The organism is Kitasatospora sp. NPDC059646, from assembly GCF_042734615.1.
Lineage (GTDB): Bacteria > Actinomycetota > Actinomycetes > Streptomycetales > Streptomycetaceae > Kitasatospora.
Map to the genome: position 1 here is coordinate 1 of NZ_JBHWDS010000026.1, position 95,175 is coordinate 95,175.

Here is a 95,175-nt window from a genome sequence, read left to right on the forward strand (position 1 = left end):
TTTTATACGACCCCGCCCGGGGCGCCCGGGGGGGGGGGCCCCCCCGCGGCTGCGGGCCCGCCCGCGACGCGGGTGGGGCGGGGTCAGGCCACGGGCGCGGGGGCACCGGCGAAGGAGAGCACCGCGTCGGTGATCCGGTCGACCTGGGCGTCCGTCAGGTGGGGGTAGACCGGCAGGGACAGGCACTGGCGGGCGGCGCGTTCGGCGTTCGGCCAGTGGCCGTCGGCGGGGGCGGCCGGGGCGAACGCGGGCTGGTGGGGCAGCGGGCGCGGGTAGTAGACGTGGCTGTCGACGCCGTGGTCGGCCAGGTGCTGCTTGAGCCTGTCGCGGTCCTCGGCGAGCAGCGAATAGACGTAGTAGCAGCGGCCGTCGGTGCCGGGCGGCGGCGGGGTGACGCCGTGGTCGGCGAGCGGGGCGAACTGCTCGGTGTAGTGGGCGGCGATCTCGGCGCGGCGGGCCAGTCGGCGGGCCAGGCCGGGGTGGCGGCGCAGTTGGAACGCGGCCAGGACTTCGTCGAAGCGGCTGTTCATGCCGATCAGGTGGTGCCGGAAGCGGTGCGTGCCGTCCTGGCCGTGGTTGCGCAGCATCCTTACCGTGCGGGCGAGTTCGGGGTCGTCGGTGATGACGACACCGCCTTCGCCGGGGCCGCCGAAGGACTTCACCTGGACGAAGGAGAACAGGCCGGCGTCGCCCCAGGTTCCGGCGGGGCGGCCGTCCAGGACGGCGCCCTGGGCGACGGCGGAGTCCTCGATCAGGCGGAGGCCGTGGCGGTCGGCGAGGGCGCGCATCCGCGGCATGTCGGCCATCACGGAGAACATGTGGGCGGGCATCAGCGCCTTGGTGCGGGCGGTGATCAGGGCCTCGGCGGCGTCCGGGTCGATGACCAGGGTGTGCGGGTCGATGTCGGCGAACACGGGGGTGGCGCCGACGCCGAGGACGGTGTTGGCGAGCGGGGCGCAGCCGAAGGCGGGGACGATCACCTCGTCGCCGGCGGTGATGCCCATGGCGCGCAGGATGAGGGTGAGGGCGGTGGTGCCGCTGCCGCAGGCGATGACGTCGGCGGCGCCGAGGTCGGTGCGCAGCAGGTCCTCGAACCGGGCGGTGCGGTCGCCGAGGATGAAGCGCTGGGCGGGGTCGGTGGCGACCTCGTGGACGACGTCGAGGAGCAGGTCGCGGTCCTCTTCGAAGAGGTCGGGCGGGAAGAACGGGATGAGCGGGGGTGTGGTGGCGGTCATCGGTGCTTTCCGTGCTGGAAGCCGCGGACCAGGTCGCTGACCAGGTCCAGGTCGTGGTCGGCGAGGTCGGGGTAGAGGGGCAGCGCGAGGGCGCGTTCGCAGGCGGCCTCGGCGTGCGGGAACTCGCCGCGCCGGTGGCCGAGTTCGGCGAAGCAGGGCTGCAGGTGCAGCGGCGTCGGGTAGTACGTCTCGGTCTGGACGCCGTGCCGGGCGAGGTGGGCGGCCAGCTCGTCGCGGTGATCGGACTCGATCAGGTAGACGTACCAGACGGGGTTGGTGGCGGCGGTGCGCGGGACGACGGTGGGCAGGGTGAGGCCGGGGGTGCCGGCGAGGCGTTCGGTGTAGCGGGCGGCGAGGTCGGCGCGGCGGGCGATGTCCTGGTCGGCGCGGCCGAGTTTGGCGAGCAGGACGGCCGCCTGGATGTCATCCATCTTGCTGTTGGTGCCGAGGAGTTCGGTGGCCCGGTTGATGGTGGGGAAGTCGTCGACGGTGGGGCCGGTGCGGCCGTGGTGGCGCATCGCGGAGACGGCTTCGGCCAGGGCGGGGTCGTCGGTGAGGACGGCGCCGGCGTCGCCGATCGCGCCGAGGGTCTTGGTGGGGAAGAACGAGAGGACGCCGCCGGCGCCGTGCAGGCCGGCGTGGATGCCGTCCCAGCGCATGCCGAACGCCTCGGCGCTGTCCTCCACCACGGTCAGTCCGTGGCGGGCGGCGAGGTCCAGCAGGGCGCTCAGGTCGGCGAGTTGGTGGAACAGGTGGACGGGCATGACCATCCGGGTGCGCTCGGTGCGGACGGCTTCGGCACTGGCCGGGTCGAGGCTGTAGGTGCGCGGGTCGATGTCGGCGAACACCGGGCGGCCGCCGGCCAGCACCACGGCGGTGGCGGAGGCGACGAAGGTGTAGGTCGGGACGATGACCTCGTCGCCGGGCTGGAGCCCGGCCGCGCGCAGCAGCAGGACCAGGGCGTCGGTGCCGCTGTTCACGCCGACGACGTGGCGGGCCCCGGTCCAGGCGGCGAGGGCGGCCTCGAACTCGGCGACCTTGGGGCCGTGCGAGTACTTGCCGCGGTCCATCAGCTCGTCGAGGTGGCGGCGGGTGGTGGGCCAGAGGGATTCGAAGGTCTCGGTCTGGTGGAAGAAGGAGACGCCGGAGGAGGCACCCATGGAACTCTCATCGGATCGTGTGGCGGTGGCGGGCAGGTGGGATCGATCGGGTGGGGGGTGGCGGTGACGGCCACATGCGGGGCGCGCCGGGAGGACCGTGCCGGAAGGCGGACGGCAAACGCGGACGGAAACCGCTTTCCGCACGCCTTCGGTGAGATCCGGAAAGCGGTTTCCGGCGGTATTCGAGTACCGGTCGACCATGGCAGTGAATGGTGGGGTCGGCGGCCGGGTGCACCCCGCTGAATCTATGCCGCCACCTGTGCCGTCCACCCCGGCCGAAAGCTGACTTCACCCGTTCGAATGTAGTTACTGATAAGCGAGTTGACGCTCGGTCGGGCCGCGCCGGAAGTGCTGGTTGAATACCCGGCGTCGCGATCCGCGCGGCACGGACGGAAGGACGGCTCGTCATGTCGAACGGACTCGGGACCTTACTCGTCGGAATGGGACGGGCGGGGTCCGGACTCCATCTCCCGGTGCTGCGCCGCCTGCGTGCCGCCGCCGACTCCGCCCACCTGTTCGCCCCCGCCCCGATGCTCGCCGTCGACCCGAACCGCCGCCCCGACGCCGCCACCGACCTGCGCCCCACCAGCCTCGCGGAGGCCGCCCGGCTGTCCGACCCCGCGGACACCGTGGTCCACCTCTGCACCCCGCCGACCGAACGGGTCGCCGCCCTGGACACGCTGGGCCGCCTCGGCTACCGGCGCATCCTCCTGGAGAAGCCGTTCGCGGCGGACGCCGCCGGACTCGACGAACTGCTCGCGCTGCGCGAGCGCCACGACCTCGACCTGGTGGTCGTCGCCCAGTGGCTCGGCAGCCGGCTGACCGACCGGCTGCGCGGCGCGCTGGCGGGCGGGGCGTACGGCCCGCTGCGGACGATCCACGTGGTCCAGCGCAAGCCGCGGTTCTCCCGCTCGCTCGCCGGTGCCGGCCACCCCACCGCGTTCGACATCGAACTGCCGCACTCGCTCGGCCTCTGCCTGTCGCTGGCCGGACCGGGCCGGATCACCGCGGCGGGCGGCACCGACATGGTGGTCGCCGGGCGGGTGCTGCCCCGGCTCGGCACCGCCTGGCTCAACCTCCAGCACGACGGCGGAACGTGGACCCGGATCCGCTCCGACCTCACCTCCCCCGTCCGGGAGCGCCGGGTCACCCTGGAACTCGCCCACGGCACCCTGATCGGCCACTTCCCCGGCAGCGAGGCCGACGCCTACGCCCGGCTGACCGTCATCGACCACGACGGCGAGAGCACCGAACTGCTCCACGACGACTCGCTGAGCACCTTCCTGCACCGCGTCTACGCGTACTTCGCCGCGGGCGGTGCGGCCGGCGGCGCCCACCACCCGCATCCCGACCTGGCGGTCAACTCCCAGGTGGTGCGGCTGCTCGACCGGGCCAAGACGATCGCCGCCGAGAGCCGCGACGCCCAGGCCCGGAACAACGCCCGGCACCGCACGGTGGCCGCCCGGTGACCGCCGCCGTCCCGCAGACCTCCCACACCGCCGAGCCCCAGCCCGCGCCCGTGCCCATGCCGCCGTTCACACCCGGGCCCGAGCCCGAACCCGAACCCGCGACCGCGGTCGCACCCGCGCCGGAACGGGTACCGCTCCCCCGGCCCACGATCGGCTTCGGCGGCATCGGCGACGAGGCCGCCCCCGACCTGCCCGGCCAGCTCGCCGCACTCGACGAACTCGGCTGGCACGAGCTGGAGTTGCGAACAGTGGACGGCAGCTGGATCGCCGATCTGCCGCTCGACCGGGTCGGCCGGATCGCCGGGACGCTCGCTGCCCGGGACGTCCGGGTGACCGGCCTCGCCTCCCGGATCGGCAACTGGGCGGGCCGGATCACCGACGACTTCACCCCCGACCTGGCGGAGCTCGCCGCGCTCGCCGCCCGCGCCGCGCTGCTGGGCACCGACCGGATCCGGGTGATGTCCTACCCCAACGCGGGCCTGCCGGAGGCGGATTGGCGGCGGCGGGCACTGGACCGGCTGACCCGCCTGGCCGACCTCGCCGACCGGCACGGCCTGACCCTGCTGCACGAGAACTGCAGTGGCTGGGCCGGCACCTCCGCCGAACGCCAACTCGACCTGATGGCCGCGGTGGACAGCCCGGCGCTGCGCCTGCTCTTCGACGCCGGCAACGGCGTGGCCCACGGCTACGACGGCCACCTGATGCTCCGCCGGATCGCCGACCACGTCGCCCACGTGCACATCAAGGACGCGGTCGGGGGCGGCGACCGCACCGCCTACGTGCTGCCCGGCGAGGGTGCCGCGCGGCTCGCGGAGAGCCTGCGGTTCCTGCTGGAGCGCGGCTGGAGCGGCGGATGGTCGCTGGAGCCGCACCTCGCCACCCGCCCGCACCAAGGCCTGGCGGCGGACGGCACCGCCGGGAGCGGATTCGTCACCGCCGGACGGGCGTTGACCGCCCTGGTGGAGCGCGAGGTGCTGCCGGCCGTGCCCGGCTGGCGACCGGTGCCCGGCGGACTCGACAGCCCGGCCGCTCCCGCACGAAGCAGCCGTGCCGCATGAGCGGTGACCCGGCCCCGGACCTCGCCGCCGACAGCAGCGTTCGCCCCGCCCCAGCGGGCGACCGGCCCGAGGTGCAAGCGGACGTCCGAGTCGGACCGGGCGACCGGCCCGCCGCCGACCGCCGGTCCGACGGGCCCGCGGACGCCCGAGTCGGACCGGGCGACCGCACCGGGCTGAACACCCGAACCCGGCCGCAGGCCCGACTCGGGCCGGACGACCGGGAGTTGCTGCTCGACCTGCTGCGCCTGCCGACCGCCGGACCACTGGAGACCGGCCCCGGTGCGCCGCTCCCGCTGCTGCCCGAGGCGCTCACCGTCTACGCGCGGGCGGCGGCCGACATCGGCCTGTCGGAGGTGCTCCGCGGCGCCCCGACTCCCGAGGAACTCGACCGCCCCGGCACGCCGTTGACGGTCCGCCGGCGACTCGGTGACCGGGACTTCCTGGCGTCCCAGCCGAGTCTGGTGCTGCGGCTCGGTCCGCCGCTGCCCCGGTGTGCGACGGTGATGTTCAACGTGCACCTGGACACGGTGGCGGGGCTGGAGCCGGTCGGGTTCGACGGGCGGCGGTTCACCGGGCGGGGGGCGATCGACGCCAAGGGACCGGCGGTGGCGCTGCTGGCGGGGATCCGGGCGGCGGTCGCGGCGGAACCCCGGCTGGGCGAGTCGGTCGGCGTGCTGGTGCAGGCCGTCTCAGGCGAAGAGGGCGGCGCGATGGGCGTGTTCGGCACCCGTCCGCTGGTCGAGGCCGGGTACGCGGGTGCACTGAACGTGTTCTGCGAGCCGACCGGTCTGCGGTTCCTGCCCCGGTCCACGGCCGCCGCGACCGCCCGGCTGCGGGTGCGCGGCGAGGACGCGATCGACGACTGCCCGGGCGAGGGCCACAACGCGACCGTGCTGCTCGGCTTCCTGGCCCAGTACCTGGCACGGGAGTTGGGCGGTACTGCGGCTCCGCGCGATCCGGTGTGCGTGGCCGGTCTGAGCACCGGTCCGCTGCACAACCGGGTGTACGGCACGGGCGACCTGCTCCTCAACCTGCCCTACCGGGACGCCGGTTCGGGCCGCCGCGCGGAGGCGGCGGTGGCGGCGGCGGTCGATGCCGGGCTGACCGCGTTCCGGCGGGAGTTCGGCGGACTGCCGGAGTTCGCCCGGACGGCCGCCGACTGCGCCCTGATCACCCGGCTGGACTGGCTCAAGCGCGGCCTGCCCGTCCTGGACAACCGGCATCCGGAGTTCGAGGAGCTGTTGTCGCGGGACGCCGGGATTCCGCAAGTGCCGGACGATGAGCCGGCGTTCACCTGTGATGCGATCTGGGCGGCCGGCCTTTCGGACGCGTTCACCGTGGTGCTCGGCCCGGGCGATCTCGGCGCCAACCGCGCGCACGCGGAGGGCGAGTTCGCCGACCTCGCCCAACTCGACGGCTTCGCCTCAGCGGTGGCCCGCCTGCTGGTGGCCTTCGCCCGCCGCCGATAGCCGGTGACCGGTGGCCGGCAGCCGTCCGCCGGACCCGATGCCGAGCCCCCGCAGCCTCGACCACTGCATGCATCAGGAGGCGGGGCACGCCCGCCCCGCTTCCCCGTCCGTCCCCGTCCCCGTTCAGGAGGCTGTTGCCCATGACCACCGTGGCGTCCGCACCCGGTGCCGCTGCCCGGATCGTTCGCGTTCCGTACGCCGAGTTGCTCCGTTTCACCACCGAAGTGTTCGTCGCGCACCGCTTGCCGCCCGAGCGGGCGCGGTCCGCGGCGGAGGCCCTGTGCTACGGGGATGCCGCGGGCATGGACTCGCACGGGCTGGTGAACCTCTCCCGGCTGTACCTGCCGCTGCTGGCGGACGGGCGGGCCGATCCGCTGGCCGAGCCGGTGGTGCTGGCCGACCGGGGGGCGGCCGTGCTGGTGGATGCGAGGAACGCGCTCGGGCTGTGGCAGGCGGGCGCGGCCATGGAGTTGGCGGCGGAGCGGGCGGAGCGGTTCGGGATCGGGCTGGTGTCCGTCCGGCGGGCGACGCACTTCGGGTGTGCGGGCCACCACGCGGCGCGGGTGACCGGGCGCGGCATGGTCGGGCTGCTGGCGTCGAACTGCGGTCGGCAGCGGATCGCCCGTCCGCCGGGCGGAGCGGTCGCGCTGCTGGGTACCAATCCGTGGAGCGTGGCCGCACCGGCCGGTGAACTGCCGCCGTACGTCCTGGACATGAGCACCACGGCGGTTCCGACCGGCCGGGTGCGGGCGGCGGCCCGGGCGGGCCGGGCGATTCCGGAGGGGTGGCTGGCCGACGAGGAGGGGCGGCCGGTGACGGACCCGGCGGCGTTCGACCGGGGCGAGGCGCACCTGCTGTGGCTGGGGTCGGGGTCGGGTGCCGAGTTCAAGGGGTTCGGGCTGGGGCTGATGGTGGAGGTGCTGGCGGCGATGCTGCCCGGGGCGGGTCTCGGCCCGGAGCCGGCGGCGCTGGACGGGGACGGCGGCCCGTCGGGCCGGGACGACGACATCGGCCTGTTCGCGCTGGCGATCGCCCCGGCGACGCTGCGCGATCCGGAGCAGGCGGCGGCCGACGCACGGACGCTGTTCTCCACGGTGCTGGCCTGCCCGCCGGCCGCCGGGCAGCAGGGGCCGGTGGTCTACCCGGGCTGGCACGAGGCGCGGCGGACGGCCGAGGCGCACCGGGACGGGGTGCCGCTGGCGGCTCCGTTGGTGGCCGAACTCGCGGAGACGGCAGGCCGGTTCGGCATCCGTCCGGTGGACGTGGAGGTGGCGGCGTGAGCGGGCTGCGGGTGGGGGTGATCGGCCTCGGGGTGATCTCGCGGTTCTACCTGGCCGCGCTGGAGCGGGTGCCGGGCGTGCGACTGGCGGCGGTGTGCGACCGGGACGCCTCGGTGCTGCCCGGCTTCGAGGGCCGGGTGGGCTGTTTCACCGACCACCGGGCGATGCTGTCGGCGGGCGGGCTGGACGCCGTCGTGGTGACCGTTCCGAACGATCTGCACCTGGCGATCTGCCGGGACGCGCTCCGGGCGGGGCTGCCGGTGTGCGTGGAGAAGCCGTTGGCGCTGCGGGCGTCGGAGGGCGCGGAGTTGGCGGCGCTGGCGGCGGAGCGCCGGGTGCCGCTGTTCACGGCGTTCCACCGCCGGTACAACACGGCGGTGCGGGAGCTGTGCCGGGCGCTCGACGGTGCGGCGCCGGTGCGGTCGGTGACGGCGCGGTACTTCGAGCTGATCGAGGAGCATGTCGGCCGGGACCGCTGGTACTTGGATCCGGAGCGCTGCGGCGGAGGCTGTGTCGCCGACAACGGCCCGAACGCGTACGACCTGCTGCGGCTGCTGGCCGGCCCGATGGCGGTGGACGGCGCGCAGGTGGTGCGGGACGGCGCCGGCGTGGACCGGCAGGCGGTGCTGGAGCTGTCGGGTGCGGGCGGGGTGCGCGGCCGGATCGAGCTGGACTGGTCGTATCCGGCTGAACTGAAGGACGTGACGGTGGAGTTGGTGGACGGTTCGGTGCTGCGGGCGGACCTGCTGGCCGGGCACGACGGCTTCAAGCAGTCGCTGTGGCACGAGTACGAGGGCATCGTCGCCGGGTTCGCGGGCCTGCTGGCGGGCGCGGGCCGCGGGGGCGACGCCGACCGCGGGCCGGACGGGGTGGACGCGCTGCGGGTGGTCGAGGCGGCGTACCTGGCCGAGCGGGCGGGGGTGCGCGGATGATCGGGCAGTCGGCGGACGCGGTGCGGGAGAACGGGCCGAAGCGGACGGTGACGGGCACGCTGGTGAAGGTGCTGCTGCACAGCCGGACGGACCGCGGGATGAGTCTGGAGCCGTTCGCCAGCCGGTGCGTGCGGGTCGGCGAGGTGCACGAGCTGGTGACGACGGATCAGCGGGACACGGCGGCGGGTGCGCGGATCGACCGGGTCGGGTTCCTGGGGTTCGCGGAGATCGCGGCGGCGGGGGTGCTGGACCGGGGCGACGAGGTGTACGTCGGCGAGCACCGGGTGGGGACGGTGCTGGGCTTCGACGCCTGTCACTTCCCCAACCACTACAACGTGCTGATCGCGGCCGAGCACCTGCTGACCGGGGAGAAGCTGGACCTGCGGCCGGAGTTGCCGGTGCGGTTCGCGCCGGCGCCCGCGGGGTTCTGAGCGGACGACCGGTCCGGAGCGTTCGCGGCACGCCGAGGGCCCGGAACGGGGGGCGCCTTCCCCGTTCCGGGCCCGAGGTCCGTCAGGCCGTGACCGACCGTGCGGCGGGGCTCAGCGGCCCAGCAGCGGGACGTCGATGTCGCCCAGGTGGTAGGCGCGGACGGCGTTGACCAGCTCCTCGACGGACAGCTGGCCGTCGCCGTCGGAGTCGATCTGGCGGAAGGCCTCGGCGGCCTGCACGCCCTCGACGCCGATGGCGTCCAGCCAGGTCTTGAACTCGGCCGGGTTGACCTGGCCGTCGCCGTCCACGTCGACCAGCTCGACGATGGCCTGGATGGTCGGCTTGACGACGCGGCCGAAGCCGGCGCCGCCGTTCTCCAGGACGTGCTCCTCGGCGATGTGGTTGAACTGCTCGGGGGTGAGCGCGCCGGTCTTCTCGTCGATGCCGGCCTTGTCGGCGAAGAAGCTCCACATGCCCAGGTAGGCCTCAGTCAGCTGGCGGCCGGCCGGGGAGGTCGGGGCCTCGCCGAAGGCCTGGAGGATGCGCTGGGCCTCGGCGTCCCAGTCGGACCGGTCGATCTGGCCGTCGCCGTTCACGTCCCAAAGGTCGAAGCGCTTCTGGGCACGGTCGAGCTGCACGGAAGTGGTCATCTCGGAGTTCTCCAGGTGAGTCTGAATGCGTGGTGTTCCCGGGGCGGGTGCCGTCGGCCCAGGGACAGGGCCGGCGAGTGGCGCCCGCCGGGATTCGCGAAGTGGCCATCACACAATCGGTGCGGTCGGCCACGGAACGTCACACTACCGGGGAGCTGCGCTCCGGATCGCCGACATGCCGCCAACCGGGTGAGGATGCCCGATCCCTGACGGGCCGTCAGGCCGTTGCCCGTTGAACTCCAGGGCTCGCACCACGATTTGGGGACACGGTCAACTGTTTCGCGTGCCGTCTCCCGAGCGGGTGATCGGTCTGCGTTTCGACCCCGGCGCCGCCGGGGGCGGCCCCATAGTGTCGCTCCGTGACCGAGACGCTCTCCCCTCTCCCGTTGATCGAACTCGCCCCGCAGGCCTTCGCCGCCGTGCACGCGCTGCACGGCGCCGTCGAGCAGGCGGCGTCCGCGGCCGGCCTGGAACCGCTGCTGCTGGAGCTGGTGCGGCTGCGCTGCTCGCAGCTGAACGGCTGCACGTACTGCGTGGGCCTGCACACCGGTGCCGCGCGGAAGGCCGGTGAGTCGGACGAGCGGCTGGACGCGCTGGCGGCCTGGCGCTCGTCCGGCGCGCTGTTCACGGACCGCGAGCAGGCCGCGCTGGCGCTCGCGGAGGCGGTCACCCGGCTGCCGGACCACGCGGAGGGCGAGCGGGCGCAGCGGGCCGCGCGGGCGGTGCTGTCGGATGCGGAGGCGGCGTTCGTGGCGTGGGCGGCGACGGTGGTGAACACGTACAACCGGATCGCGGTGACCTCGCGGCCGGTGGCGGCCGCCGGAGTCTGAGCCGTTCGACCGCCCGGTGGCGGGTGTTGCGGCAGGCTGGAGGGATGGCAACGGTGATCGGCGGGTCGGGGGCGGTGCCGGGTGACGGTGCCGGCGGTGGGTTCGGTGCGGCCCTGGCGGCCGGGCCGGTGCTGCTGGACGGCGGGTTGTCGACCCAGCTGGCGGCGCAGGGATGCGACTTGTCGGACGCCCTGTGGTCGGCGCGGCTGCTGCTGGACGAGCCGCGGCAGCTGGTGGCGGCGCACCGGGCGTTCTTCGAGGCGGGTGCGCGGGTGGCCACCACGGCGAGCTACCAGGCGAGTCGGGCGGGGTTCGCCGGGCGCGGTGTCGACGCGGCGAAGGCGGACCGGCTGTTGGCGTTGAGCGTGGAGTTGGCGCGGTTGGCGGCCGAGGAGGCGTCGGCGGAGCTGGGTGACGGTCGGCCCCGGTGGGTGGCGGCCTCGGTGGGTCCGTACGGGGCGGTGCTGGCGGACGGGTCGGAGTACCGGGGTCACTACGGTCTGTCCGCAGGGGAGTTGGCGTCGTTCCACCGGCCGCGGCTGGAGGTGCTGGCGGCGGCCGGGCCGGACGTGCTGGCGGTGGAGACGGTGCCGGACCTGCTGGAGGCGTCCGTGCTGGCGGAGTGCGTCCGGGGGTTGGGGGTTCCGGTGTGGTTCTCGTTCGGCGCGGCGGGCGGCCTGACCCGGGGCGGGGAGCCGCTGTCGGAGGCGTTCGCGCTGGTGGCGGAGGTGCCGGAGGTGGTGGCGGTGGGCGTCAACTGCTGTGCGCCGCAGGAGGTTCCGGCGGCGGTGTCGCTGGCGGTGGAGCTGACGGGGCGGCCGGCGGTGGCGTACCCGAACAGCGGCGAGGGCTGGGACGCGACGGCCCGGGACTGGGCGGGCGCGGCGACCTTCGACCCGGGCGAGGCGCCGGGCTGGGTGGCGGCGGGGGCCCGGCTGGTCGGCGGCTGCTGCCGGGTGGGCCCGCGGGGGATCGCCGAGTTGGCGAATGCGCTCGTCGGCTGAGCGCCGGTTCGCGGAACGGGCGGGCTATTTCATCAGTCGGAAGCCGGGCTGTTCGGCCCAGGCGCGGAGGAACGCTGCGGTGCCGACGGCGGTCGGCCAGTCGTCCTCGGTGACGGCCAGCAGGCCGGGGAGGCCGGCGACGATCCCGGCCTGTCCGGTGGCGAGTTCGGCTGCGGCGAGGCCGCCGACGGCGTCCATGACGGCGGCGGTGAGCAGTGCGGTGGCGAGGTGGTCGAGGTCGTCGTTGCAGCAGGCGCTGACGTTGACGGCGTGGGTGGGGCGGTAGCCCAGGGCGGCGTCCAGTGCGGGCTGGTCGGCGTGTTCGGCCTCGAAGAGCGGTTCGTCGCCGATGCCGGGGCCCATCAGGTACACCAGGAACGGGCGGTGCAGGTGCAGGCCGGGCCGCCGGAGCGCGGCGGGTGCGGGATCGGCGGGGGCCTGGTGCCGGGGCGGCGGGGCCCACTCCGGCCGGTCCGGGATGCCCAGGCGGTCGGCGAGCACGTGCCCGTCGTAGGAGCCGGGCCGATTCTCCGTCAGGGTCGGGCAGAGCCGCGTCATGAGCGCACCGAACTCCCGCAGCGCGGCGGGGGCGGGGGCCTGCGCGAGCTCGATCACCAGGGTCGGTCCGGACATGCCGGGAGCGTAGCGCGGCGGATCGGCCCGGGGCGGGGAGGATGGTGCGGCGGTCGGCGGAAGGAAGGGGTTCGTGGTGCGGGCGGTCGGTGTGGTGAACGGTCTCGGGGCGCGCTGGGGGCGGGAGTTGGCGTTCGGCTCCGGGCAGGTGTGGACGGCGGTCGGGGTGTGGCCGCTGCTGGCGATGCTGGCGGCGGGGGCGGGCGGGCCCGTGCGGGTCGAACTGGAGCGGGCGTTGGGGATGCCGACCGGTGAGGCGCCGGGCGTGGCGCGGGAGTTGCTGGCGCGGCTGCGGGGAACGCCGGGCTGTGCGGCGGCGCTCGGGTTGTGGACGGCGGACCGGCTGGTGGTGGAGCCCGGCTGGGCGGAGCAGGTGGACGCCTCGCTCCGGGGGCGGTTGACGGGTGATCCGGCTGTGGACCGGGCGGCGCTGGACCGTTGGGCGCGGGAGCAGACGGGCGGGCTGCTGGAGCGGATGCCGGTGGACGCCGCCGGGGCGGAGCTGGTGCTGGCGTCGGCGGTGACGGTGCGGACCAGGTGGGCGGTCCCGTTCCGGCCCGGCCGGTTCGCGGTGGCGGAAGGCCCTTGGATGGGACGGGAGTTCGTGAAGCTGGAGCGGTCCGGGCCGGAGCTGTTCGAGCGGATCGCGGTGGCGGAGACCTCGGCGGGTCCGGTGACGGAGGTCCGGATGGCGGGCGACGGCGAGGTGGACGTGCACCTGGTGCTGGGCGGCCCGGGGGCGGCGCCGGGGGCGGTGGTGGCGGCCGGGTTCGAGCTGGTGTCGGGCGCCTCGCGGCGGATGCCGGTGGCCGGCCGGGCGGACGGGGAGGTGTGGCCGGGGCTGGAGTTGGCGTCGGTCGACGCGTCGTCGCCCGGCGACGTCGGGGTGCTGGCGACGGCCGGGTTCCTGGTCCGGGCGGAGAACGACCTGCTGGCGGCCGCGGAGCTGTTCGGTCTGCGGACGGCGGCGCTGGACGGCGACCGGTTCCCGGGCATCAGCCGGAGCATGCCCTTGAAGGTGGCGCAGGCGAAGCAGGTGGCGATGGCGGAGTTCTCGGCGGAGGGCTTCGAGGCGGGCGCGGTGACGACGGTGGCCATGGTCAGGGCGGCGGCGCTGGTCGCGTCCCGGCGGTTCCGGGTGCGCCGGGCGGTGGCCCGGTTCGACCGCCCGTTCGCGTTCCTGGCGGTGCACCGGGCGTCGGGCCTGGTGCTGGTGGCGGGCTGGGTGGCGGAGCCGGCGGGGCCGGCGTGACGTGACGGGGGCGGCCGGGTAGTACGGTCGGAGGACGTGGAGGGGTCGGCATCGCCGACCGGTGGTCAGTGGAGGTGGGCCGGTGCCCGGTGCGATCCAGTCGCTGTCGCGGGCGGCCGCGATCCTGCGCCTGTTGGCGGGCGGGGAGCGCCGGCTCGGCCTGTCGGAGGTGGCGACGGGGCTGGGCCTGGCGAAGGGCACGGCGCACGGCATCCTGCGCACCCTGCAGCAGGAGGGCTTCGTCGAGCAGGACCCGGACAGCGGCAAGTACCAGCTGGGCGCGGAGCTGCTGCGGCTGGGCCAGAGCTACCTGGACGTGCACGAGCTGCGGGCCCGGGCGCTGGTGTGGGCGGACGACCTGGCGCGGGCGGCCGGGGAGACGGTGTACCTGGGGGTGCTGCACCAGCGGGGGGTGCTGGTGGTGCACCACGTGTTCCGGCCGGACGATTCGCGGCAGGTGCTGGAGGTCGGTTCGATGCAGCCGCTGCACGCGACGGCGCTGGGCAAGGTGCTGCTGGCGTACGACCCGGTGGCGCGCGGCGAGTTGGGCGACGGGCCGTGGGAGGCGTTCACGCCGCGGACGGTGACGGAGCCGGCGGCGCTGGACGCGCAGTGCGCGCTGGTGCGGGAGCGGGGCTGGGCGGACGCGGTGGAGGAGACCTGGGAGGGCGTGGCGTCGGTGGCGGCGCTGATCCAGGACCGGCGGCGCAACCCGGTGGGCGCGGTGTGCGTGAGCGGCCCGGTGGAGACGGTGTGCGAGGGCGGTGCGGTGCGGCCGTCGCTGGTGGCGTCGGTGCGGACGGCGGCGCGGGCGATCTCGCGCGATCTCGGGGCGCACCGGTTCTGAGTGGGCGGGCCGCTGGGTGATCGGGTGGCGGCGGTGCGTGGCCGTCGGGGGCGGCGCGCGTCACAACGCCTTGACGTCGGGCGTCCGGCTGCTGTTGGCTTCGAAACGTCGGTCGACATTGTCGAACGACGGCTGGAGGGTCCGGGCGCACCGCGCCGTCCGCGTGGTTTGCCGGACCCGCGCGCACGGGGACTGACGAAGGGTCAGCCCCGCTCCCCCGTTGACGTCCTGAGCCGAGCCGATCCGAGCCGAGGAACCGCATGACTGCCAGCTACATCGCCGCGATCGACCAGGGCACCACGTCCAGCCGGTGCATCCTGTTCGGGGCGGACGGCCGGATCGTCGCCGTCGAGCAGCAGGAGCACGCGCAGATCTTTCCGCAGCCGGGCTGGGTGGAGCACGACGCGGCGGAGATCTGGGCCCGGGTGCAGGCGGTGGTGCGGGGCGCGCTGGAGAAGGCCGGGCTGACCCGGGAGGACATCCGGGCGGTCGGCATCACCAACCAGCGCGAGACCACGGTGCTGTGGGACCGGCACACCGGTGAGCCGGCGCACCACGCGATCGTCTGGCAGGACACCCGCACCGAGGCGCTCTGCCGGGAGCTGGGCCGCAACGTCGGCCAGGACCGGTTCCGCCGGGAGACCGGGCTGCCGCTGGCCAGCTACTTCGCCGGCCCGAAGATCCGCTGGCTGCTGGACAACGTCGAGGGCCTGCGCGAGCGCGCCGAGGCCGGCGACATCCTGTTCGGCACCATGGACACCTGGCTGATCTGGAACCTGACCGGCGGCGTGGACGGCGGCCGGCACGTCACGGACGTCACCAACGCCTCCCGCACCCTGCTGATGAACCTGCACACGCTGGAGTGGGACGAGCGGATCGCCGAGTCGATCGGCGTGCCGACGGCGGTGCTGCCGGAGATCCGCTCCTCCGCCGAGGTGTACGGCGAGGCGGTCGGCGTGCTGGCGGGCGTGCCGGTGGCGGCGGCGCTCGGCGACCAGCAGGCCGCGCTGTTCGGGCAGACCTGCTTCGACGCGGGCGAGGCGAAGTCGACGTACGGCACCGGCACGTTCCTGCTGCTGAACACCGGCGAACGGATCGTCAACTCGTACCACGGGCTGCTCACCACGGTCGGCTACCGGATCGGCGACCGGCCGCCGGTGTACGCCCTGGAGGGGTCGATCGCGGTCACCGGTTCGCTGGTGCAGTGGCTGCGCGACCAGCTCGGCATCATCTCGACGGCGGCCGAGATCGAGACCCTGGCGGGCACCGTCGAGGACAACGGCGGCGCGTACTTCGTGCCCGCGTTCTCCGGCCTGTTCGCCCCGTACTGGCGTTCCGACGCGCGCGGCGTGATCACCGGACTGACCAGGTACGTCACCAAGGGCCACCTGGCGCGGGCGGTGCTGGAGGCCACCGCCTGGCAGACCCGCGAGGTGGTGGACGCGATGCAGAAGGACTCCGGCGTGACGCTGACCGCGCTGAAGGTCGACGGCGGCATGACCTCCAACAACCTGTTGATGCAGAACATCGCGGACGTGCTGGACGTCCCCGTGGAGCGCCCGTTCGTCGCCGAGACCACCGCCCTCGGCGCGGCCTACGCGGCCGGCCTCGCGGTCGGCTTCTGGGACGGCCTGGACACGCTGCGCGCCAACTGGCACCGGGCCGCCGAGTGGCGGCCCCGGATGGACGACGCGACCCGCGAGCGCGAGCACCGCAACTGGCTGAAGGCGGTGGAGCGCACCATGGGCTGGGTCGAGCAGGACGACGAGCAGCCGCAGCTCTGACGTCCCGTCAGAGGCACCGTTCCCGATCGGAAGGAGACGCGGACCGGCCGCGAACCGGGCCCGCCGCACACACCATGGCTACCATCCCGACCCTGGGCGCCGAACGCGCCGCCGGCCGCGTCGCCTCCCGCGCCGCCACCCGCGAACTGCTCGGCCGGGCCCGCTACGACCTGCTGGTGATCGGCGGCGGCATCCTCGGCACCGCCACCGCCTGGACCGCCGCCCAGGCCGGGCTGAAGGTGGCCATGGTGGACGCCGGGGACTTCGCGAACGCCACCTCCTCCGCCTCCTCCAAACTGGTCCACGGCGGGCTGCGCTACCTGCAGACCGGCGCGGTGAAGCTGGTCGCCGAGAACCACAAGGAACGCCGGGCGCTGGCCACCGACGTGGCCCCGCACCTGGTCAACCCGCTGACCTTCTTCGTCCCCGTCTACGAGGGCGGCCCGCACTCGGCGCCCAAGCTCGGCGCGGGCGTGTTCCTGTACTCGGCGCTGTCGGCGTTCCGCGACGGCTTGGGCCGGGTGGTCTCCCCCGCGCAGGCGGCGCGCGCGGTGCCGGGCCTGCGCACCGAGGGCCTGCGGCGGGTCGCCGTGTACGGCGACCACCAGATGAACGACGCCCGGATGGCCGTGATGACGGTCCGGGCGGCGGTCGAGGCGGGCGCGGTGGTGCTCAACCACGCCGAGGTGACGGGCCTGCGCTTCACCCGCGGCCGGGTCACCGGCGCGGAGGTCCGCGACCGCCTGGACGGCGCCGAGTTCGGCATCGACGCGCGCCTGGTGCTGAACGCCACCGGCCCGTGGGTGGACCACCTGCGGCGGATGGAGTTCCCGGGCGCCGAGCCGTCGATCCGGCTGTCGAAGGGCGCGCACGTGGTGCTGCGCCGGCAGGCGCCGTGGCGGGCCGCGCTGACCATCCCGATCGACCACTACCGGGTGTCCTTCGCCATTCCGTGGGAGGACCACGTCCTGCTGGGCACCACCGACGAGGAGTACACCGGCGACCCGCTGGACGTGCGGGCCACCGACGCCGACGTCGACCAGATCCTGTCCGAGGCCGGCCACGCGGTCCGGGACGAGCACCTGCGGCGCGAGGACATCACGTACGCCTTCGCGGGCCTGCGGGTGCTGCCGGGCGGGCCGGGCGCGACGGCGTCGGCGAAGCGGGAGACGGTGGTGACCGAGGGCCGGGCCGGGATGCTGTCGGTGGCGGGCGGCAAGTGGACCACCTACCGGCACATCGGCCGGGTGGTGCTGGAGAAGCTCAAGCACGCGCCGGGCGTGGGCCTGGCCGAGGACGTGTCGCCGATCCCGGCGACGGTGCCGCTGCCCGGCATCGGCGCCCCGCAGGCCGTCGCCCACCGCCTGCTGATGGACCGGGAGCCGGGCTCCCGGATGGACCCGCTGGTGGCCCGCCACCTGGCGACCCACTACGGCACGCTGTCGTTCCAGATCGCCCGCCTGATCGCCGAGCGCCCCGAGCTGGGCGAGCGGGTGCACCCGGACGGCCCGGACGTGTGGGCGCAGGTGGTGTACGCGGCCGAGCAGGAGTGGGCGTACACGGTGGACGACGTGCTGCGGCGGCGCACCACGCTGACGGTGCGCGGGCTGGACACCGAGGAGGTCCGCAAGCGGACCGCGGAGCTGCTGGCGCGCTGACCGCGCCGCGGACACGGCGACGCCCTCCGGGAGAGAAGCGGGGATCCGGAGGGCGTCGCGGCTCTGGGGGCCGGTCGATCGTCAGACGATCAGGCTCAGCGGCAGGATCAGGGCGATCGCGACCACCGAGATCACCGTCTCCATCACCGACCAGGACTTCAGGGTCTGGCCGACGCTCATCCCGAAGTACTCCTTCACCAGCCAGAAGCCGGCGTCGTTGACGTGCGACAGGAACAGCGACCCGGCACCGATGGCGAGCACCAGCAGCGCGGCGTGGGTGGTGGACATGTCGGCGGCCAGCGGGGCGACGATGCCGGCGGCGGTGATGGTGGCGACCGTGGCGGAGCCGGTGGCGAGACGGATCAGCACGGCGATCAGCCAGCCGAGCAGCAGCGCGGAGATGTGCCACTTGCCGGACCACTCGCTGACCGCGTTGCCGACGCCGACGTCGATCAGGGTCTGCTTGAAGCCGCCGCCCGCACCGACGATGAACACGATGCCGGCGATCGGGCCGAGCGAGTTGCCGACGGTCGCGGAGATCCGCTCCTTGTCGAACCCGGCGGCCCGGCCCAGGGTGGCCATGGCCAGCAGGGTGGCGGCGAGCAGCGCGATCAGCGGGGAGCCGATGAAGTCGAAGAACCGCTGGGCGGTCGCCTTCGGGTCGTCGATCACCACGTCGGCGAGGGCCTTGCCGAGCATCAGCACGACCGGCAGCAGGATGGTGGCGAGGACGGCGCCGAAGCGCGGGGTCCTCTCGTGCTTGACGGTCTCGACGGGCGTGGTGTCGGCCGGGATCTCCAGCGGGCCGACCCAGCGCTGCGCGAGCCGGGCGAACAGCGGGCCGGCGATGATCAGCGTGGGGACGGCGATCAGCAGGCCGAGCGCCAGGGTGACGCCGAGGTCGGCCTTGAGGGCGTCGACGGCGACCAGCGGGCCGGGGTGCGGGGGGACCAGGCCGTGCAGCACGGACAGGCCGGCCAGCGCGGGGATGCCGATCCGCATCAGCGGGACGTTGCCGCGGCGGGCGACCAGCAGCACGATCGGGATCAGCAGGACGACGCCGACCTCGAAGAACAGCGGCAGGCCGAGCACGGCGGCGATCAGCGCCATCGCCCAGGGCAGCATCTTCGGGCCGGTCCGGGCGAGCACGGTGTCGGCGATGATGTTGGCGCCGCCGGAGTCGGCGAGCAGCTTGCCGAGCATCGCGCCCAGGCCGATCAGCAGGCCGACCGAGGCGACGGTGGAGCCGAAGCCGGTGGAGAAGCTGCTGAGCAGCTTGTCGAAGGGCGCGCCGGCGACGGCGGCGAGCAGGCCCGAGCCGAGGGTCAGGGCCAGGAACGGGTGCAGCTTGAACCGGGTGATCAGCAGCACGATCGCGCCGATGCTGAGCAGCACCGCGGCCAGCAGTTGGCCGTTGCTGGACGTGTGGGGGAGCGCCGGCGCGGCGGCGGCCAGCAGGGTGGGGGTCACGCGAGTCTCCATTGACGGGCCGTCACTGCCCGGGGGGGCCGGTGGGCGGCGGCTGGTGTGACGGGGTGGGGCGGGGTCAGTGCGGCAGGTCGGCGACGGCGCGGTCGACGAGGGTGTCGGGGTCGGCGTCGACGTCCAGCACGGCGCCGTTCTCGTCCGCCTGGAGCGGTTCGAGGGTGGCGTACTGGGAGTCCAGCAGGGAGGGCGGCATGAAGTGGCCGGTGCGGTGGGCGATCCGGTCGCCGACCAGGTCGTGGCTGCCGGTCAGGTGCAGGAAGAACGCCTCGGGGCAGGCGTCCCGCAGGATGTCGCGGTAGCTGCGCTTGAGGGCGGAGCAGGTGACCACGCCGCCGGTGCCGGCCCCGGCCCGCTCGCCGAGCCAGGCGCCGAGGGCGCGCAGCCAGGGTTCGCGGTCCTGGTCGTCCAGCGGGATCCCGGCGCTCATCTTGGCGATGTTGGCGGCGGGGTGGAAGTCGTCGGCCTCGGCGTACGGGAGGCCGAGGCGGTGGGCGAGCAGTCGGGCGACGGTGGTCTTGCCGACTCCGGAGACGCCCATCACCACGATGACGGGCGGCTGCTGGTTCTCGACGTTGAGAGCCATGGGTGGTGCTCCTGTCCTTGCCTGGTCACGGGCAAGGTAGACCCAAAGGTATGACTTATTCAAGCCACCGAAACCCAATCGTCATACTTATGTACGTCGCCGCAGGTGGGAGGCGTCCACCCGCGCCCCGGCCCCGGGCCGGCCGTGACCGCGCCGATAGGCTGACCGCATGGAGATCCAGGGCCTGCCCGGCCGCCTGCTTGCCCACCTCGGTCCGGCGATCGCCTCCGGCGAGCTGCCCGCGGGCACCGTGCTGCGCGCCGAGGAGCTGGAGGCGCAGCACGGCGTGTCCCGCACCGTGGTGCGGGAGGCCGTGCGGATCCTGGAGTCGATGCGGATGGTCGAGCCGCGCCGCCGGGTCGGGATCACCGTCCGCCCGCGCGCCGACTGGGACGTGTTCGACCCGCTGGTGATCCGCTGGCGCCTGGCCGGCGCCGGCCGCTCCGAGCAGCTGCGCTCGCTCGGCTCGCTGCGGGTCGCGGTGGAGCCGGCCGCGGCGGCGCTGGCCGCCCGGCACGCCAGCGACGACGACCGGCGGGAGCTCGGCGCGCTGGCCGTCGAACTGACCGTCACCGCCCGCGCGGCGGACCTGAAGTCCTTCCTCGCGCACGACATCGCCTTCCACGCGGCGGTGCTGCGGGCCTCCGGCAACGAGATGTTCGCGCACCTGAAGGACACCGTCGGCGCGGTGCTGACCGGCCGCACCGAGCACCACCTGATGCCGCACCGGCCGCGCGACTACGCGGTGCAGCTGCACCGGGAGGTCGCCGACGCGATCTGCGCGGGCGACCCGGAGCTGGCGGAGCGGGCGATGCGGACCATCGTGGTCGGCGCGCTGGAGGAGCTGGACGCGACCCTGCCCGACTGACCGCCGGCCCCGCCGTCCTGCCCCCGCCCTCTTGCCGGGCCGAATACGATCCTGTGGCAGGGGGGGTGACGGTCCGTCGGCGCGACACGCCCGGTTTGAGTGGAATTCCACCTGGTGGCCGCATACCTTCACCCCTATTGGGGCAACCTGGGGTCCGACAGGGGGTGGGCGATGGCGCGTCGGCGGCGCAGCCGGTTGCCGGACGAGGTGCGGGCCGCCGCCGTCCGGGCGGGCCTGGCGTTCGCGTTCACGGTGGTGACGGTGATCGTCGCCGTCCTCGCCTCCTGGTCGCACACCGCCCTGATCGTGCCCGCGCTGGCGATGATGGCGATGGGCGTCTTCGTCCTGGTGTGGTGCCTGATAGACGTGGTGGTCTCCCGCCAGGTCGCGGCCAGCCGCCGCCGCGCCCCCAACTCACTCGGCCCGCTGGACGGTTCACGCGAACGCACCCGCCGGCAGGGCACCCCCTCGCCGTACGGCGGCCAGCCGCAGCGGGGCTGACGGCTCGTCCTCGTACGGGAGCGCGGCCACGGCTACGTCGCCGCGGGCGGGTTGACGCTCCCGGCGCCCCTCGGCAGTGCGGTGCCGCAGCCACTGGTCGGGCTGCCGGCGGACAGCCGTCCGCTGCCGTGGCCGGCCGCCGCCGGCCTGGCCCTGGCCGGCCTCGGTGGCGGTGGCGGTGTCGGTGGCGGTGGCGGTGTCGGTGTCGGCCTGAGCGGACTCGCGGACCGCTGCGCCCTGGTGCGGCTGCTGGTGCTGCTCTCCGTCGAGCCGTACCGGCTGCGGCAGTTGGGCGCTCCCACCTGCTGGCGAGCGCGGCCTCGACCTGCTTCCTGCCGGCTCTCCTCCGGGCGACGCCGGGGCGGTGGGCACCGCCGGTCTTCGCGGCGCCGGCGGGCGCGATGCTCAACCTGCCGTTCGCCGGCCCGGTCGAGTCGGCCAGGCCTGGCTGTCCACCCGCCGCAGGGCGTCTGACGGCCCTTCCGGCGGTGCCGTCAGGTCGGGGTGGCGCTCGGGAGGTTCATGGTGAAAGCGGGGCGCGGGGGCCGACGCGGGGCGGGGCTCCCGTCGGCGGGATCGCCCGGTGGGCGAGGAGGCGCCGCGCCCCGGGTCGGCCGTCCGGTCAGCCGCGGTCGCCCACCGCGTACCCGTACTGCTCCGGCCAGTTGCGCTCCGCGCCCAGCGCCTTCGCCGCGTGCAGCGGCCAGTACGGGTCGCGGAGCATCTCGCGGCCGAGCATCACCACGTCGGCGTCGCCGTCCGCCAGGATCTTCTCCGCATGGGCGGGCTCGGTGATCGCGCCGACGGTGCTGACCGGGACGCCGGACTGCTCGCGGATCTGCGCCGCGAACGGGACCTGGTAGCCGGGCCCGACGACGATCTTCGCGTCCGGGACGAGGCCGCCGGAGGAGACGTCGACCAGGTCGACGCCGATCGCCTGGAGCTCCTTGGCGAGCAGGGCGCTCTCCTCGACCGTCCAGCTGGGCTCGTCGGCGACCCAGTCGGTCGCGGAGACCCGGAACAGGACGGGCAGGTCCGCCGGCCAGACGGCCCGGACCGCGGCGGTGATCTCGCGGGCCAGCCGGGAGCGGCCGGCGAAGTCGCCGCCGTAGCCGTCGGTGCGGTGGTTGGTGAGCGGGGAGAGGAACTGGTGGACCAGGTAGCCGTGGGCGCCGTGCACCTCGACCACCTGGAAGCCCGCGGCGAGCGCGCGGCGGGCGGCGGAGGCGAAGTCCTCGACCAGTTCGGCGATCTGGGCCTCCGTCAGCTCGACCGGCGTCGGGTAGCCGTCCTTGAACGGGATCGGCGAGGCGCCGACCACCGGCCAGCCGCCGTCCTCGACGGCGAGCGGGCCGCCGCCCAGGCCTGCCTTCGCGGTGGAGGCCTTGCGCCCGGCGTGGGCCAGCTGGATCGCCGGGACCGAGCCGTGCGAGCGGATCAGCGCGGCGACCCGGGCGAGGGCCTCCTGCTGGCGGTCGTTCCACAGGCCGAGGTCCCACGGGGAGATCCGGGCGTCGGGGCGGACGCCGGTGGCCTCGACCATCACCAGGCCGGCGCCGCCTGCGGCGCGGGCGCCGAGGTGGGCGAGGTGGAAGTCGGTGGCGACGCCGGTCTCGGGGCCTTCGGGGGCGGCCGAGTACATGCACATCGGGCTGAGCCAGACCCGGTTGGGAATGGTCAGCGAACGGAGGGTGATCGGCTCGAACAGGGCGCTCACGACGGCCCGTCCTTCCTGTGGTCCCGACAGCGGCTTCTTCGCTTCGTACGATAGCTGCCGTACTACGACATCTGTCAAACTACGAGAGTTCTCGTACTATGGCGGGGTGACCATCGACCAGGACTGTCCCGGACTGCTGCCCGAGCCGCCCGCCGCCGAGCTGCGACTGGAGGCCGTGCTGCACGCGCTCGCCGATCCGACCCGGCTGCGGATCGTCGCGGAGCTGGCCGGGGCGGGCGGCGACGAGCTGAACTGCCTGGCCTTCGAACTGCCGGTCACCAAATCGACGTTGACGCACCACTTCCGCGTCCTGCGGGAGGCCGGCGTGATCCGCCAGCACCGCCGCGGCACCTCCAAGATGAACACCCTGCGCGCCGAGGACCTCGCCACCCGCTTCCCCGGCCTGCTCGACGCGGTCCTCGCGGCCGCCGAACCGTGCACCCACCCGGACGGGCCGGCCGTCCGCTAGCACCTCCCTCCCGGATCCCGCCGCCGCACGACGCCGGAGCAACCCTCCCGGGCGCCCGCCCGCCACAACGCCGGGCCCACGCTCCGCAGTCCTGACGGTCCGTCAATTGCGGCGGCGGACACTCGCCATGACCTCCGGCGACCCTCCGCCATGGATCACTCGCAACCGTCCTGCCACCGTGCACGTCCACCGCCACAGGGGCCCCAGGAGGCGGTTGCCGGGGCGGGCTTTCTGACACGGTCATGCCTGGTCACACGGGCTTCACCGGAGTTGCACCAGCGTTCATCCCGCGTGGTCATTTGGTCTATACCAATCAGGTAATCTGACCGACGACAGGTGTCAATGACCGGCCGTGGGGGGCCCAATGACTGTCAATCACCTTCCGTCGCCACCTTCCGATCAGGAGCTCTACTGGTACTTCGGACCACAGCGCCGCTGGGTCCCGCTACTCTCCGCGTTCGCCTTCGTGCTCAGCGCGGCCACGATGTTCAGCTTCTCCCTGCGCACCGTCGCGCTCTGGCCGTTCCTCGCCGTCCTCGGCGTCAACCTGGTCGCCCTGGCCCTGACCTGCCTCAACGGACTGCGCCGCCGCCGCTTCACCCGGGCCGGCCACGAACTGCTGGTCGCCGCCTGGCAGCCCGCCGAGCCGCCGTCCGTCGACCTGTACCTGCCGACCTGCGGCGAGCCGCTCGACATCCTCGCCAACGCCTACCGCGCGGTCGCCCGGCTCGACCACCCCGGACAGCTCGACGTCTGGGTGCTGGACGACGGCGACCGGCCCGAAGTGGCAGCGCTAGCAGCCGAGTTCGGATACCACTACGTGGTCCGCCCGAACCGCGGCGAGTACAAGAAGGCCGGCAACCTCAACCACGCGCTCACCCTGAGCAAGGCCGAGTACATCGCCATCCTGGACGCCGACTTCGCGCCCCGCGCCGACCTGCTGCACCACCTGCTGCCCTACTTCGGCGATCCGAAGGTCGGCATCGTGCAGAGCCCGCAGTGCTTCGACACCGACGCCTCGATGGGCTGGGTGCAGCGCGCCGCCGGCGCCGCCCAGGAGTGGTTCTTCCGCTGGGTGCAGCCCAGCCGCGACGCCTCCGACGCCGCGATCTGCTGCGGCTCCAACGCCGTCTACCGGCGCTCCGCGATCGACGCCGCCGGCGGCTTCGCCCGGCTCGACCACAGCGAGGACATGTACACCGGACTCGCCCTCCACCAGCGGGGATTCACCACCCGGTACGTGCCGGTCCTGGTCGCCAAGGGCACCTCGCCGGACTCCACCACCAGCTTCGTCAACCAGCAGTACCGCTGGACCATGGGCAACCTGCACCTGATCGGCGACCGGGCCACCCGCAAGGCCATGACCTGGCGGATGCGCCGCTGCTTCGACGAGGGCATCATCGGCTACCTGGCCGCCGCCGTGAACGTGCTCACCGCACCGCTGCCGCCGCTGGTCATGCTGTTCGCCTACCCCGGCGAGGTCCGCGCCTGGTACGTCCTGCCGATGCTCTCCCTGCTGTGGCTGTGGCACGTGCTGCTCCCCCGGGTCAGCCGCACCCGCTGGCGGTCCGAAGTGCTGCGCGCCAACGTGCTGATGAGCTTCGCCGCCGCCACCGCCTACTGGCACACCGCCCGCGGCCGCAGCGCCGCCTGGGTGCCCACCGGCGTCGCCAAGCCCGGCCGCTCCGGCGGCATGGCCCGCAAGGTCCTGCTGGTCTCCCTGGTCTGGACGGCCGGCACCCTGACCGCCACCGCCGTCGGGATCGCCGCCGCCACCGCCCAGCACGGCTGGCACACCACCTGGGGCCTGGCCCTGTACCTCGCCGTGCAGCTCCACCTCGGCGTCCCGCTGATCCGCGACCTGTACGCCGAACTGCGGCCGCGCGCCACCGACTCCACCGAATCCGGGGCCCGCCCGGCGATGCGGCCCAGGCGCTGGCCCGAGGCCCTCGCCGTCACGAGCACGCTCGCCCTGATCGCCCTGCTCGCCTCCGGCTGGGCGGCCCCGATGCTGCCCTGGCTGGGCTGAAAGGTCCACCTCCCGTGTCCACCAGCACCGCCCCGCTCACCGTCGTCCTCGGACAACCACCCGTCGAGCGGCCCAGGTTCAGACCCGACATCGAGGGCCTGCGGGCCGTCGCCGTGCTCGCCGTCCTCGCCTTCCACGCGGCCGTCCCCGGCCTGGCCGGCGGATTCGTCGGCGTCGACGTCTTCTTCGTCGTCTCCGGCTACCTGATCACCGGCCTGCTGCGCAGCGAGAGCCTCGCCACCGGAAAGGTCCGGCTCGCCGAGTTCTACTCCCGCCGTGCCCGCCGCCTGCTGCCCTCCGCCGCCGTGGTGCTCGCCGTCGTCGCCGTCCTCGGCGCCCTGCTCACCGCCCCGCTGCGCCGCGCCGACCTGGAACGCGACGTCCTCGCCTCTGCCCTGTCCGTCGCCAACTGGCGCTTCATCGCCGAACAGACCGACTACCTGGCGGCCGGCCGCGACCCCAGCGCCCTGCTGCACTTCTGGTCGCTCGCCGTCGAGGAGCAGTTCTACCTGCTGTGGGCGCCGCTGCTCGCCCTCGCCGCCCGCTGGGCCTGGAAGCGGCGCACGCTCCTCGGCCTGACCGTGCTGCTCGGCGCCGGCTCGTTCTGGCTCTCCCTGCACTGGAGCGCCGGCGCGTACCTCTCCACGCCCACCCGGGCCTGGCAGTTCGCCGCCGGCGCGGTGATCGCCCTGCTGCCGGTGCGCCGGCTCCCGAGGGTCGCAAGGGAGTTGCTGGGTCTCGGCGGCCTGGCCGCCGTGCTCGCCGCGGTGCTGGTCTTCGACGCCCGCACCCCGTACCCCGGCCACGCCGCGCTGGTGCCCACCCTCGGCACCGCCGCGATCATCCTGGCCGGCGAACAGCACCTGGTGGGACGGGCGTTGGCGCTCGGCGCGCCGCGGGCGATCGGCCGGCTCTCCTACAACCTGTACCTGTGGCACTGGCCGGTGCTGGTGCTCGCCGAGGCGCAGTGGGGCGCCCTGCACTGGGGCGTGAAGGCCGCGCTCACGGCCGCCGCCGCCCTGCCGGCGCTCGCCGCCCTGCACTGGCTGGAGCAGCCGCTGCGGCGCAGCCGGGTGCTGGGCGAGATCCCGCGCCGCGGGCTGTCGCTGGGCCTCACCGCCGTGGTGATGCCGGTGGTGCTGGCGCTGGTCGTCGGCAGCGGCACCATCCGGATGCTCGGCCCCGCCACTCCCCCGGACCCGGCCGGTCTGCCGCCGGGCGCCCGCGACGGCCGCTCCCTGCTCGCCGCCGCGCCGCCCGCGAACGCTCCGACCGTCCCGAACCCCGTGCAGGCCCGGCAGGACTTCCCGCCGGACGGCGCCTGCGAGGTGGACCCGGCCGACACCACCAGCCCGCCCTGCCGCTTCGGCGCCGGCGACGACCGGATCGTGCTGCTCGGCGACTCGCACGCCGGCCAGTGGTTCTCCGCCGTGCTGGGCATCGCCGCCCAGCACCGCCTGTCCGTCGAGGAACTCGTCAAGCAGGGCTGCCCGCTGCCCGAACTCACCGTGGTGAACCCGCAGTTGGGCCGCACCTACCACGAGTGCGACACCTGGCGGGCGAACGCGCTGGCCCGGCTCAAGGCCGGTCCGAAGCCGAAGCTGATCCTCGTCTCCGCGCTGAACCGCTACACCTCCGACCGGGCCGCCCTGCTGCACGGCTGGGAGCAGACCCTCGCCCCGCTGCGGGAGTCGGGCGTCCCGATCGTCTACCTGCAGGACACCCCGATACCCGGCCGGGACGTCCCCGCCTGCGTCTCCGGACACCCCGACACCACCTCGGCCTGCGACTTCCCGCGCAGCGAGGCCCTGTGGGCCGACCCGCTGGCCGAGGAGATCACCGCCGGCAGGTTCCCCGGCGTGCGGACCATCGGCGTCAACCAGGTGCTGTGCCCCGGCGACGGGCGCACCTGCCCCGCCGTCCTGGAGCACGTCCTGCTCTACCGCGACGACTCGCACCTGACCAACGCGGCGGCCGTCGTCCTCACCGCGCGGCTCGACCAACTCCTCGTCGAGGCGGGCGTGTTCGGCTCCGGCTGGACCACTCTGCTGCACGACGGGTTCGACGGCCCGGCCGGCTCCCGGCCCGACCCCGCGAACTGGCAGTACGACCTGGGCACCTGCTACCCCGGCTGCCCGGCCGCCCAGTGGGGCACCGGCGAGATCGAGACGATGACCGACTCCACCGCCAACGTCCGCCTGGACGGGCGGGGTTCGCTGGAGATCGTGCCCACCCGGGACGCCGCCGGCCGCTGGTCCTCGGGCCGGATCGAGTCCCGCCGCGCGGACTTCTCCGCCCCCGCGGGCGGAGTCCTGCGCGTGGAGGCGGAGTTGGCACTGCCCGCCGTCAACGGCCCGGCGGCGGCCGGGTACTGGCCGGCGTTCTGGGCGCTCGGCGGAAAGCTCCGCGACGGGTACACCGGCTGGCCGGGCGTCGGCGAACTCGACGTCCTGGAATCGGTGGGCGGGCGCGGCGTGTTCGGCACGATGCACTGCGGCAGCACCCCCGGCGGCCCGTGCAAGGAGCCGAGCGGCCTCGGCTCCGGCGAGCAGTCCTGCCCGGACTGCTGGGGCGCGTTCCACACCTGGACGGTGGAGGTGGACCGCACGGCCGCCCCCGAGCGGGTGCGCTGGCTGCGCGACGGCCGGGAGTACTTCGCGGTGACCTCCGACCAGGTCGACCCGGCCGCCTGGGACCAGGCGGTCCACCACGGGATCTTCCTCGTGCTGAACCTCGCCATCGGCGGCAACCTGCCTGCCGCCTACGGGAGTTCACCGACGCCGGCGACCGAACCCGGCCATCCGATGAAGATCTCCTCGGTCACCGTCTCCACCCGGAGCTGACGGCCCGCCCACTGGAACCTCCCCCGGTCCGCGTGCGTCGGACCGGGGGTCTTCCAGTGGGGCGCGGGACATCCTCGCGCCCGTCGAACCGAGGGGGAACGATGACAACTGCACGGAACCGACCGGGACTCGGACTCGGCATCGGCCTTGCCGCGGCCGGGCTGCTCGCGCTCACGGCCTGCGGCTCGACCCAGCAGTCCGCGACCGGCGTGGCACCGGTCGCGCCGATCGCACCGGCGCCGGCCTCGCCGTCGCCCTCGCCCTCGCCCGAGCCGAGCGGCACGCCGATGTCGCGGCCCGGGCTGTCGGACCTCGCGTCGGCACTCGGCGAACAGGGCCGCGGCCCGTTCCAGGACCTCTACGGGTCACTGGAGTTGGAGAACGAGAAGAACACCGTCGCGCTGTACGTGACGGACGTGGCGCGAGGCCGGACCCTGGTCGACGCCGCGAAGCGCGCCCATCCGGACATCGACACCGCGCGGGTCCGGGTGGAGGGCTGCCCGTTCACGAAGGCGGAGATCGACCGGGCGATGGACGCCGTCATGGCGGCGAAGCTCCCCGCGAAGGTCTTCGGCACGTCCATGGCCCCGCACGCGACCGGCCTGCTGGTCGAGGCCGACGAGACCTCCGCGAACTCGCCCGCCCTCCGGTCCGCACTCGCGTCCGTGGCCGGCCGCATCCCGGTCACCGTCAAGGCGGGCCGACCGCTCACGGACACGGGAGCGGTCGGCCCGTGACGCCGGCGGCGCCCGCCTGCGGCGCCGGCCCTACTCCGGCTTGCGGAACATCCGGGTGGCCGTGATCTCGCCGTGGATCGTCGGCCCGTCGGGGTCCTGCGGGGCCGGCAGGCCGGGCCGGAGGTGCTCCTCGACGGAGATGTACTTGAGGCCGGCACGCAGGTCCGCGTCGTTGCGGAGGCGGATGACGAGCGGGAACTCGGCCAGCGCCGTGGTGTCGAACAGGCCAGTGGTGTAGATCAGTTGGACGCCGAGCGCGTCGGCGACGGCGCGCTGGAGCTCCAGCAGGTACGTCGCGTTGGCGCGGCCGATCGGGTTGTCCAGGAACAGCGTGCCCGCGTGGCGCAGCTGGGACTGGCCGCGGTCGTTGGCGCGGAGCGCGGCCATCGTGCAGTAGAGGGCGATGGCCGCGGTGAGCAGCTGGCCGCCGGAGAAGACGTCGGACATCTGGCCGACGGAGACGCGTTCGGCGCGCAGGACGGCGTCCGGCTTGAGGATCTCGACCGAGACGCCCTTGGGGCCGATCGCCGCGGCGACGCCGCGCAGCAGCAGGGACATGCCGTCCCGGCGCAGGTCGGAGTTCTTCCGGACGGCGGACTGGGTGGCCTCGTCGATGACCTCGCCGAGCCGTTCGACCAGGACGGCGTGGTCGGGGTCCTCGAAGCGGATGCGCAGGAACTCCTGGCCCGACCATTCGCCGAGGCCTTCGGGGAGTCGGGACAGCCGCTGGGCGGCGCGCAGCGTGCCGAGGGAGGTCTCGACCAGGCCGCGGAGGCGGTCGACGATCGACGAGCGGTTGCGTTCCAGCTGGGCGAGTTCGTCGGTGAGGACGCGCAGCCGGGGCGCGAACGCGGCGGCCCAGGCGGCGGCGTGGTCGGGCAGGGCGGCGGCCGGCAGCTCGCGGATCTGCTGGCGGGCGGGGGTGCGGACGGCCTCGTAGCGGGCGGCGTTGGCGTGCCGGACGAGGGCGTCGGAGGCGTCCCGGACGGCGAGTTCGGCACCGGTGAGCTCGGTGGCGGCGGTGCGCATGGCGCGGCGGGTGTCGGCGGCGGCGGCGCGGGCGGCGGCGAGTCCGCCGAGGTAGGCGTCGGCGGTCTCGGTCTCGTCGCCGTTGTCGCGCAGCGAGTCGCGGAGCTGTCCGGCGAGTTCTTCGAAGTCGGTGGCGGCGGCCTGCGCCTGGTCCAGGGTGCGCTGCAGGTCGGCGTGTTCGGTGCGCGCGGTGTCGACGCGTTCGCGGCGTTCGGCGAGCAGTGCGGTGGCGGTGCGCAGCAGGGCCTGGGCGTGTTCGGTGTCGGCGGGGACGAGGTCGTCGGGGAGCTCGGTGTGGGCTTCGCCGTCGACGGGTGCGGAGCGTTCGGCGTCGCCGCGCAGGCGGCCGACCTCCTCGGCGGCGGCGCCGGCGCGGGCCTCGATGATGGTGACGAGTTCTTCGGCGCGGGCGGCGGCGGCCTGGCGGGCGGGGCCGTCGGCGCCGTCGGGGCTGGCGAGGAGTTCCTCGGCGCGGGCCTTGACCTTGTTGCTGAGGCGGTCCAACTCGCTTGCGGCGGCTGCTTCGTCGCCTTCGGCGCGGGCCTGTTCGGCGCGCAGGTCGGCGCCGACGCCGACCTTCTCGTAGAGCTGGGAGGCGGCCCGGTAGGCCTCGCGCAGGGCGGGCAGCGAGGTGGGGGTGTCGGTGTCGCCGGGTTCGGCGCTGGTGTCGGCGGCGGCGATCTCGGCGCGTTCGGCGCGCAGGGTGCGGGCGGTGCGGCGGGCGTCGTCGGCGGCGCGCTGGGCGGCGCGGCGGTCCTCGTCGCAGGTGCGGGCGCGTTCGGTGCACAGGGCCTGGCGGCGTTCGCATTCGGCGGCGTCGTCGGCGAGTTCGCGCTGCCGGCGGGTCCAGTTGGCGCGTTCGCGGAGGCGGAAGGCGAGGCCGGCGAGGGCGTCGGCGCGGCGGCGGGTGCGCTGGGCGGTCTCCCGGCACTCCTCGTGGCGGGCGGCGGCGGCCTGGTGGTCGGCGTCGGCTTCGGCGTGTTCGGCGCGCAGGGTGGCGAGTTCGGCGGCGGTGGCCTCGGCGTGCTCGGCGGCGGCGGCCGCGGCTTCGGCGAGTTCGGCGAGGGTGCCGGGCGGGCAGCTGGCGTGCCAGGAGGCGAGGCGGGCGGCGAGGGCGCGGTCGCCGCCGAGGCGGGCGGCGAGTTCGCGGATGTGCTCCTCGCGGGCGGTGGCGCGGGTGCGCAGTTCGCGGCGCTCGTCGTCGGCGGCGGTCTCGTTGTGCATGGCCGGGTTCGGCGGCACGAGGAAGAACGCCGGTTCGCCGTCGATCGGGGCGATCAGGGCGGCGGCGGTGCCGACGGCGACGGTGGAGCGGGGCAGCAGGGCGGCGGCGGCGAGTGCTTCGCGGGCCCGGTCGAGCGAGGCGGGGTCGGTGACCACGACGCCGTCGACGAGTTCGGGGCGGGCGGCGAGGATGGCGTCGTGGTCGGCGGGGTCGACGGACTGGGCGAGGTAGCGCCAGCCGGGGAGGGCGGGGATGCCCTGCTCGCCGAGGTACTCGACGGTGGCGAGGACGTCCGGGCCGGGCGGGAGCAGTCCGCCGTCGCCGAGGGCGGCGAGGATCCGGGAGTCGTCGGCGGCGGCGGTGCGCAGGTCGAACAGGGTGCGTTCGGCGTTGGCCACGGCCTGGTCGAGCAGTTCGCGCAGGTCTTCGGCGGAGGCGTCGAGCTGACGGGGCGTCAGGAAGCCGTCGGAGTCCTCGGCGCCGTCCTGGTAGGGCGTCAGGGAGAGGAGTTCGGCGAGCCGGGGTTCGGCGGCGAGCTGGGCGGCGGTGCGCTGTTCGGCGGCGAGGGCGCGTTCGGCGGCGGTGCGGGCGTCGGTGGCGCGGGCGGCGGCGAGTTCGGCGCGGGCCTCGGCGGCGGCGGCCTCGCGGGCCCGGACGGCGCTGGACTCGGCGGCGGCGCGGGCGACTTCGAGGGCTTCGGTGGCGGCGCGTTCGGCGTCGGCGGCGTGCAGGGCGGCGCGGGCCGGGTCCGGTTCGGCACCGGAGTCGTCGATCCAGCCGGCTTCGACGGCGGCGGCGGTCTCCTGCTCGACCTCGGCGAGGCGCTGGCGCAGGTGTTCGGCCTCGGAGCGGGCCTTCTGCGCGGCGGTCGCGGCGGCGGTGGCCTCGGCCTGCGCGGCGGAGCCGTCCTGCTGGAGCTCGCCGGCGCGCAGCTCCTCCTGGTCGGCGCGGGTCTCGGCGCTCAGCGCGGCGGCTTCGAGGGCGCGGGCGAGGGCGCCGGCGGCGCGGTCGCGGGCGGCGAGGGCGGGGGCGGCGTCGAGTTCGGCCTCGCGGATGGCGGCGGCGACGCGGCTGGCCCGGTCGGCGGCGGCGCGGTGCCGCAGCACCGCCTCGGCGGCCTGCCAGGCGGCGAACTGGGCGCGGGCGTCGGTGAGTTCGCGGCGCAGCCGGGCGGCTTCGGTGGTCGCGGCGTCGAGTCCGAGGGTGGCGTGCCGGTAGGTCAGTTCGGAGACGATCCGGGAGTGTCGGGTGCGGTCGGTCTCGGCGGCGGTGACGGCGCTCGCGGCGGCGGCGACCTCGACGGCCAGGTCGTGGGCCCGGTCGCGTTCGACGGCGGAGCGGGCGGACAGCGACAGGGCGAGCTTGCGGGTGCGTCGTTCGGCGGCGCGGTGGCCCTCGCGGACGGTCTCCCGGCCGGCGGTGGCGTCGACGATGCGCTGCAGCAGGTCGACGGAGCCGGCGGTGAAGTCGCGTTCGGCGGTGAGTTCGGCGCGCCGGCCGAGCTTGGCGGCGAAGCCGTGGACCAGGTCGGCGAGGCCGTCGGTGTCGCGGGTGTCGGTGACGGCGCGCAGCAGCAGGTCGGTGAAGTCGGCGTCGTTGCGGACCGCGAACAGGCCGGCGGCCTCGCCCTCGTCGGCGTTCATCTCGCGCTGGTAGCGGAACAGTTCGGGGTCGAGGCCGAGGGCGCCGAGGTGCTCGTTCCAGCGGTCGTGGATCTCCTCGAAGGTGACGTCGAGGTAGGGGTGGGCCTTGCCGGCCTCGGTGAGGGCGTCGCGGAAGCCCTTCATGGTGCGGCGCCGGCCGCGGGCCTTCTGGTCGCCGGTCAGGGCGGGGCGTTCGGCGACCGGCAGGCCGTCCAGGGTGAGGCCGGGGCCGGGCCGGAAGGAGTACCACAGTTCGGCGAACTTCCGCGGGTCGGAGGAGACCTGGCGGCCGCGCCACTCGCTGACCTTGCCGACCACGATGAGTTCGCCGGTGACGGTGTGCTGCCATTCGAGGGCGACGTGGCCGCAGTCGTCGGCCAGCAGGAACTTGCGCAGCACGCCGGAGGACGCGCCGCCGAGGGTGTTGCGGTGGCCGGGCAGCATCACCGAGAAGATCAGCTTGAGCAGGACGGACTTGCCGCCGCCGTTCTCCAGGAACAGCACGCCGGCGGGCGCGGGGCGGCGCTGCGGGCCCTCGGGCTCCTCGCCGAACAGGCCGATCTGCTGGGGCTGCGGTTCGGGGACCGGCTCGCCGACGCCGCGCAGGTCGAGCACCGTGTCGGCGTAGCGGGCGCCCGCCGGTCCGATCGAGTACAGGCGGACCCGGTTCAGCTCGTACATGTGCGGTGGTTCTCCTGGAGCGGTCAGTTCAGAACGTGGTGACGGGGGGTCAGAGCGAGTGGAACGGCAGTCCGGCGTCGGCGACGAGCTCCTCGCTGTCGTCGGGCGGCAGCAGGGTGGCGGTGCCGTCGCTGACCGGGACGACGCCGAGGTCCAGCAGTTCGCCCATGGCGGCGCTGCCGGCCAGGTCGCGGACCTGCAACTGGTAGCGGGCGGTGGTGCGGTAGGTGCCGCCGGCGTCGTCGGAGGTCTTCTGCAGGAAGCCCGAGTCGACCAGGAAGGAGACCGCCTTGGAGACGATGCCGGTGGTGGAGCCGGACAGCCGGCGGGCGTCCTTGGTGGCGCCGGTCGCGGAGCGGCGCGCCCACACCCGCCAGGCGGCCTCCAGGCCGGGGGCGGCGCTCGCCGGGTCGGTGTTGCTGCCCTCGGCGGCGGCGCGCTCCTCCAGCCGGCGGCAGGCCTGCCGGACGAACGCGTCCACGCCGTTGACGGTGACCCGGCCGAGGTAGCCGTCGTCGGCGAGGTCTTCGGGGCGGGGGAAGGCGAGTGCGGCGACCGCGAGGTGCGCCAGGCCGTGCAGGAAGCGGTCGGTGGACTCGGAGGCGGCGCGGCGCGAGTAGTCGCCCATCCGGACGGCGAACACCGAGTCGTCGGCGGCGGCGACCGCCATGCCGGCGCGGGCGGAGACCTCCAGCACCACCAGGCCCATGCCGGTGGCGACGGCGTCCGCCAGGCGTCCGAACGGCGGGTCGTCGCGGTAGCGGCGGACCAGTTCGGCGTACTCGGCGTCCCGGGACGGCAGCAGCTTGGCCTGCAGGCCGAAGGAGACCAGGCGGGCGGCCTCGGCGACGTCGGCCGGGCTGATCGGCGGGTGCGCGGCGGCCGGTTCGGCGTCCTGCGGCGCCCACGCCTCGGTGCTGGTGGTCATGCGGGTGCTCCTTCGGTGCGGGCGGCGCGGGTGCTGCGGGCCGTACAGGTGCTGCGGGCCGGGCGGGCGGTGCGCGGGGGCCGGGCGGCGGGGCGGCCTGACGGGCCGTCGGCCGCGGGGCGGGTCACACCGCGTCCTTGCGGTCGGCGGCCATGCCGACGGCGTCCAGCAGGGCGCTGCCGACGATCAGGTCGGCGCCGCCGAAGCCCGGGTCGTCCAGCCGGGTGCCGTCGTCGACGGCGAACAGCAGGCGTTCCTCGCCCTGCCGGTACGCGGTGCCGACCGGCGGGCTGGCGGCGTGCACGGCCAGCAGGGCGACCAGGTAGGCGAGCTCCTCGCCGGCCTCGTCGAGTTCGTCGCCGCGGGCTCGGGCGTCGGCGAGCAGGCCGGAGAGGCGGCGGGGCGCGTCGGCGGGCAGGTCCAGCAGGTCGAGGGCGGCTTCCAGTTGGGCTTCGGAGAACCGGCTGTCGTCGGGGGTGGCGACCAGGTCGGGTTCGGGGAGTTCGGCGCCGAGGTGCTCGCGTTCCACGGGCGGGGTGAGCAGCAGGTCGACCAGGTCGGCGACCCGGACCGAGACGGGGGTGCGCAGTCCGGCGCCGCGGGCGAAGAACGCGTCGGTGGGCCGGGTGGCGTCCGCGAGCGGGAGGGTGAGGACCGGTGCGAGGAGTTGACCGTACAGGTCGATGCCGGTGCGCGCGGTGGGTGCGGAGAACGCCTGCCGGTCCTGTTCGGCGCGGAACAGCGGGCCGGCTTCCAGCAGTCGGGTCTGCAGCTGGGTGTGGCGGCGGATGCAGTCCTTGACGATGTCGACGAGCTCGGCGGCGCGGCGCTTGTGCTCGGCGTCGACGCTCTCGTCGCGGGCCTTGCGGATGTTGGTGAGGATCGCGTTCTCGTGCCGGTACCGGTCGGCGATGTGGTCGAGCGCCTCGTCGATCAGGTCGGGGACGGTCTCCATCCAGTCGACCGCGCGGACGTTGCGGCGGGTCGCCTCCAGGGCCCGGCGCAGCGTCTCCGCGTACTGGACGGTGCGGTAGCGGGCCTGTTCGGCGGCGAGCTGGGCGTCGGCGAGGCGGCCGCGGCGGATCAGCACCTCCAGCTTGACCTCGGCCGCGATCTGAGCGCTCGTCACATCGGTGTCCAGCGCGCCGACCAGGACGTTGACCGCCTCGTCGGTGGTGCGCAGGTACACCCCGCCGTCCTGGCCGGGGACTTCCTCGATCAGCTTGAAGTCGTAGTCGCGGCGGGTGTATTCGCCGTCCGGGCCGAAGGTGCCGTAGACGGCGCGGAAGCCGCGGTCCACGCTGCCGACGTTGATCAGCGACTCCAGCACCCAGCGGGCCACCCGTTCGTGCTCGGCGGCGGCGCGCCCGGGGTTCTGGGCGGCGATCCGCGGCTGCAGGCGGCTCAGCACTATGTCGCGGTCGGCCCCGGTGTCGAAGTCCATGTTGAGGGTGACCAGGTCGATGGCGGCGAGGCCGATCTCGGCCATCGTGTACGAGGCGTACTCGCCGGCCAGGTTGACCTTCCGGCTGTCCAGGTCGTGCAGCGGCGCGGTGCACGCCAGCGCCTTGAGCCGACGGGCGAGTCCCTCGTCGGCGGCCGGTCCGGGGGCGGGCCTGGTGGGCTGGTCTGCGATGGCGGTCACGGGGGACAAGATTAGGGCTTTCCGCGGACAGGTCCGAAACGTCCCCTTTGGGGCAAGCTGTTCCAGCATGTTGAACGCGTTCAAATTCGGGTCTAGAGTCCTTCTCGCGACACCGCGTGCCGGCTCCGGCACCCGCGCATGGAGGGGGAGTCCCCATGTCCGACACCGCCACCGCCCCGACCGGTTCCACCACCGCCGGCCCCGGCCCCGCGTCCACCACCGACACCGCGCTCGTCCGACGCCGGATCAGGCGCTGGCTGTGGCTGTTCATCGTCTGCCTCGCACTCAGCGGGCTGACCGCGTTCCCCCTGCAGACCGAGACCGCCCTGCTGGCCCGGGCCATGGACTCGACCGGCGTCGGCGACGCCCTCCCCGCCCTCGACGCCTGGGTGCTCCGGGTCCGCGACGGCGTCGCCGACGGCTACGGCAACCACCCGTTCCTCGCCTACGGCACCGACTGGCTGGCCTTCGCGCACCTGGTGATCGCGGCCGCGTTCTGGGGCCCGCTGCGGGACCCGGTCCGCAACGTGTGGGTGGTCCGCTGGGCGATGATCGCCTGTGGCGGCGTCATCCCACTGGCGCTGATCTGCGGCCCGTTGCGCGGCATCCCGCTGTTCTGGCAATTCGTCGACATGTCGTTCGGTGTCTTCGGCGTCATTCCGCTGCTGATCGTGCACCGCCTGATCCGCGCCCTGGAGTGGGACCAGGCCGTCCGTACCCACCACGACTTCGCCCGCGTCGTCCCCAGCCCCTGAGCATCCGTCGGGCCACCCGCGGCCGCTCCGGCCGCCGGTGGCCCCTCGCCGCGGCGACCCGCCGCCCGCCCTCGTAGTCCGGTCACATCCCCTGCCCCCCTTGACGATCCTCGGTCAGGATGCTCATTCCTGCTCCGTCGCAACCGGATTCGCGCAAAACCCTTCCCCTTCCTGCTCGACTTCGACAAAGTCGTCCGCTATCCGGTACCGCCCGACCGGAACGGGGGTCGGACACCATGCTCGGCCCCGCCCCGCGCCGACGGCAGGCCGCCGCCGGCCGCCTCGTGCGGACCCGCACCGGGACCGATCCTCGCCGAGGCGCTCCCCCCGGCCCTCGGTCGGCGCCCTGACCGCCCGTCGGCTGCGCCCTGCCGATCGGCCCGGCCGCCGACATCGCCGCCCCTGGCCGGCGCGCCGAACCCGACCGGACTGCGGCCCGCTCCCCCGCCGACCGCCCAACAGACCGCCGGCCCGGCCCTGCCGACCGCCCTCGCGGTGCGGCCGAAGCCACCGTCAGCGCGCGGGCGGCAGCTCACCACCGAACTGCGGGCCGGGACTGCCAAGGAGTCGAGCCGTGCACGTGGCGAACCGGGCGGCGTCGGTCAGGCACCGTGGCGGCGCTGCCGGGCGGCGTAGGCGCGTACGGCGCGCAGGAAGTCGATTTCACGGAACGCCGGCCAGTACGCCTCGCAGAAGTACAGCTCCGAGTAGGCGCTCTGCCACAGCAGGAAGTTCGACATGCGCTGCTCTCCGCTGGTGCGGATGACGAGGTCCGGGTCCGGCTGGCCCGCGGTGTACAGGTGGCGGGCGATGTCGTCCGCGGTCAGGTGGTCGGCGAGGTCCCGCATCGACCTGCCGGCCTCCGCCTGTTCGTACATCAGGTCCCGCATGGCGGCCACGAGTTCCTGGCGTCCGCCGTAGCCGACGGCCAGGGTGATGTGCGCCCCGGTGGGGCACTCGCGGGTGACCTCGACCGCTTCCTTGAGGGCGCGTGCGGTGGTGTCGGGCAGGGTGTCGAGCGCTCCGGCCACGTGCACCTGCCAGCGCGGCTGCGGCCCGGCCAGGTGTCGGGTCAGGACGTCCTCGATCACCTGCATCAGGAAGGCGACCTCGGTGTCGCCGCGCCGTTGGAGGTTCTCCGCGGAGCAGACGAACACGGTGACATGCCTGATGCCGAGGGCCTCGCACCAGGACAGCACGCTCTCCACGTGCTCGGCGCCGTACCGGTGGCCCAGGCTCGGGTTCTCGATGCCCTGCAGGCGGGCCCAGCGGCGGTTGCCGTCCATGATCAGCCCGATGTGCCCGGGCAGCCGCCCGTCCCGGACCTGCCGGCGGAGCCGCCGGGCGTACAGGGCGTGGAGCGGGTCGGTGGCGCGCAACGTCGGGGCCTTCCGGGTCGGGGTCGGCAGCCGTCGGCGGACCGCGGCGTGCATACTGACGAAGTAATAGCACGCGTCGCGTGTTATTGGGGAGCCTGCCGTCCACCGCCCGGGAGTACCAGTGCGCACCAACGACGCCCAGATGCTCGTCCTGTCCGCCCTGGCGGACGGGCCGCTGCACGGCTATGCCGCCAACACCGCGATCGAGCGGATGACCGGCGAGCGGCTCGGCCGCGGCAGCTTGTCCAGCGCGCTGACCCGCCTGCGCGACAAGGGACTGATCGAGTACCTGGACGGCGAAGGCAGGCGCCGCCCGATGCGCCTGACCGCTGCCGGCCGCCGGATGCTCGACGGCGAGATCGAAGCCCTCGCCCACGTCGCGGGACGCATCTTCGAGACCGTGGTCCCCGACCGGATCGCCTACCAGGACCGGCTCGCCACCACCGACCTCGCGCGCTCCTACAAGCGGACGGCGCTCGACGCGCTGGCCGTCCGGCCGGGCCACGTCGTCCTCGACCTCGGCTGCGGACCGGGCACCGACCTCGGCGCGCTGGCGCGCGCGACAGCGCCCGCGGGAACCGTCCTGGGAGTCGACTCCGATCCCCTGATGGCCCGTCGGGCGGCGGCGCGGGTGGCCGACCTGCCGCACGCCGAGGTGCTGGTGGCCGACGTGCAGGCGCTGCCGGTTCCCCCGTGCTCTGCCGACCGGATCCGCACCGACCGCCTGCTCCAGCACGTTGCCGACGTCCCCGGGGTCCTGGCCGAGGCGCGGCGGGTGCTGCGTCCGGGCGGGCGGCTCGTCATGGCCGAGCCCGACTGGGACTCGCTCGCCGTCGACCATCCCGACCTGGACGTCGCGCGGGCCTACACCCGCCACGTCACCGACCGGATCGTGCGCAACGCCGTCGTCGGACGGCAGTTGCCCCGGCTGGCCGAGCAGGCCGGATTCGCCGTCACCTCGGTCGTCCCGGTCACGTCGGTCTTCCGTGAGGTTCGCGCCGCCGACCAGGTCCTCGGTCTCCAGCGCAACACCGAGCGCGCCGTGGCCGCCGGCTACCTGACCCGCCGCCAGGCCGACGGGTGGCTCGACCATCTCGAACGGGGGCCGTTCTTCGCCGCGGTGACGCTCCACGTCGTCACGGCGGAGACCGTCGCGCGGACCTGACCCGCCGCGTGCGCGGGGCCGCCGCGCACCCGGCCGGGCCGGCCGGGGCCGCTACGGGCGGGGCCGGGCGGCGGGGTTCGGCGGGGCCAGCAGGCGGCGCAGCGCGCTCGGGGCGTGGCCGAGGTGGCGGCGGGCGGTGCGGGTCAGGTGGGCCTGGTCGGCGTAGCCGAGGTCGGCGGCGAGGGCGCTCAGGCTGGTCTCCCCCGCCTCCAGGCGGTCCAGCGCGCGGGCGAGACGGACACGGTGGCGGTAGTGGGTGACGGAGACGCCGAGTTCGCGCGGGAAGGCGCGGCTCAGCCGGAACGGGGACACGCCGAGGAGTTCGGCCAGCGCGAGCAGGCTGCCGGAGGCCGGGTGGTCGGCGGCGATCGCCTCCCGCGCGGCGGCGACGAGTTGACGGTCCTTCCCGGCCGACGGCCCGTCCGCGCACGGCACCGGCCCGTCCGCCGTCCGGGCGACGGTCTGCGCCAGCAGCGCCAGCAGTTCTTCCGCGGCCGCGTGGTCGACGTCGCCCGCACGGGCGGCGAGGAGCAGCCGGCGGTGGGCCAGGTCGAGCGGCGGATCGACGTAGAACGCGGACGAGCGGCGCTTCGCCGCGTCCCCCGCGAGGGAGTGCCAGAGGGCCGGCGCGACGGTGATCGCCGTACACCGGTCGCCGCCCGCCGGGTGCGCGAAGGACTCCTCCTCGCCCGGCACCGCGAGGTAGCCGAGGCTCGGGTCGAGGTCCGCGGCCGTCCGGTCGGCGCGGCGGCGGAAGCGGCCCCGACGGACCAGCACCACGCGGTGGAATCCGTGCACCTCCGGCGGCGACCACCGGGTGTGGTCACTGCGGCAGGCGACGGCACTGATCTCGAAGTCGGGCCGGGCCGCGACGTGTTGGACGGAGAGCACGGCCCGAACCGTATACGTCCGGTCGGACAGTGCCGGGCCCGCCGCGAAATGACACGCGCCGGGCCGTTCCCCGCCGCAAGGATGTTCAAGACCCGGGCGGTGCGGCCGGGCGAGGGTGGTCACCGGAGCCGATCGGGCTCCGACCACCGACCTTCGACTCGACTCGACTCCCGAGGAGTTCGCCCGTGTCCGCCCTCACCCGGCTCACCACCGTCTTCGTGGACTGCGCCGATCCGATCAAGCTCGCCGCCTTCTACCAGCACGCCACCGGCTGGCAACTCACCGACAGCACCGAGGACTTCGCTGCCCTCGACGCCGGCCCCGGCCGGCCCGCCCTGGGCTTCGCCCGGGTCCCGGACCACCGCGCCCCGCAGTGGCCGGACGGCGGCAGGCGCCTCCACCTGGACTTCGCCGTCGCCGACCTGGACCGCGCCGTCGCCGACCTGCTCCGACTCGGCGCCACCAAGCCCGCGTTCCAGCCCGGGGCACACGCCTGGGTGGTCCTCCTCGACCCCGAGGGCCACCCGTTCTGCCTCGCCCCCGCCGACACCGACTGAACGACGACCGACCGCCGACCGACCGCCGACTCGACCTTCCGGAGCACCCGTTCATGGCAACGATCCACCGTGAGACCTTGATCGACACCGACCCCGGCAACGCCTGGGCCGCGATCCGCGACTGGGGCGCCGTCCACCGACGGCTCGCGCCCGGCTACGTCACCGACACCCGAGTCGACGGCGACGTGAGGGTGGTGACCTTCGAGGACGGCACCGTGGTGCGCGAACTCGTGGTCTCGCTGGACGACGACGCCCGCCGCATCGCCTACGCGGTGGTCGGCGGCTCGTTCTCCCCGGTCCACCACCACGCCTCGATGCAGGCGCTCGCCGAACCCGACGGCCGCACCCGCTTCGTCTGGATCCTGGACGTCCTGCCCGGCGAACTGGCCGGGCCCATCGCCGCCATGGTCGACCGGGGCATCGAGGTGATCCGCCGCACCTTGGCGGACGTCGCCTGACGCACCGTCAGCACATCTTCCACCGGCACGGATCGGCGGATCCGGCCGGCCGGAGAGCCGGTGTCGGGGGCGGCGCGGCAGCCTGCCCCCGACACCGGAGCGGAACGGACGGCGCGCCGGCCGTCAGCGCTCCGGGTCCCACTCCACCAGCTGGTCGAAGACCTTGCGGTCGCCGCCGAGCGTCAAGTCGTCCAGCGGGATGCGGCCGTAGAGCGCCAGGACCAGGTCGCTCGCCGTGCCGTGCGCGGTGGCCACCGCGTCCGCCCGCTCACCGGGCAGCACGACGAAGCTCGCACCGGCGGCGGAGAGTTCGTTGCGCCAGGACCGTCCCTCGGCGGCGTGGTAGTCGACGCCGCCGGGCTCGTGCGGCCAGGCGACCGTGGTGGTGCAGATGGTGGACAGGAACTCCTCCACGCCGTCGATCGCCACCTCCACCGGCAACGGCTCGGCCGCACCGGCGGCGAGCTGCGCGTCATAGGTGTGCACGGCGATCTCGTGCAGCTGCCGCCGGGCCACGCCGGCGGCCGTCAGCGGGCTCTGCGACTTGCCCCACCAGCCCCAGCAGGCGCGGTCCGCACCGGCCTCGCGCAGCGCGTCGAGGAGCAGCGAGGTGGACTCGGCCAGCCAATCGACCACCGCCTCCCGCCCCTCGGGCGCGACGGCCCCCTCGCCCGGGTCGGCCTTCGCGGTGGCCGCCGGCCCGGCCGCAACGGTCGCCGCCCAGGCCCGCCGCCCCTCGCCCAGGTGCTGCGCCAGGTCGCGCAACGTCCACTCCGGGCAGCTCGGCACCTGGACGTCCAGGCCGGGCGCGGCGGCGATCGCCGCCCGGAAGGCCGCCGAGCGGTCGTCGATCAGTCGCAGCAGGTCGGCGAACTCAAGATTCTTTTCCACGCGCGGATGTCTACCACCGCCGTCCGCCCACCGGACAGCGGTTTTCCGAACCGGCGGCCTGCCCGTCCCGACGCCCGGCACGCCCGGCCGCCCGACACCCGCCGTCCGACCCCTGGTGCCCTGACGCCTGCCGGGCGCGCGGTGCTCACCAGCGCATCCGCACGTCCTCCGCCCAGCCCAACAGCCGGTCCACCGCGACCTTTTCGCCGTCGTCCGTGCGGATGACTCCCCGGTAGTGGCCGAAGCACTGATCGGTGCGGTTGGCGAGGAGGCCGGCCTCGGTGCGGGTCCGGCGGTCGTGGAACGGTGTGAAGGTGAGGTCGACCTGGTCGGTGCCGGGGGTGGTGAGGTGCCACGGGGCGAGGGGGTCGGCGGGGTCGTAGTGCCAGTCGAGTTCGGTGCCGATCTTGGTGAGGCGGCCGTCCACGCAGAGGGCGTTCTCGGTGGCGCCCGTCCCGACCGTCCACTGGCCGCCGAACTGGAGGCCGACCACGTGGCCGTCGGTGCGGCCGGACGCGGCGCCCCAGTTCCAGCCGAGGGACCGCGGCCAGCGGCCCCGGCCGTGGTCCAGGACGCCCCACGCGTCGGCGCCGAACTCGTAGCTGCGGTCGCCGAGTCGGACGGTGCCGGCGGCGGGGAGGGCGGTGTGCTTGGAGGTGTACTGGAAGCGCTTTCCGTCCCAGGGAACGACCACCGACAGCGTCTCGTGGCCGGCGGGCCGTGCCACCAGCAGGTCGACTTCGAGCCGGCGCAGGTCGGCGGTGAGCGCGCGGGCCCGCAGTCGGGTGCCGTCCGGCTCCTGACCGATCGTCACCCGGACCTGCCGGCGGCTGGGGCGCTCGGGCCCGACGGAGAGGTTCGCGCCGTGCGGGCCGCCGGAGCCGGCGATGCCCTCGGGGAGGGCGGTGCGGCGGTGCGGCAGGCCGGGGGCGATCGCGGTGCGCTCGTGGTCCTCCAGGACGCCGTGCTCGTCCCAGGCGAGGAAGTACACGGTGTCGAGGGTGAGGAAGTCGAGGTCGCTGACGGTCAGCGCGAGCAGGTGGGTGGGCGTGGTGACGCACCAGTACTCCCACCGCTTGGTACGCCCCCAGCCGCGCAGGTTGGACCGGTGCAGCGGGGTGCGGGACCAGCCGACCGCGTCGGGGTTGAGCCGCCCGTCGGGGCCGCACAGGTCGACGGGTCCGGTGATCTCACGCTCATGGGTCGCCATTCGCGCACCCTACTGCCGTGGGCCGCGCCAAGGCCACGGGCCGCCCGCACCCCGTTGGCGGGATGCGGACGGCCCGTCGGAAACCCGTGCCGGACGGCTACTTGGCGGCGGCGCCCCCGGCCGCGCCCCCGGCCACGCCGGCCGACGCGCCCTCGCCGGCCGCGTTCCCGGCCCCGCCGTCCACGACGGTCAGCACGGGGGCGGCGGCGGCCTTCGCGGCGGCGGCCCGGCGGACGCCGGGGATCGCCAGCGTGACCAGGGCGGCCAGGACGGCGGCACCCGCGCCGATCACGAAGGCGGTGCGGAAACCGCTTTCCGACGGCAGCGTGTGACCGTGGAAGTCGACGGTCAGGTGGGCCAGCACGACGCCGATCACGGCGGACGAGCTGGAGGTGCCGATGGACCGCATCAGGGCGTTCAGACCGTTCGCGGCGGCCGTCTCGGAGGCCGGCACGGCACCCATGATCAGCGCGGGCATGGCCGCGTAGGCGAACGCGATGCCGCCGCTGATCAGGCAGGAGAACACCAGGACGCCCCAGGCGTGGCCCATCAGGGCGAGGGCGGCGAGGTAGCCGCCGGTGATGACGACGGCGCCGACCAGCAGCGACACCTTCGGCCCCTTGGCCCGGGACAGCTTGGCGGAGATCGGCGAGAGCAGCATCATCACCAGGCCGGCGGGAGCCATCCACAGACCGGCCTGGACCATCGACTGGCCGAGGCCGTAGCCGGTGGCGGTGGGCATCTGGAGCAGCTGCGGGGCCACCAGGCTCATCGCGTACATCGCGAAGCCGACCACCACGGACGCCAGGTTGGTCATCAGCACCTGGCGGCGGGCACTGGTGCGCAGGTCGACCAACGGCTGCTCGGTGCGCAGCTCCCACCAGCCCCAGATCGGGAGCACGACGACCGCGACGGCGAACATGCCGAGCGTGGAACCGGAGGCCCAGCCCCAGTCGCCGCCCTTGGAGACGGCGAGCAGCAGCGCGACCAGTCCGATGGTGAGGCCGATCGTGCCGACCACGTCGAAGCGTCCGCCGGAGCGCACCGGCGACTCGGGGACGAGCACGACGACGGCACCGGCGATCAGCACGCCGAGCGCGGCGGAGATCCAGAACAGGGCGTGCCAGCTGGCGTGCTGCGCGATGACGGCGGACAGCGGCAGGCCGAACGCGCCGCCGATGCCGAGCGAGGAGCTCATCAGCGCCATCGAGGAGCCGAGCTTCTGCGGCGGCAGTTCGTCGCGCATGATGCTGATGCCGAGCGGGATGACGCCGGCGCCGATGCCCTGCAGGGCGCGGCCGACCACCATCGGCGCGAGCGAGTTGCTGAAGCCGCAGATCAGCGAGCCGACGACGAGCAGGGCGAGGCTGATCAGCAGCACCTTGCGCTTGCCGTACATGTCGCCGAGCCGGCCCAGCACCGGGGTGGCGACCGCGCCGGCCAGCAGGGTGGCGGTGATCGCCCAGGACGCGTTGGCGGCGGAGGTGTGGAGCAGGTCCGGCAGTTGGGGGATCAGCGGGACGACCAGGGTCTGCATCAGCGAGACCACGATGCCCGCGCCGGCGAGCACTCCGACGACGGGGCCGGTGCGTGCCTGACTCATGGGGTTCTTCTCATCTCTCGACAGCCAGATCGACAGCCGGGTTCGGCTCGGCATGGCTCGGTGTACGACTCGTCCTTGCATATGCATGATGCACATCATGTGTACCATACACATACCGCCCTGGCGGGATATGCTGCCGAAAAGTGACGGAAGGGACGGAGGAGCATGCGGCACACCAAGGAACTCGCGCTGATCGAGCGGGAGATGATGCTGCTCAGCCGCCACCAGGTGCTCGCCGCCACCCGCACCGCCGGCGGCCCCGACAGCGAGGAGCGGCTGGAGCGCAGCGCGTACACCCTGCTCAGCCGGATCGAGACCGAGGGCCCGCTCACCATCGGCCAGCTCGCCGAGGCGTTCGGCCTGGACACCTCCACCGTCAACCGGCAGACCGCCGCGATGCTGCGGGCCGGCCTGGTCGACCGGATCCCCGACCCGGACGGCGGGGTGGCCCGCAAGCTGCGCATCACCGGGGAAGGCATGCGCCGCCTCCACCACGACCGCGAATGGTCGATCCAGGGCCTGGCCAAGGTGGTCGCCGACTGGACGGCCGAGGAGCTCGCCGACTTCGCCGAAGTACTGGAACGCTTCAACCGCGACATCGAGAAGCTCCAGGGCCGCCCCTGGCCCCGCACCTGACGCCCCGTCCGCAACCGGGCCCGCGCCGTCCGCCCCTGCTGCGCCCAGGGAGCCACCTGCTGCGTTCGGCGTTGGCTCCGGCCCGTCCCGGCCCCGGTCCCACCCCTCGTCAATTCGCGCCGTCCGCCGGCCTGCACCCGAGCGGGTGGCCCCCGCGCCGGCGGCCCGGGAGCTGACGGGTAAAACCTGTCGCCCGGGGTCCGGCAGCCGCCCCCGGTGAAACGATCAGGCCCTACGATCACCCCCAGGAGCGGGCGCCCGGGCCCCGGGTCGGTCCGCGCGCGGAAGGGCGGACGAGACGAAGTGGCCGACACGGTGATCGACCTCAATGCGGATCTCGGCGAGGGCTTCGGCCGCTGGAGCCTCACCGACGACGAGGCCCTGCTGTCGGTGGTCACCAGCGCCAACGTCGCCTGCGGCTTCCACGCCGGCGACCCGTCCACCATGCGCCGGGTGTGCGCGCTGGCCGCCGAACGCGGGGTGCGGATCGGCGCCCAGGTCTCCTACCGCGACCTCGCCGGGTTCGGCCGCCGCGCGATGGACGTCCCGCCGGACGAGCTCGCCGACGAGATCGCGTACCAGATCGGCGCCCTGCAGGTGTTCGCCCGCGCCGCCGGCTCCCGGGTGTCCTACGTCAAGCCGCACGGCGCGCTCTACAACCGGGTGGTGCACGACAACGAGCAGGCGGAGGCGGTGGTTTCGGGCGTCCTGCGGTCCGGCGCGATCTGCGACGGCCCGCTGCCGCTGCTCGGTCTGCCCGGCTCCCGGCTGCTGGCCGTGGCGGAGGGCGTCGGACTCCCCGTCGTCACCGAGGCGTTCGCCGACCGGGCCTACACCTGGGCCGGCACCCTCGTCCCGCGACGCGATCCGGAGGCCGTCGTCCACGATCCCGAGGCGGTCATCGCGCGCGCCGTCGGGATCGCCCGCGACGCCACCGTCACCGCCGTCGGCGGCGAGCCGATCGCCGTCCACGCCCGCTCGCTCTGCGTCCACGGCGACACCCCCGGAGCCGCCCAACTCGCCTGGCGGATCCGGGGCGCGCTCGCCTCCGCGGGCGTCCGCGTGGAGGCGTTCAGCTGACCGGCCGCCGCCGCCCGGCACCGCCGGGAGAATTCCTCGAATTCGTGCCGCCGCAACCGCCCGCACTCGCCCCGTGCACGCCCCCGACGGGACCGGCACGCCCCTGCCGCCCCCACCCGCGACCGTGGCGGCGGCCCCCTCCGAAACCCCCTGCGGTGCGCCCCACACGCCTTCGCCGCACCGCCTCTGACCTGGCACTTTCCCGAAATTCCCGTAGGGTTGGGCGCACTGCCGGAGACGTCGGAGGGGACAACGCGGTGAGCGAGTACGACGGCATTTCGATCACGGTGCTGACTGGCCTGGAAGCGGTCCGGAAACGGCCCGGGATGTACATCGGATCGACCGGCGAGCGGGGCCTGCACCACCTGCTCTCCGAAACCGTGGAGAAGGCGGCGACCGAGGTCCTGCACGGCCGCGCCCGCACCGTGGACGTCACCCTGCTGGCCGACGGGAGCGCCAGGGTCACCCACGACGGCCTCTACCGGCACAGTCCGGCCGAGGAGTTGATGGTCATGCCGACCTCGTGGCGGCCCACGGGCGGGCGGCACTCCATCGGCGTGCTCCGTGTCGGCCTGTTCGTGGTCAACGCGCTCAGCGACCGGCTGGTCGCGGAGGAGCGGCGCGACGGAGTCACGGTCCGTCAGGAGTACAGCCGGGGCGAGACAGTGACCGCGCCCCACCCGACGGACGTCCTGACCGGCGGTACCGGCTCCGACATTGGCACCGGCACGACGATCGTTTTCCGGCCCGATCCGGCGATCTTCGGTGCGGTGTCGTTCGACCGGGCAGCGCTGGCCGCCCGGTTCCGCGAACTCGCGGTGCTGAACCGCACCTTGGAGCTGACCCTGACCGACGAACGCGGCACGGCCCCGCACGCCGAGCGCTTCCACGCCCCGGGCGGCGTCCGGGAGTACCTCGCCACGCTCGGCGCCGACCCGGCCGAGGCGGTCATCGTCGAACGCGAGGATCCCCGGATGAGCGGGTCGATGGAGATCGCGATCGCACCCTCGGGCCCGGACGGCCCGCAGCTGGCGGAGTTCGCCAACTCCTTCCGCACCCACGGCGGCACCCACGTCCAGGGCTTCCGCGACGGCGTGGCGGCGGCACTCGGCGCCGACGCCCGACCGACCGCGGTCGTCTCGGTGAAGCTGGACGCCCCCGAGTTCGAGGGCTCCTGCCGCGACGTGCTCGGCAACGGCGCGGTACGGGCCTGCGTCGCCGAGGCCGTCCAGCACGCGCTGGAGACCTGGCGCTGACGTCGGCTCAGAGCTCGGCCCGGAGCCGCTCCGGGTCGAGGTGGTCCAGCACGACCGCCGCACTGTGCGGAGCCAGCAGGCCGGCCAACTCCTCTGCCGCCGCGGTCAGATGCCCACCGTCCGGGTGCAGCGTCTCCAGGACGAACAGCACCTCGGCGGAGTGCTCGGTGACCCGGGTGCGGTGGGCGTCACGGTGGTTCCAGTGCCGGGTGAGGACACCCCCCGCATCCTGGTAGACCACCTCCCCGGCCTTGGGCCGCTCCACCGTGTCCGGCTCCCCGAGAGGCGTGAACTCCTCGCCGCCGTCCGCGAACCGAATCACCACGTCACCCCGCACCGCCGCCAGGTCGAACGCCCCGGCAGGCAGGCCGTGGCGGACCGAGACCGCGTTGTACGAGTCCACGGCCGGATTGATCCGGGGCAGCGCCCCCTGCTTGGCGAGCCGACGCCCGAGAGCGTCCACGCTCGGCCGGACCCGACGCGGGTTGGTCCCGAACGCACGATAGGCGGCATGCCACACCGCAACCCGGTCGTCCTCCTCATCGGCCGGCCGCCAGACCCCCTCGGCGAGTTGCCGCTCCAGCAGGTCGAGCGCTGCGGCGGTGGCGGGCCACGGCTCGGCACCGCGAACACCTCGCGCAGCGACCAGCGCGATCCTGGCGGCGGGGAAGGCCCCGGCAACGGCGGGGTGCAGATGCACGGACGTCATGGGGGTGGTGCTCCGTTCAACAGACACTCGGGAGGGGAACAGTTCGGACGTGGCAGGGCGACGACCGGTCGGCCCGCGCGGGCGCGTCGAGCAGGCGGCGTCGGCGGTCCCGGCTCGGCAACACCGCAGACGGAGCCCAGGCGATGCGGGTGACAGGCAGACCTCGGCAACGGAGGAACGCGGATGAACCGACGCCACGGGGCCGCTCAACAGATGCCCGGGGAACGGCAGTTCGACCGCGTGACGGCGAGTCGCGCCACGTCCGGCGCGCCGCAGCTCGACACCGCAACCGCGCTGGCGGAGCCCCGGCGAGCCGGGTGACGGGAGGCCCTCGGCAACAGCGGGATGGAGGTGTGTACGGACGTCACGGGGGTGGTGCTCCGTTCGACAGATGCTCGGGACGCGGCGGTTCGGCCGGTTGACGGCCGGTCAGGCGAGGGCCAGCAGGCCGACTGCGACCGCGGCCGCGCCCAGGCCGGCCAGTTGGCCGCGGTGGATGCGCTCGGCGAGGACGGCACGGGCCAGCAGCACCGTCCCGGCCGGGTACAGGGCGGTGATCACGGCGACCACCGTGAGGTCGCCACTGCGGGCGGCCAGCAGGAACAGCACGCTGGCCGTCGAGTCCAGCACGCCCGCCGCAGCCGCCAGCCGGTACGCGGGGCGCTCCGGCCCGAGACGGCGGTGCAGCAGCGCGGCGGCCGTCAGGGCGAGCGCGGAGGTGACGGCCCGTCCGACGATCAGTGGGGCGATGCCGCTGCCGGACGGGGCCTGGTGCAGGCAGACCAGTTGGACGGCGATCGCGGTACCCGCGCCGAACGCCAGCAGCAGCGCGCGGCGGGTCACCCGGACCTGGCCGTTCGCCGTGCCGGCGCTCACCAGCACCACGGCCAGCAGCGCCAGCGGCAGGCCCACCAGCCCTGCGGCGCCCAGCTGTTCGCCCTGCAGCAGGCCGACGGCGACCGGCAGCGCCGCCGACACCAGCGCCGTCACCGGCGACAGCACGTTCATCGGACCGATCGCCAACGTCCGGTACAGCAGCGCGAACGCCCCCGCCGAGGCGGCACCGGACGCCGCGCCCCAGCCGATCGCACCCGCGCTGAACTCCGCACCGAGCAGCGGCCACATCACCAACTCGACCGCCAGACTGGCCGGAGCGGCGATCAGCACGGTGCGCAGCACGTGCGCCCGTCGCGCACCCAAGCCACCGAAGAAATCGGCGCAGCCGTAGGCGAGCGAACTGCCGAGGGCCAGTAGCAGAGCGATCATCACGCTTCCCCAACCATGGATCGAGACCATCCGAACGGTACAACAGGCTGAACGAAGCAGGCCAACACACTGACCGGCGGATCTGTTCCCCGACGCCAAGGACCGCCTCCCCAACCAGCCCCAGCACCCCGGAACGGACCGGCCGTGCGTGAACGCCGATCCAGTAACTCCCCGAAGCACGACGGTCATTGGCGACTCGGCACACGAGAAAGGGGGCGACGGCGGGCGGGGAACGCAGGCCCATGGTGTCGGCGATCACGCTCACACTGCCCGGACCGGCGCCGACGGTGGCGCTGTTCCGGGTCCGCCTCCGCGGCCGTCCGGCGTCCGACCGGCTCCGGCCCGGCCCCGGCCCGGTTCCGCACGCGGCCGGCCGGCTCGGCGGCACGCCTTCGCTGTCCTCGACGGCCATGAGAACGCTCCGCCGAGGCAACGCGCCACGATGAGGAGGGCAACGTCACTCCGCACCGCTCCCCATCAACCTCCGCTCGGCCGCGCTGTCCTGGCGCTCCCGAAGTCGTCGGCCCGACCCGCTCGCCCCTGCCCGGGCCGCGTCGCCCGCAGGCAGGCAGACGCCCTCGCCAGCCGGCCGACAAGCCGCCCGACCCGCCGCAGCCGGGGCCTGTCGCCTTGGAGTTTTTCCTGCGTTCGGGTGGTTTGCCGTATCCCGGCGCATCCTGAGGGCGTCGGCCGTGTTGCCTGGTGGTCCGACCGATCTGTGGTCCGGCCCCGTTGTCGCCGCAGGAGGCCGTCAACCGGAGTCGGCCGCAGGCCATCACCAGGTGAAGGAGTCACCCATGGGAACCTTGCCCTCTGGCGTCTATCGCATCGTCAGCTGGGCCCGACGCCACCGGCCCCGACGCGCGGGTCCTCACAGCCGGGGAAGGCGGTGCGACCGTTACAGCCCCCGGGGCCGCGCCGGAAAACGAGCAACAGTTCAGGGTGGAGGTCCGCGAGGACGGCACTTGCGCCATCCAGGCTCCCGCCCAGTTCTTCCCCTCTCGCTCCCTGAGTTACAAGGAACCGGAGAAGGGCGCAAGGGTGATCCTGGGGCCGCTGAGTGACTTCCCCACCCGTGAGTGGAAGATCGAACCGGCCCCGCAGAGGCCGCTGCCGGCCCCCTACTTCATCCGCGTCCCCGACAAGGACCTGCAACTGGTGGTGTCGCCGAAGGCGATCTTCCCGCCCGAGCTCGAACTGGCGCCTTCCGACTCCGACCTCCAGAACGCCTGGGCGCTCCTGCCCGTCGAGACGGACTAGCCACCTGACGCCCGGATGAGGGTCGCGACGAGGTGGAGCGCGGCCCGGCGGTCGACGGCGAGCTTGTCCGTTCGAATCGCCGGGCCGCGCCACTGCTTCAACCACCGTTCGAGCCGCGCCGCCGACGGTGACGGTGCCGGTGCCGGTGCCGGTGACGGTGACGGTGACGGACTGGGACGTCCGGGACGACATCCACGGGGCCTTCCGCAAGGTGGCCTGCTACGCCATCGCCCACCGCAGCGTGCCGAGAACCGTGGGCTCCAGGCCCCCCTTGATCACTCAGCCGGTCGAACGAAGCGCATCTCGCAACGCTGGAAGGCCCCATCGACACCGAAGCTCTGCTCCGAAAGGCCCCAGCCAGCCGCCTCGATCCGGCCGACGTACAGGGCAAGGTTCTGGTCGGGATGCACCGGGTGGAGCCGGATGCTCCGAACGTGCTCGGCGTCGCCTCGTCGGAAGCAACGAAGGGCGTAGCTGTCCACGGGGCTCAGTCCAACGGGAACGCGTCGATCCACCCGCCGATCGTAGGCAGCACCACCGGACCGTGCACCTGCCTTTGTGCGAGCTCCAGTTGGCACCGCGTACGGCAAGCACTGTCAGGCAGCGGGAAGGCGCTTGCCTCTCCGAGCTGACGATGAGCGGCAACGCGACGACCGCCCGATCGATGACCCGCCGGCCGCCCGGCGCGCGGCAAGCAGGTCCTGGGCGGCCGGAAAGCGCTTGCCGCGCCCGCCCCGCCAGTGCTCTGCTCACCCCATGGACGTCCGCCTGCGCACCGACCGGCTCATCCTTCGCCGCCTCTCCCCCGCCGATCTTCCCGCCGTCACCGCCCTGTGCGGCGACCCGGAGGTGATGCGGTACCTGGAGGACGGGCGACCGATGGCCCCGGCCCGGGTAGCCGAGGAGGTGCTGCCGGCGCTGCTGCGCGAGTACGACCGGCTGCCGGAGGTGCTCGGCTGCTGGGCGCTGGCCACGGCGGACGAGCCGTTCCTCGGCTGGGCCGCACTGCGTCCGGCGCATTCGGTGGGCCTGGAGACCGGTCCGGCCGGCGGGTTGGAGTTGGGGTACCGCCTGCTGCCCACCGCCTGGGGCCGGGGTTACGCCACCGAGGCGGCGCTCGCCCTGGTGCGCTCCGCGTTCGTCGAACTGCGGGCGGACCGGGTGGTGGCCACCACGATGGCGGTGAACTCCGGCTCCCGCCGGGTGCTGGAGCGGGCCGGACTGCGCCACGTCCGGACCTTCTTCGAGGACTGGCCGGACCCGATCCCCGGCAGCGAGCACGGCGACGTGGTCTACCAGCTCACCCGCACCGAATGGTCGGCGGGCGCGGGGAACTGACGGTCCGTCGGCCCCGCCGTCTCATCGGCCCCCGGGAACGCCGCCGGGGCCGGTGCCCGGACGCCCAGGTGCGCGGCGCGCCGTCCGGACCGGCCGGCCGCTCAAGGCGCGCCGAACACTCCGCCCACCGCCCACCGCCCACCGCCCACCGCCCGATCGTCGCATCTGCCGCACCTGCCGCACCTGCCGCGGCTGCCGCCGACGTCCCCGCCGCGCCCGGCCGTTCGACAGCCACCCCGCTGGCGGCCGCCAACGCCGCTTTGGTGACGATATGACCGGAGATGACCGATTGTGACGTCCGCGACACCTGGTGCCCCTATCATGCGGCCACACCGGACCGAGCCCCCGAGCCGCCGCCGGGCCGCCCCACGAGTGAACAGGACCAACGCCATGCTGAACCACCGGGAGATATCCGCGGGGGTAGTCCGATGATCGACTGGCTCCACGGGGCCGTGCTCGGCCTGGTCCAGGGCCTGACCGAGTTCCTCCCGGTCTCCTCCAGCGCCCACCTCCGGGTGTTCTCCGCCCTCGCCGGCTGGGACGATCCGGGTGCGGCGTTCACCGCGGTGACGCAGCTCGGCACCGAGTCGGCGGTGCTGATCTACTTCCGGCGGGACATCGCCGCGATCGTCAAGGCCTGGACGCTGTCGCTGTTCCGCGCCGAGTGGCGGCGCGACCAGAACGCGAAGCTCGGCTGGTACGTCATCGTCGGCACGCTGCCGATCGGCGTCATCGGCAAGCTGTTCCAGGACACCATCGAGACCACGCTGCGCGACCTCAGGCTGATCGGCACCACGCTGATCGTGTTCGGCCTGATCCTCGCCGTCGCCGACCGCTCGCGCGCGGTCCGCAACGCCCGCCCGATCAGTTCGCTGACCTTCCCGCACGCGCTGATGTACGGTGCGGCGCAGTCGTTGGCCCTGATCCCGGGCGTCTCCCGTTCCGGCGGCACCATCAGCGCCGGCCTGTTCCTCGGCTACAGCCGCGAGGCGGCCGCCCGTTACTCGTTCCTGCTGGCGATCCCGGCGGTGCTCGCCTCCGGCACGCTCGAACTGTTCAAGATCGGCGAGGGCCCGGCGCCCGCCTGGGGCCCGACGATCCTGGCGACCCTGATCGCCTTCGCGGTCGGCTACGCGGCCATCGCCTGGTTCCTGAAGTACATCTCGCACAACAGCTTCATGCCGTTCGTGATCTACCGCGTGCTGCTCGGCATCACCATCATCGCCCTGGTCACCATGGGCACGCTGGCCCCGGACGCCGGCGCGGTTCACTGACGCCCCCTCAGGTGCGGGCTCCGGGCGCACCCGGCGGCCCGCCCCCTGTCGTCCACCGAACGGCGCCGCCCCCGTCCGGGCACACCCGGCGGCCCGGGCGTCACGCTGCCGATGGCGGCGAGCCTCGTCGCCGCTCGATCAGTTGTGCGATTGGATGCGGTGCCATGACGCTCGCTTGGAAACTGGTCGTGGACAGTGCCGACGCCTCCGCCATCGCCGACTTCTGGGCCGCCGCCCTCTAGTACGAGGTCGAGGACCCGACCCCGCTGATCGACTCCCTGCTCGCCGGCGGCCGCCTCCCCGCCGCCGCGGTCCGTGAACTCCCGGACGGGCGCAAGCAGTTCCGCGGGTACTCGGCCGTCCGCCACCCCGAGGACCCGTTCGACCCGGTGAGCGGCGTCGGCAAGGGCCGCCGCATCCTGTTCCAGGACGTTCCCGAGCCCAAGTCCGGCAAGAACCGCCTGCACCTCGACGTCCACTCCGACGGCCGGCTCGAACCCACGGTCGCCCGCCTGGAGTCCCTCGGCGCCACCCGCATCATGGAGCACGACCAAGGCCCGATCGGCCGCTGGTGGGTCATGCTCGACCCCGAGGGCAACGAGTTCTGCGTCGCCTGACGGGACCGTCGAATGCCCGGCACGGCGTTCCCGGCGTATGCCAGGATGCCCGGTGTGACGACGACTTGAAGAGACCCGTCCGCCCGCCGGCCGTACTGGCTCAAGGTGCCGTGGCGGGAGCGCCCCGACGGCGACCACCGGCTCTGTGCCGAGTGCGACGCCCCCGTCCGCTCGTACCTCCACCGGCTCGACCTGCCGGGGCCGGCCGGCCGTCGGCGCTGCATCGTGTTCCGCTGGTGCGCCGCCTGCCGGGTGTACAGCACCGCGCTGGTCGCCGTCCCGCCCGAACGGGTGCCGGCGGACGCACTGGCCGACCTTCCCGCCGAGGAACGCGAACGGCTGCTCCGCAAAGAGCACCTGCTGGTGGCCCACCTGGCCAGGCAGGACCGGCAGTCCCGCTGATGCGACCTCGGGTATCGAACCGACCGGCTCGCCTGACGCCCTCTCAGGCTCCGGCCGCACCGTCCGCGAGGTGGTCGCCGAGCGGGGTCCGGTGGTAGAGGACGCGGCGGCCGAGGCGGGTCCGGTCGAGGAGGCCGGCCTCGCGCAGGACGGCCAGGTGGCCGCCGACGGTGCCGACGGACTGGTCGAGCAGGGCGGCGAGTTCGCTGGTGGTGGCGGGGGTGTCGAGGTGGCGGAGGATCACGGCGCGGCCGGTGCCGATCAGCCGGGCGAGCGCCCGGTCGCCGCCCGGCGCGGCACCGGGGACGCCCGTCCCGCGCGCGGGGTAGACCAGCGCGTAGGGGCGGCCCGGCGCCTGGCAGAGCCAGGAGCTGCCGCGGGCGCTGACCGGGACGAACAGCATGCCGTCCGCCCCCACCGTCCGGTCGGGGCCGGGGCGGTCGCTGAACCGGATCGCGTCGCTGCCGACCCACGCGCTGCGACGGTTCATCAGGTGCAGGGCGCGCGGCCAGCCGTGCGCGGCCAGCAGTCCGGCCCGGTGGGTGACGTCGCGCTGCAGGGCGGCCCGGCGGGCGGGCCAGTCGGCGGCGAGGTGGGTGTCCCAGACCTCGCGGAACAGCTCGGCGGCCCGCGCGCCGTGGTCGCGGCCGGTGAACCAGTCCAGGTGGCGGTCCTCCCAGCTGTGCGCCAGCGACATCCGCAGGCCCTCCGCCACCACCTCGTCCGGCACCCGTGCCACGTCGGCGAGTTCGGACTCCAGGGTGGTGTCCATCCCGCCGCCCGGCGGCACCACCAGGTGGTCCGGCAGCCACTTGGTGGCGGAGATCAGCGCGACCAGCCCGCGCGCGTACGGGTCCGCCCGCAGCCTGGCGTGGAACTCGGTCCGGTGCCGGGCGTGCCACTCGGGGTGCCACGACTCCGCTGCGGGGCGGGCGAGTTGGACGATCGCGGCGAGCGTCTCGGCGAACGGCGACAGGGCGAACCGGGAGCGCGACAGCGCCAGCGAATCCAGCCTCAGCATCACCACGGCGAGCTCTGCCCTTCCTCCAGGTTTCGGTGAACGGCGAAACAATAGAGGTCCGGCGGCGCGGCCTCGCACACTCTGCGGGTGCTTCCACCACTCCTTCACCACTCCGGTTTCCGCTGGTTCTTCGCCGGCCGGACGATCTCCCTGCTCGGCAGCGCGATGGCACCGGTGGCCCTGGCGTTCGCCGTGCTCGACGGCTCCGGCCGGGCCGCCGACCTGGGCGTCGTGCTCGCCGTGCGCATGGTTCCGATGCTGGCGTTCCTCCTGCTCGGCGGCGCGATCGCCGACCGCCTGCCGCGCCGCACCGTCCTGCTCGCCACCCACCTGGGCGCCGGCCTCACCCAGGGCCTGGTCGCGGCCCTGCTGCTGACCGGCCACTACGCGCTCGGGCCGATCGCCGCCCTCGAGTTCCTCAACGGCCTGCTGACGGCGTTCACGTCACCGGCCCTGGTCGGCGTGCTGCCCGAGATCGTCCCGCGCGAGCAGCTGCGGCCCGCGAACGCGCTGCTGGGCATCGCCTCGAACGGCAGCAAGGTGCTCGGCCCGGCGCTGGCCGGGCTGCTGGTGGCGAGCGTCGGCCCGGGCTGGGCAGTGGCGGGCGACGCCGTCGGCTACCTGCCGGCCGCGCTGTGCCTGGCCCGGCTCCCGGCCGGCCGCGTCCGAAGTCGACGTGCGCCGCTGCTGCCGGCGTTGCGGGACGGCTGGACGGCGTTCCGGGGTACCCGCTGGGTGTGGTGGACGACCTGGTCCTACTGCGCGACCAACCTGCTGCTCACCGGTCCCTGGCAGATCCTCGGCCCGGAGCTCTCCGGGCCCGCCCTCTGGGGCGCCCTGCTCGCCGCCCGCGGCGCCGGCCTGCTGCTGGCGGGCGCCGCCCTGTACCGGCTGGCCCTCCCCCGCCTGCTGGCCGCCGGCCAACTCGCGGGCCTGACCCTGCCGTTGCCGCTGCTCGCGCTCGGCCTGCACGCCCCCCTCCCCTGGCTGCTGGCCGCCGCCCTCACCGCCGGCCTGGGCAGCGCCCTCGCCGCCACCGCGTGGGACACCTCGCTCCAGGAGCACCTGCCGACCGGCGTGCTGTCCCGGGTCTCCTCGCACGCCGACGTGTTCTCCTACCTCGCCATCCCCCTGGGCCAGTTGGCCTGCGGCCCGCTCGCTGCCCAGTACGGCGCCCACTCCCTCGCCACCACCGCGGCCCTCACCCAGGCGGCCCTGACCCTGCTCCCCCTCCTCTCCGTCTCCGTCCGCACCCTCCCCCACGGCCGACCGGCCTGACGCACCTCCCGCCGCCACGGGCACCGGGTGCTCCGGCGGGTCGGTCATGCGTACCGGACCAGCAGGCCGTGGCGGTAGCGGGCGGTGCGGTCGAGGAAGGCGTGCAGGGCGGCGTACTCGGCGCGGAGGTGCTCGAAGGCGTACGGGTCCGCCCACAGGGCGGTGGGGCCGAGGCCGGCGGCGGCCAGGCCGGCCGGGGTGCGGTCCGCCACCAGAACGTCGAACGGGAGGACCGCCAACCGGCCGGCGAGGGCGGCGACTTGCTCGGGAGTGAGCAGCCGGGTCGGACCGTAGCTCCCGTCCTCGTCACCGGCGAGGGGCCGGTCGCCGTGGACGAGGTCGGCGGGGAGGTCGTGGCGGGCGAGCAGGTGGGCCAGGACGGGCCAGGCCGTCCCGGGGCGGTGGCAGCGCCGCTCGGCGGGAGCGCGCAGTTCGTCCCGTTCCGCCTGCTCGTGCCAGAACTGCACGGCCCGGCCGGGCTGGTGGACGGCACGGTCGAGGTCGGCGGGCGCGAGCCGGAGGTAGCTGCCGAGGATGCTCATGCGCGGCATCCTGGCAGCCGCCGGCGACAGTCGGGCGGAGGTGGCCGGGGGTCAGCGGCCGGGACGCGAGGAGCGGCGGCGTACGGCGAGGGCGATCAGGGTGCCGAGCACCACGACGGCGCCGAGGCTGCCGAGGACGATCGCGGTGGTGCTCTCGCCGGAGTCGTCGGACTTTCCGCCGGTCGTGGCGGCCGTGGGCGACGGCGAGGAGGTGACCGTCGTGGTGACGGTGGCGGTGGCGGTCGCGGTCGCGGAGGGTGCGGCGGAGCTCTGGGCGGCCGTCGGCGCCGCGGCGGGCAGCGGGGTCGCTCCGGCCGCGGCGGGGCGCAGCGCGAGGACGGGGGCGGGGTGTTCGGGCTTGGTGTCGCCCTGGGGGATCTCGATCCACCGGTCGGTGTGTCCGTCCGAGTAGTCGACCAGGGTCTTGAACACCACCGAGGCGGCGGCGGGGAGTTGACGGATCTTGACGGAGTACTCGGCGGCCGCGCCGGGGGCGAGGGCCGGGCCGGCGACCGTCCAGCCGTCGGCGGTGGCGGTGTACGTCCAGCCGTCGGGGGTCGTCACCGGGGTGACGTCGGCGGGGGTGAGTCCGGCGGGCAGCGTGACCTTGAGGTCCTTGATGCCCGCGGTGGAGGACTCGCCCTCGGCGGAGAAGGTGACGGTGGCATCGACGGCGAGCGCCTGCGCGGTCGAGGAGTTGACCTCGACGTGGGCGGCGGCGGTGCCGGCCGTCCCGAGGGCCAGGCCCAGGGTGAGGAGGGCCGTCAGGACGTGGCGGGGCGCTCGCGGTCGCTGCATGGAGGGGACTCTACCGGTCGCGGGCGGTCAGGCGGCCGCGAACGGCGGCATGGACTTCGGCTTCCTCGGCGGGATCCGCGGCCAGTCGGCGCAGCCGTTCCAGGACCCGGGCGTCGCCGGTGGTGGTGACGTGGGTCGCGGCGAGTTCCCGGGTGGTCTCCTCGCAGTCCCAGAGGCATTCGACGGCCGGGCCCTCCCCGAAGTACGGGTCGGTGACGGCGAGCGCCTGGGCGGCGCGGCCGCGCAGTTCGGAGGAGGCGGCTTCGCCGTAGACGTGCCGCAGGGCGGGCACGGCGGCGTGGGCGCGGAGCCGGCCGATGCCGTCGACGAGGCTGCCGAGGGCGGTGCCGGTGACGCCGTTGAGCGAGATCCACTGGTGGAGGGCGGCGACCACGAGCGGGGCGTCGCAGGGTTCGCCGGCGTCCGCGAGGAGGCGGACGGCGGCCTGGCCGAGGGCGCTGTCGGCGCTGCCGGTGGCCGGGTCGGCCCAGCGGCGGGCGTGCGCGAGCGCCTCGGGACCTCGCATCCGGCCGAGCAGTTCCAGCGCGGTGTCGACGATCCGGTGGTCGAGGTCGGCGGCGGCGGCCTCGATGTGCTCGGCGGCGGCCGGGTCGCGCTGCTCGACGAGGTGCCGCAGGGCCGCGCAGCGGGCGCCGGGGGGGCCGCCGGCGGCGGCCTCGCGCAGCAGCGGCGCGTCCTCGGGGCGGACCACGGCGGTGAGGCAGCGGGCGGCCGCGGCGGCGCGCCGGGCGAGGGCGCCGGGTTCGGTGCCCTCGCCCTGGTCGGCCCAGGCGAGGACGTCGGCGGTGGACCAGCCCGGCGTGACGCCGGGGCGGTTGAGCTGCCGCTGCCACAGGTCGAACGGCGACTGCTCGCTCGCGGTGGCGACCCTCGGGTGGTGGACGGCCCACAGCCGCCACACCCGCGGCTCGTACGCGGCGCGGATCGCTTCGCGCAGCTCGGCGTCGCCCTCCGGTCCGGCCGGGAAGCGGCTCAGGACGGCGGGGGCGAGGGCGAGCAGCGCGTCGTCGGTGTCGCGCAGGGCGAGTTCGTCGAGGGCCCAGGCCCAGTTGGTCCCGGTGGTGGTGTAGGCGCGCAGCAGGTCGAGGGCGTCGCGGCGGCCGTAGCCGGCGAGGTGGCCGAGCACGGCCAGGGCGAGGCCGGTGCGGGCCTCGTCGGTGTCGGTGGCGTCCTCGGGAGAGGTGAGGTGGAGTTCGAGGCCGGTGAGGGGGGCCTCCAACTCCATGTAGAGCCGCGCGTAGTACAGGGAGCGGTTCTCGACCTGCCAGTCGGCGCGGGGGTCGTTGGTCACGCAGCTCTCGACGGCGGCGATCGCCTCGTCGCGGTCTGCGGCCAACGCATGCAGCTGCCCGTCTCCGCGGCCTCTCTGCAGGAGGCCGAGGAGGCTGGCGCTGGGCGCTATCACTGGCTCGAACATGAGGTCAGCATCCGTTGCGGCGGTCGTCGTGGCAACGGGATTTCCGTCGCCGGGGTCGGTTGGCACAGCTCAGGCGCCCGGGCGCCGGAATCACCGAAGGTTACCGCCTGGGGGGCCGATCCGCACACAGGGCAACGGATTTCCGCAGGTACGACCGTGTCGAGCCGGGTCCGTCCGTACCGGATCGACCGGTTCCGGACGTTGCGGGGGCGCCGCGGCGGGCGCCGGCCGGCCCCACCGCGGCGGGCGTCCGCCGGTGCGGGCCTCAGATCGGCCGGGGCGCGCGGGGGGCGGGCAGTGCCGCGCGGATCCGTTCGCGCAGTTCGGCGACGGCGGGCAGCCCCTGGTGGCGGGCGGAGAGCCGGTGCATCTCGCGCAGCCGGTCCCAGGTGCGCTTGGAGGACGTCTGGTGGATCGAGTCGAGGGCGCGCCCGGCCTCGGCCAGGGCGGCGTCGGGTTCGTCGGCGATCCAGTGGACGGAGGCGAGGGTGATCCGGTCGAGCAGCGCGGAGCGCTCCCGGCCGGTGCGCTGCCGCAGCCGGATCGCCTGCCGGGCGTGGTGGACGGCGGCCGGGACGGCGCGGGCGTCGTGTTCGGCGAGGGTGCGGTACACCAGCGCCTGCATGCCGTGCAGTTCGGCCTCGTTGAACAGCTGCATCCAGCTGGGGGCGGGCCGGTCGGTGTCCTGGACGAACAGGGCCTCGGCCTCGCCGAGGGCGCGGCGGGTGTCCTCGGAGCGGCCGAGGGAGGCGTGCGCCCAGGCCTCGACGGTGCCCAGCATGGCGCGCGTGCGGGGCAGCGCGCCGTCGGCGGGGCGGGTGCCGGCCCGGGCCAGCTGCATGAGTTCGAGGGCCTCGTCGGCGCGGCCGAGGTGGAGCATCTGGCGGGCGGCGCGGGAGACGGCCTCGGCGGCCCGGGGGCGGTCGTCGGCTTCCCGGGCGGCCTGCGCCGCGATCACGAAGTAGCGCTGGGCGGTGGGTTCGAGGCCGACGTCGTGGGACATCCAGCCGGCCAGCACGGCGAGGTTGGCGGCGACCGTCCAGAGGCGGCGTTCGAGGGCGGCGGGGTGGTGGTGGGTGAGGAGGCCGCCGACCTCGTTGAGCTGGCCGACCACGGCCTTGCGCTGGAGTCCGCCGCCGCGGGAGGCGTCCCAGGCGCGGAACACCTCGACCGAGCGTTCGAGGGCGGCGACTTCGTCCGGTCCGACCGGGCCGGGGTCGTAGGCCTCGATCAGCGGGCGGGGGCCGCCTCGGGTGAGGACCTGGCGGGGGCCGGGGCGGGCGGCGGCTCCGGCGACCGCGCCGCCGGTGAGCCAGTCGTGCAGGTTGTCGGCGATCATCGCGCCGGCCGCGAGGGCGGCGGAGGCGCCGACCAGTCCGCGTCTGTTCAGCATGAGGTCCATTCCCGTGAACTCGGTGAGGACCGCGGCCGTCCGATCCGGCGCCCCTGGCTCCGTCGGCGGTGGTGCCGTGCTGCCGGACCTGGTGGGCCGGTGTCGTTCGAGACCTAAGTCCTCGGTGGTGACGACACGGCCGAGCCGCTCGGTGAACACGGCGGCCAGCACCCTCGGCACCGGGTCGCGCGGGATTTCGCCCTGCTCGATCCAGCGCCGAACCCGGGAGGTGTCGGTGGACAGCTGCTGCTCGCCCAGTGCCGCTCCCCGCCGGTTGACCAGCCTCGCCAGCTCTCCCTTGGACCATCCGGTCAGGGCGAAGTGGTCGGCCAGTCTGGTGTTCGGCCCCCTGCTCAACTGAAGCCCCCAGGTTCCTCGGCTGGGAAAAACCCTAGTGGCTCTGTCACATGCCAGAAGCCCATTCGCCAGGGTTCGCCAGGGTCCGCCAGATGGTGTGCCAGTGCCGATCGGGTGTCAGGTAGATGTGCGCCACCCCGACTTCGCTTCGGGACGGCCACCGACCGGCCCGGATGTCCACCCGACGGCCCGTCAGGTGCCGGTCCCGGATGAGCGGTGCGGGGGGTGGCGCGACCGGGTGGCGCGGGGGCACCGGGCATGGCACGGCGGTCGGACCGGACGCATTTCCCCAGGATGCGGGCGGTTCGGCGGTCCGGCTCCGTGCCCGGCGCCCGCGACCCACCCGGCGGCCCGACCCCAGCATCGCCCGGGCCTCTGACGCTCTGCCGCCGGTCAAGGAAGGACCCTCACCCGCCCATGTACTCCACAGCCAGCACCGGTACCCGCCCGACAGCCCCGACCGGGGTGGACGGCGCGGCCGCGCGCCCTTCACGTCCCGGTCTGCGCCCCCCGACCGCCGGCGCGGGACGGCCCGCTCCGCGCGGGACGGAGGTGCGCGACCCGCGCGGGCGCACCACTCTGGTGACCCGTCCGCTGCCGGAGCAGCTCGGCCGGCTCGGTCGTCCGATGCCGGGCCGGGGCGGGGAGGCGTTCGTGGACCGGGTGGATCCGGCCGCGCTGCAGACTCCGGCGGTGCGTGCGGTGCTGGCCAACGTCGCGCGGATATGTCCCGCGTTCCTGCCGCGCCAGGTGCTCCGGGAGGGCAGCCGGCACATCCTGGTCGCGGGCACCATCGGCCGGGCGCCGGTGGTGGCCAAGTGCCTGGCGCCGGGGGCGCTGCGCAGTGCGCAGGCGGAGCTGCTGGTGGAGCGGTTCCACCACGAGGTGGCGGTGTACCGGGCGTTCGTGCGGCACCGTCCGCCGGTGCGGCTGCCGCGGCTGGTGGCGGCGGACCACGACCGCTGCGTGCTGGTGCTGGAGCGGGTGCCGGGCCGTCCGGCGGCCCGTGAGCGGCACCCGGTGAACGCGCCGACGCCGGGCGAGGTGCGGGCGGTGCTCGGCGCGGTGCGCACGCTGAACCTGTGGCGGCCTCCGACGGACGTGTTCGGCAAGCCGATGGACTACCAGACGGAGATCACCCGGTTCCACTCGCTGGGCCTGCTGACCGACCGGGACGCGGGCGACCTGCGCGGCCTGCTGCACGGGCTGTCCTCGGTGCCGTGGCAGCTGTGCCACGGCGACGCGCTGCTGGGCAACATGCTGCTGGCGCCGTCCGGTCCGGTCCTGGTGGACTGGGAGCAGGCCGGCTGGTACCTGCCGGGCTACGACCTGGCGGTGCTGTGGAGCGTGCTGTCCGGCGACACGGCGGCCCGCCGCCAGATCAGCCAACTCGCGCAGTCCGGCGGCACCCTGGCCCGGGACGCGTTCCTGGTGAACCTGACCCTGGTGCTGATGCGCGAACTGCGGCTGCACGACCTCCCGGGTGCGGGCGAGGAGCAGCGGATCATGATCCGCCGGCTGTACGACGACGCGGCGCTGGCCCGCCGCGCGGTCCGTGCGGCGGTCGGGACCCGCTGACGGCCGGTCAGCCGCCCAGCAGTGCTTCGCCGAGGGCGTCCAGGACGGCGTCCTCGGCGGGCAGTTGGGTGCGCAGGCTGAGGGTGTCGCGCAGGTGGCGCTCCAGCGGGTGGCGGCGGTCGAGGCCGGCGCTGCCGGTGAGGGTGAGGGCCTGCTGGACGGTGTCGGCGGCGGTGCGGGCCGCCAGCAGCTGGACGGTGGGCGCGCGGTCGGCGGCGGCCGGGTCGGCGTCGGTGCGGGCGGCGAGGCCGTGCACCAGTTCCTCGGCGCCGGTGAGCCGGGCGTCGAGTTCGCCGATCGGCCGGCGGTGCGCGGTGCTGCCGCGCAGGCGGCCGGCGGACCAGTCGAGGGCGGCCCGGGCGGTGCCCAGCAGGACGGCGGTGAGGGCGAGTTGGCGCCAGGCCGCGGTGAGCGGGCGGCCGCCGGCCGGGGCGGCGCCGCGGGGCAGCAGGGCGGCGTCGGTGCCGACCCGGGCGCCGTCCAGCAGGACGTCGTGGCCGGCGGCGGCGCGCAGGCCGAGTTGGTCGGCGGCGGGGTCGATCTCGAGCCCGGGGCTGTCGGCGCGGACCAGGAACGTGCCGGTGCGGGGCTGCTGTTCCTCGGTGCGGGCCTCGACGGCGAGCCAGGCGAGCGCCTCGGCGCCGGGACAGTGCGCGGCGCGGCCGGTGAGCCGCCAGGCGTCGCCGTGCCAGTGGGCGGTGACGGCGGGCGGGCGGCCGGGTTCGCCGCGCAGGGTGCCGACCAGGGCGGGCCCGCGGCGGGACTCGGTGAGCAGCCGCCGGTAGAGCGCGGCGGGCCAGGGCGCGGTCCTGGCCTGTTCGGCGTGGTGCAGCAGGGTGTGGGCGGCGAGCAGGGCGACGGAGGCGTCGCCGCGGCCGAGTCGGGCCAGGACCCGGACGGTGTCGGCGAGTCCGGCGCCGGGCCCGCCGTAGCGCTGACCGACCGTCAGGGTGAGCAGTCCGGCTTCGTGGACGGCTTCGACGCCCTGGTAGGGGAAGGTGCCGTCGCGGTCGTGTTCGGCGGCGCGGGCGGCGAGCAGGTCGACCACCCGGGGCAGCCGGTCGAGGGGGGTCACCGCCGCCGGTGCGTCGGTCGCGGGTTCGGCGGCGGGGGTGTGCGCGGGGATGCGGGGCATGGCGGCGGGCCTCCGGGCGGGCGTGGTCGGTCGGGCGGTCCTGTCTCTGGGAGGTTCAGGACGCCGGACAGGCCGCGCCGGCGGTGCGCCGGAGGTCCACGTGCAGGCGGCGGGTGAGCAGCAGCGGCCGGGGCATCGGGTGCCTAGTCCTGCTGGAACATCTCCGCCGGAAGCGGCTTGAGGAGCTGGTAGAGGTCGTCCGAAATCGGTCGGTCCCAGGAGGCGATGGTGACCTGGACGTCGTCGCTGCGCCCGAACTGGGAGCAGTACAGGCGGCCTTCGCTGACCTTGACCTTCCGGACGATCAGCAGGTCGTCGCCGAGCATGACCGGGAAGTCCTCGGCGGAGACGAACTCCACCGGCTCGTCGTTCTCCAGGGCGGCGAGCAGTTGGCGGACCTCGAACGGCACGCCGTCCTCGCTGTCGCGGGCGGGTGAGCCCTGCGGGACGTTGCCGATCAGCATGGCCGGGCCGCGGCCGCCGAGCAGGTCGTAGCGCAGGAAAATGCCTTGGCAGGAGCCGTCCGTACCGGCCATGATCATGGCCCCGAACAGGCCGGGCCAATCGCCCGGGTCCATCGCCAGGACGTCGAAGTCCGGGCCGGCGGGCTGTCCGGAGCGACGGCGGAGAAATGACATGGGCCCATCGTACGTGCCCGGTGGGCCGGGGCCGGTGAGCGGGTCCGCGATCAGGCCGGGATCTACGCTCAGGGACCAATGTTGACTCTGAGCAACCGTCCGGGCTACGTTCGGTTCAGCACGACGGCCGCCCCGGGCGAGATCCACAGGGGGCGGTTTGTCGCAGCGTGCCTTGCGCGCATTCCCTCACTGCGCACGCGGTCGTGTGAACTCACAAGCACCATTTGCTGATTCAATGGGTCTTCACCGTTGCGGGAGCCTGCGGTCGACGCGGCAGCGCCTGAGCGGTCGGGGTCCCGGTCGAAGCGGCAGACACAAAGCCATATGGAATACCGAGCCAGGTCCGCGAGGCCCTCAGCCGTCGCGTTCGCGGACCTTGCCCGGATCACCGCCGCGTGGGGGCGTGCGGAATCCGGGTCTCGGCCCTCTCGGGAGGTAGCTCTTCCCGGTCGGGCCTGCTCCCGTTGCGACGGCTGCCGCACTCCGTGCGGTCCAGGGTGGGAGGGCCCGTCATCGGCGCCGGTGACGGGCAGCACAAGCGGGCGCCGTGCCGGACCGCGTGGGGGCGGTCGGCACGGCGTCTGCCTGCTCTTACTCTCTGGCAGGCTTGTCGAGCAGTCAACAAGTTTCGGCCCATCAGAACTCTTTTGTAACCTCGGCGTATGCCCGCCCGTCACCTTCCCGAGCGGTTTCGACGGGCGCGGATCAGGGCAGTCCGGGCGTACCGGTCGCGGCGGGAACGGCCGAATTCCGGCCCCGTGCGGCCGATTTCGGCGCGGGTGCGGCCGATTCGGCCCGGCTGGTACCGATTTCGGCCCCCGCGGTGCGGGTTTCAGCCCGCCGGCTGCCGGTTCGGGTCGAATTCGCCGTCGCGGGCGCCGAGCACGAAGGCCCGCCATTCGGCGGGGGTGAAGATCAGCGCCGGGCCGTCCGGCTCCGCGCCGTTGCGCATCGCGATGTACCCGTCGACGAAGGCGATCTGCACGCCGTTCGGGTCGTCGCCCGCGGACTGCCACTCGGCGCCGCTGACATCCAGTTCGATCTTGCGCCGGTCCGCCGCCTGTGCCGCCATCGTGCCGCTCCGTCCGCTGCCGGGGTGTTTTCCGAGTGGCCAGCGTAGCGACGGCGGGCGGCCGGGTCGGCGGTTCGCGCCGGGTCTGCCCCGCGGGTGGTGGAGATGGTCCGATCCGGCCGTGTCCGGCCGACACCTGTGCTAAAGGCAGGCCGCCGGGGTCCGTTCGGGGTAGGGATGGGTGACGAGCAGTCAGCCACGCACCGGGAGCAGCCGATGGACCAGCGGGACGGCAGCCGCGCCGACGTCATCCCGATCACCACCGCGCCGTCGGCCCCGCCGGTGGGCGCCGCCACGGGCACGGTGACCGCGCCGACGCCGACGGTGCCGCGGCCCTCGCGGCCGACCGGGCACGGGCGGGTGGGCGTGGTGCTGGTCTCGCACTCCCACGAGGTGGCGGACGCGGTGCGGGCGCTGGCCCTGGCGGTGGCGGAGTCGGACGATCCGGCTCCGGTCGCCTCGACCGGCGGCTCGATCGCCGACGGCCTGGGCACCAGTGCGGTGCTGGTGGCGACGGCCGCCCGCCGGGTCGACCAGGGCCACGGCGTGGTGGTGCTGTGCGACCTGAACGGCGCGGTGGAGACGGTGCTCGCGCTGCTGACCGACGCCGACGAGCACGGCCTGCCGTTCCCGGTCCGGTTCGCGGACGCGCCGTTCGTGGAGGGGGCGGCGGCGGCGGTGGCGACCGCGACGGCGGGCGGCGACCTGGCGGCGGTGCTGGACGCGGCGGAGGAGACCGCGCGTCGGCCGAAGCGCTGAGGGCCGGGTCGGCCGGTCGTCGTAGGCGTCCTGGCCGATGGGCGGGTTCCGGCCGCGCCGGGCGGGTTTCCGGTCCGGTGGGCAGGTGGCCGCGGCTAGAGTCTGGCCATCGGCCCGGTGGGGGGATCCCCGGGCCCGGCGAAGGGGTGGTGTGCGTCGATGCGAGTGGTGATCACCGGTGGGGCCGGGTTCATCGGGGCCAATCTGGCCCGGGAGTTGACGGCCCGTCCGGAGGTGGCGGAGGTCCGGGTGGTGGACGACCTGTCCACCGGCAGCAAGGCCAACCTCGCGGGGGTGGACGTCACGCTGTTCGAGGGCACGATCCTCGATCCGGCGCTGCTGGACGCGGCGTTCGCCGGCGCGGACGCGGTGGTCCACCTGGCGGCGCTGCCGTCGGTGCCGCGGTCGGTGGCGGCGCCGCTGGCCAGCCACCACGCGAACGCCACCGGCACCCTGGAGGTCCTGGAGGCGGCCCGCCGGGCCGGCGGGGCGTACGTGGCGGCGGCGTCCTCGTCGTCGGTGTATGGCGCCAACCGGGAGCTGCCGAAGCGGGAGTCGATGCGCACCGCGCCGATGAGCCCGTACGCGGTCTCCAAGCTCGCCACCGAGGCCTACCTCGGCGCGTACCACCACTGCTACGGCCTGGGCGTGCTCCCGCTGCGCTTCTTCAACGTCTTCGGCCCGCTCCAGCCCGCCGGGCACGCGTACGCCGCCGTGGTGCCGGCCTTCCTCGACGCGGCGCTGCACGGCCGGCCCGTGACGGTGCACGGGGACGGGCTGCAGAGCCGCGACTTCACCTATGTCGGGACGGTCGCCCAGGTGCTCGCCGAGGCCGTCCTGCGACGGGTCGTCAGCGCCGAGCCGGTGAACCTGGCGTTCGGCACCCGCACCACGCTGCTGGAGCTGATCGCGCTGATGGGCGAGGCGCTGGGCGGGCCGGTCGCCGCCGAGCACGTCGACCCGCGGCCGGGGGACGTCCGGGACTCCCAGGCCGACGACTCCCGGCTGCGCGAGCTGTTCCCGGAGGTCCGGCCGGTCCCGCTGGCGGAGGGCCTGCGGCGCACGGCGGACTGGTTCCGGACGCTCTGAGCCCGCCGGGGCGGCCAGGGCTTCCGGGACGCCCCCTCTCTCCGGCGCCCGGTGTGGATCGAGCGGCCGGGCGGGCGCTCCGTGCCGGAACCGGCGACCGGTTCCCGGGCGTCCGACTTCCCGGGCTGCCGGTGTCCGGCGCCGGGAAGGGTGTCGGGTATGGGGATCGTGGTGTGGGCCGTCGTCGGGGTGCTGTTCGCGCTGCTGCCGGTCGCCCACTGGCTGCTGCGGGCCCGGTCGACGCCGCTCCGGGCATCCGTCGCCGCCGCGCTGCTGCTCTGGCTGGCGCTGGTGGTCGCGGTGGCGTTCGATCGGCTGCACCCGCGGAGCGAGTTCGAGCTCTACCTGCTCTACACGCCCGTCGCCGAACTCGCCGTCCTGGCCGGCTTGTGGCTGGACCGGCGGATCGCCGGCCCGCGCACCGAGCGGCCGACCGGCTGGCTCCGGGCTGCGGGCGTCGCCTTCCACGGCCAGTTGGTGCTCGTCCTCACCGCGACCCCGTTGCTGGCGCTCGTGGCCTTCCACGAGGCCCAACTCCCGTCCGCCCGGGCCGTGCCGGCCCCGCCGCCCGGCTACACGGTCCTCGACACCGGCATGGACTGCGGCAACGGCCACGGCGCCACCTGCTGGCGCACGCTCTACCTGGCGGGCCCGCCCGACGTGCCGACCGCGGCCGCCGCCGCCCGGCTCCGGCCCCGGCAGCGGTGCGAGGCGAACGGCTGGCTGCTGGACCGCCGCGACCTCTGCACCGAGGTGAGCACCGACGGCGCCACGATCGTCTACCGCGTCGTGCTCGGCGGCAGCTAGCGGGACGCGAACGGGCCCCCAACGGCCACGCCGACCGTCGCGGGCGTCTCCTCGCGGGCGCGCCCCGGGGCGGCGGGCTACGGCCGGGGCGGCTCGAAGTGCGTCGCGGTGTCTCCGGCCAGCGCCAGCTTGATCCGCTCCTGGACGGACGCGTCCACCTCCGGCAGCGCGTCGGGGTGGAACCAGCCGACCTCCAGCGACTCGTCGTCGTTGACCCGTGCCTCTCCCGCCAACGGGCGGCAGCGGAAGGTCAGTTCGAGGTACTGGGCGCGGTCGCCGTTCGGGTGGTCGATCACCGGCGAGACGGTCACCGAGGCCAGCGCCTCCGGGCGGACCGTCACCCCCGTCTCCTCCAGGCACTCCCGCACGGCCGCGTCCGCCGGCTGCTCGCCCGGGTCGATGATCCCCCCGATCAGCGCCCACCGTCCGTTGTCCGCCCGTCGGCCGAGCAGCACACGCCCGTCCTCGTCCACCACCACCAGGGTGACCGCGGACAGCCACAGCGCCCGATGGCCCACCAGCTCGCGCAGTTCGGCCAGAAACACAGGAATTCCCATGCCGTCGACCCTACGCGGCCGGCCGCTCCCCCGGGCGCAGGCGGGCGTCAGCCCAGGGGGCGGGCCGGGGCGCCGATGACGGTGGTGTGTGCGGGGACGTCGCGGGTGACGACGGCGGCGGCGCCGACGAAGGCGGCGGGTCCGACGGTTCGGCCCTGCAGGACGACGGCGTTGGAGCCGACGGTGGCGTCGTCGTGCAGCAGGACCGCGCCGGAGACGTTGGCGCCGGGGTAGACGGTGACGCGGGCGCCGAGGCGGGCGTCGTGGCCGACGGTGGCGTTGTAGTGGACCTGGCTGTGCGGGCCGAGGGTGACGCTGCTGGAGACGTGCGCGCCGCCCATCACCAGGCAGCCGGCGGCGAGTTCGGTCTCGGGCGCGACGATCGCCCGCGGGTGGACGAGTGTCGTGGCCCGGCCGCCCGCCGCGTCCAGCAGTCGGGCCAGGCGGGCCCGCACGGCGGGGTCCGCGATCCCGATCAGGTAGGGCGCGCCGGAGGGGAGTTCGGCCGGTGTGCGGACCGGCAGGCCGCGGACCCGCTCCCCGGCGAGCCGCTCGTCCAGGAACCCGGCGACCGGCACGCCCGCCGCGATCGCCACGTCCAGCGCCTCCCGGCCGACTCCCCCGGCGCCCGCGATCCACAGCATCCGTCCCACTCCCGTTCGCCGACCGACACACCGTCAGGCGGGCTCCGCGGCCCGCCCGTTCCGGACCCTACGGCAGACCGGGCGGCCGCGGGACGCCCCGCCGCCGCCCGGGCGAATCGTTCCGTCAGCCGCGCAGTTCCTCCCGGGCCAGCCGGGGCGCGGTCGCGGTGGCCTGCCGGGGCAGCACGATCCGCGCGGCGGACTGGGCCGGGGCGGGCGCCTCGGCGGGGACCGGGAAGCCGGGGTTGACGCCGCCGGCGGCGGTGATGCCGGTGGGGCGCAGCAGCATCCGGGCGGTGCCGGCGAGGATCCGCAGGTCGAGCAGCAGGCTGCGGTGTTCGATGTACCAGAGGTCGAGTTCGATCCGTTCGGGCCAGGTGATGGAGTTGCGGCCGCGGATCTGGGCCCAGCCGGTGAGGCCGGGGCGGACGGCGAGGCGGCCGCGCTGGCGGGGCGAGTAGTGGACGACCTGTTCGGGCAGCGTGGGGCGGGGTCCGATGACGGCCATCTCGCCGCGGACGACGTTCCACAGCTGCGGGAGTTCGTCGAGGCTGGTGCGGCGCAGCAGGGCGCCGAGGCGGGTGATGCGCGGGGCGTCGGGTTCGTCCTCGTCGTGCTTGTCGCGCATGGTGCGGAACTTGAGGATGCTGAACTCCTGGCCGTGGCGGCCGGAGCGGGTCTGCCGGAAGATCACCGGTCCGCCCATGGTGGCGCGGATCAGCAGGGCGATCACCAGACCGAGCGGGACGGCGATGATCCCGGCCAGTGCGGTGACCGCGAGGTCCCCCCCTCGCTTCATTTCTCCCCCAACTGGGTCTTCGGTGCGTCGTGGTGTGGTGTGGTGCCGTGCGGTCGCGCCGGGCCCGTGCGGGGGCGGCCGGCGGCGCGCCGGACGGCCGTGCCGGGGTGGCGCGGTGACGGTGCTGCGGTGCTGCGGTGCTCGTGACGGTGGTGCGGGTGGCGCCGGGTCAGTCGGTGGTCCAGGGCAGTCCGCGTCGGCGGGCGACGGCGGCGTAGGTCTCCAGGGAGATCCGGGCGACGGTGCGCTGGTCGAACTGGTCGAGGGCGCGGCGGCGGGCCGCCGCGCCCAGGCGTATCCGCAGGGACGGTTCGGTGAGGAGCCGGTCGAGCGCGGCGGTCAGGGCGGCGGCGTCGGCGGCGGGGGCGAGCAGCAGGTCCCGGTCGTGGACGCCGATCTCGCGGCAGCCGCGGATGTCGCTGAGCACCATGGGCAGGCCGCTGGCGGCGGCCTCCATGGCGGAGCGGGAGAAGCCTTCCCGGTAGGAGGGGAGCACGAAGACGTCGAGCGCGGCGTAGACGGCGGGCATGTCGTCGCGGCTGCCGAGGAATTCGAGTCCGGCTTCGGCGGCGCGCAGCGCGTCGGGCTTGTCGGGGTCGTCGGGTCCGATCCAGACGAACCGGGCCTTGCCGGCGAGGGCGCGGGCGGCTTCGGCGTACTCGCGGATGCCCTTCTCGGCGACCCGCCGGCCGACTCCGCCGACCAGGAGTTCGTCGTCCCGTACGCCGAGGCGGTTGCGGAGCCGGGTGCGCAGCTCGTCCCGGGCGGGGCCGGGTGCGGGGAAGCGGTCGAGGTCGACGCCGTTGCCGACCACGCGGGCGCGGTGCGCGGGGACGCCCCAGCGGGCGAGGGTGCGGTGGTCCTCGGCGTTCTGGTACAGCTCGGCGTGCGAGAACCGGGCGGCGAAGGCTTCGGCGCCGAGCACCAACAGGCGTTTGGCGAGCGGGTCGTGGGCCTGCGCCCACAGTCCGTGGCAGGTGTTGACGACGACCGGGACGCGGGCGAGCCGGCCGAGGATCCGGCCGAGGACGCCGGTCTTCGGGTTGTGGGTGTGCAGCACGTCGGGCCGGATCTCGCGCAGTGCAGCGAGCAGTTCGCGGGCGGCGGCGAGGTCGGCGGCGGGCTGCCAGGCGCGGGTGAGCGAGGGCAGCGGGCGGTGCTGGACGCCGAGTTGCTCGATCCGCCGCCGGTACGGGCCGGGGGCGCTGAGGCCGTACGTCGCCAGGCCGTGTGCGACGTCGACGGCGAGTTCGGTGGCCAGCAGCAGGTGCAGCGACATGTCGACGGTGGTGAGGTGGGCGACCCGAAGGGGGCGTCCGTCCTCGCCGCGCAGCCGCAGGGGCAGCCGGTCAGGCACGGGCGCCCACCGCCTTCGCGGTGGCGACGATCCGGGCGTAGGCGCGTTCGGGGATCAGCCGGCCGTACAGCTTGGCCCGGAAGAAGTCGATCGGGTCGGTGCGGCGGACCGGGACCCGGTGGAACCGGACCGGGTCGAAGCCGGGCAGGTTCCGGCCGACCCGGCCGGTGGCGCTGGTGCGGAAGCGGGCCCTGAGCGCGGCGTCCATGTGCGGGACGGGCGTGCCCCAGGTGTAGGCGAAGTGGCGCGGGCGGGTGCCGAGGTGTTCCTCGACGTCGTCGCCGCAGGCGTCGAGTTCGGTGGTGGTGAGCAGCGCGGGGCGGGCGTGGCTGCGGGTGTGGTTGGCGACGGTGCACAGCCCGGAGGCGGTCATCTCGCGCAACTGGTCCCAGTCGAGTCCGGTGGCGGGGGCGCCCTTGGCGGTGGAGCCCTCCCAGCGCATCGGACCGCCGACCATGCCGCTGGCCAGGTAGACGGTGAACGGCAGGCCGCGCTCGCGGAGGATCGGCCAGGCGGTGTCGTAGGTGTCGGCGAAGCCGTCGTCGAAGGTGAGGACGGTGCTGGGGGTGCGCAGGCCGGCTTCGAGCCGGTCGGTGGCGGTGTCCAGCGAGACCACGCGGCCGGGCGGGAGCTCGGCGAGCAGGTCGGCCTGGGCGGTGAAGTCCGCGGTGGCGAGGTCGAGTTCGTCGGCGGTGCCGCCGCCGATCCGGTGGTAGATGAGAGCGGTGGCGCCCTCGCCGGGAACGCGGCCGACGGCGCGGGCCAGCTGCTGTTTGACCTTCGTCCTGATACCTGTGGCGGCACCGGCAGTGGTCGCCATGACTCCCCCTCGCGGCGCCCCCGCACCGCCCCTGATGACTCCCCCGGCCCGCGGCTGCCGCGGGCGATGCATTTCACAGTAGGGGGAAGTGTGCTTCCAGTGCCGTGGAAACGTGAAAGAAGTGCGGAGGTAGGCCGAAAATCAGCCGATCTGACCGGAGCTGTCCGTCAGACGACCGCATTCCGGTCGTCCGGTGATCTCCCGAGGGCATCGGGCCGACCGGACCGCGGGCAGGGAGGACGCCGGCGGGAGGACGTCAGGGGGTGGCGCGGCCGCCCGGGCGCAGCAGGGCCAGGCCGATCCGGACCAGCAGCAGCACGCCGGCGGCGAGGCAGCCGACCACCGCCATCACCCACGCCGGGCCGTCGCCCTCCGGGACGAGCACGGCCACCACGATGCCGAGCGCCACGCAGCCCAGGCCGACCAGGGACAGCAGCAGCTGGTGGCGGCGCAGCGCGCAGCCGCCGAACACGGTGGACCGGCGCGTAGCGGCGCGGTCACGGGGGGTGTCTGCCATGCCTTCCACGGTAACCCGGCCCCGGACACCGGACCACGGCCCTTGGACCCTGGCGCGGAGCCCCGGCGGCCGTCCCACCGCCCTCCGCCGGGGCGGGCGGGACCGGGCGCGGACCGCCGGCCGGAGGCTTCCGGAGTGCGTTCGTCCGGCCGTTCGGACGGTTCCGGACGGCCGTTCGGAGCTGCCCGCGAAATCTCGCCGTCCGCCGTACAACCATCCCGGGGCCTCGGTGGTCTCCACTACATTGAGCGATCCAGGAGCCGTCCGACGAGCGGGATTGGGAGTACCCGCCGCGGGCTAGATCACTCGGGAGCGGAGCCGCCGCGCCCGGGGTCGGAGGCCGGGCTCCGCCTGCCGACGGTACCGCCACGCCGCATGCCGGCGACCGAGGGGGGAACCGTGTCGTACGCCACCACCGCTGCCGCCGTCTGCGCCCCGCCCCAGCCTGCCGCCGTGCCCGCGGTCGCCGCCGCGCCGTCCCAGCCACGGGACCGCAGCAGCTGGCTGCGGTTCAGTCCGGCCCAGCCGCTGTTCCGGGCCCGCGCCGCGCAGCGGCTGGCCGTGCTCGCCTACCACGGCATCACCGACCCGCGGTCGTTCGGCGCGCAGCTCGACCGGCTCCGCCGGCTGGCCACCCCCGTGTCGGTGCAGGACGTGGAACGGTCGCTGGCCGCGGGCCGGCCGCTGCCGCCGCGCTCGGTACTGGTGACCTTCGACGACCCCGACCGGACGGTGCTGCGGCACGCCCTGCCGGAGCTGGTGGCGCGCCGGATCCCGGCGGCGGCGTTCGTGATCGCCGAGCTGGTCGGCACCGAGAAGCCGTTCTGGTGGCACGAGGCCGCGTTCCTGGCCCGGCACGGCGGCCGGGCCAGGCTGCTGCCGCGCGGCGGCGACCCGGCCCGGGTGCTGGCGCTGCTCAAGGCGCTGCCCGACCCGGACCGCCGGCGCAGCCTGGCCGAGCTGCGGGTCTCCGCGTCCCGTCGGCCGCCGGCCCAGGAGCAGCTGCGCCCGGAGGACCTGCGGGCGCTGCGCGAGGCGGACGTCACGGTCGGCAACCACACGCTGGGGCACCCGTCGCTGCGCCGCTGCGACGAGGCGACGGTGCGCGCGGAGATCGCGGGCGCGCACCTGGCGCTGACCCGCTGGCTGGGCGAGGCGCCGTCCGCGTTCGCCTACCCGGACGGCGGCTTCGACGAGCGGGCGGACGCGGTGCTGCGCCAGCTCGGCTACCGGCTGGGATTCCTGTCCGACCACCGGCTCGGCCCCCGGCTGCCGGCCCACCCGCTGCGGATCAGCCGCCTCCAGGTGGACTCCACCACCTCCACCCGCCGGTTCGACACCATCCTGTCCGGCCTGGAGCCGGCGGTTCAGCGTCTGCTGGGCGCGCAGGCGTAACGGTTCGCCTGTCCGACGCCGGGCCCCGGACGGGGCGGCCGCCGGATCGCGGGCCGCACGACGTCCGGGGTGACCGGCCGGGCTCCGGCCGGTCGGGCGGTGCCGGAGGGACGGTGCCGGTGGGACGGTGCCGGTGGGACGGTGCCGGTGGGGCGATGCCGGTGGGGCGGTGCCGGGTGGGACGGACGGTGTCTGTCCCACCCAGCGCACGGACGCACGTCCGACCCACCGCGTGGACGCAGTCGGCCGGTGCCAGGTGGGACAGCAGGCCGCCCTCGGCAGGAACGCGGGCATCCCGGCCGGGCCGAGGCCGGGATCGAACGCCTGGACGGCGGCGAACACGGCGGTCAGCGCGAGCGCCCGACCGGCGACACCGCAAGCATCGACACCCGCCCCGGCCCGCCCCGAACGACGCGGCCCGACCGCCACCGCACCGTCGGTCGGGCGGAGCAGGCCCGCGCGGACGGGCCGCGACGACGGCGACGGCCAAGACGCGGCCCTGCCGTGGCCGGCACCCGGCCGGGGCTCAGGGCACGGGGACCTGCGGGACCGTGCCGACTGCCGCGTCGGCGGCGGGCCCGGTCGGGACGGTCGGGACGGTCGGGACGGCCGTCGCGCGGAGCTGGGCCGCGTGCGCGGGCAGCTCGCCGGCGGCCAGGCCGTCCAGCAGTTGGCGGATCGTCATGGCGCCCTCGAAGACCGGCTCGCCGTGCGAGAGCAGCAGGGTCGGCAGCGGAGCCTCCAGCTCCTGGGCGCCGAGCGACGCCGCGAACGCGCACAGCGCCTCGCCCTGGGCGGCGACCCGGCGACGCAACTCCGGGCCGCCGCTGGCCCGGTCGATCACCCGGCGGAGCGCCCAGGCGTCCTGGGAGATCCGGTTGTCGAACGTGGCGGCCGACCCGGCGGCGACAGCGGCCACTGCCGCCAACGCGCCGGCAGTGACCAGCCCGAGGTGGGCCAGCACCTGTTCGGCGTCCCACTCCCCGGCGGGGAGGGCGGCGGGCTCGGCGCCGGACACCTCCTCGGCGGCGGCGACCACCTCCCGGTAGGCGCGGTGGAGCGGAGCGGTGTCGTACATCCGTGGTGCCCTTCTGCGACGGCGGCGACCTCGATGGCGCCGCTTCGGGTGGCCGGCTCGGCTCGTGCTCGTGCTCGGGCTTGCTGGGGCGTGCGGGAGCGGTTGCTCAACTCTCGGTGGGGGCCATCTCCCACGGCGCCTGCGGCAGCGTCTCGCCCGTCTCCAACAGCGACTTCAGGTTGGCGAGGACGGCCGGCCAGCCGTGCGAGATCGCCCGCAGCGCGGTGCGGTCGCGCAGCTTCTCGTGGGTGACGGTCAGTCGGACGATGTCCTCGTACGGCTCGATCAGGAAGGTGACGGTGGCCGCCTCCTCCTGGGCGGACAGGTCGGGCCGGTCCTCGAAGGTGATCACCAGCCGGGTCGGCGGCTCGGCGGCCAGCACCCGGCCGGTGACGTCGACCTTGCCGGAACCGTCGGTGCGGCGGTGCTCCCAGGTCGATCCGGCCTGCCAGTCGGAGACATTGGCGTGGCCCCAGTAGCGGGCCGTCAACTCGGCGTCGGTAAGCGCTTTCCACACTTGTTCCGGAGTGGCCCGGATGTAGGTGGCGTACACGTAGGTCGGGACGGTCGGGGCAGTACCGGTCTCGGATGCGCTGCTCATGGCGTTCTCCTGTTCTGCCTGTCGTTTGATCCCGCCGAGGACGGCCAGCCGGGGACGGTCGAAGTCGGCGATCCACCGCTGCTCGATCTCCTGGATCGGCCCGGGGTTGAGGTAGTGGAGCCGCTCCCGGCCCCGGCGGACCACGGTGACCAGCCGTGCGGCCACCAGCAGGTCCAGGTGCTGGGTCACGGACTGCCGCGCCATCGCCACCTCCTCGCACAACTCCCGCAGCGTCTGCCCGTCACGGACCCGCAGCCGGTCGAGCAGCGCCCGGCGGGTCGGGTCGGCGAGGGCCTTGAACACCGCGTCCATCGGGGCGGCGGGGATCGGTTCCGGACTCACCCCTCCATCATGCAGGTGTTTACCTGCCTATCGCAAGAGGATCAGCCGGCCACCCCAGCCACCCCCGCGCCGGTCCGTCCTCAGCCCCCGTGCGCGGGGTGTCCACCAGCACCGTCCGCGCCACTCTGGCCGGTCGCCCGTAGGTCGCCCCCGCCATGCCCCGCTGCCGGGCCGCGTACGGCTCGGCCGAGGTGGCACCGGGCGAGCGGCCACCTCTCCCTCGGCCGCGACGGGACGGACGTGCGGGAACGCGGCGCGCAGTTCGCCGGCCGCTCGCGCCGCAGGCGGAACCACAGCTCGCACCGGCGCTCCCGGGAGCCGCCGTCGACACGGCGGAAGTCGGCCGTCCCGGGGCCGGGATCGCCCCCGGGTTGGGCCCCTGTCTGCGGCAGGCACTAGCGTCGGCGATCGCCGTCTTCCCGGCCTCGGACAGGAGGCCGGGCCCGGAGCGAGCACCGTCCTTGCCGGCGGTGCCGCCACCACCGGCCGCCGCCAGGCGCCCCCTCCGCCCCTGGCCGACCAGCGCGCCGGGCGACCTCCGAGCAGGTGTTTTGCACGCGTTCGACCGGTGCGCCGGGGCGGACGGGCCGCATCCGACCGGACCGGGGTCCGGGCCGGTCAGGAGGTAGAGTCGTTGCTCGTGAAGATCGCCCTCGTGGACTCCGGACTCGGACTGCTCGCCGCCACCGCCGCGCTGCGCCGCCTGCGCCCGGACGCGGACCTGGTCATCTCCTGCGACCCCGACGGCATGCCCTGGGGCCCCCGCACTCCCGAGGACATCACCGAGCACGCCCTCGCCTGCGCCCGGGCCGCCGCCGCGCACTCCCTGGACGCGATGGTCGTCGCCTGCAACACCGCCTCCGTGCACGCACTGGAGCGGCTGCGCGCCGAGTTCGAACCCGAGATCCCGGTGATCGGCACCGTCCCGGCGATCAAGCCCGCCGCCGCGGCGGGCGGCGTGGTCGCCATCTGGGCGACCCCCGCCACCACCGGCAGCGCCTACCAGCGCGGCCTGATCGCCGAGTTCGGCGGTGCCGCCGAGGTCCACGAGGTGGCCTGCCCCGGCCTGGCCGAGGCCGTCGAGCACGCCGACGAGGACGCGATCGCCGCCGCCATCGCCTACGCCGCCGAACGGACGCCGGCCTCCACCACCGACCTGGTCCTCGGCTGCACCCACTACGAGCTGGTCGACGACCGCATCGCCGCCGCGCTGGCCGCCCCCGCCGCCCGCTTCCACGGCTCCGCCGACGCCGTCGCCGCGCAGGCCCTCCGCCGCATCGCCGACCCCGCCCCCGGCGCCGGCACCCTGACCGTCCTCCACTCCGGCCGCCCGGCCGCCCTCCAGCCGGCCGCCCTCAACTACCCGCAGGGCGAGCTCCTCCTCGGCGCCACGGTCTGACGCCCCCGGACGCTTCGCGGGCCGGCTGGGAAAACGCTTTCCGGCCGCTTCCGAGTCGCCGCCGCTCTGTCGCGAACAGCAGCGGGTAAGCGCTTTCCAACGGCCACGGCAGGAGCGGGTAAGCGCTTTCCCGACTCCCCGCTCCTTCGCGCGCCGTCGTGAACGGCAGCGAGTAAGCGCTTTCCGGCCGCCGGTGCGAGAACGGGCAAGCGCTTACCCACCCCTCCTCCTCGTGCCGCCCCAAGCAGCAGGTAAGCGCTTTCCTCCCGCGCCGACGCAAGCGGTAAGCGCTTTCCCTCCCCGGCCCCCGCCCCCCTCTCACCGCACGCGCCGCACCACCCGGGCGACTACCCGGGCGACGACCCGGGCGACGCCGTGTCGCGCCTCGTCGTCGCCGTTGCCCGGCTGGGGCAGACTGCGGGGGTGACCGTCCTGTGGTGGGTGTCGGTGGTGGCGCTGCTGGTGTGGGTGTGGCTGGCGGTGTGTCACGGCGGGTTCTGGCGGACCGATCAGCGGTTGCCGCGCGGGGGTGCGGAGCCGTCGCGGTGGCCGGAGGTGGTGGCGGTGGTGCCGGCGCGGGATGAGGCGGGTGTGCTGCCGTTGTCGCTGCCGAGTCTGCTGGCGCAGGAGTATCCGGGCCGGGCGCGGGTGGTGCTGGTGGACGATCACAGTACGGACGGGACGGCCGAGTTGGCGCGGGAGCTGGCCGCCGCCGCGCCCGGGCTGCCGCTGGAGGTGACCACTCCGCCGCCGCTCCCGGAGGGGTGGACGGGGAAGTTGTGGGCGCTGCGGCACGGCGTGGAGCGAGCGGGCGGCGCGGAGTGGCTGCTGCTGACGGACGCCGACATCGCGCACCGGCCGGGCTCGTTGCGGGCGCTGGTCGCGGCGGGCGAGTCGCACGGGCTGGACCTGGTGTCGCAGATGGCGCGTCTGCGGGTGGCGTCCGGGTGGGAGCGGCTGGTCGTCCCGGCGTTCGTGTACTTCTTCGCGCAGCTGTACCCGTTCCGCCGTTCGAACCGTCCGGGTGCCCGGACCGCCGCTGCGGCCGGGGGCTGTTCGCTGGTGCGGCGGGAGGCATTGGAGCGGGCGGGCGGGGTGGCGGCGATCCGGGGTGCGGTGATCGACGACGTGTCGCTCGCCGGGGCGGTGAAGCGGTCCGGGGGGCGGACCTGGCTGGGTCTCGCCGATCGGGTCGACTCGGTCCGGCCCTACCCGGGGCTGTCGCCGCTGTGGCGGATGGTGTCGCGCAGCGCTTATGCCCAACTCCGTTATTCGCCGCTTCTGTTGGTCGGCACGGTGGTCGGCCTGGCGCTGGTCTACCTGGTGCCGCCGGTCGCCGCGGTCGCCGGCGTGCTGGCGGGCGCCTGGTGGACGGCGGGGGCCGGGCTGGCGGCGTGGGCGGTGATGGCGGGGACGTACGCGCCGATGCTGCGCTACTACGGCCGGCCGGTGGCGGAGGCCCCGTTGCTGCCGTTCACGGCGCTGCTGTACCTGCTGATGACGGTCGACTCGGCCGTCCAGCACTGGCGCGGCCGCGGTTCGGCGTGGAAGGGCCGGACGTATCCGCACCCGCAGCGGGCCGAGTGAGCGAACGGTCGCAGAGGCATACTCGGGTGATGGAACGTCAGGAGATCGGGCGGATCGCCCATCGCGACCATCCGGTGGCGGCCCCACTGTCGGACGAGTCGGTGCACCGCCTGCTGGAGCGGCAGTTGCGGCGTTGTCCGGCGGGGCGGCTGCTGGACCTGGGGTGTGGTGAAGCGGCTTGGCTGGTGCGGGCGTTGGCGTCCTTCCCGGAGTTGCGCGCGGTCGGTGTGGACACCGCTGCGGCGGCGCTGGAGGCGGGCCGGGAGACCGCCGAGCGGGCGGGCGTGGCGCGGCGGATCGGCCTGCACCACCTGGACGTACGGGAGTTCACGGCCGTCGAGCGGTTCGACGCGGTGCTGTCGATCGGTGCGGCGTACGCGTTCGGCGGGCTGGCGCAGACCCTCGATGCGGTCCGTCCGCTGCTGGCACCGGGCGGCACCCTGCTGCTCGGCGAGGCGTACTGGGAGGGCCGTCCCACCGAGCGTGCGCGGGAGTTCTTCGGCGAGTGGCTGACCGATCTGCCGGGCACCGTCGCGGCGGTCCGTGCCGCCGGCTGGTGGCCGGTCGCCGGGCACACCTCGACGCGTGCGGAGCTCGACGCCTACGAGTGGGCCTGGACGGGCTCGCTCGCCGACTGGGCGCTGGACCAGCCGCCCGGACCGGACCGTGACCGGGCGCTGGAGGTCGCCGACCGGCACCGCGGCGAGTGGCTGAACGAGTACCGCGAGGGCTTCGGATTCGTCACCGTCCTTCTGCGACAGGCGGATTGAGCTCCGGGCGGGTGCGCGCTGGGTACGATCGTCCCCCAGGGGGAAGAGAGGCCGGGCGGGTGGAGCAGGGGAACGCGGTCACGAACTCGGTCAGCGGATCGGCCGAGGTGGTGGTCCAGGCGGATCACATCGGGGCCGTGCACGTCCATCCGCCGCAGCAGTCGGGCGTTTCCGGTTCCGAACCTGCGGAGGAGTGGGCCCGGTTGGTGGCCGGGTCGGCGGTGTGGTCGCAGTTGCGGGCGGGGCACGAGCCCGGTCCGTGGCGGGAGCAGGCGGTCCGGGCGGCGGGGGAGCTGGCGGCGCTGCGGGACGGGTTGGCGGGGCCGCTCGCGGACGATCCCTGGCAGGACCCGGGGGTGGTGCGGCGTTTCGTGCGGGCGGTGGGCCGGTTGCTGGGTGAGCCGGGTTCCGCCGGGCTGTATCCGGCGGAGGCTGCGGTGCTGGTGCTGGTGCCGCTGCTGTACCGCGTGCGGTCGATGCAACTCGCCTGCTCGGGGCCGCCGTTGGGCCGGGACGGTGCGGAGCACCGGCTGCTCGCCGAGCGGGCCCGGACGGAGCCGGCGCTCGCGCGCTGGCTGTCCCACCGCCAGTTGGCCCGGCATGCCGATCTCGCGGAACCGTCCGCCGTCGACGCCCTGCTGCGGGGTCTGGCCGGGCCGCAGCTGCGGGCCGCGCTCACTCCGGTCGTCGTCCGGGCGGCGCTGGCCGGGTTGCGGCGCGGGCCGGGGGTGGCCAACCGGGAGTTCCTGCACGACCTGCCGGCCGAGGAGCGGGTCGACTGCGAGGGCGAACAGCTGCTGCGGGTGCGGCGGTTGGTGCTGCTTGCCGCGCTCGGGTACGCGCTGGCGATCGAGGTGACGGCGTTGCCGGAGATCGTTGCCGAGCACCTCGGAATCCCCGATCCGGTGTCGCTCCCGGAGCTGTGCCGGACGCTGGACGGTGCGCACTGGGGCGGCCCGCGCGACTTCCCGGTGCTGCGGGCCGAGTGCCACCACGAGGCGGTGGTCGCGGCGCTGCACGAATACACCGTTCGGGCCGACGAGTTGCTGCATGCGGTGCAGCGGGAGTACGGCCCCGGGCGGGTGTCGCTGCCGCTGCGGCTGTCCTCGGGAGACGTCACGCACGCGCCGGGGACGTTCGTCGGCGCGGCCCGCTTCCGGCTGGACGAGCGGCGGATGCGTTCGCTGCTGATGGGCGTGCAGCTGTACCGGGACCGGGACTTGGCAGTGCGTGAGCTGTACCAGAACGCGCTGGACGCCTGCCGCTACCGCCGGGCCCGCTCCGACTACCTGGTGCGGCGGGCGGGCGGCGGGTCGTCGCGCTACGAGGGCCGGATCGACTTCGAGCAGGGCGTGGACGAGAACGGCCGGGCGTACCTGGACTGCCGGGACAACGGTGTCGGCATGGGTGAGGCGGAGCTGCGCGGGGTGTTCTCGAAGGCGGGTGAACGCTTCGCCGAGCAGCAGGAGTTGCGCGAGGAGCGGGCGCAGTGGCGGACCGTGGACCCGCCGGTCGAGCTGTACCCGAACAGCCGTTTCGGGATCGGGGTGCTCAGCTACTTCATGCTGGCCGACCGGATCCGGGTCACCACCTGCCGGATGGGGCGGGACGGGGAGCTGGGCCCGGAGCTCGCGGTCACCATCCACGGACCGGGGCACCTGTTCCGGATCGCCCGGGTGCGCGAGCGGGGCGCGGAGCCGGGCACCACGGTGCGCCTGTACCTCGACACGGAGGTGCTGCCGCGCAACTGGTCCGCGGTCACCGCGCTCGAACGGGTGCTGGGGATCGCCGAGTTCGGGACGACCGCGACGTGGCGGGGCCGGCAGGTGCGTTGGGAGCCGGGCCGGCTCAGGCCCCGGCCGGGTACGCACCAGGAGCGGGGGCCGAGCGCGAAGGAGATCCTGGTGCCGTGGGCCGGGGCCCCGCCCGGTGTCCAGGTGGTCTGGTGCGAGCGCGGTGGCGGCCTGCTGGTCGACGGCCTGTGGGTGGAGGCCGCGGCTCCGTGGCAGGGCCCGGCCGGAGCCGGACCGGCTCCGCCGGTCGTGGTGAATCTGTTCGGCCCGCGGCTTCCGGAGCACCTGTCGGTCGACCGGCGGGAGGTGCTGGACGACCTGTCGGGGACGTTGCAGGAGCTGCTCGAAGCGGCGACGACGGCGCTGGCGGACGACGGGCAGGGGCTGGCCGATCATCCGTGGCTGCTCGACTGGGCGGGCCGCAGTCTGCGGATCGCGGATCTGCTCGCCGCTGCGGCTGCCCGCGGACGGGGCGAGCGCCCCTGGTCGCCGCCGGAGTACTCCTGCCGCCGGGGCGCCTATCCGGACGACCGCCGGATCTTCCCGTGGTTCCCGAAGGGCGGTCGGCCGCTCGCGCTGCCCGTCGACTCCGACGATCCGGTGCCCGAGCCGTGGCTGCTGTGGCGTGTGCTGGCCCACCGGCCGAACCCCACGCTGGAGGTGCTCGCCGGGCTGGTTCCGGAGTTGTCCGGGATCGGCCCGGTCCTTCCGGCGCTGCCCTCGGACCAGGTGCTGATCAATGCGCTCGGCTACCGGGGCGTCCGACCGCAGGGCACGGCGGAGCGGGCCGCCGCGCTGCGCGCCGCGCTCGGCGAGGCCGCGAAGCACCGGATCCCGCACCGTGAATCGGCGGACCGGATCCGGAAGTTGGGGCTTCCCGCGTGGTGGGGTCCGGGGCCGGCCACGGTGGACGAACTGGTGCGGGCCGGGGGCGGGCACGGCATGACCTCGGCGTCGGCGGCCCGGATGCTGCGGCTGTTCGGGATTGCGGTGCCCGATCCGGTCCTCGCGCTGGCCGCCGTCTACGAGGACCGGGACCACGCCGACCTGCTGCTCACCCGGGAGAGCTACCCGACGAGGTGGGAGCCGGGGCAGCCGGTGCCGCTCGGCCACCTCGCCGAGGCGAGCCTGCGCTCCGACCTGCCGCTGGCGACCGTGGCCGTGCGCCTGCGCTGTCTCGGGCTGTGGGTCGATCTGGAGCGGCTGCCCGACGAGGTGCCGCAGCACCTCGTGCCGCTGCTGCGGCGCGGCCCGGGTCCGGGGGCCGGCTGGCTGGACACGGCGGTGCCGGTACCGGCGAGCCACACGCTGTGGGCCGCCGTCACGGCCGGCCGGCCGGTCGGGGCGGTGGTGCGGCAGTTCGAGGAGCTCGGTCTCCGTTGTGCTCCGGTCGACGGCCTCGCCGTGGCCGATCTGCTGCCCCAGCTGTACTGGGCGGTGCGCCGGACGCGGAACGGCGACCCGATCCGGCCTCCCGGCTCCGTGCAGCGCCTCGTGGAGACCTGGGCGGACCTCGTTCCGGAGGTGCCGTCGCTGTCCGCCCTCGCCCGGTCCCCGGACCGGCAGGCGGTGTTCGAAGTCCTGGACGCGGTCCGCCGGAGCGGGTGGCCGCCCTCCGGCGCCGTCCCGTTCGCGGCGCTGTTCGCCGTCGCCAAGAAGCGCTGGACGTCCCCGTCCGGCCTGGCGCACCTGCTGGCCTCGCACGGTGTTCCGGTGTCCTGCACGGAGTTGCCGCCCGAGCTGCCCGAGCAGGTCGCGTCCTACCTGTGCGACGTGCAGACCCACCAGCCCGGGGTGGCCCTGGTCGACCTGCTCAGGACCGCCGAGTACGTCTCCTCGCCGCTGCCCCGGCTCGCGGACTGGCTGCGCCTGCTGGGGCACCGGGTGGGCGATCCCGCCGCGATGGTCCGGGAGGCGATCCCGCTGGTCCCGCCGGCGGACGGCGCCGGCGGGCGAGCGGGTGTCAGCGGGTGAGCAGGCGGCGGGCCGTGGGCTTCAGGTACTCGTAGCGGGTCATCTGTTCGAGGTCGCGGAGCCAGGCGGTGCGGCCGGGGGGTTGGCGGAGGAGTTCGCGGTAGATCTCCTCGAACGCGGTGGAGACGTGGTCGAGGGAGAACCGGCCGACCACCCAGTCGCGGCCCCAACGGCCCAGTTCGGCGCGGCGGTCGGGCGAGTCGGCGAGGGCGCGGATCTGCGCGGCGAGGGCCTTCGCGTCGGCGGGGCCGTCGCCGTGGCCGTACATGCAGCGGGAGGCGTGCGGTTCGACCAGGGGGCCGGGTTCGTGGATGGCGGTGTAGCCGTTCGCTCCGTGGACGATGACGGGTTTGCCGAAGGCGAGGCCGCGGAGGGCGGAGCCGCCCATGCCGAGGACCAGGTCGGCGGCCTGGTAGGCGGGGCGGGGGTCGGCGCGCTGGCCGGTCAGCACGACGGCTTCGCGGCCGAGTTCGGCGTTGAGGCGGGCGGCCTCGGCGCGCAGCGGCTCCTCGCTGGGCCCGCCGCCGACCACGGCGAGCACCAGGGAGGGGTCGTCGAGCAGGCGGAGGGCGGCCATGGTGCGGCGGACGCCGGCGTCCTTCTCCAGGCCGGAGACCAGGCGGGTGACGATGCACAGCAGCAACTGGCCGTCGGATGCTCCCACTTCGGCGCGGAAGGCGTCGCCGTCGACGGCGCCGGGCGCGTCCTCGACGGTGTTGACGGGGGGTTCGATCAGTCGCAGGTCGCGGTGGCCGAAGGCCCGGGCGTCGGGCATGAGGGCGCCGAGGCCGAGGACCAGGGGCTGGTGGCGGGGCATGCCGCGGAGCATCCGGATGCCGTAGAAGGTGGTGACGATCGGGAGGCGGCCCTGTCGGCCGGGGCCGAAGTAGGCGTTGCGGGCGGCGCGGACCTCCCAGGCGTGGACGAGTTGGGAGCCGTGTTCGTCGGCGAGGCGGCTGAGGCGGGCGCGGATGACGGCGTGCGGGGTGTCGGGGTCGCCGGCCACGACGAGGTCGAGGCCGTGCGAGGCGGCGAGTTCGACGAGCGGGGCGGGGCCGTCGATGCCCTGGGCGAACAGGACGGGCTGGTGGCCCCGGTCGCGCAGGGTCCGGGCGATGTCGACGGCGTTGAGCTGGGCGCCGCCGAGGGCCAGGTTGTTGAGGTGGACCAGGACGCGGACCGAACGCACGCTCACTCCTCCCACTGGTGCGGTACGAAGACGGGCGCGGCGAGTACGACCGCGCGCGGCGGGGTGTCCAGCATCGGGCCGAACACGTCGAACTGGCCGGCGGAGTGCCAGCTCATCAGGGTGCCGCCGTCGGTCTTGCCGATGGAGTAGACACCCGTCCACAGGGTGTAGCGGCCGCGGGGCAGCGGCAGCCGGGGGATGACGCAGGCGACCCGGTGGTCGCCGCCGGTCATCCGGATCTCGTGGCTGATCTGGAAGATCGGGCTGGAGGTGCCTTCGCTGACGCCGAGGTGCAGGGTGGCGTCGCCCCGGTAGTCGCCGCCGAGGGTGAGTTCGACGGTGACGGGTTCGTCGGTGTGCAGGGTGTCCTCACCGGTCTCGCCGCGCACCTCGTACGTGAGCAGCGACAGCGGTTCGCCGACCCGGGCGGTGGCCTCGGACTGGGCTTCGATGGAGTCCCGGTAGCCGGCGAGGGCGTCCTTGATGCCGGCGTCGACGCGGACGGTGCCCTGTTCGAGCCAGACGCCGCGCCGGCAGATGGACTGGACGGCGGGGAGGTCGTGGGAGACGAAGACGATGGTGGTGCCCTGTTCGGCGACTTCGCGCATCCGGTCGAGGCAGCGCTGCTGGAAGACGGCGTCGCCGACGGCGAGGACCTCGTCGACCAGGAGGACGTGGGGTTCCAGGTACGCGGCGACGGCGAAGCCGAGGCGCATCTGCATGCCGGACGAGTAGAACTTGACCTGCCGGTCGATGGCGCCGCCGAGCCGGGCGAACTCGACGATGTCGTCGAACCGTCCGGCGACCTCGCGGCGTTTGAGGCCGAGCAGCGCGCCGAACAGGTAAATGTTCTCGCGGCCCGTCAGGTCGGGGTGGATGCCGGCCCGGATCTCGATCAGGGCGCCGATCCGGCCGCGGACGTCGATGACGCCCGCGTAGGGGTACATGACGCGGGTGAGCATCTTCAACAGGGTCGACTTTCCGGACCCGTTGGAGCCGATCAGGCCGACGGACTCGCCGGGTTCGATGTGCAGGTTGATGTCGCGCAGGGCCCAGCGCCAGTCCTCGCCGCGGTCGCCGCGCAGGCGGCGGGCGGCCTGTTCGACGCGGTCGCGCAGCAGCATCCGCTGCTGGTCGGCGCGGAAGCGTTTCCAGACCTGCTCGGTGCGGATGGTGCCCAGCGGGTAGTCACGCGACATCGGCGATCCCCGTTTCCAGCTTCTTGAAGAACAGGTAGCCGCCGACCAGGAAGAGCAGGGAGCTGGCGGCCGCGATCAGGGTCGTCCGGGCGTCGGGCGCCTCGCCGTACAGCAGCGCCTTGCGGTAGCCCTCGATGACGGCGCCGAGCGGGTTGACGCCGACGTAGATCTCCTGCAGCCGGTGCGGGATCTCGGCCAGCGGGTAGGCGACGGGGGTGGCGAACACTCCCATCTGGGTGATGATCGGCAGCAGGTGGCGGACGTCGCGGAGGTAGACCACGGCGACCGAGAGGATCAGCGCGATGCCGTAGGTGAAGGCGAACTGGATCAGCAGCAGCGGCACCGCCCAGAGGAAGGTGGCGGCGGGCGCGGTCCAGAACACCAGGAACATCAGGCCGAGCACGCCGATGCCGATGGCCATGTCGACGGTGGCGACCAGCATGGTGGCCAGCGGGAAGACCTCGCGCGGGCAGTACACCTTGTTCAGCAGGCTGAGGTTGTTGGCCAGGCTGAGCGCGCCCTGGTTCATGGTGTTGCTGAAGAACTGCCAGACGATCAGGCCGACGTAGGCGAACAGCGTGTACGGGGCCGCGCCGGTCTCGATCTTGACGGCGCGGTGGAAGACCAGGGTGAAGATGGCGCACAGCGCGAGCGGGGTGAGCACCGCCCAGGCGAAGCCGAGGACGGCCTGCTTGTACCGGGCGCGCAGGTCGCGTTCGGCCAGGGCGCGCACCAACTCGCGTGCGGCCCACAGCTCGTGGGCGACCTGGAGGGGGCGCAGCCGGCGTTTGAAGACCAGTTCGGGCGGTGGCCCGGCCGGGATCGCGACGCCCGGTGGGGCCGGCCGGCCCCCGCGGTCGTCGATGACCTGTGCGCGCTGTCCCCCCACGGACTCCCGCCCTCTCCGGGCGCGGTGCGGCCGCGTCCGGTGCCTGTGTCGACTGTGTCGGTGCCGGGCGGCCGGTGCTGTCCGGCGGCCCGGGCGACCACCATGACACAGAGTGTGGGGACGGCGGGCGGGTTCCGTGAAGATTGCGCCAGCTCAGGCCGGTTGTCGACGGTTGCGGTCCGAACTTCCCGGACCAGCATGGGGGTTGGCGGGGGCGGGGCGGTCAGCGGGCGGGGTCGGCGGCGCGTTGTTCGGTGACCATCCGGTCGAGGGCGTCGGGCATCCGCTCGACGCCGCCGGCCCGGGTGGGATAGGTGCGGCCGGTGCCGTCGACGATCACGGTAGGCAGTTCGGTGACCCGGTTGTCGGCGAACAGCTTGGGCGCCTGGTCGACGGCCCGGTCGACCTCGGCGGAGTGGTAGGCGGTGCGGAACGCGGCGGCGTCCAGGCCCTGCGCGGCGGCCCAGTCGGCGGCGCCCTGTTCGGTGGTCAGGTCGAGGTGCTCCTCGCGGACGGCGTGGAACACGGCGGCCTGCCGGCGGTCGACCTCGCCGAGCCGGTCGAGCGTGTAGAACAGCCGGGCGTGGGCGCGCTGTTCGGCCTCGCCGGGGCTGCCGGGCCAGACCGCGGGGACGCGGCGCAGCGTCACGTCGCCCTGGTGCCGGGCGGCCCAGCCGGCGAGCGGGGCTTCCAGCGCCGCGGAGTGCGAGCAGTTGTACCAGAAGAACTCGACGGCCTCGTGCATGCGGGCGGCCTGCGGCCCGTCGGCCGGCCGGTGCGGTGCGGCGGGCGGGTTCTGGGCACCGGGCAGGTGCTGGGCGGGCAGCCCGGACGCCGGCTTGGCGGTCAGGTACTGACCGGGCGTCAGCAGCGGGCTCCCGGCGAGGCCGTGCGGCGCGGTCGGCAGCACGGGCGCGGCGGTGGCGGCGGCCGGGGCGGTGAGCAGGCCTCCGGCGACGGCGAGCAGGACGGTGGTTCGCAGCAGCGGCTTCACGGGGGCAGCGTCGCAGGCCGGACGGCCGGCGGGCCAGGCGATCGGGGCTGCGGGCGGCGGAATTCGCCGGATCGGAGCAGCGCCCTCGAACAGGCTTCGGAGGGCCGGTGCCTGGTGGTGCCTCAGGCCCAGGTGTCGCACGTACGCCCGCCTGTCTCGGGCCCACGCGGCGGCGGGACGGCGCGGCGACGGTTCGGCATGGCGTCAGCTCGGCGCGGCGCCAAGTCGTCGTGACGCCGGGTCGGCGCGGCGTCGGCGCGGCGCGGCGTCGGCGCGGCGTCGGCTCCCGGTGGGCGGGCCCGCGCCCCCGCACGCCCGCCCACCGGATCGCGGTCACTTGCCGAGATTGCGCAGCTGGGCCTTGGCGTCGGCCTCGGAGGCCTGCGGCACGCCGATCTGGACCTGGGCGGAGCCCTCTTCCTTCACCGGGCAGTACCGGGCGTCCTTGACCGGCATCGGGAGGGTGAGGACGCCCTCGTTGCGGACCAGCACCAGCAGCGAGCCGGTGGTGCAGGAGGCGTTGGGGGCGACCGGCGGCGAGGAGAGCCAGGTGACGGCCTGGTAGACCGGCACGTTGGGGTGCAGCACGGTGCCGTTGGCCTTGTCGGTGGCGAAGCTGCCGGTGCCGAGGACGCTGCTGGCGAGCTTCTCGAACTGCGCGGTGTGGTCGGTCTTCAGCTCGGGCTTGCCGTAGACGACGCAGTCCTTGGCGGTGGTGTTGGTGAGCTTGATGACGCCGGTGATCCGCGGGTCGCCGCTCCTGTCGACGGTGAGTTCGGCCTTGACGTCGCTCTCCTTCTCGGAGCCGCCGCAGGCCGGGGTGTCGGCGGCGGGCTTGCCTCCGGTGGTGCCGCCGGGTGCGGCGGAGCCGCCGCCGGTGGCGCCGGTGGAGGCAGCGGCCGACGGGGCGGCGGCGGGGGTGCTCGCGGAGCCGGCGGCAGGTGCGGCGGAGCTGGAGCCGTCGGGGTCACAGGCCGTCAGGGCGAGGACGGAGCAGGCCAGGGCGGCGAGGACGGCGGGCTTGCGGAGGTTCATCGGATGCTCCTGCGGGGGCGGGTTCTGCGCCCGCCGAGCGGCGGGCATGCGTCACCACGCGTCCGGTTGGCGGACGGTTCCTGGGGTTTCCGTCCGGTACGGCGCTGTGACAGACCGGTTGCCGGCCCGCAGGGGCGAACTCCGTTCAGTGCACCGTCGGTTCGGGTGCCGACGGTCCGGCGGCTGTGACACTCCGCACCTCGACCCGGTCCAGTTCGACGCCCCAGCCGGCCGCGGCGGGCCCGATCTCGCGCAGCAGGGCGAGCCTCAGTTCCCCGCGGGCGGTGGCGAGTTCCTCGAAGGTGCGCTGTTCGGCCTCGGTGCGCAGGGTCACCAGCGCGAGCTGGCGGATCGCCTCGCGGTGGTCGCGGACGACGGTCGCCACCACCGCCGGGTCCGCCACGTGGAACGTCAACTCGCCCTGGACGTCGACCCGTCGACCGTCCCGGGCGGCTCCGGTGAACGACACCCCGAGGATGGTCTCCGCCAGGTCGACGCACTCCAGCCGGTCGACGAACGGCACCAGCGCCACCAGCCCGGGCGGCAGCGTGCGGTCCCGCAGCCGGCCCAGCCGGAACACCAGTCCGCGCCGGCCCGGCCCCACCCGCTTCACGCTCGCCGCTGCCAGCAGCAGGACCACGATCCCCGCCACGACCAGCCCTGCCATCGCCGCCTCCCCCGCCTCCGGTGTGCACCCAGTATGGGCGGAGGCACCGCCGACCGCCGCCCGTTGCAGGCGTTTTCGGAAACGCCACCGCCAAGGCCACCGCCGCCCTGCCGCGCCCTCGCCCGCCGCCCTGCCGCGCCCGCTCCCGCACGGGCCGGCCGGCCGAGCCCACCGCCCGCCGGAGCGGCCCCGCCCGGCGGGCGCGGCCGCATCGGCCTCCCCGGCAGCAGGCTCCCGGTTCCGGGCCGTCAGGTCCCGGTCTTCGTGGGCCGGGTGTCGCCGGCGACTTGGCGCAGGAGGTGCTGCCAGTGGGTGGTGACGGTGTCGAGGTCGAAGTGGGTGAGGGCGCGGGTGCGGGCGGCCGTGCCGTAGGCGGTGCGGTCGGCGGTGAGGAGGGTGCGCAGGGCGTCGGCGCTGGCGGACGGGTCGTCAGGGGGCGTGAGCAGGCCGGTCTCGCCGTGGCGGACGACGTCGGAGACCCAGCCGACGTCGGTGGCGACGGCGGGCAGCGCGGCGAGGGCGGCTTCGATCAGGACGCCGGGGACCCCTTCGGAGTCGCTGGTGAGCAGCAGCAGGTCGGCGGCCCGGTAGAGCGGCGCGGGATCGGCGAGCGGGCCGAGCAGGTGGAGGCGGGGGCCGGCGCGTTCCGCGAGCTGCTCCCGGAGCGGGCCTTCGCCGGCGAGGGCGAGCCGGACGTCGCCGGGGAGCAGGGCGTGGGCGGCGAGGGCCACGTCGGGGCGCTTCTCCGGGCTGAGTGCGCCGATCCAGGCGATCAGCGGTCCGTCGGCGGGCAGTCCGAGGGCCGCGCGGGCGGCGGCCTTCCCGGCGGGGCCCTCGGGGGGCGGGAAGCGTTCTGCGGCCCGGGCGTTGGGCAGCACGTGGAGGCGGCGTGGGGGCAGCCGGAATCGGGTGAGGAGCAGCTCGGCGGCGTGCGGGGAGATCGCGGCGACGGCGGCGGCCCGGTGCAGGAGCGCGCCGACCCGCAGCCGCCGGGCGGGGGTCGACGTCCAGTGGCGCGGGTCGCCGATGTTGACGTAGACGAACGGGGTGCGGGCCGCGAGCAGTCCGAGCGCGCACGCCTGCAGGGTCGAGGAGCCGTGCGCCACGACCACGTCGGCCCGGGCCGCGGCCCGCCGCAGCGCCCGCAGCGTGGCCGGGTGGTGCCGCGACGGCCCCAACACCCGTACGGCGCCGCCCGGTTGGGCGTCCGGGTGCGGATGGAGCGCGACCAGTTCGGAGCCCTGGCCCCGCCGCACCAGTTCGGCGTGCAGGTCCCGGGCCGTCCGCTGCGCGCCCCGGGCCCGCGGGTCGGTGATCACGTGCAGTACCCGTGGCTCGGCCATGGCCCCGACCCTACCGAGCCGCGGCTCCTGCCGGGCTCCGCTTTCCCCGACCGCGAGCCCGACGTGGGTCGCCCCGGCCCCTCGCCTCGTCGCTCCGGCGTCGGGGTGTCCGGCGCGCGCCGCCCTGCGCCCCGGCCGCCGCCGGCCGGTGCCGCCGCGCCCGGCGCTGTCGCGGCACCGACGTGGGCGACTCGCGCCGGCCGGCATGCTCACCACCCGCGCGGCCGGCCGCCGCCGGCCGATCGCCGTCACCGGTCGGGTTTCCTCCGGTTTCGCGGACGCGGGCCCGGTCCGGCTGGGATGCTGAGCGCCGGTCAGGGGGTGGCCTGGGCAAGGGGGTTGCTGCGGTGCGCGTGGTGTACGTGATCGACAGTGTGAGCCGGGTGGGCGGCGCCGAGCAGGGCCTGGTGGCGATGGCGCCGCTGCTGGTGCGGGCGGGCGTCGAGCTGCAGGTGGCGTTCCTGAAGGAGTCCCCGGGCGGTTTCCAGGCCGAGCTGCGGGCCGCGGGCGCGGAGCCGGTGCCGGTGCTGCGCGGCTCGCGCCCGGCCCGGCTGGCGGCGCTGCGCGCGGAGTTCCGCCGCCGCCGGCCGGACCTGGTGCACACCACCCTGTTCGAGTCGGACGTGCTGGGCCGCCCGGCGGCGCTCGCCGCCGGGGTGCCGGTGGTGTCCAGCCTGGTCAACTCGGCGTACGGGCCGGAGCACCGGAGGGCCCGCGGCCTCAGCCCGTGGAAGGTGCGGGCCGCGCAGACCGTGGACGCGCTGACCGCGCAGGGCGTGCGGCGATTCCACGCGCTGACCGACCACGTCGCGGACGCGATGGCGGCCCGCCTGCACGTGCCGCGCCGCCGGATCGACGTGGTGCCGCGCGGCCGCGACCCGCAGCTGCTCGGGTCGGTGACCCCGCAGCGGCGGGCGGCGGTGCGGGCCGGCCTGGGCCTCGCCGAGGACGTGCCGGTGGTGCTGGCGGCGGCCCGGCAGCAGTACCAGAAGGGTCTGGACGTGCTGCTGGCCGCCTGGCCGGCGGTGCGCGCGGCGCGGCCGGACGCGGTGCTGCTGCTCGCGGGCAGCCCGGGCGGCGAGACGGCCCGGCTGGAGGAACTGGCCGCCCGGGCGGGGGGCGTGCGCTTCCTCGGGCCGCGCGACGACGTGTTCGACCTGATGGCGGCGGCCGACGTGTGTGCGGTGCCGTCGCGCTGGGAGGGGCTGGGCAGCGCGGCGATGGAGGCGATGGGCGTCGGCGTGCCGCTGGTGTGCGCGGACGTCCCGGCGCTGCGCGAGACGGTCGGGTCGGAGGACTACGCGCTGCTGGTGCCCCCGCAGCGTCCGCAGGAGCTGGCCGGGGCGCTGCTGCGGACCCTGGACGGGCCGGGCGAGGCGCTGGTGCGCGCGAAGGCCGCCCGGGCGCGTTTCCTGACCAGGTACACGCTGCAGCAGGTGTCCGCGCGGATGGTCGCGTTCTACGAGCGCGCACTGGCCTGACGCCGGGCGGGCGGTTCGTCCGCCGACCGACCGCGGCCGTCCGGCGGCGTGTGATCGGATCGTGTGCGCGCGTCCGGAATCCGTCCACGGCTCGGTACCGGAATCGCCAAAGTGCTTGCGCCGCAGGTCCGGGCCGGGAAGCATCGGTGGCCGGGGGAATGGTCTGGGGGGACCGTCCAGTCTGTTGTGGCCGCAGCCGTGGAGCACCGTGCGGAGTTGTCGCTCGGCGCCGCTTCCGGGGGGATTCGAGGCCGTGCCGGCGCACGCCGTCCGTCGGGCGGCGGGCGTGGGCGTGGGGACGAGGCGAGGGGAACCAACCGGTGGAACCGGCAAATCTGTTCACCGTTCTGCGGCGGTACTGGCGGCTGCTGGCCGGCTGTACCGCCGCCGCACTGGTCGTGGGGTTCGTCCTGACGCCGGCCGGCGACGCGGTCGACAACGGCAAGTGGCAGTGCAAGGTGGCGATCACGCCGGTCGCGGGCGCTGCGGACACCGTCCGCGCCGACCAGGTGCTGTCCTACGCGCAGGGCTCGGCGGTGACCACGGCCGCCGCGCAGAAGCTGCACATCACGGACGTCGCGGGCCTGTCGGCGCGCCGCACGGTGGCGGCCGCCTCCACCCAGATGCTGGTGTTCACCACCACCGGCCCGACCCAGCAGTCCTGCGCGGACCTGGCGGCGGCGCTGTCGGAGGCCACCATCACCGGGTACAGCCAGGAGTCGAAGAAGAGCGCCGACGAGTCGATCAAGCGGCTGCGCGCGCAGGCCGACTCCCAGCAGCAGCAACTCGACGACCTGCAGAAGCAGTTCAGCCGGGCGGGCGCGACCGATCAGGCCAAGCTCCAGCCGCAGCTGTCCACCGCGACGGCGGCGCTGACCAAGACCCTCGGCGCCATCGCCGACCTGCAGAACTACAGCCAGACCGACGCGATCCAGCAGTGGGGGTCGATCGACACCAAGGAGGCCGGCGGCAACCTGCTGACCTCGCCCACCCGCACCGTCCGGCTGGCGCTGGCGGTGGTGCTGGGCCTGGCGCTGGGCGTGGTCGCCGCGCTGATGCTGTCCCGGATGGACACCCGGCTGCGCACCCGCGACGGCGTCGAGGAGGCGTTCAACCTGCCGGTGATCGGCGAGATCCCGCGCCTGTCGCGGCGGCTGCGCCGGCTGCGCGAGCCGCTGGTGACGGCCCGTCCGGAGGACCCGGCGACCGAGGCGTACCGCTCGCTGCGCTCCACCCTGCTGCTGACCGGCCCGCGGTCGCTGTCGGCGCGGCTCGGCCAGGGCGGCCTGGACCCGGACGACCGGCGGGCCCGGCGGGCGGCCGAGCCGGCGCCGGTGGTGCTGGTGATGTCGGGACGGTCCGGCGACGGGCGGACCACCACGGTGGCGAACCTGGCGGCGACCCTCGCCGAGACGGGCCGTCAGGTCCTGCTGCTGGACTGCGACTTCCGCCAGCCGGACCTGCGCGGGCAGTTCGGGGTGGGCGACGGCCCGGGCATGGCGGAGCTGCTGTCGGGCGAGCAGTTGCCGGACCCGGTGGACCTGATCCGCCGTACCGGCGTGCCGGGCGTCGCGCTGATCACCGGCGGCAACACCACGGCCTACCCGGCGGCGCTGGTGCTGCGCGCCGGGGAGGTGCTGACGCTGGCCCGCCGGCACGCGGACGTGGTGCTGATCGACTCCTCGCCGCTGCTGCACGCCAACGACGCCTACGACCTGGTGCAGCACGCCGACGCGGTGCTGGTGACGGTGATGGCGGGCAACGTCCGCCCGGAGGAGGCCGACCGGGTGTCCGAGCTGCTGGCCCGCACCGGGGTGCCGGTGGCGGGCGTGGCGCTGCTGGGCGCGGAGGGCACCACGGGGCGGCGCAAGCGCATCCTGCGGCCGGGCCGCGCGGCGGCGAAGGGCGCACCGGCCGCACCGCCGGCCCCGTCCGCGCCGTCGCGGACGGGGCCGCGCCGGTGGCGGTTACAAATAACCCTGACCCCCAGAGATTAAAGCAACTCGTATTTCTG

83 protein-coding genes and 1 pseudogene are annotated in these 95,175 nt (G+C 74.7%); 42 read left to right on the forward strand and 42 right to left on the reverse strand.

Annotated elements, in window-relative coordinates; genetic code table 11:
- Positions 1-83: 83 nt before the first annotated feature.
- Complete coding sequence (locus ACFV1L_RS19695) at positions 84-1,235, reverse strand: DegT/DnrJ/EryC1/StrS family aminotransferase (RefSeq protein WP_380367465.1); 1,152 nt, start codon at positions 1,233-1,235, stop codon at positions 84-86.
- Complete coding sequence (locus tag ACFV1L_RS19700) at positions 1,232-2,395, reverse strand: DegT/DnrJ/EryC1/StrS family aminotransferase (RefSeq protein ID WP_380367466.1); 1,164 nt, start codon at positions 2,393-2,395, stop codon at positions 1,232-1,234. Before ACFV1L_RS19700 ends, ACFV1L_RS19695 begins: the two co-directional genes overlap by 4 nt.
- A 473-nt stretch (positions 2,396-2,868) precedes the next feature.
- On the opposite strand from ACFV1L_RS19700, the gene ACFV1L_RS19705 reads away from it, so the two are divergent.
- The 6 genes from ACFV1L_RS19705 (at position 2,869) to ACFV1L_RS19730 (ending at position 9,034) form a co-directional block, all read left to right on the forward strand.
- A complete protein-coding gene (locus ACFV1L_RS19705) occupies positions 2,869-3,864 on the forward strand; it encodes a hypothetical protein (RefSeq protein WP_380367468.1) in 996 nt (331 codons plus the stop codon).
- A complete protein-coding gene (locus tag ACFV1L_RS19710) occupies positions 3,861-4,922 on the forward strand; it encodes a sugar phosphate isomerase/epimerase family protein (RefSeq protein ID WP_380367470.1) in 1,062 nt (353 codons plus the stop codon). Before ACFV1L_RS19705 ends, ACFV1L_RS19710 begins: the two co-directional genes overlap by 4 nt.
- Positions 4,919-6,391, forward strand: coding sequence for a M20/M25/M40 family metallo-hydrolase (locus ACFV1L_RS19715; RefSeq protein WP_380367471.1), 1,473 nt, complete (start codon positions 4,919-4,921; stop codon positions 6,389-6,391). Before ACFV1L_RS19710 ends, ACFV1L_RS19715 begins: the two co-directional genes overlap by 4 nt.
- A gap of 140 nt (positions 6,392-6,531) precedes the next feature.
- Entirely contained in the window at positions 6,532-7,671 is a 1,140-nt protein-coding gene (locus ACFV1L_RS19720; RefSeq protein WP_380367473.1) for an Ldh family oxidoreductase, read from the forward strand.
- The gene (locus ACFV1L_RS19725; RefSeq protein WP_380367474.1) at positions 7,668-8,603 is read left to right on the forward strand and encodes a Gfo/Idh/MocA family protein; all 936 of its coding nucleotides are present in this window, start codon (positions 7,668-7,670) and stop codon (positions 8,601-8,603) included. The genes ACFV1L_RS19720 and ACFV1L_RS19725 overlap by 4 nt, the downstream gene beginning before the upstream one ends.
- Positions 8,600-9,034: a DUF6917 domain-containing protein gene (locus ACFV1L_RS19730; protein WP_380367476.1), complete on the forward strand. Its 435-nt coding sequence runs from the start codon at positions 8,600-8,602 to the stop codon at positions 9,032-9,034. The genes ACFV1L_RS19725 and ACFV1L_RS19730 overlap by 4 nt, the downstream gene beginning before the upstream one ends.
- A 111-nt stretch (positions 9,035-9,145) precedes the next feature.
- On the opposite strand, the gene ACFV1L_RS19735 is transcribed toward ACFV1L_RS19730, so the two are convergent.
- Positions 9,146-9,685: an EF-hand domain-containing protein gene (locus ACFV1L_RS19735; protein ID WP_380367478.1), complete on the reverse strand. Its 540-nt coding sequence runs from the start codon at positions 9,683-9,685 to the stop codon at positions 9,146-9,148.
- A 359-nt stretch (positions 9,686-10,044) separates the two neighbouring features.
- Between ACFV1L_RS19735 and ACFV1L_RS19740 the strand changes: the two genes are divergently transcribed.
- Positions 10,045-10,515, forward strand: a complete 471-nt coding sequence (locus tag ACFV1L_RS19740; protein WP_380367480.1) for a carboxymuconolactone decarboxylase family protein — start codon at positions 10,045-10,047, stop codon at positions 10,513-10,515.
- Positions 10,516-10,559: 44 nt separating this feature from the next.
- On the forward strand, positions 10,560-11,519 hold the full coding sequence (gene mmuM / locus ACFV1L_RS19745) for a homocysteine S-methyltransferase (protein WP_380367481.1): 960 nt from the start codon (positions 10,560-10,562) through the stop codon (positions 11,517-11,519).
- Positions 11,520-11,543: 24 nt separating this feature from the next.
- Here the strand turns inward: mmuM and ACFV1L_RS19750 are convergent, their stop codons facing one another.
- Positions 11,544-12,152, reverse strand: coding sequence for a DUF6368 family protein (locus ACFV1L_RS19750; protein WP_380367482.1), 609 nt, complete (start codon positions 12,150-12,152; stop codon positions 11,544-11,546).
- Positions 12,153-12,225: 73 nt separating this feature from the next.
- Between ACFV1L_RS19750 and ACFV1L_RS19755 the strand changes: the two genes are divergently transcribed.
- The 4 genes from ACFV1L_RS19755 (at position 12,226) to ACFV1L_RS19770 (ending at position 17,693) form a co-directional block, all read left to right on the forward strand.
- Positions 12,226-13,404: a serpin family protein gene (locus ACFV1L_RS19755; RefSeq protein ID WP_380367484.1), complete on the forward strand. Its 1,179-nt coding sequence runs from the start codon at positions 12,226-12,228 to the stop codon at positions 13,402-13,404.
- A gap of 82 nt (positions 13,405-13,486) precedes the next feature.
- On the forward strand, positions 13,487-14,251 hold the full coding sequence (locus ACFV1L_RS19760; RefSeq protein WP_380367486.1) for an IclR family transcriptional regulator: 765 nt from the start codon (positions 13,487-13,489) through the stop codon (positions 14,249-14,251).
- A gap of 260 nt (positions 14,252-14,511) precedes the next feature.
- Positions 14,512-16,035 (forward strand): glycerol kinase GlpK, encoded by a 1,524-nt coding sequence (glpK, locus tag ACFV1L_RS19765; RefSeq protein WP_380367488.1) that lies wholly within the window; start codon positions 14,512-14,514, stop codon positions 16,033-16,035.
- Positions 16,036-16,109: 74 nt separating this feature from the next.
- Complete coding sequence (locus ACFV1L_RS19770; RefSeq protein WP_380367489.1) at positions 16,110-17,693, forward strand: glycerol-3-phosphate dehydrogenase/oxidase; 1,584 nt, start codon at positions 16,110-16,112, stop codon at positions 17,691-17,693.
- An 81-nt stretch (positions 17,694-17,774) separates the two neighbouring features.
- Here ACFV1L_RS19770 and ACFV1L_RS19775 read toward each other — a convergent pair whose 3' ends face one another.
- Together ACFV1L_RS19775 and ACFV1L_RS19780 are read right to left on the reverse strand one after the other, a co-directional pair.
- Entirely contained in the window at positions 17,775-19,175 is a 1,401-nt protein-coding gene (locus ACFV1L_RS19775; protein WP_380367490.1) for a GntP family permease, read from the reverse strand.
- A 64-nt stretch (positions 19,176-19,239) separates the two neighbouring features.
- The gene (locus ACFV1L_RS19780) at positions 19,240-19,764 is read right to left on the reverse strand and encodes a gluconokinase (protein WP_380367491.1); all 525 of its coding nucleotides are present in this window, start codon (positions 19,762-19,764) and stop codon (positions 19,240-19,242) included.
- Positions 19,765-19,933: 169 nt separating this feature from the next.
- Here ACFV1L_RS19780 and ACFV1L_RS19785 point away from each other — a divergent pair, with 169 nt between their 5' ends.
- Both ACFV1L_RS19785 and ACFV1L_RS19790 read left to right on the forward strand, forming a co-directional pair.
- A complete protein-coding gene (locus ACFV1L_RS19785; RefSeq protein WP_380367492.1) occupies positions 19,934-20,632 on the forward strand; it encodes a FadR/GntR family transcriptional regulator in 699 nt (232 codons plus the stop codon).
- Positions 20,633-20,803: 171 nt separating this feature from the next.
- On the forward strand, positions 20,804-21,133 hold the full coding sequence (locus ACFV1L_RS19790; RefSeq protein WP_380367493.1) for a hypothetical protein: 330 nt from the start codon (positions 20,804-20,806) through the stop codon (positions 21,131-21,133).
- A 622-nt stretch (positions 21,134-21,755) separates the two neighbouring features.
- On the opposite strand, the gene ACFV1L_RS19795 is transcribed toward ACFV1L_RS19790, so the two are convergent.
- Entirely contained in the window at positions 21,756-22,850 is a 1,095-nt protein-coding gene (locus ACFV1L_RS19795) for an NADH:flavin oxidoreductase/NADH oxidase (protein WP_380367494.1), read from the reverse strand.
- A 106-nt stretch (positions 22,851-22,956) separates the two neighbouring features.
- Between ACFV1L_RS19795 and ACFV1L_RS19800 the strand changes: the two genes are divergently transcribed.
- The 4 genes from ACFV1L_RS19800 to ACFV1L_RS19815 all read left to right on the forward strand — a co-directional run bounded on the left by ACFV1L_RS19800 (position 22,957) and on the right by ACFV1L_RS19815 (position 28,928).
- Positions 22,957-23,319, forward strand: a complete 363-nt coding sequence (locus ACFV1L_RS19800; RefSeq protein ID WP_380367496.1) for an ArsR/SmtB family transcription factor — start codon at positions 22,957-22,959, stop codon at positions 23,317-23,319.
- 364 nt (positions 23,320-23,683) lie between these two features.
- Positions 23,684-25,348 carry a glycosyltransferase family 2 protein gene (locus tag ACFV1L_RS19805; protein ID WP_380367497.1) on the forward strand — a complete coding sequence of 555 codons (1,665 nt, stop codon included), beginning with the start codon at positions 23,684-23,686 and terminating at the stop codon, positions 25,346-25,348.
- Positions 25,349-25,362: 14 nt separating this feature from the next.
- Entirely contained in the window at positions 25,363-28,191 is a 2,829-nt protein-coding gene (locus ACFV1L_RS19810) for an acyltransferase family protein (protein WP_380367499.1), read from the forward strand.
- A gap of 101 nt (positions 28,192-28,292) precedes the next feature.
- Complete coding sequence (locus ACFV1L_RS19815) at positions 28,293-28,928, forward strand: hypothetical protein (RefSeq protein ID WP_380367500.1); 636 nt, start codon at positions 28,293-28,295, stop codon at positions 28,926-28,928.
- 30 nt (positions 28,929-28,958) lie between these two features.
- Here ACFV1L_RS19815 and ACFV1L_RS19820 read toward each other — a convergent pair whose 3' ends face one another.
- The 3 genes from ACFV1L_RS19820 to ACFV1L_RS19830 form a co-directional block, all read right to left on the reverse strand.
- Entirely contained in the window at positions 28,959-33,506 is a 4,548-nt protein-coding gene (locus ACFV1L_RS19820; protein ID WP_380367502.1) for a hypothetical protein, read from the reverse strand.
- 49 nt (positions 33,507-33,555) lie between these two features.
- A complete protein-coding gene (locus ACFV1L_RS19825; RefSeq protein WP_380367504.1) occupies positions 33,556-34,434 on the reverse strand; it encodes a hypothetical protein in 879 nt (292 codons plus the stop codon).
- Between the two features lie 124 nt (positions 34,435-34,558).
- Positions 34,559-36,079 (reverse strand): hypothetical protein, encoded by a 1,521-nt coding sequence (locus ACFV1L_RS19830; protein ID WP_380367506.1) that lies wholly within the window; start codon positions 36,077-36,079, stop codon positions 34,559-34,561.
- 155 nt (positions 36,080-36,234) lie between these two features.
- Between ACFV1L_RS19830 and ACFV1L_RS19835 the strand changes: the two genes are divergently transcribed.
- Positions 36,235-36,834 carry a hypothetical protein gene (locus ACFV1L_RS19835; RefSeq protein ID WP_380367507.1) on the forward strand — a complete coding sequence of 200 codons (600 nt, stop codon included), beginning with the start codon at positions 36,235-36,237 and terminating at the stop codon, positions 36,832-36,834.
- A gap of 602 nt (positions 36,835-37,436) precedes the next feature.
- On the opposite strand, the gene uppS is transcribed toward ACFV1L_RS19835, so the two are convergent.
- On the reverse strand, positions 37,437-38,213 hold the full coding sequence (uppS, locus tag ACFV1L_RS19840) for a polyprenyl diphosphate synthase (protein WP_380367590.1): 777 nt from the start codon (positions 38,211-38,213) through the stop codon (positions 37,437-37,439).
- Positions 38,214-38,334: 121 nt separating this feature from the next.
- On the opposite strand from uppS, the gene ACFV1L_RS19845 reads away from it, so the two are divergent.
- Positions 38,335-39,378 (forward strand): methyltransferase domain-containing protein, encoded by a 1,044-nt coding sequence (locus ACFV1L_RS19845; RefSeq protein ID WP_380367508.1) that lies wholly within the window; start codon positions 38,335-38,337, stop codon positions 39,376-39,378.
- 51 nt (positions 39,379-39,429) lie between these two features.
- Here the strand turns inward: ACFV1L_RS19845 and ACFV1L_RS19850 are convergent, their stop codons facing one another.
- A complete protein-coding gene (locus ACFV1L_RS19850) occupies positions 39,430-40,269 on the reverse strand; it encodes a helix-turn-helix transcriptional regulator (protein WP_380367510.1) in 840 nt (279 codons plus the stop codon).
- A 185-nt stretch (positions 40,270-40,454) separates the two neighbouring features.
- Between ACFV1L_RS19850 and ACFV1L_RS19855 the strand changes: the two genes are divergently transcribed.
- Both ACFV1L_RS19855 and ACFV1L_RS19860 read left to right on the forward strand, forming a co-directional pair.
- A complete protein-coding gene (locus ACFV1L_RS19855) occupies positions 40,455-40,826 on the forward strand; it encodes a VOC family protein (RefSeq protein ID WP_380367511.1) in 372 nt (123 codons plus the stop codon).
- A gap of 53 nt (positions 40,827-40,879) precedes the next feature.
- Positions 40,880-41,284, forward strand: coding sequence for an SRPBCC family protein (locus tag ACFV1L_RS19860; protein WP_380367513.1), 405 nt, complete (start codon positions 40,880-40,882; stop codon positions 41,282-41,284).
- A gap of 123 nt (positions 41,285-41,407) precedes the next feature.
- Here the strand turns inward: ACFV1L_RS19860 and ACFV1L_RS19865 are convergent, their stop codons facing one another.
- The 3 genes from ACFV1L_RS19865 to ACFV1L_RS19875 form a co-directional block, all read right to left on the reverse strand.
- Positions 41,408-42,175, reverse strand: coding sequence for a maleylpyruvate isomerase family mycothiol-dependent enzyme (locus ACFV1L_RS19865; RefSeq protein ID WP_380367515.1), 768 nt, complete (start codon positions 42,173-42,175; stop codon positions 41,408-41,410).
- A 145-nt stretch (positions 42,176-42,320) separates the two neighbouring features.
- Positions 42,321-43,385, reverse strand: a complete 1,065-nt coding sequence (locus ACFV1L_RS19870; protein ID WP_380367516.1) for a DUF2804 domain-containing protein — start codon at positions 43,383-43,385, stop codon at positions 42,321-42,323.
- 97 nt (positions 43,386-43,482) lie between these two features.
- Positions 43,483-44,988: an MFS transporter gene (locus ACFV1L_RS19875; RefSeq protein WP_380367518.1), complete on the reverse strand. Its 1,506-nt coding sequence runs from the start codon at positions 44,986-44,988 to the stop codon at positions 43,483-43,485.
- A gap of 165 nt (positions 44,989-45,153) precedes the next feature.
- Here ACFV1L_RS19875 and ACFV1L_RS19880 point away from each other — a divergent pair, with 165 nt between their 5' ends.
- From ACFV1L_RS19880 to ACFV1L_RS19890, 3 genes are all read left to right on the forward strand, one after another.
- Complete coding sequence (locus tag ACFV1L_RS19880; RefSeq protein ID WP_380367520.1) at positions 45,154-45,624, forward strand: MarR family winged helix-turn-helix transcriptional regulator; 471 nt, start codon at positions 45,154-45,156, stop codon at positions 45,622-45,624.
- A gap of 303 nt (positions 45,625-45,927) precedes the next feature.
- The gene (locus ACFV1L_RS19885; RefSeq protein ID WP_380367521.1) at positions 45,928-46,704 is read left to right on the forward strand and encodes a LamB/YcsF family protein; all 777 of its coding nucleotides are present in this window, start codon (positions 45,928-45,930) and stop codon (positions 46,702-46,704) included.
- A gap of 257 nt (positions 46,705-46,961) precedes the next feature.
- Positions 46,962-47,960 (forward strand): DNA gyrase subunit B, encoded by a 999-nt coding sequence (locus ACFV1L_RS19890; protein WP_380367523.1) that lies wholly within the window; start codon positions 46,962-46,964, stop codon positions 47,958-47,960.
- 7 nt (positions 47,961-47,967) lie between these two features.
- Here ACFV1L_RS19890 and ACFV1L_RS19895 read toward each other — a convergent pair whose 3' ends face one another.
- Together ACFV1L_RS19895 and ACFV1L_RS19900 are read right to left on the reverse strand one after the other, a co-directional pair.
- Positions 47,968-48,669: a B3/4 domain-containing protein gene (locus tag ACFV1L_RS19895; protein WP_380367525.1), complete on the reverse strand. Its 702-nt coding sequence runs from the start codon at positions 48,667-48,669 to the stop codon at positions 47,968-47,970.
- Positions 48,670-49,098: 429 nt separating this feature from the next.
- Positions 49,099-49,935, reverse strand: a complete 837-nt coding sequence (locus tag ACFV1L_RS19900; RefSeq protein ID WP_380367526.1) for an EamA family transporter — start codon at positions 49,933-49,935, stop codon at positions 49,099-49,101.
- Between the two features lie 1,041 nt (positions 49,936-50,976).
- On the opposite strand from ACFV1L_RS19900, the gene ACFV1L_RS19905 reads away from it, so the two are divergent.
- Positions 50,977-51,195 carry a hypothetical protein gene (locus ACFV1L_RS19905; protein ID WP_380367528.1) on the forward strand — a complete coding sequence of 73 codons (219 nt, stop codon included), beginning with the start codon at positions 50,977-50,979 and terminating at the stop codon, positions 51,193-51,195.
- 275 nt (positions 51,196-51,470) lie between these two features.
- On the opposite strand, the gene ACFV1L_RS19910 is transcribed toward ACFV1L_RS19905, so the two are convergent.
- Positions 51,471-51,677, reverse strand: coding sequence for a hypothetical protein (locus ACFV1L_RS19910; RefSeq protein ID WP_380367530.1), 207 nt, complete (start codon positions 51,675-51,677; stop codon positions 51,471-51,473).
- A 274-nt stretch (positions 51,678-51,951) separates the two neighbouring features.
- Between ACFV1L_RS19910 and ACFV1L_RS19915 the strand changes: the two genes are divergently transcribed.
- From ACFV1L_RS19915 to ACFV1L_RS19930, 4 genes and pseudogenes are all read left to right on the forward strand, one after another.
- The gene (locus ACFV1L_RS19915) at positions 51,952-52,533 is read left to right on the forward strand and encodes a GNAT family N-acetyltransferase (RefSeq protein ID WP_380367532.1); all 582 of its coding nucleotides are present in this window, start codon (positions 51,952-51,954) and stop codon (positions 52,531-52,533) included.
- Between the two features lie 431 nt (positions 52,534-52,964).
- Positions 52,965-53,807, forward strand: coding sequence for an undecaprenyl-diphosphate phosphatase (locus tag ACFV1L_RS19920; protein ID WP_380367592.1), 843 nt, complete (start codon positions 52,965-52,967; stop codon positions 53,805-53,807).
- Positions 53,808-53,971: 164 nt separating this feature from the next.
- Positions 53,972-54,424: pseudogene (locus tag ACFV1L_RS19925) on the forward strand (VOC family protein).
- A gap of 105 nt (positions 54,425-54,529) precedes the next feature.
- On the forward strand, positions 54,530-54,826 hold the full coding sequence (locus tag ACFV1L_RS19930; RefSeq protein WP_380367533.1) for a hypothetical protein: 297 nt from the start codon (positions 54,530-54,532) through the stop codon (positions 54,824-54,826).
- A gap of 43 nt (positions 54,827-54,869) precedes the next feature.
- On the opposite strand, the gene ACFV1L_RS19935 is transcribed toward ACFV1L_RS19930, so the two are convergent.
- Positions 54,870-55,847: an ArsR/SmtB family transcription factor gene (locus tag ACFV1L_RS19935; protein ID WP_380367594.1), complete on the reverse strand. Its 978-nt coding sequence runs from the start codon at positions 55,845-55,847 to the stop codon at positions 54,870-54,872.
- A gap of 87 nt (positions 55,848-55,934) precedes the next feature.
- On the opposite strand from ACFV1L_RS19935, the gene ACFV1L_RS19940 reads away from it, so the two are divergent.
- On the forward strand, positions 55,935-57,125 hold the full coding sequence (locus ACFV1L_RS19940; RefSeq protein WP_380367535.1) for an MFS transporter: 1,191 nt from the start codon (positions 55,935-55,937) through the stop codon (positions 57,123-57,125).
- Positions 57,126-57,169: 44 nt separating this feature from the next.
- On the opposite strand, the gene ACFV1L_RS19945 is transcribed toward ACFV1L_RS19940, so the two are convergent.
- The 4 genes from ACFV1L_RS19945 to ACFV1L_RS19960 all read right to left on the reverse strand — a co-directional run bounded on the left by ACFV1L_RS19945 (position 57,170) and on the right by ACFV1L_RS19960 (position 61,653).
- Positions 57,170-57,667, reverse strand: a complete 498-nt coding sequence (locus ACFV1L_RS19945; RefSeq protein ID WP_380367537.1) for a DUF1877 family protein — start codon at positions 57,665-57,667, stop codon at positions 57,170-57,172.
- A gap of 51 nt (positions 57,668-57,718) precedes the next feature.
- Positions 57,719-58,465 carry a DUF1775 domain-containing protein gene (locus ACFV1L_RS19950; protein ID WP_380367538.1) on the reverse strand — a complete coding sequence of 249 codons (747 nt, stop codon included), beginning with the start codon at positions 58,463-58,465 and terminating at the stop codon, positions 57,719-57,721.
- 10 nt (positions 58,466-58,475) lie between these two features.
- Entirely contained in the window at positions 58,476-59,903 is a 1,428-nt protein-coding gene (locus tag ACFV1L_RS19955) for a HEAT repeat domain-containing protein (protein ID WP_380367540.1), read from the reverse strand.
- Between the two features lie 265 nt (positions 59,904-60,168).
- A complete protein-coding gene (locus ACFV1L_RS19960; RefSeq protein WP_380367542.1) occupies positions 60,169-61,653 on the reverse strand; it encodes a hypothetical protein in 1,485 nt (494 codons plus the stop codon).
- Positions 61,654-62,070: 417 nt separating this feature from the next.
- Here ACFV1L_RS19960 and ACFV1L_RS19965 point away from each other — a divergent pair, with 417 nt between their 5' ends.
- On the forward strand, positions 62,071-63,231 hold the full coding sequence (locus ACFV1L_RS19965) for an aminoglycoside phosphotransferase family protein (RefSeq protein ID WP_380367543.1): 1,161 nt from the start codon (positions 62,071-62,073) through the stop codon (positions 63,229-63,231).
- 7 nt (positions 63,232-63,238) lie between these two features.
- Here ACFV1L_RS19965 and ACFV1L_RS19970 read toward each other — a convergent pair whose 3' ends face one another.
- The 4 genes from ACFV1L_RS19970 to ACFV1L_RS19985 form a co-directional block, all read right to left on the reverse strand.
- The gene (locus tag ACFV1L_RS19970; RefSeq protein WP_380367545.1) at positions 63,239-64,366 is read right to left on the reverse strand and encodes an acyl-CoA dehydrogenase family protein; all 1,128 of its coding nucleotides are present in this window, start codon (positions 64,364-64,366) and stop codon (positions 63,239-63,241) included.
- A gap of 55 nt (positions 64,367-64,421) precedes the next feature.
- Positions 64,422-64,502, reverse strand: a complete 81-nt coding sequence (locus tag ACFV1L_RS19975) for a putative leader peptide (protein WP_341869173.1) — start codon at positions 64,500-64,502, stop codon at positions 64,422-64,424.
- Positions 64,503-64,509: 7 nt separating this feature from the next.
- The gene (locus ACFV1L_RS19980) at positions 64,510-65,004 is read right to left on the reverse strand and encodes a hypothetical protein (protein WP_035860576.1); all 495 of its coding nucleotides are present in this window, start codon (positions 65,002-65,004) and stop codon (positions 64,510-64,512) included.
- A gap of 832 nt (positions 65,005-65,836) precedes the next feature.
- Positions 65,837-66,076 (reverse strand): DUF397 domain-containing protein, encoded by a 240-nt coding sequence (locus ACFV1L_RS19985; RefSeq protein ID WP_380367546.1) that lies wholly within the window; start codon positions 66,074-66,076, stop codon positions 65,837-65,839.
- Between the two features lie 216 nt (positions 66,077-66,292).
- Between ACFV1L_RS19985 and ACFV1L_RS19990 the strand changes: the two genes are divergently transcribed.
- From ACFV1L_RS19990 to ACFV1L_RS20000, 3 genes are all read left to right on the forward strand, one after another.
- Entirely contained in the window at positions 66,293-66,835 is a 543-nt protein-coding gene (locus tag ACFV1L_RS19990; protein ID WP_380367548.1) for a PTS-dependent dihydroxyacetone kinase phosphotransferase subunit DhaM, read from the forward strand.
- Positions 66,836-66,994: 159 nt separating this feature from the next.
- On the forward strand, positions 66,995-67,924 hold the full coding sequence (locus ACFV1L_RS19995) for an NAD-dependent epimerase/dehydratase family protein (RefSeq protein ID WP_380367550.1): 930 nt from the start codon (positions 66,995-66,997) through the stop codon (positions 67,922-67,924).
- Between the two features lie 159 nt (positions 67,925-68,083).
- Positions 68,084-68,731, forward strand: coding sequence for a hypothetical protein (locus tag ACFV1L_RS20000; RefSeq protein WP_380367551.1), 648 nt, complete (start codon positions 68,084-68,086; stop codon positions 68,729-68,731).
- A gap of 77 nt (positions 68,732-68,808) precedes the next feature.
- On the opposite strand, the gene ACFV1L_RS20005 is transcribed toward ACFV1L_RS20000, so the two are convergent.
- From ACFV1L_RS20005 to ACFV1L_RS20030, 6 genes are all read right to left on the reverse strand, one after another.
- Entirely contained in the window at positions 68,809-69,288 is a 480-nt protein-coding gene (locus ACFV1L_RS20005; RefSeq protein ID WP_380367553.1) for an NUDIX domain-containing protein, read from the reverse strand.
- Between the two features lie 47 nt (positions 69,289-69,335).
- Positions 69,336-69,932 carry a NeuD/PglB/VioB family sugar acetyltransferase gene (locus ACFV1L_RS20010; RefSeq protein ID WP_380367555.1) on the reverse strand — a complete coding sequence of 199 codons (597 nt, stop codon included), beginning with the start codon at positions 69,930-69,932 and terminating at the stop codon, positions 69,336-69,338.
- A gap of 124 nt (positions 69,933-70,056) precedes the next feature.
- Positions 70,057-70,731, reverse strand: coding sequence for a sugar transferase (locus tag ACFV1L_RS20015; protein ID WP_380367556.1), 675 nt, complete (start codon positions 70,729-70,731; stop codon positions 70,057-70,059).
- A gap of 169 nt (positions 70,732-70,900) precedes the next feature.
- Positions 70,901-72,088: a glycosyltransferase gene (locus ACFV1L_RS20020; protein ID WP_380367557.1), complete on the reverse strand. Its 1,188-nt coding sequence runs from the start codon at positions 72,086-72,088 to the stop codon at positions 70,901-70,903.
- Positions 72,081-72,908, reverse strand: a complete 828-nt coding sequence (locus ACFV1L_RS20025; RefSeq protein ID WP_380367558.1) for a polysaccharide deacetylase family protein — start codon at positions 72,906-72,908, stop codon at positions 72,081-72,083. The genes ACFV1L_RS20020 and ACFV1L_RS20025 overlap by 8 nt, the downstream gene beginning before the upstream one ends.
- Positions 72,909-73,164: 256 nt before the next feature.
- Positions 73,165-73,425: a hypothetical protein gene (locus ACFV1L_RS20030; RefSeq protein WP_380367560.1), complete on the reverse strand. Its 261-nt coding sequence runs from the start codon at positions 73,423-73,425 to the stop codon at positions 73,165-73,167.
- A 399-nt stretch (positions 73,426-73,824) separates the two neighbouring features.
- On the opposite strand from ACFV1L_RS20030, the gene ACFV1L_RS20035 reads away from it, so the two are divergent.
- A complete protein-coding gene (locus ACFV1L_RS20035; RefSeq protein ID WP_380367562.1) occupies positions 73,825-74,820 on the forward strand; it encodes a polysaccharide deacetylase family protein in 996 nt (331 codons plus the stop codon).
- 526 nt (positions 74,821-75,346) lie between these two features.
- Here the strand turns inward: ACFV1L_RS20035 and ACFV1L_RS20040 are convergent.
- Both ACFV1L_RS20040 and ACFV1L_RS20045 read right to left on the reverse strand, forming a co-directional pair.
- Positions 75,347-75,898, reverse strand: coding sequence for a hypothetical protein (locus tag ACFV1L_RS20040; protein WP_380367564.1), 552 nt, complete (start codon positions 75,896-75,898; stop codon positions 75,347-75,349).
- Positions 75,899-76,004: 106 nt separating this feature from the next.
- On the reverse strand, positions 76,005-76,811 hold the full coding sequence (locus tag ACFV1L_RS20045; protein WP_380367596.1) for an ArsR/SmtB family transcription factor: 807 nt from the start codon (positions 76,809-76,811) through the stop codon (positions 76,005-76,007).
- A gap of 670 nt (positions 76,812-77,481) precedes the next feature.
- Between ACFV1L_RS20045 and ACFV1L_RS20050 the strand changes: the two genes are divergently transcribed.
- From ACFV1L_RS20050 to ACFV1L_RS20065, 4 genes are all read left to right on the forward strand, one after another.
- Positions 77,482-78,240, forward strand: a complete 759-nt coding sequence (locus ACFV1L_RS20050) for a glutamate racemase (protein WP_380367566.1) — start codon at positions 77,482-77,484, stop codon at positions 78,238-78,240.
- Between the two features lie 423 nt (positions 78,241-78,663).
- Positions 78,664-79,827: a glycosyltransferase gene (locus ACFV1L_RS20055; RefSeq protein WP_380367567.1), complete on the forward strand. Its 1,164-nt coding sequence runs from the start codon at positions 78,664-78,666 to the stop codon at positions 79,825-79,827.
- Between the two features lie 29 nt (positions 79,828-79,856).
- Positions 79,857-80,597 carry an SAM-dependent methyltransferase gene (locus ACFV1L_RS20060; RefSeq protein WP_380367569.1) on the forward strand — a complete coding sequence of 247 codons (741 nt, stop codon included), beginning with the start codon at positions 79,857-79,859 and terminating at the stop codon, positions 80,595-80,597.
- A gap of 59 nt (positions 80,598-80,656) precedes the next feature.
- On the forward strand, positions 80,657-84,364 hold the full coding sequence (locus ACFV1L_RS20065) for a hypothetical protein (protein ID WP_380367571.1): 3,708 nt from the start codon (positions 80,657-80,659) through the stop codon (positions 84,362-84,364).
- Here ACFV1L_RS20065 and ACFV1L_RS20070 read toward each other — a convergent pair.
- The 7 genes from ACFV1L_RS20070 to ACFV1L_RS20100 form a co-directional block, all read right to left on the reverse strand.
- Positions 84,354-85,553 (reverse strand): glycosyltransferase family 4 protein, encoded by a 1,200-nt coding sequence (locus ACFV1L_RS20070; RefSeq protein WP_380367573.1) that lies wholly within the window; start codon positions 85,551-85,553, stop codon positions 84,354-84,356. The two genes, ACFV1L_RS20065 and ACFV1L_RS20070, sit on opposite strands and share 11 nt — an antisense overlap.
- Positions 85,554-85,555: 2 nt before the next feature.
- Entirely contained in the window at positions 85,556-86,752 is a 1,197-nt protein-coding gene (locus tag ACFV1L_RS20075; protein WP_380367575.1) for a polysaccharide ABC transporter ATP-binding protein, read from the reverse strand.
- Positions 86,742-87,641 carry an ABC transporter permease gene (locus ACFV1L_RS20080; RefSeq protein ID WP_380367576.1) on the reverse strand — a complete coding sequence of 300 codons (900 nt, stop codon included), beginning with the start codon at positions 87,639-87,641 and terminating at the stop codon, positions 86,742-86,744. Before ACFV1L_RS20080 ends, ACFV1L_RS20075 begins: the two co-directional genes overlap by 11 nt.
- A 223-nt stretch (positions 87,642-87,864) precedes the next feature.
- A complete protein-coding gene (locus tag ACFV1L_RS20085; RefSeq protein ID WP_380367578.1) occupies positions 87,865-88,635 on the reverse strand; it encodes a DsbA family protein in 771 nt (256 codons plus the stop codon).
- 333 nt (positions 88,636-88,968) lie between these two features.
- Entirely contained in the window at positions 88,969-89,670 is a 702-nt protein-coding gene (locus ACFV1L_RS20090) for a hypothetical protein (protein ID WP_380367580.1), read from the reverse strand.
- Between the two features lie 145 nt (positions 89,671-89,815).
- On the reverse strand, positions 89,816-90,337 hold the full coding sequence (locus tag ACFV1L_RS20095) for an SPFH domain-containing protein (RefSeq protein WP_380367582.1): 522 nt from the start codon (positions 90,335-90,337) through the stop codon (positions 89,816-89,818).
- A 248-nt stretch (positions 90,338-90,585) separates the two neighbouring features.
- A complete protein-coding gene (locus tag ACFV1L_RS20100) occupies positions 90,586-91,680 on the reverse strand; it encodes a glycosyltransferase (protein WP_380367584.1) in 1,095 nt (364 codons plus the stop codon).
- A gap of 347 nt (positions 91,681-92,027) precedes the next feature.
- Here ACFV1L_RS20100 and ACFV1L_RS20105 point away from each other — a divergent pair, with 347 nt between their 5' ends.
- Positions 92,028-93,161, forward strand: coding sequence for a glycosyltransferase family 4 protein (locus ACFV1L_RS20105; RefSeq protein WP_380367586.1), 1,134 nt, complete (start codon positions 92,028-92,030; stop codon positions 93,159-93,161).
- A gap of 320 nt (positions 93,162-93,481) precedes the next feature.
- Complete coding sequence (locus ACFV1L_RS20110) at positions 93,482-95,158, forward strand: tyrosine-protein kinase family protein (RefSeq protein ID WP_380367588.1); 1,677 nt, start codon at positions 93,482-93,484, stop codon at positions 95,156-95,158.
- Positions 95,159-95,175 lie beyond the last annotated feature (17 nt).

Excerpts from the sequence above, each read along its gene's own strand:
- ACFV1L_RS19695 (WP_380367465.1), bottom strand. The coding sequence starts at position 1,235 with ATGACCGCCACCACACCCCCGCTCATCCCGTTCTTCCCGCCCGACCTC.
- ACFV1L_RS19700 (WP_380367466.1), bottom strand. The coding sequence starts at position 2,395 with ATGGGTGCCTCCTCCGGCGTCTCCTTCTTCCACCAGACCGAGACCTTC.
- ACFV1L_RS19715 (WP_380367471.1), top strand. The coding sequence starts at position 4,919 with ATGAGCGGTGACCCGGCCCCGGACCTCGCCGCCGACAGCAGCGTTCGC.
- ACFV1L_RS19720 (WP_380367473.1), top strand. The coding sequence starts at position 6,532 with ATGACCACCGTGGCGTCCGCACCCGGTGCCGCTGCCCGGATCGTTCGC.
- ACFV1L_RS19730 (WP_380367476.1), top strand. The coding sequence starts at position 8,600 with ATGATCGGGCAGTCGGCGGACGCGGTGCGGGAGAACGGGCCGAAGCGG.
- ACFV1L_RS19735 (WP_380367478.1), bottom strand. The coding sequence starts at position 9,685 with ATGACCACTTCCGTGCAGCTCGACCGTGCCCAGAAGCGCTTCGACCTT.
- mmuM (WP_380367481.1), top strand. The coding sequence starts at position 10,560 with ATGGCAACGGTGATCGGCGGGTCGGGGGCGGTGCCGGGTGACGGTGCC.
- ACFV1L_RS19750 (WP_380367482.1), bottom strand. The coding sequence starts at position 12,152 with ATGTCCGGACCGACCCTGGTGATCGAGCTCGCGCAGGCCCCCGCCCCC.
- glpK (WP_380367488.1), top strand. The coding sequence starts at position 14,512 with ATGACTGCCAGCTACATCGCCGCGATCGACCAGGGCACCACGTCCAGC.
- ACFV1L_RS19770 (WP_380367489.1), top strand. The coding sequence starts at position 16,110 with ATGGCTACCATCCCGACCCTGGGCGCCGAACGCGCCGCCGGCCGCGTC.
- ACFV1L_RS19775 (WP_380367490.1), bottom strand. The coding sequence starts at position 19,175 with ATGGAGACTCGCGTGACCCCCACCCTGCTGGCCGCCGCCGCGCCGGCG.
- ACFV1L_RS19780 (WP_380367491.1), bottom strand. The coding sequence starts at position 19,764 with ATGGCTCTCAACGTCGAGAACCAGCAGCCGCCCGTCATCGTGGTGATG.
- ACFV1L_RS19785 (WP_380367492.1), top strand. The coding sequence starts at position 19,934 with ATGGAGATCCAGGGCCTGCCCGGCCGCCTGCTTGCCCACCTCGGTCCG.
- ACFV1L_RS19790 (WP_380367493.1), top strand. The coding sequence starts at position 20,804 with ATGGCGCGTCGGCGGCGCAGCCGGTTGCCGGACGAGGTGCGGGCCGCC.
- ACFV1L_RS19805 (WP_380367497.1), top strand. The coding sequence starts at position 23,684 with ATGACTGTCAATCACCTTCCGTCGCCACCTTCCGATCAGGAGCTCTAC.
- ACFV1L_RS19815 (WP_380367500.1), top strand. The coding sequence starts at position 28,293 with ATGACAACTGCACGGAACCGACCGGGACTCGGACTCGGCATCGGCCTT.
- ACFV1L_RS19820 (WP_380367502.1), bottom strand. The coding sequence starts at position 33,506 with ATGTACGAGCTGAACCGGGTCCGCCTGTACTCGATCGGACCGGCGGGC.
- ACFV1L_RS19825 (WP_380367504.1), bottom strand. The coding sequence starts at position 34,434 with ATGACCACCAGCACCGAGGCGTGGGCGCCGCAGGACGCCGAACCGGCC.
- ACFV1L_RS19835 (WP_380367507.1), top strand. The coding sequence starts at position 36,235 with ATGTCCGACACCGCCACCGCCCCGACCGGTTCCACCACCGCCGGCCCC.
- ACFV1L_RS19860 (WP_380367513.1), top strand. The coding sequence starts at position 40,880 with ATGGCAACGATCCACCGTGAGACCTTGATCGACACCGACCCCGGCAAC.
- ACFV1L_RS19870 (WP_380367516.1), bottom strand. The coding sequence starts at position 43,385 with ATGGCGACCCATGAGCGTGAGATCACCGGACCCGTCGACCTGTGCGGC.
- ACFV1L_RS19875 (WP_380367518.1), bottom strand. The coding sequence starts at position 44,988 with ATGAGTCAGGCACGCACCGGCCCCGTCGTCGGAGTGCTCGCCGGCGCG.
- ACFV1L_RS19880 (WP_380367520.1), top strand. The coding sequence starts at position 45,154 with ATGCGGCACACCAAGGAACTCGCGCTGATCGAGCGGGAGATGATGCTG.
- ACFV1L_RS19895 (WP_380367525.1), bottom strand. The coding sequence starts at position 48,669 with ATGACGTCCGTGCATCTGCACCCCGCCGTTGCCGGGGCCTTCCCCGCC.
- ACFV1L_RS19900 (WP_380367526.1), bottom strand. The coding sequence starts at position 49,935 with ATGATCGCTCTGCTACTGGCCCTCGGCAGTTCGCTCGCCTACGGCTGC.
- ACFV1L_RS19915 (WP_380367532.1), top strand. The coding sequence starts at position 51,952 with ATGGACGTCCGCCTGCGCACCGACCGGCTCATCCTTCGCCGCCTCTCC.
- ACFV1L_RS19935 (WP_380367594.1), bottom strand. The coding sequence starts at position 55,847 with ATGCTGAGGCTGGATTCGCTGGCGCTGTCGCGCTCCCGGTTCGCCCTG.
- ACFV1L_RS19945 (WP_380367537.1), bottom strand. The coding sequence starts at position 57,667 with ATGAGCATCCTCGGCAGCTACCTCCGGCTCGCGCCCGCCGACCTCGAC.
- ACFV1L_RS19950 (WP_380367538.1), bottom strand. The coding sequence starts at position 58,465 with ATGCAGCGACCGCGAGCGCCCCGCCACGTCCTGACGGCCCTCCTCACC.
- ACFV1L_RS19955 (WP_380367540.1), bottom strand. The coding sequence starts at position 59,903 with ATGTTCGAGCCAGTGATAGCGCCCAGCGCCAGCCTCCTCGGCCTCCTG.
- ACFV1L_RS19965 (WP_380367543.1), top strand. The coding sequence starts at position 62,071 with ATGTACTCCACAGCCAGCACCGGTACCCGCCCGACAGCCCCGACCGGG.
- ACFV1L_RS19970 (WP_380367545.1), bottom strand. The coding sequence starts at position 64,366 with ATGCCCCGCATCCCCGCGCACACCCCCGCCGCCGAACCCGCGACCGAC.
- ACFV1L_RS19975 (WP_341869173.1), bottom strand. The coding sequence starts at position 64,502 with ATGCCCCGGCCGCTGCTGCTCACCCGCCGCCTGCACGTGGACCTCCGG.
- ACFV1L_RS19980 (WP_035860576.1), bottom strand. The coding sequence starts at position 65,004 with ATGTCATTTCTCCGCCGTCGCTCCGGACAGCCCGCCGGCCCGGACTTC.
- ACFV1L_RS19985 (WP_380367546.1), bottom strand. The coding sequence starts at position 66,076 with ATGGCGGCACAGGCGGCGGACCGGCGCAAGATCGAACTGGATGTCAGC.
- ACFV1L_RS19990 (WP_380367548.1), top strand. The coding sequence starts at position 66,293 with ATGGACCAGCGGGACGGCAGCCGCGCCGACGTCATCCCGATCACCACC.
- ACFV1L_RS19995 (WP_380367550.1), top strand. The coding sequence starts at position 66,995 with ATGCGAGTGGTGATCACCGGTGGGGCCGGGTTCATCGGGGCCAATCTG.
- ACFV1L_RS20000 (WP_380367551.1), top strand. The coding sequence starts at position 68,084 with ATGGGGATCGTGGTGTGGGCCGTCGTCGGGGTGCTGTTCGCGCTGCTG.
- ACFV1L_RS20005 (WP_380367553.1), bottom strand. The coding sequence starts at position 69,288 with ATGGGAATTCCTGTGTTTCTGGCCGAACTGCGCGAGCTGGTGGGCCAT.
- ACFV1L_RS20010 (WP_380367555.1), bottom strand. The coding sequence starts at position 69,932 with ATGCTGTGGATCGCGGGCGCCGGGGGAGTCGGCCGGGAGGCGCTGGAC.
- ACFV1L_RS20015 (WP_380367556.1), bottom strand. The coding sequence starts at position 70,731 with ATGAAGCGAGGGGGGGACCTCGCGGTCACCGCACTGGCCGGGATCATC.
- ACFV1L_RS20025 (WP_380367558.1), bottom strand. The coding sequence starts at position 72,908 with ATGGCGACCACTGCCGGTGCCGCCACAGGTATCAGGACGAAGGTCAAA.
- ACFV1L_RS20030 (WP_380367560.1), bottom strand. The coding sequence starts at position 73,425 with ATGGCAGACACCCCCCGTGACCGCGCCGCTACGCGCCGGTCCACCGTG.
- ACFV1L_RS20040 (WP_380367564.1), bottom strand. The coding sequence starts at position 75,898 with ATGTACGACACCGCTCCGCTCCACCGCGCCTACCGGGAGGTGGTCGCC.
- ACFV1L_RS20045 (WP_380367596.1), bottom strand. The coding sequence starts at position 76,811 with ATGGACGCGGTGTTCAAGGCCCTCGCCGACCCGACCCGCCGGGCGCTG.
- ACFV1L_RS20060 (WP_380367569.1), top strand. The coding sequence starts at position 79,857 with ATGGAACGTCAGGAGATCGGGCGGATCGCCCATCGCGACCATCCGGTG.
- ACFV1L_RS20075 (WP_380367575.1), bottom strand. The coding sequence starts at position 86,752 with ATGTCGCGTGACTACCCGCTGGGCACCATCCGCACCGAGCAGGTCTGG.
- ACFV1L_RS20090 (WP_380367580.1), bottom strand. The coding sequence starts at position 89,670 with ATGAACCTCCGCAAGCCCGCCGTCCTCGCCGCCCTGGCCTGCTCCGTC.
- ACFV1L_RS20095 (WP_380367582.1), bottom strand. The coding sequence starts at position 90,337 with ATGGCAGGGCTGGTCGTGGCGGGGATCGTGGTCCTGCTGCTGGCAGCG.
- ACFV1L_RS20100 (WP_380367584.1), bottom strand. The coding sequence starts at position 91,680 with ATGGCCGAGCCACGGGTACTGCACGTGATCACCGACCCGCGGGCCCGG.